Annotated in this window: 107 protein-coding genes, 4 tRNA genes, 1 other RNA gene and 10 pseudogenes (1 of these 122 running past the window's edge); 62 read left to right on the plus strand and 60 right to left on the minus strand. The window is 70.4% G+C overall.

What is annotated here, in order from left to right; genetic code table 11:
* Positions 1 to 228: 228 nt before the first annotated feature.
* Positions 229 to 304 (minus strand) — tRNA-Met (locus A0130_00005).
* Positions 305 to 422: 118 nt separating this feature from the next.
* Here A0130_00005 and A0130_00010 point away from each other — a divergent pair.
* The 6 genes and pseudogenes from A0130_00010 to A0130_00035 all read left to right on the plus strand — a co-directional run bounded on the left by A0130_00010 (position 423) and on the right by A0130_00035 (position 6455).
* A pseudogene (locus A0130_00010) lies at positions 423 to 1500 on the plus strand (histidine kinase).
* Entirely contained in the window at positions 1497 to 2510 is a 1014-nt protein-coding gene (locus A0130_00015) for a biotin carboxylase (protein ANF30282.1), read from the plus strand. The pseudogene A0130_00010 and the gene A0130_00015 overlap by 4 nt, the downstream one beginning before the upstream one ends.
* The gene (locus tag A0130_00020) at positions 2507 to 3295 is read left to right on the plus strand and encodes a histidinol-phosphatase (protein ID ANF30283.1); all 789 of its coding nucleotides are present in this window, start codon (positions 2507 to 2509) and stop codon (positions 3293 to 3295) included. Before A0130_00015 ends, A0130_00020 begins: the two co-directional genes overlap by 4 nt.
* 147 nt (positions 3296 to 3442) lie before the next feature.
* A complete protein-coding gene (locus A0130_00025) occupies positions 3443 to 3844 on the plus strand; it encodes an AraC family transcriptional regulator (protein ANF30284.1) in 402 nt (133 codons plus the stop codon).
* Complete coding sequence (locus tag A0130_00030) at positions 3841 to 5619, plus strand: PAS domain-containing sensor histidine kinase (GenBank protein ID ANF30285.1); 1779 nt, start codon at positions 3841 to 3843, stop codon at positions 5617 to 5619. Before A0130_00025 ends, A0130_00030 begins: the two co-directional genes overlap by 4 nt.
* Entirely contained in the window at positions 5616 to 6455 is an 840-nt protein-coding gene (locus A0130_00035; GenBank protein ANF30286.1) for a hydrolase, read from the plus strand. The genes A0130_00030 and A0130_00035 overlap by 4 nt, the downstream gene beginning before the upstream one ends.
* Here the strand turns inward: A0130_00035 and A0130_00040 are convergent.
* Complete coding sequence (locus A0130_00040; protein ANF30287.1) at positions 6442 to 7641, minus strand: aminotransferase; 1200 nt, start codon at positions 7639 to 7641, stop codon at positions 6442 to 6444. The genes A0130_00035 and A0130_00040 overlap by 14 nt on opposite strands.
* 145 nt (positions 7642 to 7786) lie before the next feature.
* On the opposite strand from A0130_00040, the gene A0130_00045 reads away from it, so the two are divergent.
* The 4 genes from A0130_00045 to A0130_00060 all read left to right on the plus strand — a co-directional run bounded on the left by A0130_00045 (position 7787) and on the right by A0130_00060 (position 12302).
* A complete protein-coding gene (locus tag A0130_00045) occupies positions 7787 to 9436 on the plus strand; it encodes a serine protease (GenBank protein ID ANF30288.1) in 1650 nt (549 codons plus the stop codon).
* A gap of 124 nt (positions 9437 to 9560) precedes the next feature.
* On the plus strand, positions 9561 to 10604 hold the full coding sequence (locus tag A0130_00050; protein ANF30289.1) for a glycosyl transferase family 2: 1044 nt from the start codon (positions 9561 to 9563) through the stop codon (positions 10602 to 10604).
* A 2-nt stretch (positions 10605 to 10606) separates the two neighbouring features.
* Positions 10607 to 11425 (plus strand): transferase, encoded by an 819-nt coding sequence (locus A0130_00055; GenBank protein ANF30290.1) that lies wholly within the window; start codon positions 10607 to 10609, stop codon positions 11423 to 11425.
* Positions 11418 to 12302: a glycosyl transferase gene (locus A0130_00060; protein ANF30291.1), complete on the plus strand. Its 885-nt coding sequence runs from the start codon at positions 11418 to 11420 to the stop codon at positions 12300 to 12302. The genes A0130_00055 and A0130_00060 overlap by 8 nt, the downstream gene beginning before the upstream one ends.
* 106 nt (positions 12303 to 12408) lie before the next feature.
* Here the strand turns inward: A0130_00060 and A0130_00065 are convergent.
* The 6 genes and pseudogenes from A0130_00065 to A0130_00090 all read right to left on the minus strand — a co-directional run bounded on the left by A0130_00065 (position 12409) and on the right by A0130_00090 (position 16681).
* Positions 12409 to 13305, minus strand: a pseudogene (locus A0130_00065) (hypothetical protein).
* Positions 13306 to 13365: 60 nt separating this feature from the next.
* Complete coding sequence (locus A0130_00070) at positions 13366 to 13677, minus strand: transcriptional regulator (GenBank protein ANF30292.1); 312 nt, start codon at positions 13675 to 13677, stop codon at positions 13366 to 13368.
* A 181-nt stretch (positions 13678 to 13858) separates the two neighbouring features.
* Complete coding sequence (locus A0130_00075; GenBank protein ID ANF30293.1) at positions 13859 to 14176, minus strand: hypothetical protein; 318 nt, start codon at positions 14174 to 14176, stop codon at positions 13859 to 13861.
* Positions 14177 to 14315: 139 nt separating this feature from the next.
* The gene (locus A0130_00080) at positions 14316 to 15050 is read right to left on the minus strand and encodes a sugar ABC transporter (GenBank protein ID ANF30294.1); all 735 of its coding nucleotides are present in this window, start codon (positions 15048 to 15050) and stop codon (positions 14316 to 14318) included.
* Entirely contained in the window at positions 15051 to 15914 is an 864-nt protein-coding gene (locus A0130_00085) for a sugar ABC transporter (GenBank protein ID ANF33227.1), read from the minus strand.
* Positions 15915 to 15988: 74 nt separating this feature from the next.
* Positions 15989 to 16681 carry a UDP-N-acetylglucosamine pyrophosphorylase gene (locus A0130_00090; protein ID ANF30295.1) on the minus strand — a complete coding sequence of 231 codons (693 nt, stop codon included), beginning with the start codon at positions 16679 to 16681 and terminating at the stop codon, positions 15989 to 15991.
* A gap of 331 nt (positions 16682 to 17012) precedes the next feature.
* Here A0130_00090 and A0130_00095 point away from each other — a divergent pair, with 331 nt between their 5' ends.
* The 3 genes and pseudogenes from A0130_00095 (at position 17013) to A0130_00105 (ending at position 19849) form a co-directional block, all read left to right on the plus strand.
* Positions 17013 to 17978, plus strand: a complete 966-nt coding sequence (locus A0130_00095) for an ABC transporter ATP-binding protein (GenBank protein ID ANF30296.1) — start codon at positions 17013 to 17015, stop codon at positions 17976 to 17978.
* Between the two features lie 11 nt (positions 17979 to 17989).
* Positions 17990 to 19530, plus strand: a pseudogene (locus tag A0130_00100) (hypothetical protein).
* A 40-nt stretch (positions 19531 to 19570) separates the two neighbouring features.
* Entirely contained in the window at positions 19571 to 19849 is a 279-nt protein-coding gene (locus A0130_00105) for a hypothetical protein (protein ID ANF30297.1), read from the plus strand.
* A 9-nt stretch (positions 19850 to 19858) separates the two neighbouring features.
* On the opposite strand, the gene A0130_00110 is transcribed toward A0130_00105, so the two are convergent.
* The gene (locus tag A0130_00110; GenBank protein ANF30298.1) at positions 19859 to 21178 is read right to left on the minus strand and encodes a nicotinate phosphoribosyltransferase; all 1320 of its coding nucleotides are present in this window, start codon (positions 21176 to 21178) and stop codon (positions 19859 to 19861) included.
* A gap of 37 nt (positions 21179 to 21215) precedes the next feature.
* On the opposite strand from A0130_00110, the gene A0130_00115 reads away from it, so the two are divergent.
* The 4 genes from A0130_00115 (at position 21216) to A0130_00130 (ending at position 24385) form a co-directional block, all read left to right on the plus strand.
* Positions 21216 to 22034: a glutamate racemase gene (locus tag A0130_00115; protein ANF30299.1), complete on the plus strand. Its 819-nt coding sequence runs from the start codon at positions 21216 to 21218 to the stop codon at positions 22032 to 22034.
* 22 nt (positions 22035 to 22056) lie between these two features.
* Positions 22057 to 22803, plus strand: coding sequence for a ribonuclease PH (gene rph, locus A0130_00120; GenBank protein ANF30300.1), 747 nt, complete (start codon positions 22057 to 22059; stop codon positions 22801 to 22803).
* A complete protein-coding gene (locus tag A0130_00125) occupies positions 22800 to 23390 on the plus strand; it encodes a non-canonical purine NTP pyrophosphatase (protein ID ANF30301.1) in 591 nt (196 codons plus the stop codon). The genes rph and A0130_00125 overlap by 4 nt, the downstream gene beginning before the upstream one ends.
* A 92-nt stretch (positions 23391 to 23482) precedes the next feature.
* Entirely contained in the window at positions 23483 to 24385 is a 903-nt protein-coding gene (locus tag A0130_00130) for a cation transporter (GenBank protein ID ANF30302.1), read from the plus strand.
* 7 nt (positions 24386 to 24392) lie between these two features.
* Here A0130_00130 and A0130_00135 read toward each other — a convergent pair whose 3' ends face one another.
* From A0130_00135 to A0130_00150, 4 genes are all read right to left on the minus strand, one after another.
* Positions 24393 to 25115, minus strand: a complete 723-nt coding sequence (locus tag A0130_00135; GenBank protein ANF30303.1) for a hypothetical protein — start codon at positions 25113 to 25115, stop codon at positions 24393 to 24395.
* Positions 25116 to 25198: 83 nt separating this feature from the next.
* Positions 25199 to 25281 (minus strand) — tRNA-Leu (locus A0130_00140).
* A gap of 14 nt (positions 25282 to 25295) precedes the next feature.
* Positions 25296 to 26330, minus strand: a complete 1035-nt coding sequence (locus A0130_00145; GenBank protein ID ANF30304.1) for a luciferase — start codon at positions 26328 to 26330, stop codon at positions 25296 to 25298.
* Positions 26331 to 26391: 61 nt separating this feature from the next.
* Positions 26392 to 27657: an MFS transporter gene (locus A0130_00150; protein ANF30305.1), complete on the minus strand. Its 1266-nt coding sequence runs from the start codon at positions 27655 to 27657 to the stop codon at positions 26392 to 26394.
* Positions 27658 to 27724: 67 nt separating this feature from the next.
* Here A0130_00150 and prfB point away from each other — a divergent pair, with 67 nt between their 5' ends.
* The 6 genes from prfB (at position 27725) to A0130_00180 (ending at position 32840) form a co-directional block, all read left to right on the plus strand.
* The gene (gene prfB, locus A0130_00155) at positions 27725 to 28837 is read left to right on the plus strand and encodes a peptide chain release factor 2 (GenBank protein ID ANF30306.1); all 1113 of its coding nucleotides are present in this window, start codon (positions 27725 to 27727) and stop codon (positions 28835 to 28837) included.
* 50 nt (positions 28838 to 28887) lie between these two features.
* Complete coding sequence (locus A0130_00160; protein ANF30307.1) at positions 28888 to 29952, plus strand: cell division ATP-binding protein FtsE; 1065 nt, start codon at positions 28888 to 28890, stop codon at positions 29950 to 29952.
* A complete protein-coding gene (locus A0130_00165; protein ID ANF30308.1) occupies positions 29949 to 30854 on the plus strand; it encodes a cell division protein FtsX in 906 nt (301 codons plus the stop codon). Before A0130_00160 ends, A0130_00165 begins: the two co-directional genes overlap by 4 nt.
* A 68-nt stretch (positions 30855 to 30922) precedes the next feature.
* Positions 30923 to 31399: an SsrA-binding protein gene (locus tag A0130_00170; protein ID ANF30309.1), complete on the plus strand. Its 477-nt coding sequence runs from the start codon at positions 30923 to 30925 to the stop codon at positions 31397 to 31399.
* A 13-nt stretch (positions 31400 to 31412) separates the two neighbouring features.
* Positions 31413 to 32180: a hypothetical protein gene (locus tag A0130_00175; protein ANF30310.1), complete on the plus strand. Its 768-nt coding sequence runs from the start codon at positions 31413 to 31415 to the stop codon at positions 32178 to 32180.
* 39 nt (positions 32181 to 32219) lie between these two features.
* A complete protein-coding gene (locus tag A0130_00180) occupies positions 32220 to 32840 on the plus strand; it encodes a hypothetical protein (protein ID ANF30311.1) in 621 nt (206 codons plus the stop codon).
* Positions 32841 to 32852: 12 nt separating this feature from the next.
* On the opposite strand, the gene A0130_00185 is transcribed toward A0130_00180, so the two are convergent.
* Positions 32853 to 33521: a hypothetical protein gene (locus A0130_00185; GenBank protein ID ANF30312.1), complete on the minus strand. Its 669-nt coding sequence runs from the start codon at positions 33519 to 33521 to the stop codon at positions 32853 to 32855.
* Positions 33522 to 33649: 128 nt separating this feature from the next.
* On the opposite strand from A0130_00185, the gene ssrA reads away from it, so the two are divergent.
* Positions 33650 to 34044, plus strand: a transfer-messenger RNA (tmRNA) gene (gene ssrA / locus A0130_00190).
* A 49-nt stretch (positions 34045 to 34093) separates the two neighbouring features.
* Here the strand turns inward: ssrA and A0130_00195 are convergent.
* From A0130_00195 to A0130_00215, 5 genes are all read right to left on the minus strand, one after another.
* Positions 34094 to 34336: a hypothetical protein gene (locus A0130_00195; GenBank protein ID ANF30313.1), complete on the minus strand. Its 243-nt coding sequence runs from the start codon at positions 34334 to 34336 to the stop codon at positions 34094 to 34096.
* 532 nt (positions 34337 to 34868) lie between these two features.
* On the minus strand, positions 34869 to 35723 hold the full coding sequence (locus A0130_00200; GenBank protein ID ANF30314.1) for a hypothetical protein: 855 nt from the start codon (positions 35721 to 35723) through the stop codon (positions 34869 to 34871).
* A 152-nt stretch (positions 35724 to 35875) separates the two neighbouring features.
* Entirely contained in the window at positions 35876 to 36100 is a 225-nt protein-coding gene (locus A0130_00205) for a hypothetical protein (GenBank protein ID ANF33228.1), read from the minus strand.
* A gap of 113 nt (positions 36101 to 36213) precedes the next feature.
* Positions 36214 to 36573 carry a hypothetical protein gene (locus A0130_00210; protein ID ANF30315.1) on the minus strand — a complete coding sequence of 120 codons (360 nt, stop codon included), beginning with the start codon at positions 36571 to 36573 and terminating at the stop codon, positions 36214 to 36216.
* Positions 36574 to 36575: 2 nt separating this feature from the next.
* Positions 36576 to 36806, minus strand: coding sequence for a hypothetical protein (locus A0130_00215; protein ID ANF30316.1), 231 nt, complete (start codon positions 36804 to 36806; stop codon positions 36576 to 36578).
* A gap of 198 nt (positions 36807 to 37004) precedes the next feature.
* Between A0130_00215 and A0130_00220 the strand changes: the two genes are divergently transcribed.
* Both A0130_00220 and A0130_00225 read left to right on the plus strand, forming a co-directional pair.
* Positions 37005 to 37397, plus strand: a complete 393-nt coding sequence (locus A0130_00220; protein ID ANF30317.1) for a hypothetical protein — start codon at positions 37005 to 37007, stop codon at positions 37395 to 37397.
* A gap of 7 nt (positions 37398 to 37404) precedes the next feature.
* Positions 37405 to 38805 carry an MFS transporter gene (locus A0130_00225; protein ID ANF30318.1) on the plus strand — a complete coding sequence of 467 codons (1401 nt, stop codon included), beginning with the start codon at positions 37405 to 37407 and terminating at the stop codon, positions 38803 to 38805.
* A gap of 29 nt (positions 38806 to 38834) precedes the next feature.
* Here A0130_00225 and A0130_00230 read toward each other — a convergent pair whose 3' ends face one another.
* Entirely contained in the window at positions 38835 to 39104 is a 270-nt protein-coding gene (locus A0130_00230; GenBank protein ANF33229.1) for a hypothetical protein, read from the minus strand.
* A gap of 241 nt (positions 39105 to 39345) precedes the next feature.
* Here A0130_00230 and A0130_00235 point away from each other — a divergent pair, with 241 nt between their 5' ends.
* The gene (locus A0130_00235) at positions 39346 to 39744 is read left to right on the plus strand and encodes a hypothetical protein (GenBank protein ANF30319.1); all 399 of its coding nucleotides are present in this window, start codon (positions 39346 to 39348) and stop codon (positions 39742 to 39744) included.
* A 25-nt stretch (positions 39745 to 39769) separates the two neighbouring features.
* On the plus strand, positions 39770 to 40036 hold the full coding sequence (locus A0130_00240; GenBank protein ANF30320.1) for a hypothetical protein: 267 nt from the start codon (positions 39770 to 39772) through the stop codon (positions 40034 to 40036).
* A gap of 9 nt (positions 40037 to 40045) precedes the next feature.
* On the opposite strand, the gene A0130_00245 is transcribed toward A0130_00240, so the two are convergent.
* Both A0130_00245 and A0130_00250 read right to left on the minus strand, forming a co-directional pair.
* A complete protein-coding gene (locus A0130_00245) occupies positions 40046 to 40873 on the minus strand; it encodes an alpha/beta hydrolase (protein ANF30321.1) in 828 nt (275 codons plus the stop codon).
* On the minus strand, positions 40870 to 41883 hold the full coding sequence (locus A0130_00250; protein ID ANF30322.1) for an adenosine deaminase: 1014 nt from the start codon (positions 41881 to 41883) through the stop codon (positions 40870 to 40872). Before A0130_00250 ends, A0130_00245 begins: the two co-directional genes overlap by 4 nt.
* Positions 41884 to 41964: 81 nt before the next feature.
* Between A0130_00250 and A0130_00255 the strand changes: the two genes are divergently transcribed.
* A complete protein-coding gene (locus tag A0130_00255) occupies positions 41965 to 42417 on the plus strand; it encodes a hypothetical protein (GenBank protein ANF30323.1) in 453 nt (150 codons plus the stop codon).
* Here A0130_00255 and A0130_00260 read toward each other — a convergent pair.
* From A0130_00260 to A0130_00275, 4 genes and pseudogenes are all read right to left on the minus strand, one after another.
* Entirely contained in the window at positions 42320 to 43300 is a 981-nt protein-coding gene (locus tag A0130_00260) for an NADPH:quinone oxidoreductase (GenBank protein ID ANF30324.1), read from the minus strand. The two genes, A0130_00255 and A0130_00260, sit on opposite strands and share 98 nt — an antisense overlap.
* Positions 43300 to 44556: a sodium transporter gene (locus tag A0130_00265; GenBank protein ID ANF30325.1), complete on the minus strand. Its 1257-nt coding sequence runs from the start codon at positions 44554 to 44556 to the stop codon at positions 43300 to 43302. The genes A0130_00260 and A0130_00265 overlap by 1 nt, the downstream gene beginning before the upstream one ends.
* Positions 44557 to 44558: 2 nt before the next feature.
* The gene (locus tag A0130_00270; GenBank protein ID ANF30326.1) at positions 44559 to 45476 is read right to left on the minus strand and encodes an ABC transporter ATP-binding protein; all 918 of its coding nucleotides are present in this window, start codon (positions 45474 to 45476) and stop codon (positions 44559 to 44561) included.
* Positions 45473 to 46269, minus strand: a pseudogene (locus A0130_00275) (histidinol phosphatase). Before A0130_00275 ends, A0130_00270 begins: the two are co-directional and overlap by 4 nt.
* Positions 46270 to 46326: 57 nt before the next feature.
* Between A0130_00275 and A0130_00280 the strand changes: the two are divergent.
* Positions 46327 to 46680 (plus strand): hypothetical protein, encoded by a 354-nt coding sequence (locus A0130_00280; GenBank protein ANF30327.1) that lies wholly within the window; start codon positions 46327 to 46329, stop codon positions 46678 to 46680.
* An 88-nt stretch (positions 46681 to 46768) separates the two neighbouring features.
* On the opposite strand, the pseudogene A0130_00285 reads toward A0130_00280, so the two are convergent.
* A pseudogene (locus A0130_00285) lies at positions 46769 to 47062 on the minus strand (ATP-dependent DNA ligase).
* Between the two features lie 180 nt (positions 47063 to 47242).
* Here A0130_00285 and A0130_00290 point away from each other — a divergent pair.
* Both A0130_00290 and A0130_00295 read left to right on the plus strand, forming a co-directional pair.
* The gene (locus A0130_00290; GenBank protein ANF30328.1) at positions 47243 to 48325 is read left to right on the plus strand and encodes a hypothetical protein; all 1083 of its coding nucleotides are present in this window, start codon (positions 47243 to 47245) and stop codon (positions 48323 to 48325) included.
* A 77-nt stretch (positions 48326 to 48402) separates the two neighbouring features.
* Positions 48403 to 48477 (plus strand) — tRNA-Lys (locus A0130_00295).
* A 113-nt stretch (positions 48478 to 48590) separates the two neighbouring features.
* Here the strand turns inward: A0130_00295 and A0130_00300 are convergent.
* The 12 genes and pseudogenes from A0130_00300 to A0130_00355 form a co-directional block, all read right to left on the minus strand.
* Entirely contained in the window at positions 48591 to 49187 is a 597-nt protein-coding gene (locus A0130_00300) for a hypothetical protein (GenBank protein ANF30329.1), read from the minus strand.
* A 277-nt stretch (positions 49188 to 49464) separates the two neighbouring features.
* Positions 49465 to 50700, minus strand: coding sequence for a transporter (locus A0130_00305; protein ANF30330.1), 1236 nt, complete (start codon positions 50698 to 50700; stop codon positions 49465 to 49467).
* Between the two features lie 17 nt (positions 50701 to 50717).
* Positions 50718 to 51558: pseudogene (locus tag A0130_00310) on the minus strand (hypothetical protein).
* 45 nt (positions 51559 to 51603) lie between these two features.
* Positions 51604 to 52827, minus strand: coding sequence for an RNA polymerase subunit sigma-24 (locus tag A0130_00315; GenBank protein ID ANF30331.1), 1224 nt, complete (start codon positions 52825 to 52827; stop codon positions 51604 to 51606).
* Between the two features lie 6 nt (positions 52828 to 52833).
* The gene (locus A0130_00320; protein ANF30332.1) at positions 52834 to 53175 is read right to left on the minus strand and encodes a hypothetical protein; all 342 of its coding nucleotides are present in this window, start codon (positions 53173 to 53175) and stop codon (positions 52834 to 52836) included.
* 71 nt (positions 53176 to 53246) lie between these two features.
* Complete coding sequence (locus A0130_00325) at positions 53247 to 54305, minus strand: glycosidase (protein ID ANF30333.1); 1059 nt, start codon at positions 54303 to 54305, stop codon at positions 53247 to 53249.
* Positions 54302 to 55324 carry a hypothetical protein gene (locus A0130_00330; GenBank protein ANF30334.1) on the minus strand — a complete coding sequence of 341 codons (1023 nt, stop codon included), beginning with the start codon at positions 55322 to 55324 and terminating at the stop codon, positions 54302 to 54304. Before A0130_00330 ends, A0130_00325 begins: the two co-directional genes overlap by 4 nt.
* On the minus strand, positions 55321 to 56223 hold the full coding sequence (locus tag A0130_00335; protein ANF33230.1) for a sugar ABC transporter permease: 903 nt from the start codon (positions 56221 to 56223) through the stop codon (positions 55321 to 55323). The genes A0130_00330 and A0130_00335 overlap by 4 nt, the downstream gene beginning before the upstream one ends.
* Before the next feature lie 20 nt (positions 56224 to 56243).
* Complete coding sequence (locus tag A0130_00340; GenBank protein ANF30335.1) at positions 56244 to 57200, minus strand: ABC transporter permease; 957 nt, start codon at positions 57198 to 57200, stop codon at positions 56244 to 56246.
* Between the two features lie 2 nt (positions 57201 to 57202).
* A complete protein-coding gene (locus A0130_00345) occupies positions 57203 to 58498 on the minus strand; it encodes a sugar ABC transporter substrate-binding protein (protein ID ANF30336.1) in 1296 nt (431 codons plus the stop codon).
* 27 nt (positions 58499 to 58525) lie between these two features.
* Entirely contained in the window at positions 58526 to 59548 is a 1023-nt protein-coding gene (locus tag A0130_00350; GenBank protein ANF30337.1) for a LacI family transcriptional regulator, read from the minus strand.
* Positions 59545 to 61614 carry a hypothetical protein gene (locus tag A0130_00355; GenBank protein ID ANF30338.1) on the minus strand — a complete coding sequence of 690 codons (2070 nt, stop codon included), beginning with the start codon at positions 61612 to 61614 and terminating at the stop codon, positions 59545 to 59547. The genes A0130_00350 and A0130_00355 overlap by 4 nt, the downstream gene beginning before the upstream one ends.
* A gap of 176 nt (positions 61615 to 61790) precedes the next feature.
* On the opposite strand from A0130_00355, the gene A0130_00360 reads away from it, so the two are divergent.
* Positions 61791 to 62912 carry a hypothetical protein gene (locus tag A0130_00360; protein ID ANF30339.1) on the plus strand — a complete coding sequence of 374 codons (1122 nt, stop codon included), beginning with the start codon at positions 61791 to 61793 and terminating at the stop codon, positions 62910 to 62912.
* 6 nt (positions 62913 to 62918) lie between these two features.
* Here the strand turns inward: A0130_00360 and A0130_00365 are convergent, their stop codons facing one another.
* The 3 genes from A0130_00365 to A0130_00375 are packed head-to-tail and all read right to left on the minus strand — an operon-like array spanning position 62919 to position 65496.
* Positions 62919 to 63422, minus strand: coding sequence for a hypothetical protein (locus A0130_00365; GenBank protein ANF30340.1), 504 nt, complete (start codon positions 63420 to 63422; stop codon positions 62919 to 62921).
* On the minus strand, positions 63419 to 63724 hold the full coding sequence (locus tag A0130_00370) for an ATP-dependent Clp protease adapter ClpS (protein ANF30341.1): 306 nt from the start codon (positions 63722 to 63724) through the stop codon (positions 63419 to 63421). Before A0130_00370 ends, A0130_00365 begins: the two co-directional genes overlap by 4 nt.
* A complete protein-coding gene (locus A0130_00375; protein ID ANF30342.1) occupies positions 63721 to 65496 on the minus strand; it encodes a glucoamylase in 1776 nt (591 codons plus the stop codon). Before A0130_00375 ends, A0130_00370 begins: the two co-directional genes overlap by 4 nt.
* Positions 65497 to 65525: 29 nt before the next feature.
* On the opposite strand from A0130_00375, the gene A0130_00380 reads away from it, so the two are divergent.
* The gene (locus A0130_00380; GenBank protein ID ANF33231.1) at positions 65526 to 66902 is read left to right on the plus strand and encodes a glucose-6-phosphate dehydrogenase; all 1377 of its coding nucleotides are present in this window, start codon (positions 65526 to 65528) and stop codon (positions 66900 to 66902) included.
* A gap of 34 nt (positions 66903 to 66936) precedes the next feature.
* Here the strand turns inward: A0130_00380 and A0130_00385 are convergent, their stop codons facing one another.
* Both A0130_00385 and A0130_00390 read right to left on the minus strand, forming a co-directional pair.
* A complete protein-coding gene (locus tag A0130_00385; protein ID ANF30343.1) occupies positions 66937 to 67404 on the minus strand; it encodes a hypothetical protein in 468 nt (155 codons plus the stop codon).
* 129 nt (positions 67405 to 67533) lie between these two features.
* A complete protein-coding gene (locus tag A0130_00390) occupies positions 67534 to 67752 on the minus strand; it encodes a hypothetical protein (GenBank protein ID ANF30344.1) in 219 nt (72 codons plus the stop codon).
* 62 nt (positions 67753 to 67814) lie between these two features.
* On the opposite strand from A0130_00390, the gene A0130_00395 reads away from it, so the two are divergent.
* On the plus strand, positions 67815 to 68969 hold the full coding sequence (locus A0130_00395) for an arsenic transporter (GenBank protein ID ANF30345.1): 1155 nt from the start codon (positions 67815 to 67817) through the stop codon (positions 68967 to 68969).
* A 40-nt stretch (positions 68970 to 69009) separates the two neighbouring features.
* Here A0130_00395 and A0130_00400 read toward each other — a convergent pair whose 3' ends face one another.
* Complete coding sequence (locus tag A0130_00400; GenBank protein ID ANF30346.1) at positions 69010 to 70896, minus strand: hypothetical protein; 1887 nt, start codon at positions 70894 to 70896, stop codon at positions 69010 to 69012.
* The gene (locus A0130_00405) at positions 70896 to 73775 is read right to left on the minus strand and encodes a transporter (protein ID ANF30347.1); all 2880 of its coding nucleotides are present in this window, start codon (positions 73773 to 73775) and stop codon (positions 70896 to 70898) included. Before A0130_00405 ends, A0130_00400 begins: the two co-directional genes overlap by 1 nt.
* 120 nt (positions 73776 to 73895) lie before the next feature.
* On the opposite strand from A0130_00405, the gene A0130_00410 reads away from it, so the two are divergent.
* From A0130_00410 to A0130_00450, 9 genes are all read left to right on the plus strand, one after another.
* Entirely contained in the window at positions 73896 to 74558 is a 663-nt protein-coding gene (locus A0130_00410) for a hypothetical protein (GenBank protein ID ANF30348.1), read from the plus strand.
* 35 nt (positions 74559 to 74593) lie between these two features.
* Positions 74594 to 75499, plus strand: a complete 906-nt coding sequence (locus tag A0130_00415; protein ID ANF30349.1) for a hydrolase — start codon at positions 74594 to 74596, stop codon at positions 75497 to 75499.
* Positions 75500 to 75594: 95 nt separating this feature from the next.
* The gene (locus tag A0130_00420; GenBank protein ANF30350.1) at positions 75595 to 77073 is read left to right on the plus strand and encodes a trehalose-6-phosphate synthase; all 1479 of its coding nucleotides are present in this window, start codon (positions 75595 to 75597) and stop codon (positions 77071 to 77073) included.
* A 38-nt stretch (positions 77074 to 77111) separates the two neighbouring features.
* A complete protein-coding gene (locus tag A0130_00425) occupies positions 77112 to 77936 on the plus strand; it encodes a trehalose-phosphatase (protein ID ANF30351.1) in 825 nt (274 codons plus the stop codon).
* A gap of 71 nt (positions 77937 to 78007) precedes the next feature.
* On the plus strand, positions 78008 to 79702 hold the full coding sequence (locus A0130_00430) for a dihydroxy-acid dehydratase (GenBank protein ID ANF30352.1): 1695 nt from the start codon (positions 78008 to 78010) through the stop codon (positions 79700 to 79702).
* A 51-nt stretch (positions 79703 to 79753) separates the two neighbouring features.
* A complete protein-coding gene (locus tag A0130_00435) occupies positions 79754 to 81559 on the plus strand; it encodes an acetolactate synthase 1 catalytic subunit (GenBank protein ANF30353.1) in 1806 nt (601 codons plus the stop codon).
* Between the two features lie 2 nt (positions 81560 to 81561).
* Entirely contained in the window at positions 81562 to 82071 is a 510-nt protein-coding gene (locus tag A0130_00440) for an acetolactate synthase small subunit (protein ID ANF30354.1), read from the plus strand.
* A gap of 34 nt (positions 82072 to 82105) precedes the next feature.
* Positions 82106 to 83134: a ketol-acid reductoisomerase gene (locus A0130_00445; protein ANF30355.1), complete on the plus strand. Its 1029-nt coding sequence runs from the start codon at positions 82106 to 82108 to the stop codon at positions 83132 to 83134.
* Between the two features lie 84 nt (positions 83135 to 83218).
* Entirely contained in the window at positions 83219 to 83950 is a 732-nt protein-coding gene (locus tag A0130_00450; GenBank protein ID ANF30356.1) for a copper homeostasis protein CutC, read from the plus strand.
* Positions 83951 to 83956: 6 nt separating this feature from the next.
* On the opposite strand, the pseudogene A0130_00455 reads toward A0130_00450, so the two are convergent.
* A pseudogene (locus A0130_00455) lies at positions 83957 to 84336 on the minus strand (hypothetical protein).
* A gap of 153 nt (positions 84337 to 84489) precedes the next feature.
* On the opposite strand from A0130_00455, the gene A0130_00460 reads away from it, so the two are divergent.
* The 3 genes from A0130_00460 to A0130_00470 all read left to right on the plus strand — a co-directional run bounded on the left by A0130_00460 (position 84490) and on the right by A0130_00470 (position 87820).
* Positions 84490 to 86082: a phosphoglycerate dehydrogenase gene (locus tag A0130_00460; GenBank protein ID ANF30357.1), complete on the plus strand. Its 1593-nt coding sequence runs from the start codon at positions 84490 to 84492 to the stop codon at positions 86080 to 86082.
* A gap of 93 nt (positions 86083 to 86175) precedes the next feature.
* A complete protein-coding gene (locus A0130_00465; protein ID ANF30358.1) occupies positions 86176 to 86541 on the plus strand; it encodes a hypothetical protein in 366 nt (121 codons plus the stop codon).
* Positions 86542 to 86584: 43 nt separating this feature from the next.
* Positions 86585 to 87820 carry a hypothetical protein gene (locus A0130_00470; protein ANF30359.1) on the plus strand — a complete coding sequence of 412 codons (1236 nt, stop codon included), beginning with the start codon at positions 86585 to 86587 and terminating at the stop codon, positions 87818 to 87820.
* Between the two features lie 102 nt (positions 87821 to 87922).
* On the opposite strand, the gene A0130_00475 is transcribed toward A0130_00470, so the two are convergent.
* On the minus strand, positions 87923 to 88492 hold the full coding sequence (locus tag A0130_00475; protein ANF33232.1) for a transcriptional regulator: 570 nt from the start codon (positions 88490 to 88492) through the stop codon (positions 87923 to 87925).
* A gap of 58 nt (positions 88493 to 88550) precedes the next feature.
* Here A0130_00475 and A0130_00480 point away from each other — a divergent pair, with 58 nt between their 5' ends.
* From A0130_00480 to A0130_00520, 9 genes and pseudogenes are all read left to right on the plus strand, one after another.
* Entirely contained in the window at positions 88551 to 90083 is a 1533-nt protein-coding gene (locus tag A0130_00480) for an MFS transporter (protein ANF30360.1), read from the plus strand.
* A 74-nt stretch (positions 90084 to 90157) separates the two neighbouring features.
* Positions 90158 to 91213 carry a 3-isopropylmalate dehydrogenase gene (locus A0130_00485; GenBank protein ID ANF30361.1) on the plus strand — a complete coding sequence of 352 codons (1056 nt, stop codon included), beginning with the start codon at positions 90158 to 90160 and terminating at the stop codon, positions 91211 to 91213.
* A gap of 25 nt (positions 91214 to 91238) precedes the next feature.
* Positions 91239 to 92369 (plus strand): branched chain amino acid aminotransferase, encoded by a 1131-nt coding sequence (locus tag A0130_00490; GenBank protein ID ANF30362.1) that lies wholly within the window; start codon positions 91239 to 91241, stop codon positions 92367 to 92369.
* 2 nt (positions 92370 to 92371) lie between these two features.
* Complete coding sequence (locus A0130_00495) at positions 92372 to 93235, plus strand: hypothetical protein (GenBank protein ID ANF30363.1); 864 nt, start codon at positions 92372 to 92374, stop codon at positions 93233 to 93235.
* Entirely contained in the window at positions 93232 to 94017 is a 786-nt protein-coding gene (locus A0130_00500; GenBank protein ID ANF30364.1) for a 2-hydroxyhepta-2,4-diene-1,7-dioate isomerase, read from the plus strand. The genes A0130_00495 and A0130_00500 overlap by 4 nt, the downstream gene beginning before the upstream one ends.
* Positions 94018 to 94057: 40 nt before the next feature.
* Positions 94058 to 95574: pseudogene (locus tag A0130_00505) on the plus strand (glutamate--tRNA ligase).
* A 4-nt stretch (positions 95575 to 95578) separates the two neighbouring features.
* Positions 95579 to 96520, plus strand: a complete 942-nt coding sequence (locus A0130_00510) for a pyridine nucleotide-disulfide oxidoreductase (protein ANF30365.1) — start codon at positions 95579 to 95581, stop codon at positions 96518 to 96520.
* A gap of 57 nt (positions 96521 to 96577) precedes the next feature.
* Positions 96578 to 96649 (plus strand) — tRNA-Gln (locus A0130_00515).
* 54 nt (positions 96650 to 96703) lie between these two features.
* Positions 96704 to 97348, plus strand: coding sequence for a GCN5 family acetyltransferase (locus tag A0130_00520; GenBank protein ID ANF30366.1), 645 nt, complete (start codon positions 96704 to 96706; stop codon positions 97346 to 97348).
* Positions 97349 to 97351: 3 nt separating this feature from the next.
* Here A0130_00520 and A0130_00525 read toward each other — a convergent pair whose 3' ends face one another.
* Positions 97352 to 97627: a hypothetical protein gene (locus A0130_00525; protein ID ANF30367.1), complete on the minus strand. Its 276-nt coding sequence runs from the start codon at positions 97625 to 97627 to the stop codon at positions 97352 to 97354.
* Between the two features lie 89 nt (positions 97628 to 97716).
* Between A0130_00525 and A0130_00530 the strand changes: the two genes are divergently transcribed.
* Positions 97717 to 100065: a hypothetical protein gene (locus tag A0130_00530; GenBank protein ANF30368.1), complete on the plus strand. Its 2349-nt coding sequence runs from the start codon at positions 97717 to 97719 to the stop codon at positions 100063 to 100065.
* Between the two features lie 21 nt (positions 100066 to 100086).
* Here A0130_00530 and A0130_00535 read toward each other — a convergent pair whose 3' ends face one another.
* The gene (locus A0130_00535) at positions 100087 to 100464 is read right to left on the minus strand and encodes a hypothetical protein (GenBank protein ID ANF30369.1); all 378 of its coding nucleotides are present in this window, start codon (positions 100462 to 100464) and stop codon (positions 100087 to 100089) included.
* Positions 100465 to 100490: 26 nt separating this feature from the next.
* Between A0130_00535 and A0130_00540 the strand changes: the two genes are divergently transcribed.
* From A0130_00540 to A0130_00550, 3 genes are all read left to right on the plus strand, one after another.
* A complete protein-coding gene (locus A0130_00540; protein ANF30370.1) occupies positions 100491 to 100886 on the plus strand; it encodes a glyoxalase in 396 nt (131 codons plus the stop codon).
* A 61-nt stretch (positions 100887 to 100947) separates the two neighbouring features.
* Positions 100948 to 101274 carry a hypothetical protein gene (locus A0130_00545; GenBank protein ID ANF30371.1) on the plus strand — a complete coding sequence of 109 codons (327 nt, stop codon included), beginning with the start codon at positions 100948 to 100950 and terminating at the stop codon, positions 101272 to 101274.
* A gap of 41 nt (positions 101275 to 101315) precedes the next feature.
* Positions 101316 to 102443, plus strand: coding sequence for a hypothetical protein (locus A0130_00550; GenBank protein ID ANF30372.1), 1128 nt, complete (start codon positions 101316 to 101318; stop codon positions 102441 to 102443).
* Between the two features lie 9 nt (positions 102444 to 102452).
* On the opposite strand, the gene A0130_00555 is transcribed toward A0130_00550, so the two are convergent.
* From A0130_00555 to A0130_00590, 8 genes and pseudogenes are all read right to left on the minus strand, one after another.
* A complete protein-coding gene (locus tag A0130_00555; protein ANF33233.1) occupies positions 102453 to 103268 on the minus strand; it encodes a hypothetical protein in 816 nt (271 codons plus the stop codon).
* 34 nt (positions 103269 to 103302) lie between these two features.
* On the minus strand, positions 103303 to 103746 hold the full coding sequence (locus A0130_00560) for a hypothetical protein (protein ANF30373.1): 444 nt from the start codon (positions 103744 to 103746) through the stop codon (positions 103303 to 103305).
* Positions 103747 to 103786: 40 nt separating this feature from the next.
* Complete coding sequence (locus A0130_00565) at positions 103787 to 104920, minus strand: 3,4-dihydroxyphenylacetate 2,3-dioxygenase (protein ANF30374.1); 1134 nt, start codon at positions 104918 to 104920, stop codon at positions 103787 to 103789.
* A gap of 45 nt (positions 104921 to 104965) precedes the next feature.
* Complete coding sequence (locus A0130_00570; GenBank protein ANF30375.1) at positions 104966 to 106513, minus strand: 5-carboxymethyl-2-hydroxymuconate semialdehyde dehydrogenase; 1548 nt, start codon at positions 106511 to 106513, stop codon at positions 104966 to 104968.
* A gap of 26 nt (positions 106514 to 106539) precedes the next feature.
* Positions 106540 to 107219 (minus strand): annotated as a pseudogene (locus A0130_00575) (GntR family transcriptional regulator).
* Positions 107201 to 108633, minus strand: a pseudogene (locus A0130_00580) (hypothetical protein). The pseudogenes A0130_00575 and A0130_00580 overlap by 19 nt, the downstream one beginning before the upstream one ends.
* Positions 108634 to 108718: 85 nt before the next feature.
* Positions 108719 to 109531 carry a 5-keto-4-deoxy-D-glucarate aldolase gene (locus A0130_00585; GenBank protein ANF30376.1) on the minus strand — a complete coding sequence of 271 codons (813 nt, stop codon included), beginning with the start codon at positions 109529 to 109531 and terminating at the stop codon, positions 108719 to 108721.
* Complete coding sequence (locus A0130_00590; GenBank protein ANF30377.1) at positions 109516 to 110301, minus strand: 2-oxo-hepta-3-ene-1,7-dioate hydratase; 786 nt, start codon at positions 110299 to 110301, stop codon at positions 109516 to 109518. Before A0130_00590 ends, A0130_00585 begins: the two co-directional genes overlap by 16 nt.
* A 150-nt stretch (positions 110302 to 110451) precedes the next feature.
* Between A0130_00590 and A0130_00595 the strand changes: the two genes are divergently transcribed.
* Positions 110452 to 110700, plus strand: a complete 249-nt coding sequence (locus A0130_00595; protein ANF30378.1) for a prevent-host-death protein — start codon at positions 110452 to 110454, stop codon at positions 110698 to 110700.
* Positions 110697 to 111113, plus strand: coding sequence for a hypothetical protein (locus A0130_00600; protein ANF30379.1), 417 nt, complete (start codon positions 110697 to 110699; stop codon positions 111111 to 111113). Before A0130_00595 ends, A0130_00600 begins: the two co-directional genes overlap by 4 nt.
* On the opposite strand, the gene A0130_00605 is transcribed toward A0130_00600, so the two are convergent.
* Entirely contained in the window at positions 111087 to 111917 is an 831-nt protein-coding gene (locus A0130_00605) for a hypothetical protein (protein ANF30380.1), read from the minus strand. The genes A0130_00600 and A0130_00605 overlap by 27 nt on opposite strands.
* Positions 111914 to 112883: the 3' end of a hypothetical protein gene (locus A0130_00610; protein ID ANF30381.1), read on the minus strand. The gene runs 1592 nt beyond the window's last position; 970 of the gene's 2562 nt are visible here — the last part of the coding sequence; its start codon lies beyond the right edge, outside the window — the gene reads right to left on this strand; it ends in the stop codon at positions 111914 to 111916. Before A0130_00610 ends, A0130_00605 begins: the two co-directional genes overlap by 4 nt.

The raw sequence follows: 112883 nt of genomic DNA on the forward strand, positions 1-112883 counted from the left end.
GCCGCGCCTGCTCGACGGCCGCCCCGTCCCGGCCGGCCCGGACGGCCGACCCGACTTCACCGCGCTCGCACCGACGGACCGCCTGGCATGGCCGACCTTCGTGGACGGAACCCCCGTCCCGGCCGCCCCGGACGGCTCCCCGCTCTACCGCTGAGCGCACAGCGCTCGCGGTCGAAGCCAGGCACAAAAAAGGCCCTCTGATCAGAGAATCCCTGATCAGAGGGCCTTCGGTTGCGGGGACAGGATTTGAACCTGCGACCTCTGGGTTATGAGCCCAGCGAGCTACCGAGCTGCTCCACCCGCGGCACAAGATGAAACACTAGCACGGCTTTCGAGGCGCGTGAAATCGCGAACACCGCCCGGCGCGTCCTCTCGTGTGGACCGGTCGTCCTACTAGAGTCGTGTCCAGAAAAGGGGATGCGATGGCGAGTGCCGTGACGAAGTTCCGGGTGGTGGTGGTCGAGGACGACCCGGACGTGGCCTTCTTCATGAAGACCGTGCTGGAGAAGCGCGCGGACGCGGTGGCGATCGCCGTCACCGATCCGTCCATCGCCCTCGGGACGATCGACGAATTCGAGCCCGACCTCGTCATCACCGACATCGAGATGCCCGGCATCTCGGGACTCGACCTCCTCAAGGAGCTGCGCAGCCAGCATCCGGGCCTGCCCGTGGTCGTGATGACCGCCCACGTCTCGGTCGACTACGCCGTCTCCGCGCTGCGCGCCCAGGCGGACGAGTTCCTGACGAAGCCCGTCGCCTCCGCCGAGCTGGTGTCGATCGTCACCGCCTCGCCGCCGAAGGACGTGTCAAGCGCGCCGCGCAGCGTCAGCAGGTCGTGCTGGCCATCGGCGCGCATCCCGACGACGTCGAGATCGGGGTCGGTGGCATCCTCGCGGCCCACCGCGACGCCGGCAACCAGGTCGTCATCCTCACGATGTCACGCGGAGCCCGTGGCGGGGATGCGGACGACCGCCAGCACGAGTCCCTCGCTTCGGCCGAGCTCCTGGGCGCCCGGCTGTTTCTCGAGGACCTCGAGGACACTCAGATCTCCGCCGCCGACCCGACCGTCGGCATCATCGAGCGCGTCGTCGCGGAGGTGCAGCCGGACATCGTCTACACCCACTCGTCGCACGACCGGCACCAGGACCACCGTGCTGTCCACGCCGCCACGAATGTCGCGACCGCAGCGTTCGCACGGTCTGCTGCTACCAGAGCCCGTCCGCCACGATCGACTTCCGGCCGACCCGGTTCGTCCCGATCGACGGTTTCACCGAGACGAAGCTGCGGCTCATCGACTGCTTCCGCTCGCAGACCGAGCTGCGCGCCTACCTCGAGCCGGACTTCGTGCTCGCCACCGCACGCTACTGGTCGCGCTTCGGCGGCGGCAAGAACTGCGAGCCCCTGGAGGTGATGCGCGACACCGCGGACATCTCGGTGCCCGCCTCCTCGCTCGAGAACTCCGCCCGCTACCCGTCCCGACTGAACAGGACAGCCGAATGACCGACACCGAACGAATCCGCGTCCTGGTCACGGGCGCCGGCGGCCCCGCCGGCGTCGCGGTGATCCGCTCCCTGCTGGCGCGGGACGACGTGGATGTGTTCGCCGCCGACATGGACGGCTGGGCCAGCGGCCTCTACCTCGTCGCCGCCGACCGCCGACGGATCGTGCCGCCCGGACGCTCCGACGGGTTCGTGGATGCGCTCATCGGCATGAGCCGCGAGGACGGCATCGACGTGCTGTTCTCCACGGTCGACGTCGAGCTGCCCGGCCTCGCCGCGCGACGCGACGAGCTGGAGGCCGTCGGGACGAAGCTCGCCGCGCCGACCCTCGACACCCTTGTCACCTGCCTCGACAAGTTCGCGCTGGTCCAGCGGGTCGCGGGCAAGGCGCGCATCCCTGAGACCCGGCTGCTGAACCCGGAAGGCGTGGCCGCGGACTGGACGTTCCCGGTCATCGTGAAGCCCCGCTCCGGCGCCGGTTCGCGCGGTGTGCGCCTCATTCCGGATCGCGCCGCCCTCGAGGCGCTCGGCACCGACGAGAGCATCATCATCCAGGAGAACCTGCCGGGTGAGGAGTTCTCGGTGGACGTGCTCGCCGGCCTCGACGGCGAGGTGATCGCCGCCGTGCCGCGCTCGCGCGAGCGGGTCGACTCCGGCGTCTCGATCGCGGGCCGCACCGTCCGCCGGCCTGAGCTCTCGGACACGGCCGCAGCCGTCGCGCGGGCGATCGGGCTCACCGGCGTCGCCAACGTGCAGCTGCGCTACAGCACCGAGGGCGTGCCCGCGCTGCTGGAGGTCAACCCGCGCTTTCCCGGCGCCATGCCGCTGACGATCGCGTCGGGGGTCGACATGCCGTCGCTCCTGCTCGACCTGGTGCTGGGCCGCCCGGTGTCGTCCGCGGTCGACTTCGAGGAGCTCGCCAACGTGCGCTTCCTGGAGGACGTGTTCCTGCGTCCCGCCGACGTGCTGGTCTCCGAGAACGCCGCGCACACGGAGGGACCCGAGGAGTGAGCGGGACCGAGGCCGACCGCCTTCCCGCCCTGCTGCTGGGCGACTTCCACGTCCACTCGACGTTCTCGGACGACGCGCAGAGCACACTCGCCGAGAACATCGCGGCCGCCTCGGCGGCGGGTCTCCGCACGGTGCGGCTCACCGACCACGTGCGCGCCTCGACGACCTACGTTCCCGAGTTCCTCGCCGCCGTCGCCGCCGAGCGCGTGCCCGACGGGCTGACCGTCCTCACCGGAGTGGAGGCGAAGCTGCTGGACGCGTCCGGCGCCGTCGACACGCCCGCCGACCTGGTCGTCGGCCCGGGGGGAGTGGACGCGGTCGTCATCGGCGACCACCAGTTCCCCGGCACCGACGGGCCGTGGTCGCCGCGAGCGACCCGCGAGAAGCTCGACGCGGGCCTTTCGGAGGACGACGTGCTCGACCTCCTCATCGAGGCGAGCATCCGGGCGATGGAGCGGACCCGGAACGCCCAGCTGGCGCACTGGTTCTCGATCCTCCCCAAGATCGGGCTGGACGAGGCGCAGCTCGGCCCGGAGCGCCTGCTCGCCTGGGCCGAGGCCGCCGCCGCCACCGGCACGATCGTCGAGGTCAACGAGAAGTGGGCGTGCCCGGGGCCTGCGGCTATCGCAGCACTGCTGGACGCCGGTGCGCGTATCGTTGCCTCCACCGACAGCCACGTGGCGTCCGACGTCGGACGCTACGAGCGCGTCCCCGCCCTGTTGGAGGCGGCGGCCGCGCAGGTGGGCGCCGAACGGCGTCCCACGCAGCAGGAGGGAGCACGATGAGTCCCGTCGAACCGTCGTCCGAGCTGCGCGAGCGCATCCAGGACGAGCTGGAGCGCAATCGGCGCTGGGAGTTCCGCCTGCCGCTGTACGCCGGGATCGCGGTGCTGGTGTGCGCGGCGATCATCGTGGTGCGGGTGGTGTTCCTCCATGTCTGACGCCGACGCCCGCGCCAAGCGCGTCGTGATCGCGGACGACGACGACGACATCCGCGGGCTCATGACCATCGCCGCCACGCGCGCCGGCGTCGAGATCGTGGCCGCCGTGGACAACGGCCGCGCGGCGCTCGACGCGGTGCGTGCGGGGGATGTGGACCTCGCCGTCCTCGACATCTCGATGCCCGGCCTCAACGGGGTGGAGGTGGCGGAGGCCATCCGCTCGGACGAGTTGACGCGGTCCACGCTGATCCTCATGGTGTCCGCCTCGGTGCAGCTGCTGACCGACCACGGCGTGGTGGCCGACCGCTCCGACAGCTTCATCGTGAAGCCGTTCAGCCCGCGCGTGCTGTCGGCCCGCATCCGCGAGATGCTCGAGCTGGAGGAGCCCGCATGACCATCGACCGCTGGCTGAGTCGCATCCCCATCGACTCGCCGTCGGCGTTCATGAAGCAGGTGCCGACGATCGCCGGCTTCGCGATCGCGGCGATCATCGCCCTGATCCCGAACGGCGTGCCCGTGACGAACGTGCCGCTGTTCTGGGGCGGGATGGGGCTCGTCGCCATCGCGTCCGTCCTTGCTGCGGTCGTGCCGTGGCGCCGGTTCCACAGCGAGTGGACCGTCGTGGTGCCGGTGCTGTCGCTGCTCGCGGTCGCCCTGCTGAGACTGGGGACGGGCTCGTCCGTCTCCCCGTTCGCGGTGCTCACCCTGCTGCCCTTCGTCTGGATCGCGACCGAGGAGGGGAGGGTCAACATCCTCATCGCGGCGGTCGGCACGTTCATCGTGCTGTTCGCTCCGCTGGTGATCGATGGCGGTGCGCGCACGCCGGGCGATGTCGTCCGCGCCTTCTTCTCCCCGCTGATCTACCTCATCGTCGCGATCGTCATCAACGAGATCGCGCACCGGATGCGGCTCCAGGTGAAGGCCGCGCACGAGTCGGCGGAGCAGCAGCAGGCGCTCCTGGCGCAGGCGGTCGTAGCGCAGGACGAGTTGGTGCTGAACGAGGCGCGCCTCAAGACCGCGAACCGACTCATCCAGAGCATCTGGAACGCCGTCACCGAGCAGTCCGTCATCGGCACCGACCTCGACGGCCTCATCGACGTGTGGAACCCGGGCGCCGAGAAGATGCTCGGCCTGACCGAGAAGCAGGTGCTCGACGGCAAGCACCACGTCATCGACTTCCACCTGCACGAGGAGCTGGAGCAGCGCCTCCAGGAGATGGACGCGCGGTTCACGACCGTGTCGAGCATCGACGACTTCTCCGCGCTGGTGGACACGGTGCGTGCCGGATCGGCGGACGTGCGCGACTGGACGTACGTGCGTCCCGACGGCAAGCGCGTCGCCGTGCAGGTCGCCGCGACGCCGCGCCTGGACGAGAACGGGCACCGCGTCGGCTTCATCTTCGTGGCCACCGACATGACCCAGGCGCGCGAGTTCGCCCGGCTGAAGGACGAGTTCGTCGGGCTGATCTCGCACGAGCTGCGCACACCGCTCAGCTCGATCCTCGGCTATCTGGAGCTCATGCGCGACGACGACGAGTCGCCGCTCTCGGAGGAGCAGCTTCAGTACCTCGGCGTCGCGGAACGCAACGCGCACCGTCTGCTGCGCCTGGTCGGAGACCTGCTCTTCACGGCCCAGGTGGAGTCGGGGCGCTTCCCGCTGGAGATCAAGGACGTCGACCTCGGCGGCGTCGTGTCGACCTCCGTCGAGTCGTCGGCTCCGGTGGCCGCAAACGCGGGCGTCACCCTGGTGAGCGAGGTCCCGGATCGGCCGGTGGAGGTGCGGGGCGACCCGGTGCGACTCGGGCAAGCGGTCGACAACCTCGTCTCCAACGCGCTCAAGTTCACACCACGCGGCGGAACGGTCACCGTGGCGCTGCGGCCGGACGGCGAGCAGGCCGTGATCGCCGTGACCGACACCGGCATCGGCATCCCGGCGGTGGAGCTCAGCCAGCTCTCGCAGCGCTTCTTCCGCGCCTCGACGGCCACCCGCAACGCGGTGCCGGGCGTCGGGCTGGGCCTGACCATCACCAAGGCGATCGTCACCGCCCACGGCGGCCGGCTCGACATCGCCAGCGAGGAGGGCGTCGGCACCTCGATCAGCATCGTGCTGCCGGTGGAGACGCCGCAGCCGGTGACCGAGGCGATCCCGCGGGCCGAGGTGACGAAGTGAGCGACGACCGTCCGGCCGAGCTGACGATCGACGACCGGACGATCGCCGTAGCGGTGGTGCAGTTCGCGCCGGGGGAGGACCGCGTCCACAACCGGGATGTGGTGTCCGGGCTGATCGCGGTCGCGGCGTCGCGCGGCGCGCGGCTGGTGGTGCTGCCCGAGTACTCCTCCTACTTCGTCGACCCGCTGGGGGCGTCCTTCGCCCGCAACGCCGAGACACTCGACGGCGACTTCGTCGGCGCGCTGGCCGCGGCGGCGCGCGAGCACGACCTGTGGGTCGTGGCGGGCCTGGTCGAGAAGACCGACGTGCCCCACAAGTTCTCCAACACCCTGGTCGCGGTCGATCCCGCTGGGGATGTGGTGGCGACCTACCGCAAGCAGCACCTCTACGACGCGTTCGGCGCGCAGGAGTCGGAGTGGGTCGTCCCGGGCGACCTGGACGCGCCCCAGACCTTCGCGGTCGACGGGATCGTGGTCGGGCTCCAGACCTGCTACGACCTGCGGTTCCCCGAGGTCACGCGGCGCCTGGCGGACGCAGGGGCGGAGCTCGTCGCGGTCCCCGCCGAGTGGGTCCGCGGACCGCTGAAGGAGCACCACTGGACGACCCTCCTCGCCGCCCGCGCCATCGAGAATACGCTCTACGTCGCAGCGGCCGACCATCCGCCCGCGATCGGCGTCGGCGCGAGCGCCGTCATCGACCCGATGGGCGTGACGATCGCGGGCTTGGGCGAGACCACAGGCGTCGCCGTCGCCGAGGTGTCGTCCGCGCGGGTGCGCGAGGTGCGCGAGCGCAACCCCGCCCTGAGGCTCCGCCGGTACGGCGTCACGCCGCTCTGATCGCCGCCAACCGCCGCGCGGCCTCCTCCAGCACCTCCGTGCGCTTGCAGAACGCGAAGCGGACGAGGGATGCGGTGCGCGCCGCGTACTCGTCGCGCGCGAACGCGCCGAGCGGGACGGCGACCACGCCGGCCAGCTCCGGCAGCGCGCGGCACAGCTCCACCGCGTCCGGGAACCCGAGCGGCGCCGCATCCGCCACGACGAAGTAGGTGCCGTCGGAGGGGAAGACTCCGAATCCGGCGGCGCGCAGCCCGTCGGAGAGCAGGTCTCGCTTGTGCGCGAGCGCGGCCGCGATCCCGGAGAAGTAGGAGTCCGGCAGCCGCAGACCGGCCGCGATCGCCGGCTGGAAAGGGGCGCCGTTCACGAACGTGAGGAACTGCTTGACCGCCAGCACCGCGGTCACGAGCTCGGGAGGCGCGGTCAGCCAGCCGACCTTCCATCCGGTGGTGTTGAACGTCTTTCCACCGGACGAGATCGCGATCGTCCGCTCGCGGGCGCCGGGGAGGCTCTCGATCGGGATGTGCTCGGGGCCGAAGGTCAGGTGCTCGTACACCGAGTCGGTGACGATGATCGCGTCGTGCCGCTCGGCCAGCTCCACGACCGCAGTGAGCGTCTCGCGGTCGAGCACCGATCCGGTGGGGTTGTGCGGGGTGTTGACCAGGATGACGCGCGTCCGGTCGGTGACGATCGCGCGGAGGCGGTCGAGGTCCGGCCGGAACGCCGGCGGCTCCAGCGGGACCGTGCGGTGCACGCCGCCCGCCAGCGCGATGACCGCGCCGTACTCGTCGTAGTACGGCTCGAACGTGACGACCTCGTCCCCCGGCTCGACCAGGGCGAGCAGGGAGGCGGCGATCGCCTCGGTCGCACCCGCCGTGATCAGCACTTCGCGGTCGGGGTCCACTTCGAGCCCGTAGAACCGCCGCTGGTGCTCGGCCACCGCCAGCCGGAGATCGGGGATGCCGATGCCCGGCGGGTACTGGTTCTCGCCGTCCCGGATGGCCGCGACGGCCGCCTCCAGCACCTCGGAGGGGCCGTCCTCGTCGGGGAAGCCCTGGCCGAGGTTGATCGCGCCGGTCCGCACCGCCAGGGCGCTCATCTCGGCGAAGATCGTCGGCCGCACCGTGCCGTCCGCGCCGAGCAGTCCCGCGCCACGCGCCGCGCGCGTCCAGCCTCCCGAAATCGTCATACGGACACGCTACGGCCTTACTCGCATCGGACCCATCGGATACGTTGTGGAGAGTCATCGACTTGCAGAAGGTCGTCCACAGCATCGGCAAATAGAACGCTCAGGTTGGCATCCCAAGCTGTTCGTGCTTGGAAGGAGCAACACCATGACCGACACCCCGAACACCCCGGAGCCCGCGAACTCCCAGCACGACGCCGACACGGACGCGGTCGTGGATGCTGCCGCCGGTTCCGAGCACGCCACCCCGGCCGCGCAGCAGCCCGCGGCCCCCGCGACCCCGGCCGCGCAGCCGACGGCGGAGCAGCCGACCGCGCAGCAGCCGACGGCACAGCAGCCGACCGCGCCGGTCCCGCCGGTCCAGCACACGCAGCCGACCCAGCCGGTTCAGCCGCAGCCGTACGGCCAGCCCTACGGTCAGCCGTACGGACAGCACCCGCAGCAGCCGCACTACGGGAACGGCGCGTTTGGCCAGCCCGCCGGCTACGGCCAGCAGCCCTACGGCGCCGACGGCCACCAGCAGGCTTACGCCACCCCTCCCGGTGCGGCGACCGCGACCGCGACGCCCCCGGCGCAGAAGAAGCGCGGCAACACCGGCCTCATCATCGCGACCCTCGCCATCGGCGCGCTCGTCGGCGGTGTCGCCGGCGCCGGCGCGGGCGTCGGCATCTTCGCCGCGACCGACGCGGGCAACGCCACGATCAAGACGGTGTCCGGCCCTCAGAACATCACGGTCAACGACGCCAACAACGCGAGCACGGTCACGGCCGTCGCCGCGAAGGCGTCCCCGAGCGTCGTCACCATCTCGGTCACCGCGTCCAGCTCCGGCGGGACCGGCTCCGGCATCGTCCTGACCTCGGACGGCTACGTGCTCACCAACACCCACGTGGTCACCCTCGACGGCCAGGCCAGCAACGTGAGCGTCACCGTCACCGACAACGACGGCAAGATCTACACCGCGAAGGTCGTCGGCACCGACCCGACCACCGACCTCGCCGTGATCAAGCTCGACAACGCCTCCGGCATGACCCCGATCTCGTGGGGCGACTCCAGCAAGCTCAACGTCGGAAGCACCACGGTCGCCATCGGCGCGCCGCTCGGACTCTCCGGCACCGTCACCGACGGCATCGTCTCGGCCCTCAACCGCTCCATCAGCATCGCCTCCTCGGCGGCGCCGAAGGACGACTCCAACAGCGGCGGCGGCAGCCAGAACCCGTTCAACTTCAACTTCCCCGACCAGGGCGGCTCCGGCTCCCAGCAGCAGCAGACGCAGAGCACCGGCACGATCTCCCTCCCGGTGATCCAGACCGACGCGTCGATCAACCCGGGCAACTCCGGCGGTGCGCTGCTCAACAGCAAGGGCGAGCTGATCGGCGTCAACGTCGCGATCGCGAGCGCGGGCGGCTCCAGCTCGGACGGCTCCCAGTCCGGCAGCATCGGGGTCGGCTTCGCCATCCCGTCCAACCTGGCGAAGCGCATCTCCGACGAGATCATCAAGGACGGCAAGGCCACGCACGGCCTCCTCGGCGCCTCGGTGGCCGACGCCAGCAGCGACGCCAAGGCCACCACGGTCGGCGCCCTCATCAAGAGCGTCACCGGTGGCGGGGCAGCGGCGGGCGCAGGCCTCAAGGCGGGCGACGTCGTCGTGAACTTCGGCGACCACCCGATCACCGACGCCACCGACCTCACCGCGCAGGTGCGCGCGGAGGCGGCGGGTGCCAAGGTCGACGTCACGTACATCCGCGGCGGCCAGACCAAGACCGCGTCGGTCACGCTGGGGTCGCTCCCGGCCGAATGACCGGCACCCCTCACGGAAGGCCGTCCCGCAGCCGCGGGGCGGCCTTCCGCCGTCCGGGCGCTCCCGGCTCCGGCGCAGGCCCGGCTGATAGGCTCGACGCCGACCCGCGACACCGAAGGACCAGATGACGGACGAAAGCGCTGACACCCTCCCGGGTGTCTCGTATGTGATGCCCGTCCTCAACGAGGCCACCCACGTCCGAGCCGCCGTGGACAGCCTCCTCGCCCAGGACTACACCGGGCCGTTCGAGGTCACCATCGCCCTCGGCCCCAGCATCGACGGCACCACCGAGCTGGTCGAGGAGCTCGCCGCCGTCGACTCCCGCATCCGCGTGGTGGACAACGTCGTCGGCTCCACGCCCGCCGGCCTCAACCTCGCCATCCGGGAGTCGCGGTACCCCGTCGTCGTCCGGGTGGATGCGCACAGCGTCCTGCCGCCGGACTACGCCCGCGTCGCCGTCGAGACGATCCTCGCGACCGGGGCCGACAACGTCGGCGGCCTGATGGACGCGCAGGGCACGACCGACTTCGAGCGCGCCGTGGCGCGCGCCTACGGCAGCCGGGTGGGCCTCGGCGGCACCAAGCTGCACGTCGGCGGCGAGGCCGGGCCCGCTGAGACCGTGTACCTCGGCGTCTTCCGCCGCGACCGCCTGCTCCAGGTGGGCCTCTTCGACGAGGAGATCAAGCGCGGGCAGGACTGGGAGCTCAACCGGCGTATCCGCACTGCCGGCGGCACGGTCTGGTTCACCCCGCGCCTGAAGGTGACGTACCGGCCGCGCCCGAACGTGTACCGGCTGGCTCGTCAGATGTTCTCGACGGGCATCTGGCGCGGTGAACTGGCGCGCCGCTTCCCGGCGTCCAACGGCCTCCGCTACTTCGCGCCGCCGGTCATGGTGATCGGCGTCGTCGTCGGAACGCTGCTCGGCATCGCCGGCATCGTGCAGGCCCTGCTCGGCGCCACCCCCTGGCTGCTGTGGGGCTTCGCGATCCCGGCGTTCTACGCGCTGATCGTCATCGTCTCCGCGGTGCTGTGGGGGCGGCGCGACGGTTTTCGCCCGTTCCTGTGGTTTCTCGTAGTCTTGCCCTGCATCCATTTCAGCTGGGGGATCGGCTTCGTCCTCGGATACCTGTCGCTCACCCGCAACATCACGGCCCACACGGGAAGGTAGGCATGACCGCACCCGGACCTGCGGCGCACGGCGCCCGTCCGTCCTCGATCGCCGAGCTGCGGGCGGTCGCGCAGCCCCCCGAGGTGCGCGGTCGCCGCAACGCGGAGCACTGGACGGCGTCGCTGTACCTGCGCAACCTGTCTCCGTACCTGACCTGGTTCCTGCTGAAGACGTCGATCTCGGCCAACGGCGTAACCGGGCTGATGATCCTGACGGGATGGGCGACCGCCGCGGCGCTGCTCATCCCCGGCATCGCCGGCGCGGCGCTCGCGCTCGTGCTCGGCCAGCTGCAGATGCTGGTCGACTGCTGCGACGGCGAGGTGGCCCGCTGGCGCGGCACCTCCTCCCCGGCGGGGATCTTCCTCGACAACGTCGGGCACTACTCGACGGAGACACTGATCGCGATCGTCCTCGGCATCCGCGCGGCGGGATACCCGTTCGAGGCGCCGCAGGACTTCCTCTGGACCAACCTCGGAACGCTCCTCGCGCTCGTGATCGTGCTCAACAAGGCGCTCAACGACATGGTGCGCGTGGCGCGGGCCAACGCCGGTCTGCCGAAGCTCGCCGACACCCAGTCGGAGTACGCGCCGACCCACGGCCTCGTGGCGACGCTGCGCCGGGCCGCGAAGTTCCTGCCGTTCCACCGGCTGTACCACTCGGTCGAGCTGACCATCCTGATCTTCGTCTTCTCGATCGTCGGGCTGTTCATCGGGGCGACGCTCGCCGACCGCATCCTGCTGAGCGCGCTGGTGCCGCTGTCGATCCTGGCGCTGGTCGGCCACTTCGTGACCATCATGGCGTCGCGGCGGGTCCGTGGCTGAGCTGCCCGCCGTCGCGGTCGTCGTGCTCACCCAGGGCACGCGGCCGACCGAGCTGCGCCGCGGACTGGAGTCCGTGCTCGCCCAGCAGGGCGTGGTGACGGATATCGTCGTCGTCGGCAACGGCTGGGACCCGGCCACCGCGAACCCGTCGCTTCCGGCGGGCGTGCGCTCATTGGCTCTTCCCGAGAACGTCGGCATCCCGGCCGGGCGGAACGCGGGCGTGCCGTTGGTGTCGGGGGAGTGGCTGTTCTTCCTGGACGACGATGCGGACATCCCGTCGCCCACGTTCCTGGCCGACGCCGTGGCGAAGCTGCGCGACGACCCCGCGATCGGGATGCTGCAGCCGCGGCTGCGAGTGCCCGACGGCGGGCCGGCTCCGCGCCGCTGGATCCCGCGCATCCGCAAGGGCGACCCGGAGCGGTCGAGCAACGTGTTCGCCGTCCTGGAGGCGGTCATCGTCATGCCCCGCGCGGTGTTCGAGCGCGCCGGGGGATGGGCGGCGCCGTTCTTCTACGCCCACGAGGGCATCGACCTGGCGTGGAAGGTGTGGGACCAGGACAAGCGCGTCTGGTACGCCGGCGACCTCGTCGCCGAGCACCCGTCCGTCTCGCCGACGCGGCACTCGTACTACTACCGGCTCAACGCCCGGAACCGGGTCTGGCTGGCCCGGCGAAACCTGCCCGCGGTGCTCGTCCCGCTCTACGTCGGGTCGTGGACGGGCATCCAGCTGCTCCGCTGGTTCCGGAAGCCCGCCGTGCTGCGCGCCTGGTTCGGCGGCTGGGCCGAGGGCTGGCGCTCCGATCCGGGCGAACGCCGCCCGCTGCGCTGGCGGACCATCGCCCGCATGACCGCCGCCGGTCGCCCGCCGATCGTCTGAGGACGCCGCCGGGTCACCCCGCCGCCTGCTCGGACGCCGTGTCGTCGTCCGGACGGGGGAGCGGCTCGAGGGCCCTCGGTTCAGCCGTGTCGTCGTCCGTCGAGGCGCGTCGCGGCAGCGCGCCGCGGAGCGCCTTGCCCACGCGCGCGGCCCTCTCGCCGGTGGCGCGCCCGAAGCGCACAGCGCCGTCGCCGGTGGCGCGGCCGAAGCGCGCCGCACCACCACCGGTCGCGGCTCCCAGCCGTCGCACGGCGCCCGGCCCCTCGACCGGGGTGAGCACCTCGGGGATGATCATGGGCGCGGGTCCGAAGGCGAGGCGCGCGTTCTGCACCACCCGGCGGGCGAGGATGTTGTTGCCTGCACCGCCGATCACGGCCCCGACGCCGAACGGGATCGCCCGCGCGACGATGCTCGCGCCGCCGCGCACCGCGAACTGGCGGATGAAGGTGCTCTTGAGCCGGTCGACCAGCGGACCGACGACCATCGAGGGGAGGGTCGAGGTGACCAGCTCGCCCCAGTACGCCGTGCGGGTGACCCCGCCGCCGCCGAACTGGCCGGCGAGCTGGCGCACGAGGTCGGAGCCCTCGCGGCCGAGCATCATGGTGAGCACGAGGGCCCGCGCGCGCTCCGGATCGTCGACCGCGATACCGTGCAGCTCGCTCATCGACTGCGCGTACAGCGCGGTCGCCTCCAGGAATCCCGCTGTCTCGAGGCCCGACAGCGCCAGCGTGACGCCCGTGCCGATCGCGGGGATGACCGCCGTGGCGCCGACCGCCGCGCCGCCGCTCGTCACCGCCGCCACATAGCGCCGCTCGAGCATGCGTGCCAGGTCGTCCGCCGTCGCCTCGGGGTGCCGTCGTCGCAGGCTGCGCAGGTGGGCGAGCACCGCGGGGCGCTGGATGCCGAGGAAGCGGTCCAGGGTCGTGTTGAGAGCCCGCGGGGTGTCGCCGCCGCGCTGCGGGCCTCCGGTGACGGAGATGATCGGTTGCTGCTTCTTGGCCATCACCGGAGAGTGTAGGCCGGTTATCCGTGAGCGCCATCGATGCCACGGCCGCCACGCTGTTCACCGTGAACCGCGCGAGCGGCGGCGACGCTCGCGGAGGTACTCGCGCGCGGAGTGCACGCGATGGTCCGGCGGCAGGTGCTCGCGCGTGATGTCCTGCGTCAGCGCGGCGACGTCGGTGCCGAGAGCGGTCGCGATCCGGACGATGGTGAGGAGGCTGGGGTTCGCCGCGCCGCGCTCGATCTTGCCGAAGTTCGTGACGTGCATCGCCGCGAGGCCCGCGATCGCCTCCTGACTGAGCCCGAGGTCGAGGCGGGCGCGACGGATGCGTTCGCCGAGGAGAGCGGCGGCCGGGGCGACAGGGTCTTTCATGGTGCTTCCAGTACAGAGGCTGCGCCGAGGGCAGGCCAGAGCAGGAGCGCCCCCTTCTGTGCACCTCATGCGTTCCCCGCCGAATATGCGGTCTATGCGGGCATTCGGTAGCGCGGCGCGGCGGGCCGTGACGCCGTGCCCGACCCGGGCGGCGAGACCGCCCGGGTCGGTGGGCGCGACCTCAAAGGCTGAGCTGCCAGAGGTACTCGCGGCCGTCCGGCGGGAACCAGCGCACCACCAGCACCGTGTCGCGGGCGGGCTCCGCGCCGTCGACGCTGGCGCGCACCGCCTCGCCCGGCGCGATGGAGCTCGGCGCGCTGACGCGCAGACGGGAGCCCCCGGCGATGCTGACGGTCACTCCCGTGAGGGTCTCGCGCCCCTCGTTGACGAGCCGGTAGTGCGGTGCGGCGCTGCGGTCGACCCTCCACGGCACCCGGTACGCGAAGCGCCGGGGACGAGGGGCCGGAGAGGGGCTGCGGAGGATGCGGAGTCGATTCATGCGACGAAACTAACGAGGTCCTCCGACGCTCGAGGGCCTGGAACCGGGCACGAACGCTGTTTCTGTGGACAACTCGTCGAAGTTTTTTCTGTGGACACTTTCGCGGGGCGAGCGAAAGGCGTCCTGAGCAGGGGTTTCCTCAGGTGCCGTAGTCGGTGTTGTACAGCTCCAGCACATCGCCGATCGGTCCGTCGAGCACGAGCTTGCCCTTGTCGAGGTACAGCCCGCGCTGGCAGAACCGGCGCAGGTCCTTCTCGTTGTGGGAGACGAAGAACAGCGTCCGACCGCCCGCCAGAAGCTCCTCGATGCGCCGGTAGCACTTCTCGCGGAAGCCGCGGTCGCCCACCGCGAGAACCTCGTCCACGAGCAGCACGGGCTCTTCGAGCTGGGCGATGACGGAGAACGCGATGCGCACCTTCATGCCGCTGGAGAGGTGCTTGTAGGGCGTGTCCACGAAGTCGCCGATCTCGGCGAAGTCGATGATCGAGTCGAACCGCTCGTCGATCTCGGCCTTCGACATGCCGTGCAGGCCGGCCGTGAGGTAGACGTTGTCGCGCACCGTCAGGTCGTCGACGAAGCCGCCCGTGATCTCGATCAGCGGAGCGACGCCCTCGGTCACGCGGACGGAGCCCTCGTCGGGCAGCAGCACACCCGCCACGAGCTTCAGCAGGGTCGACTTGCCCTGCCCGTTGCGGCCGACGACGCCGATCGCCTCGCCGGGCTGGACGTGGAAGGTGACGTTCCGCAGCGGCCAGAAGTCGTCGGGCCGGGTGCGGCGCTCCCGGGACGAGAAGAGGTCCTTGAACGAGCGGCGCGCGCCGCGGTTGCGGCGGAAGCGCACGCCGAGTCCGTCGACGGCGATGACCGGGGCCACTCAGATCTCCTTCAGCACGTCGCGCTCGAAGCGCCGGAACACGAGCCACCCGATCCCCAGGATCACCAGCGACATCGCTGCGGCGACGCCGACCAGGAACCAGTCCAGCTCCTCGGCGAAGAACGCGGAGCGGTACAGGCTGAAGATGCCGGTGAGCGGGTTGAACGCCGACCAGAAGTGCAGCGAGAACAGCACGTCCGTGGAGGCGCCCGGATGCGTCGCGACGTATGCGGCGCAGTGCTTCGCGGCGATACCGCCGCCGCAGCCGCCGGGCAGGTCGCGGGCGCTGTAGATGATGGGGGAGGCGTAGAACAGGAAGCGCAGCGCCAGCTTCACCGCCCGCTCCAGGTCGCGGAAGAACACGACCAGCGGGGCCACGATCAGCCCGACGCCGACGGTCAGCACCGTCTGGATGAGGATGGCGAGCGGGAAGAACACCACATCGACGTTGAGCTTGGCCCCGGTGATGATCGCGAAGAACGCGAGCACCGGGAGCGACAGCAGGAACTCGATGCCCTTGGACGCCACGATCCGGTTGACCCAGATCGTCCGCGGGATCATCGTCGACCGGATGAGCTTCGCCTCGCGGATGTACGCGCGGGTGCTGTCCGAGACGGCGCCGTTGAACCACATCCACGGCAGGAGCGCCGCGAGCAGGAAGACGATGTACGGGTTCTCGCCGACGTCGCGCTTGAAGATGACCGTGAAGACGAACCAGTAGATCGCGCTCATCACGAGCGGGTCGAGGATCGACCACAGGTAGCCGAGGACGCTCGTCGAGTACCGGACGCGCAGGTCGCGCTTGGTCAGCAGCCAGAGGGAGTGCCGGTAGCGCGTGAAACGCGAGCGCTGCGCAGGGCGCACTTCAGTCGGGATGCTGGTCACGAGAACCCATCGTATTGATCGAAGCTGCGTGAGGGCTCACGCGGCGGATTCGACTATACGAAAAGATTCGCGCGCTCCAGGTCCTCCTGGAAGTCGACCTCGACGGCGTACAGGTCGGAGATGTCGACCGGCTCGGCCAGCAGGCGGTCCTGCTCGATGGCGAGCTCGATGCCGCGCTCGAAGTAGTCCTGGTCGCCGACGCGCTGCAACTGGCGCAGCAGAGTCGCCTTATCGGCTGAGGAGATGTAGTTGATGCCCACGGCCTCGCCGAGACCGTTCTTGACCGTCTTCGACAGCTCCTGGATGTAGCCCTCGGGGCCGGTCGTGTACTTGACCTCCTCGTCGGCGACGGACGAGGTGTTGACCGTCACGAAGGTCTGGTCGCGGGCGACCATCGCCGCGCCGCGGACGAGCACGGCCGGGTCGAAGACCACGTCGCCGTTCATCCACAGCACGCCGCCGTTGCCGGAGGCCTGCAGGGCGCGCATGAGGCTCTTGGAGGTGTTGGTCTGGTCGTACTGCTCGTTGTAGACGAACTGCGCGTCCGGGAACGCCTCGATGATGTGCTCGAGCTTGTAGCCGACGACGATGGTGACCTGGACGTCCTTGCCGAAGGCGGCGTGGATGTTGTCGAACTGCTGCTGCATGATCGTGCGGCCGTCGCTCAGCTCGGTGAGGGGCTTGGGCAGGCTCCGGCCGAGTCGGCTTCCCATACCGGCCGCGAGGATCACTACCTGGGTCGTCACAATCGTCTCCTTGGGTCGTCGCTCTGCGAGAGCTCTGCACGCACGGGCCGGGAGTTCACAGAGTGGTCACCCGGGGTTTCCATGCTTCGTCGAGAATACCGGGGACCCCTGTCCGGGGGCAGGGGTTGACGCAGGTCGTTGCTGGGTCGTTATCATCCGCACAGGACTTTCGGAGGGAGCCGACCCTCGCCACATGACGTCCAGGGGGTTCGCATGAATGCAGGTATTGGTACGTTAGCGGGGTGAGTTCCGAGCACGCCCTTCCTACGCCCTCCTCGTCCCTCGAGGAGCCGCAGAAGGTGGAACCGGCGGGCTCGCAGAGGGGGACACCATGGCGGAGACCGCTGAGCAGGCGGCCGCGCAGAGCGCGCAGGAGGCGCCTGCCGCTGCGCCCAAGCGCGCGCCGGCCAAGACGGCGGCGGCCGCGGCGGCGCCCAGCACGCGCACGCCGCGCAAACGCACCACGACGGCGAAGCCGCGCACCACGCGCACGGCCGCGAAGCCCGTGGCCGAGGAGCCGAAGCCGGTGGACACGCGACCGACCGTGCTCTCCATCGGCGGCCTGCACAAGCGCTACGGCGACACCGTGGCCGTCGACGGCGTCACTCTCGACATCAAGGAGGGCTCGTTCTACGGCATCGTCGGCCCGAACGGCGCAGGCAAGACGACCACCCTGTCCATCGTCACCGGGCTGCTGCGTCCCGACGCCGGCCGCGTCGTCGTCCACGGCGTCGACGTCTGGGCGGAGCCGGTCCGCGCGAAGCACATCATCGGCGTCCTGCCCGACAAGCTGCGGCTCTTCGACCGGCTCACCGGCGCCCAGTTCCTCCGGTACGCGGGAACCCTGCGCGGCCTGAGCGCGAAGACGGTCCGCGCGCGGACCGCCGACCTCGCCGCCGCCTTCGGCGTCGAGGACGCGCTCGACCGCCTCGTCGCCGATTACTCCGCGGGCATGACCAAGAAGATCGCCCTGGCGGCGGCCATGATCCACTCGCCGCGACTGCTCGTGCTCGACGAGCCGTTCGAGTCGGTCGACCCGGTCTCGGCGGCCAACATCGTCGACATCCTGCAACGGTACACCGCGGCCGGCGGCACGGTCGTCGTGTCGAGCCACGGCATGGATATGATCCAGCGGGTCTGCGACAGCGTCGCCATCATCGTGCGCGGGCAGGTGCTCGCCGCCGGCACCATCGACGAGGTGCGCGGCGAGCAGACGCTCGAGGAGCGCTTCGTCGAACTGGCCGGCGGTCGCAAGGCAGCGGAAGGCATGGAGTGGTTGCACAGTTTCTCGGACTGAAGGCCCAGATCATGGGGAATGCCTTCCGGCGGACCCCGTGGCAGGTCTTCGGTCTGGTGATCGGCCTGCTCTACGGCGGCTTCATCACCGTGCTCGTCGTCGGGTCGCTCATCGCCGCGCGCGCGGTCGCCGACACCGCGGCCACCCACAGCGTGGTCGTCGTGATCGGCTCGGTCGTGGTGGCCGGGTTCGCGCTGCTCCCGCTGCTCTTCGGGGTCGACGACACGCTCGATCCGCGCGAATTCTCGCTGTTCGGCATCCCGAACCGCACGCTCGCCACCGGACTGCTGCTGGCCGGCCTGCTCGGCATCCCGTCGCTCGTGCTCATCGTCTGCAGCGCCGCCACCGTCGTCACCTGGTCGCAGAATCCGGGCACCGTGCTGATCGCGCTCGTCGCGGCCGTCGTCGTCGTGCTGACCTGCGTGCTCGCCTCCCGGGTCACCACGGCGATCGCGCACGCGATGCTCTCGACGCGGCGATCGCGCGAGGCGGGCGGCGTGATCGGCATCCTGCTGCTCGTCCTCGTCGCCCCGGTGCTCCTGCTGCTCGTCACCGTGGACTGGGGCCGCGACGGCCTCGGCGCACTCGGCGGCTTCGCCCGCTGGCTCGCGTGGACCCCGCTCGGCGCCGCCTGGTCGGCCCCCGGCGCCGCGGCCCAGGGGCAGTGGGGAGCTGCGCTGCTGCAGCTGCTCATCGCGCTCGCCACGCTCGGCCTGCTCTGGCTGGGCTGGGTCGCGCTCGTCGCCCGCGTGATCGCGTCGCCCGAGCGCGAGGCCCGGTCGAAGGCGTACCACGGCCTCGGCTGGTTCGACCGCCTTCCCGGCGGCCCGACGGCCGCGATCGCCGCGCGGTCCATGACGTACTGGGGAGGGATGCACGCTACTGGGTGTCGATCGTCCTCATCCCGGTCATCCCGATCTTCGTGATCGTCGCCCTCGCCCTCGCCGGGCTGCCCTCGCACTTCATCGCGCTGGTGCCGCTGCCGCTGGTGTGCCTGTTCCTCGGCTGGAGCATCCACAACGACCTCGCGTACGACAGCACCGCCATCTGGCTGCACCTGGTGTCGGGCACGCGAGGCATCGCCGATCGCGCCGGACGGATGTTCCCGCCCGTCGTCGTCGGCATCCCGGTGCTCGTACTCGGGTCGATCGCGACCACGATCGTCTTCGGCGACTGGGCGGTGCTCCCGTCCGTCGCCGCGCTGAGCGGCGCCATCCTGGTCATCGGGCTCGGGCTGTCGAGCATCTCCTCCGCACTGTTCCCGTATCCGGCCACGAAGCCCGGCGACAGCGCGTTCACGCAGCCGCAGACCTCCGGCGCGTCGGCGGCGGTGGTGCAGTCGCTCAGCTTCTTCGCGATCCTGATCCTCGCGTCGCCTGTGCTGATCTTCCTGGTGCTGGGGCTCACCGTGAACGCCTTCTGGCTGGCGGTCGCGCCGGTCGTCGCGGTGCTGATCGGCTTCGGGACGCTGTTCGCCGGTCTCTGGCTCGGCGGCCGGCTGTTCGACCGCCGCGGGCCGGAGCTCATGGCGTTCGCCAATCGCAACGACTGAGACCAGGAGCGTCCCAGCCCGCGGCGTCTACACTGGAGGCATGAACGAAGCGAGCATCTCCGAGCCCGGTGGCATGCCCAGCGGCGGCGGTGCGACAACGCTCGACCGCGAGCTCGAGGAGCTGCTGCAGAACCAGGAACCGGGTGACCACGAGCGCTTCTCGCACTACGTGAAGAAGGAGCAGATCCTCGAGTCGGCGATCACCGGCAAGCCCGTCAAGGCCCTGTGCGGCAAGATGTGGACGCCGAACCGCGACCCGGAGAAGTTCCCGGTCTGCCCGACCTGCCGCGAGATCTACGAGGGGCTGCAGGGCGAGTAGCCCGCAACCTCACTCGAAGATCGTCGGCAGCACCGGGTCGCCCCGGCCGAGCCGGAACGCCTCGTCCGGCAGCTCGCTGATGGCGAGCTCCCGGTGTTCGCGCGCGCGTCGCGTCCCCTCGATCCCGAGGTGCTCGCGATGCACCTCGCCGTCGGTGATCAGCGGCGTCAGGAGGTCGCGGCCGGTGTCGTCCGGGGTGTCGCCCTTCTCGACGATGTGGACCACCTCGGCGACGGCGGTGCCGTTCGCGTCGTGCCGGCGCACGGGGTGCTTGCGGCCGCCGACGCTCGCCTTGTGCTCGGACTTCTTGGCCACCGGGATCCAGTCGCCGTCGGCGCCGCCGCCGCGGTGCGCGACCAGCTTGTAGACCATGCCGGAGGCGGGATAACCCGAGCCGGTGACGACGGACGTTCCGACGCCGTACGAGTCGACCGGGGAGGCGGCGAGGGCCGCGATGGTGAACTCGTCGAGGTCGTTCGTCACGGTGATGCGGGTCTTCGTCGCCCCGAGGTCGTCCAGCTGCGCGCGCACCTGCTTCACCAGCTTGGGGAGGTCGCCCGAGTCGAGGCGAATGGCGCCGAGCTCCGGACCCGCGACCTTCACGGCCGTCTCGATCGCCTTCTCGACGTCGAAGGTGTCGACCAGCAGCGTCGTGCCGGGACCGAGCGCATCCACCTGGGCCCGGAACGCGGCCTCCTCGTCGTCGAACAGCAGCGTGAACGCGTGCGCGGCGGTGCCCATGGTCGGCACGCCCCAGGTGCGGCCCGCCTCGAGGTTGGAGGTGGCCGAGAAGCCGGCGATGAACGCCGCGCGGGCGGCGGCGACGGCCGAGCGCTCGTTCGCCCGGCGCGAGCCCATCTCGGCGAGCGGGCGGCCGCCCGCGGCGGAGACCATGCGCGCGGCCGCGGACGCGACCGCGGAGTCGTAGTTGAACACGCTGAGCAGCAGCGTCTCGAGGATGACGCCCTCGGCGAACGGCGCGTCCACGATGAAGAACGGCGACCCGGGGAAGAACAGCTCGCCTTCGCGGTAGCCGCGGATGGTGCCCGAGAACCGGTAGTCGGCGAGCCAGTCGATCGTCTCGTCGCGCACGACGTGGTTGTCGCGGAGGAACTGCAGCTCTGCATCCCCGAACCGGAACTGCTCGATCAGCTCCAGCAGGCGCCCGGTGCCGGCGAGCACGCCGTAGCGGCGCCCGGCCGGGAGGCGCCGGGTGAACGCCTCGAACACGCACTCGCGGTCGTGCGTGCCGGCGAGCAGGGCGGCGTCGAGCATGGTGAGCTCGTAGCGGTCGGTCAGGAAGGCGGTGGACGCGGGAACCTGGGTCACGCCGCCCAGCCTACTCAGCCGGGTAGGCTGGACTGCTGTGACGGATGCGCCGATTGGGATCTTCGACTCGGGAGTGGGCGGGCTGACCGTCGCCCGGGCGATCCGCGATCAGCTGCCCAACGAGTCCCTGCTCTACGTCGGGGACACCGCGCACAGCCCGTACGGACCGAAGTCCATCGCGGACGTCCGCCGCTACTCGCTCGAGGTGCTCGACTTCCTCGTCGACCAGGGCGTCAAGCTGCTCGTGATCGCCTGCAACACGGCGTCGTCGGCGATGCTCCGGGATGCGCGCGAGCGATACGACGTGCCGGTCATCGAGGTCATCCAGCCGGCCGTCCGCCGGGCCGTCGCGGCGACGCGTACCGGCCGGGTCGGTGTGATCGGCACGGTCGGCACCATCGCGTCGCGCGCCTACGAGGACGCGTTCGCCGCCGCTCCCACGCTCCAGCTCTTCACGCAGGCCTGCCCGCGTTTCGTCGAGTTCGTCGAGGCGGGCATCACCAGCGGCGAGGAGGTGCTGCGCGTCACCGCCGAGTACCTGCAGCCGTTGCGCGACGCCGATGTCGACACCCTGGTGCTGGGATGCACGCACTACCCGTTCCTCAAGGGCGCCATCTCGTACGTGATGGGCGAGGGCGTCTCGCTGGTGTCCAGCGACACCGAAACCGCGAAGGACGTCTACCGCACGCTCGTCGGCCAGGGTATGGAGCGGCGCTCGCCGCTGCCGCCGACCCTCCGCTACGAGGCCACCGGCTCGGACGCCGACTACTTCCTGCGCCTGGCGCACCGGTTCATCGGCCCCGAGGTGTCGCGGGTCGACCTGGTGCAGACCGGCGTCATCGACCTGCCGCTGTAGACCATCCATCGAGGAGAACTCCGTGACCGACATCACCCGCGCCGACGGGCGCACCCCCGACCAGCTGCGCCCGGTGACCATCGAGCGCGGCTGGAGCCGCCAGGCCGAGGGGTCGGCGCTCGTCTCGTTCGGCAACACGAAGGTGCTGTGCACGGCCTCCTTCACCAACGGCGTCCCGCGCTGGATGTCCGGAAAGGGCCGCGGCTGGGTCACTGCCGAGTACGCGATGCTGCCCCGCTCCACCAACGAGCGGATGGACCGCGAGTCGATCAAGGGACGCGTCGGCGGCCGCACCCACGAGATCAGCCGCCTGATCGGCCGCAGCCTGCGCGCGGTCGTCGACATGAAGGCGCTGGGCGAGAATACGATCGTGCTCGACTGCGACGTGTTGCAGGCCGACGGCGGGACGCGAACGGCGGCCATCACCGGCGCCTACGTCGCGCTCGCCGAGGCGCTGGAGTGGGGCCGCGAGCACCGCTTCATCGGCCAGAAGGCCACGCCGCTCATCGACTCCGTCTCGGCGGTGTCGGTCGGGATCATCGACGGAACGCCGATGCTCGACCTCGCGTACGTCGAGGACGTGCGGGCCGAGACCGACATGAACGTCGTCGTCACCGGTCGAGGGCTGTTCGTCGAGGTGCAGGGCACCGCCGAGGGCGCGCCGTTCGACCGGAGCGAGCTGAACTCCCTGCTCGACCTGGCGCTCGGCGGCGCGACCGAGCTGGCGGCCATCCAGACCGCGACCCTCGCGCCCGTCGCGGAGGCGTGAGCGTGCGGGTCGTCCTCGCCACGCACAACCGCGGCAAGGCGCAGGAGTTCCAGGAGCTGCTGGGCCGCCAGATCCCGGGCCTCGAGATCGTGACCTACGAGGGGCCGGAGCCGGTCGAGGACGGCACCAGCTTCGAGGAGAACGCGCTGATCAAGGCGCGCGCCGCCGCCTCCCACACCGGGCTGCCCGCGCTGGCCGACGACTCCGGGATCTGCGTGGATGTGATGGGCGGCGCACCCGGGATCTTCTCCGCCCTGTGGTCCGGGACCCACGGGGATGCGCAGGCCAACATCCGCCTGCTGCTCGCTCAGCTGGCCGACATCCGCGACGAGGACCGCACCGCCCACTTCGCGGCGACGCTGGCGCTCGTCGTGCCGGGCGGCGAGCCGACCCTGGTGCAGGGCGTCTGGCCGGGCCGTATCGCACGCGAACCGCGCGGCGAGCATGGGCACGGCTACGACCCGATCTTCCTGCCGGACGGGCACGACCGCAGCGCGGCCGAGCTCACCCTCGAGGAGAAGAACGCCGAGAGCCACCGGGCGCGAGCGCTGGCCGCCATCGTCCCTGCCCTGCGCGAGATCGGCTGAGCCCGTCTGAGCCTGACTGAGAACGGCACTCATTCCCATCTAGCCTCGAGCCCTGGCGGGAGCGGCGACTTCTATCTACCGTAGAAGCTGAGATGAGTCACGACCACGGCCACACCGCCAACCGCAACCGCCTGCTGATCGCCATCGGCATCGTGGCGGCGGTGCTCGTGGTGGAGGTCGTCGGCGCGTGGATCAGCGGCTCGCTGTCGCTGCTCGCCGACGCGGGCCACATGCTGAGCGACCTGGCCGGTCTCATCATCGCGCTCATGGCGACGATCGTCGCGGCGCGCCCGGCGACGGACCGCCAGACGTTCGGCTTCCAGCGCGCGGAGGTCTTCGGCGCGCTGATCAACGGCCTCATTCTCGTCGTCGTCGCCGTGACCGTCACGATCGGCGCGATCGGCCGGCTCGTCGGCGGCGAGACGGAGGTGCACAGCGTTCCCATGCTGATCGTCGCGGTGATCGGCCTGGTCGCGAACCTCGCGGCGCTCCTGATCCTGCGGCCGTCGGCCGGGCACTCGATCAACATGCGCGGCGCCTACCTGGAGGTGCTCGGCGACCTCGTCGGATCGGCGACGGTCATCGTGGCGGCGGTCGTCATCCTCACCACCGGCTTCATGCCCGCCGACGCGATCGCGTCGTTGCTGATAGCCGTGCTCATCGTGCCGCGCGCGTTCTCGCTGCTGCGGGACGTGGTGCGCGTGCTGAGCGAGTCGGCGCCGGCGGACACCGACGTCGCCGAGATCCGGGACCACATCCTCGGCACGCCGGGCGTGGTGGCGGTGCACGACGTGCACGTGTGGGCGATCACCTCGGGGGCGCCGGTGTTCAGCGCCCACGTGGTGTGCGAGCAGTCGGTGTTCCGCTCAGGACGCACGGGCGCGCTGCTGGATGAGCTGTCCGGCTGCCTGTCGAAGCACTTCGATGTGGAGCACTCGACGTTCCAGCTCGAGCCCGCGGAGCACGCCGCCCACGAGGACGAGTTCCACCGCTGACCGCGGCTCAGGCCTCTGGGCGCGTCGCGGGCTCGGCCGGCTCGTCGATGACCGGCGTCGCGGTGACGTCCTCGGCCGCCTTGCGCTTGGCCTTGCGGACCGACTGGAAGTAGTGGAACAGCGTCGGTACCAGCGTGATCACGACGGCGCCGATCAGGATGATGTCGATGTAGCTCGAGACGAACTGCGCCACCGGCGGGATGTAGCCGATCAGGAAGCCGAAGTAGGTGACGCCCGCGCCCCAGATCAGCGCACCCATGGCGTTGTACAGCGAGTACTTCTTGTAGTTCATGTGACCGACGCCCGCGGCGACCGGCGCGAAGGTGCGGACGATCGGCACGAAGCGCGCCAGGATGATCGCGAGTGCACCGAAGCGCTCGAAGAAGCGGTTGGTGCGGCGCACGTTCTCCATCGAGAACAAGCCGGACTCCTTGCGTTCGAACACCCTCGGGCCGGCCTTGTGCCCGATCAGGTACCCCACCTCACCGCCGAGGAACGCGGCGAACGCGATCGCGAGGCATACCCACCAGATGTCGACGCCGAAGACCAGCGAGGTGTGGGTGAGGAGCCCGGAGATGATCAGCAGCGTGTCACCCGGGAACAGGAAGCCGATCAGGAGACCCGTCTCGGCGAAGATGATGCCGCACACCACGAGCAGCGCCCAGGGACCCGCCGAATGGATGATGGTGTTCGGGTCGAGCCACGGGATGAGGCCGGCGTGATGGATCACAGTTCTCCAGGGATTTCAGTGGGAAAGCTGTGGCCGAGTTTAGCGGCGCGAGGTGTCGCGAAGCTGCACGAACCGTGCGAAAAAGGTGCGGGAGAAGGGACTCGAACCCTCACGCCGAAGCACAGGAACCTAAATCCTGCGTGTCTGCCAGTTTCACCACTCCCGCGCGCCTGTGCGCGGCTACGACATTAGCTCATGGACGCGCGGCGCGACCTCGGTGCCGTACAGCTCGATCGAGCGCATCAGATCCTCGTGCGGCAGCGTCCCGTTGCTCATCTTCACGTCGAAGCGGGTCGCGCCGAGCCCCTTCGCCGCGTTGGCGATCTTCTGCGCGACCGTCTCCGGCGAGCCGACGACCAGGGCGCCGTCCGGTCCCGCCTCGTGCTCGAACCGCGCGCGGGAGGCGGGCGGCCAGCCGCGCTCGCGGCCGATCCGGTTGGTCATCACCTCATAGTGCGGCCACAAGGTGTCCTTCGCCTCCTGGTCGGTCTCTGCGACGAAACCGGGGGAGTGGATGCCGATGGGCAGCGTCGCATCCTGCCCGAACTGCTCGAGCGCCTTGCGGTACAGCTCCGCGAGCGGCTGGAACCGCATCGGGCCGCCGCCGATGATGGCGAGCATCAGCGGGAGGCCGTAGTGCGCGGCGCGGACGACCGACTCCGGGCTGCCGCCGACGCCGATCCACGTCTTCAGCAGGCCGTGCTCGAGGTGCGGGTACACGGACTGCTCGGTGAGCGGCGCCCGCATGTTGCCCTCCCAGGTGACCGGCTCCTGCTTCCGGACCTCGGTGAACAGGTTCAGCTTCTCCTCGAACAGCTCCTCGTACTGCGCCAGGTCGAAGCCGAACAGCGGGAACGACTCGATGAACGATCCGCGGCCGAGGATGACCTCCGCGCGTCCGTTCGAGACGCCGTCGAGCGTGGCGAAGCGCTGGAACACCCGCACCGGGTCGTCCGAGCTGAGCACGGTGACGGCGGAGCCGAGGTGGATGCGCTCGGTCTGCGCCGCGATCGCCGCCAGCACGACCTCCGGGGCCGAGACCGCGAAGTCCGCGCGGTGGTGCTCGCCGACGCCGAAGAAGTCGAGGCCGACCCGGTCGGCCAGCACCCCCTCTGCGACGACGTTCCGCAGCACCTGCGCCTGCGGAAGCGGTGCGCCGTCGGCGTCCAGCGTCACATCGCCGAACGTGTCGATCCCGAGTTCCATCGCGGCCATCCCATCCCTCGATTCATGCGTGTGCATGGATTAGCGCTGTCTTCGTCGAGGGTATTCCCTGTCAGGCCGCGCGCGCTCTCCGCGGAACGTAGCGCGGGATGTAGCGGGCCAGCATCCCGGCGCCGACCAGGCCGAGCACGCCCATGACCCCGCTCGCGAACGAGATCGAGACCAGCGCCGTCAATAGGGAGACGAACAGGGGAGCGGCGGCCTGACCGGCGTCGGCGGAGAACCGCCACGCGCCCAGGAAGGCCGCAGGCCGCTCCTTCGGTGCCAGGTCGGCGCCGAGCGTCATCACGATGCCCGAGCCGATCCCGTTCGCGACCGAGAGGAACAGCGAGACGCCGATGTACCAGGCGACCGCCGAGCCGAGGTCGTGGCTGAACGACAGCACGAGGAAGCCGAGCCCGAGCCCGATCATCGACGGGATGGCGCTCCACATCCGGCCGAACCGGTCCATGATCTGGCCGCTCGCGTAGAACAGCGCGAAGTCGACCGCGCCGGCGATGCCGATGATCAGCGCGGTGTTCGCCTCGCTCAGTCCGATGGACACGGCCCACAGCGGCAGCAGCACGGTGCGCGCCGACCGGACGGCGGCGACCAGCGAGACGCCGGCGCCCATCCGCGCGAGCACCTCGCGGAACGACCAGATGGTGCGGAACAGGCCGTGCGTGCGCTCCTCCGCGTCCTCCTCGCCGGCCGTGACCTGCGCGCCGGTCTCGTCGGCGACCCGCGGCGACGGGCCGAACATCCGCTCGGGATCGGGCAATGCGATGAGCACGATCACCGAGCCGAGGCAGCTGACGATGAAGATCCAGAACACCGACTGGGTGGAGCCCGTGAGCGCGATGATCCCGGACGCGATCAGCGGCCCGACGAACCAGCCGGCGCGGAAGATCCCGCCGAGCGTCGACAGCGCGCGCGCCCGGTAGCGGATCGGCACGTACGTCGTCATGAACGCGTGCCTCGCCAGGGCGAACACGGCGGTGGCGACGCCCACCACGAAGATGCCGACCATGAGCACCCAGTAGTTCGGGGCGAGCAGGCACACCACGACGCCCGCGATAGCCACGGCGGCCGCGCCGATCATGGAGGTGCGCTCGCCGAAGCGCGACACCACCCAGCCGCTCGGGATGTCGCCGGCCAGTTCGCCGAGCATCACCATGGACGCGATGAATCCGGCCATCGCGAGCCCGGCGCCGAGGTTGCCCGCGGCGACGGGGATGATCGGGATGATCGCCCCCTCGCCGACGGAGAAGAGGAGCGTCGGCAGGAAGGCGGCGAGGGCGACGGAGCGGAAGTCGAAGGGGCGCTCGTCGGAAGTCATGTCGTTAACACCGTACAACTGTTAGCTCGGTCGACTGTGCTGACCGTTCGGTAGGCTGGATGCCGACATGATCGAACTCGACCTCTCCTCCCAGATCGCGGACCTGCGCTCCACCTTCGACGACATCGCGGCGGTGGTCGACGTGCCGAAGCTCCGCGCCGAGATCGCCGACCTCAGCGAGCAGGCCGGCGCTCCCGACCTCTGGGACGACACCGCCAACGCGCAGAAGGTGACCAGCGCGCTCAGCCACCGTCAGTCCGAGCTCGGTCGCATCACCGCGATCGAGCGGCGCCTGGACGACCTGGAGGTGCTGGTCGAGCTGGCCAACGAGGCGGACGACGAGGAATCGGCCGCCGAGGCTCGCGCCGAGCTGGCGTCGCTGCAGACGGCGCTCGGCGACCTCGAGGTGCAGACGCTGCTGAGCGGTGAGTACGACGAGCGCGCGGCGATCGTGACCATCCGATCGGGCGCCGGCGGCGACGACGCCACCGACTTCGCCGAGATGCTCATGCGCATGTACCTGCGCTGGGCGGAGCAGCACAAGTACCCGGTCAAGGTGATGGACACGTCCTACGCCGAAGGCGCGGGGATCAAGTCCGCGACCTTCGAGGTGGACGCGCCGTACGCGTTCGGCACGCTGTCGGTCGAGGCCGGCACCCACCGCCTCGCCCGGATCAGCCCGTTCGGCTCGGCGGACAAGCGCCAGACGTCGTTCGCGGCGGTCGAGGTCATCCCGCTGATGGAGGAGGCGACCGAGGTCGACATCCCCGAAGGCGACATCCGCATCGACGTCTTCCGGTCCTCGGGCCCGGGCGGCCAGTCGGTCAACACGACCGACTCCGCGGTCCGCATCACGCACCTCCCGACCGGCATCGTCGTGTCGATGCAGAACGAGAAGTCGCAGATCCAGAACCGCGCCGCCGCCATGCGCGTGCTGCAGACGCGACTGCTCCTGCTCCAGAAGGAGGAGGAGGCGGCCAAGAAGAAGGAGCTCGCCGGCAACATCACCGCGAGCTGGGGCGACCAGATGCGCTCGTACTTCCTCTACGGCCAGCAGTTGGTCAAAGACCTCCGGACCGGCTTCGAGTCCGGTAACCCGAGCTCGGTCTTCGACGGCGACCTCGACGGCTTCATCGCGGCGGGCATCCGCTGGCGCGCCGGGAGTAAAGCGGACGACTAGCGCATGTCGCTACTGCGGATCGTGCCCGGGTTGCTTAGTCTCGAAGGGTCATGATCCGGTTCGAACACGTATCCAAGCAGTACGCGGGCACGGCGCGCCCGGCGCTGAACGGCATCAACCTGGAAGTGCTGCGCGGAGAGTTCGTCTTCCTCGTCGGCGCCTCGGGTTCCGGCAAGTCCAGCTGCCTGCGCCTCATCCTCAAAGAGGAGAAGCCGACCAAGGGGAAGATCCACGTGCTGGGTCAGGACCTCGGCACGATCTCCTCCCGCAAGGTCCCCTACTTCCGGCGCAACATCGGCGTCGTCTTCCAGGACTTCCGCCTGCTCCCGAACAAGACCGTCTTCCAGAACGTCGCGTTCACGCTGCAGGTCATCGGCAAGTCGCGTGGCTTCATCCAGGAGGCCGTGCCGGACGTTCTGAAGATGGTCGGCCTCGACGGCAAGGCCCAGCGACTGCCGCACGAGCTCTCGGGCGGTGAGCAGCAGCGTGTGGCGATCGCCCGCGCCGTGGTGAACAAGCCGCAGGTGCTGCTGGCCGACGAGCCGACCGGAAACCTCGACCCCGCGACCAGCGCGGGCATCATGGCCGTACTGGAGCGCATCAACGCCGGCGGCACCACGGTGCTCATGGCGACGCACGAGGCGGCGATCGTCGACCAGATGAAGCGCCGCGTGATCGAGCTGGTCGGCGGCCAAATCGTCCGCGACGAGCGCCACGGCGGTTACGGCTTCACGGCCGCCGTCCCGATCGCGCAGCCGTTGCAGCGGGACGAGCCCGTCTCGGTCGCGACCCCCGTGTACGCGGGCGGCATCCCGGCGGAGGCCCAGGCGGAGGCGCCCATGACCCGCCCGCACGCGCCGACCTCGGTGCCGACGGCTCCGGTCGCGCTGCCGCAGCAGACGGCGCCGGTGCAGCCGGTGCAGCCGCAGCACACGGCCCCGGTCCATCCCGTCGCGCAGCAGCAGGCCGTGCCGCAGCCGCAGCAGCCCGTCACCGCTCCGCCGTCGTCGGAGCAGCTGCCCGACCACCTCAACTTCACCGCCAACCTCGACCTCAGCGGCCTGCGCGACAACGCCGACCGCGAGGGCGACCAGAATGTGGGGCCGACGAAATGAGATTCGGACTCATCTGGTCGGAGGTCGGCAACGGCCTCCGCCGCAACCTCTCCATGGTCGTCTCCGTCATCCTGGTGACGTTCATCTCGCTCACCTTCGTGGGCACCGCCGTGCTGCTGCAGCTGCAGATCGGCCAGATGAAGACCTACTGGTACGACCGCGCCCAGGTCGCCGTGTACATGTGCACCGAGACCGACAACTGCCCGGGCGGCGCCGCCAACGACCAGACCATCGCGGCGGTCGAGAAGCAGCTCAAGTCTCCAGAACTCGCGCCGTACATCCAAAAGTTCTACTTCCAGGACCAGAAGCAGGGCTACGAGCAGTTCAAGGAGCAGTTCAAGGGCAATCAGATCGCCGACTTCGTCACGCCGGACATGATCCCGCAGACGTTCTGGGTGAACCTGAAGGACCCGAACAACTCCGCCGTGCTGACCGAGACGCTCTCCGGAGCCGCCGGTGTGCAGAGCATCGTGGATCAGCGCAGCTATCTCGACCAGATCTTCAGCATCCTGAACGCGGCCAGCTACACCGCGATCGGCATCGCCGCCCTGATGCTCGTGGCGGCGGTACTGCTGATCGCGACGACGATCCGGCTCTCCGCGTTCTCCAGACGCCGGGAGATCGGTATCATGCGGCTGGTCGGCGCCTCCAACCGCTTCATCCAGACGCCGTTCATCATCGAGGGCGTGATCGCCGCACTGATCGGCTCGATCCTCGCGTCGGTCGTGATCGCCGTCGGGGTGCAGTTCTTCGTGCGGGGATACCTGAGCCAGCGCATCCAGTCGATCAACTTCGTCGGGATGGATCAGGCCTGGCTGGTCATCCCCATCCTGATCGTGATCGGCGTGGTGCTCGCCGCGGCGTCGGCGAACTTCGCGATCCGCCGGTATCTGCGGGTCTGACCCGCTAGACTGGATGGCTGCCCGGCGCCGTGCCGGGCAGCGATCCGCGTCGACGTCAGGAGCGAGCAGTGCCGAAGGAGAAGGGCCAGAAGGTCGTGGCCACCAACCGCCGCGCGCGCCACGACTACACGATCGAGGACACCTTCGAGGCGGGACTGGTGCTCACGGGCACCGAGGTGAAGTCGCTCCGGCTGGGGCGGGCGTCGCTGGTCGACGGCTACGCGTTCGTCGACGGGGGAGAGGCGTGGCTCGACGCCGTGCACATCCCCGAGTACGCGGACGGCACCTGGAACAATCACGCCCCGCGGCGCAAGCGCAAGCTGCTGCTGCACAAGGCGCAGATCCTCAAGATCGAGAACAAGGTCAAGCAGGGCGGCTACACGATCGTCCCCCTGTCGATCTACTTCAACGACGGGCGCGCCAAGGTCGAGATCGCGATCGCGAAGGGCAAGCGCGAGTACGACAAGCGCCAGGCGCTGCGCGAGCGTCAGGACCAGCGCGAGGCTCAGAGGGCCATGTCCACCCGCAACCACCTCGGCGAGTGACAGACTGAGGAGCATGGACTCCACCGCTCAGCGCATCCCGATCGAAGGCACGTACAACTTCCGGGATGTGGGCGGATACACGGCCGACGGCGGGGTCACCCGGCCGGGCAAGCTGTTCCGGGCCGACGCGCTCGGCCGGCTCGGCGCGGCGGGACGCGACGGCCTGCGCCAGCTGGGCGTGCGGGTCGTCATCGACCTGCGCGACGACTTCGAGGTGCAGGCGCTGCCGGACGACCTGGACGGGCTCGGCATCGAGGTGCTGCACCTGCCGGTGTTCGAGGGGTCCGGTGCGTCGGCGTCGACCGTCGGGTCCACCATCGTGCACCTGTACGACAAGATCGTGTTCCAGCACACGGACGTCATCGTGCGGGCGCTGCGCGAGATCGCCGACACCGGCGACGAGCCGGTCGTCGTGCATTGCACCGCGGGCAAGGACCGCACGGGCATCGTCGTCGCGCTCGCCCTGCTGGCCGTCGGCGTCGATCGCGAGACCGTGATCGAGGACTACGCCGCCACCGAGGCGAATCTCCAGGGCCCGTGGCTGGAGGGGATGCTCGAGCTCGTCCGCGGCTACGGCGTCGAGGTGACGCCCGACCTGCGCGTCATCCTCGGCGGCAGCCCGCGGGAGGCGTTGGAGACGACGATCGACCGCATCGAGGAGCGCCACGGCAGCGTCCACCGGTACCTGCTCGCGGCCGGGCTCGACGAGGTGGAGCTGGCGAAGCTGCGGTCGGTGCTGGTCGACGCGGACGCCTCCGAGGCATTCACACCGAACCCATAACATCCCCGAAGCCGGGCCTCGGGTCTGTCCTGCTTATATATGAGAATGAGCAACACCCAGCCCACGGAGCCGATCCCGCCTCGACAGGAGCCGCCGGTGCCGCCGGCCGCCGCAGCCGGGCCGGCGCCCGTCGCCGAGCCGTTCTACAAGCGGCACGGTCTCGCCTTCGCGATCTCGACTCTGGTGCTGTCGATCGTCGTCCTGATCGGGATCTTCGCAGCCGGCGCCTTCGCGGTCGCCGGTGTCGTCTCCCGAGTGGGGGAGCGGATGATCTCGCACTCGGTGCCGCATCAGGTGCAGCCGGGCGCTCCCGGGCTTCAGGGCGGTCCGGGCAACGGCGGCGGCAAGGGCGACGGAGGCAAGGGCGGTGGGCTGCAGCAGGGCCAGGCGCTCGTCCGCGGCACCATCGCATCCATCTCCGGCGACACCTGGACGATCGACCGCCAGAACGGCGCCTCGGTCGACGTGAAGGTGACCACCTCCACCGTCTACGGCACGCCGGGCCAGTCATCGTCGAAGTCCGACTTCGCCGCCGGGGACGAGGTCGTCGTCATCGGCAGCCGCACCGACGGCACGCTCACGGCGAAGCGCATCCTGAAGCTGGACTCCTTCCCGACCCGTCCGCCGTCGACGCCCGGGCCCGCGACTCCCGGCTCCTGAACCGGAGGACGCTCAGGAGGCGGCGAACCGCGCGTGCACCTGCACGGCGATCGTCAGCTGCTCGGGCTTGAGCGACAGCGCGGCGCCACCCGCATCGGCCGAGACCGCCCGGGCGAACAGGGGCTGCGGCGGCTGGCCGGGCGCCGACCCGTCGCCGAGCATCCCGGGGTCGCTGAGTGCCAGAGGCGTGACCGAGGACAATCCGAGGCTGGTGGCGTAGACGGTCGCCTTCGCGACGGCGTTCTCGACCGCCCGCCGGCGTGCCTCCTGGGTGAGGGCCTGCCGCCGGGCTTCGGTGAGCGACCAGGTGATCCCGTCGACCGCGACGCCGTCGAGCAGGGACGCCACGCCCACCCAGTCGGAGAGCGCCGCCAGGTCGCTGAACACCGCGTCGATTCCCACCTCGGTGTGGTGCACCACGTCGCCGCGCGATCCGTCCGGGTTCCACGGCCGGTCTCCCCAGACGCGGAGCTGGTCGGACGCCCACTGCACGACGGGGCCGCGCTGCGGGTCGTGCAGGTCGCGCAGCTCCGCGGTGAGCGACACCTGGCGCTGCGTGGTAAGCGCGAGCACCTCATCCCGCGACGGCCCCTCGTAGGAGACCCGGAGCCGCAGCGCACCCCGCTCCGCCGGATGCCGGAGCTCGTACTCGCCCTGGACGGTGATGATCGTGTCGGCCATGACCCGATCGTGGCATAAACCAGGAGGACGTGGTGTTGTATGATGAGTAGCTCGCCGCTGATGCGGTGAGGCGGTATCTGCAACAACTCAACAGCGTGTGACAGCGACCCGGCCGACAGGCCGCGCATGGGGATGATCGGTTTCGACATTGTCTGCGTGACTGTGAGAAGCGGGTCGAGGATGCATGGTTATCTCGTTAACGATCCATGCGAAAAAATAAGTGCCAATAACAAGAGCACTGTCTCGGCCAAGGCCGACTTCGCCCTCGCGGCGTAAGTTCACCTCCGCCATTTGAGAGACCGTCAGACCGGGAATCGTTCTCTACCCGGATCCTGGCGTCAGCTAGAGAACTTGCTTCTGCGTTGAGCATCAGGGCGCAGAGGGACTTCCACTGATACTGGGCCCGCCGGAACAGGTGCCAGCGACAAGTTCCGGGGTCGAGAAAGCGACTTCACTGGCTACGCCCGTAGAAGGCACATGACCACAGCAGTGGACGGGGGTTCGATTCCCCCCATCTCCACCATTCGGTCGCTGTCACGCGTTGTTCGAGATCCGCGTTCTGCCGTCGGACTTCAGGGTTTCTTATCAGAGCGGGCTTGCGTCTCCGGCGTGTAGCCGCCGTTGTGCCAGTGCCGGGATTTCTCTGCGCGCCATTCCTGGTCGCTTCGCCCCGTCGGCACGTTATCGGTGTGAGCCGGGTCGGCGGCCCCGGCTGCCCCGCCCTCGGTGTCCCAGCGGGCGTCCGCCTCCTCACCCTCCGGGGTCTGCGGGGGCGAGTCCGAGCGTGAGGTGTTGGCCTCGTTCATCGCGCTCATCAGCCTTCCTTTCGTCGATCGCTGCACGAGTCAACGGGCACTCGTGGTCGGGTCGGCCAGATACGCATCACGCGCCTTCTGAATTCGGTTCGGGTCGCTGCGCGGAGTGGAACGCAACGATTCCCACACCCTGTCTTCGCGCTCTTCGGCTTGCTCCGGGGTGTCGTGAGGAAAAAGGTGGTCGGACATTCGGTCCCCGTCCCAGCAGGTGCTGTCTGCTTCGCGATGCGATCCACCAGGATGGTCGACCGTCACCGTCGCGGTCGCTGAACGTCAGACTCTGAGGGGTCATGCGCCGGGGATGCGCGGGTGCTGCCCGTGACTTGAGCATACGCTTCAAAGTCACCGCTGACCGTAAAGCACAGCGCCCATACGGCAGGGCAGCACTCTCTAGCGGGGAGGCGACCGGGTCCTGCGACGACAAGACCGTCATGATGAGCATCTCTCACATGTTCCCCGGCTCTACGCGACCAACCTCACCAAGACCGCCGGGGCGGTCACGATCGACGACTGCTCGGTGAAATGAGCGCGGCTACGCCGGCTCGTGCTCCCGGTCGGCCCGCAGGGTTTCGCGCGCGGCCGTCGCGACGTCCGCAGCGGACGGCCGCCGCCGCGGGTCGGTCTGCGTCATCGACAGGATGAGCGCGCGCCACGGCTCGGGCACGTCGTCCGGCATCTCGGGGTCGCGATCCAGCCGGGCGAGCGCCGACTCGACGGGGGAGCCGGGGAAGGCGACGGTCCGCGTGAAGCACTCCAGCAGGACCAGGCCGAGGGAGTAGATGTCGGACGCCGGCGCGAGGATTTCGCCCCTGACCTGCTCGGGGCTCAGATAGGCGGCCGTTCCGAACGTCTCCTCCGTGATCTCCTGCGGACGCGTCGCGTGGATGGCGATGCCGAAGTCGGTCAGCCGCGCGCGCGGACGTGAGAACCGCGTGCCGTAATCGACGACCATGATGTTCGTCGGCGTGACGTCGCGGTGGATGACGCCGCGCGCGTGCACGTACTCCAGCGTCTCCGCGACTTCGAACGCCACCTCGCCGATCTGCCTCGTCGTCAGCGGGCCGGCGCTCAGCAAGGCGCGGAGCGTGTCCCCTTCAACCAGTTCGATGATCAGGAACGGTCGCGGGTCGCGGGGCGAGGAGTCGTCGACACCCGCGTCGAGGATCGACACGACGCCGTGATGCCGGAGCCCGGCGAGCACGCCGACCTCGGTCCGGAAGCGGGCGACGTCGTCATCGCTCCCGGAGGAGAACAGCTTGACGGCGACGTCGCGGCCGAGATTCTCGTCGCGGGCGCGGAAGACCATCGAGGAGCCGCCGCGCGCGAGCAGCTGGTTCGGCCGGTACCGTCCGAGCAGGAGCGGGACCGGGGCGGCGGGTTTAGTCACGCCGATATTCTCCGGGATTCCGCGGATTCCCGCCGCCCGGTAGACGTCGGCGCCACCCTGCGGTATGAGTGCGACTACGTCGAGGATGCGGGGGAACTGTCGTGAACCATCTCGCCGACATCCTCGACAAGCGCGACCGACGCGGTTCCGCCTCAGAGCTGGGGCTTGTAGGGCGCCCAGTCGTCCAGATCGTACTCGAGCTCCACGCCCGTGTAGAGGCGCACCCGCCAGCAGTGCGAGTCGCCGCCCGCGTACTGGCCGGTGACGGTCTCGCACTCCCACTCGCCGTCCGCCGCGCGTCGCCAGCGGACCAACCCGATGTGCTCCCGCAGCCGGGGTGCGTGCGGCGGGTGGTTGTATTCGCCCTCGTCGATCATGATGAGTCCCCCTTCGAGAACGATCCGATCGAAAGGTAGGTCCGCGGTCCGCCGGACCACATCATCCCTTCCGCATGAAATCAGGGCATCCCCGGAGCAGAGCGACGACTCCGTCAGCGCTTCTGGAGCGTCCCGATCTCGGTCCCGCCGGAGCGGTAGATCGTGAGGGTGTTCCCGTCGACTTTCGCGGTGTCGGCGAGGTTGAGCCACGGTGTGACCCCTTCGCATGCCTTCAATGTGGACGCGAACGGCCCGAAGGTGAAGGTGTCGCCGGAGACCGTGCCCGTGCCTTTCAGCGGGTTGCAGCCGTCCGTGCCGGAGAACGAGCCATCCGCCTCGATGGTCAACGACGGCTGCCCCGGGGCGACCTGACCCCAGTCGCCCGTGAAGGACGAACCGGATGACGAGCATCCGGAGAGGAGGATCAGGGCTGAGACCGCGACGACCGCGAACCCGCTCCGCGACGTACGCATCCTCACGTGAAGATCGCCCACTCGGTGCGGTCCAAGATCATCGGGCAGCCGTGTGCGACGACCTGCCAGGTCTTGTCGTCGCGGCCGGCGTATTCGGCGAGGAGCGTGGTGTACTTCCAGTCGCCGGCGACGCGGTCCCAGCGGATCAACGAGATCAGCTGGCCGTTCCGCAGATAGGGCACCGGGGCGATCTCGTCCGGGTGCGGGTCGTGGATCTTCGCGTGCAGTGTCACGGCAGTCCCCTCCCGTTGCCGATTCCGGTTCTCCGTTGCGTTCTGTGGACGCCCGGATGCGCACAGTGTCTCTCCGGGATGATTCAAAAGACAAGTAGTAAGTCGGGTGACTTTCTGCATCTTCCCGCAGACGGGTCCGGCGAAGTACCGTGCGGCCACGCACAGCGAATCCCGCGTGCCCGAAGGGTTGGAGTCGTCATGACGTTCTGGGATTTCCTCGTCTGGTCGTTCTGGTTCTACCTCGTGTTCGTATGCATCACGATCTTCATCCGCGTGATCATCGACATCTTCCGCGACCCGACCTTGAGCGGGTGGGCGAAGGCCCTCTGGGTGCTGTTCCTGGTGATCTTCCCGTTCCTCGCCGCCTTCATCTACCTGATCGCCCGCGGCGGGAAGATGGCGCAGCGGAACATGGCGGGGATGGCCGAAGCGCAGCAGGCGAACGACCAGTACATCCGTCAGGTGGCCGGGTCGTCGGCGGCCTCGCCCGCCGGGGAGATCGAGTCGGCCAAGCGGCTGCTCGACAGCGGCGCGATCAGCCAGCCCGAGTTCGAGACGTTGAAGGCCAAGGCGCTCGCGGGCACCCGCTGATCGCACGATGAGCACCACGACGACGCGCACGGTCGCCGGCTGGACGCTGGTGCCCCTGGCGCTGGCCCAGTTCATCTGCTCGTTCGCGGGCTCCAACAGGAACGTGATGCTCAACGACATGAGCCGGGACCTGGGCACGACGGTCGCGGGCATCCAGCTCTCGATCACGCTGTTCCTGCTCACGATGGCGGCGCTGATGGTGCCGTTCGGCAAGCTCACCGACCTGCTCGGGCGCAAGACGTGCTTCCTGCTGGGGCTCGGGATCTACGGCCTCGGCGCGGTGCTGAGCGCCCTGGCGCCCGGGCTCGGCCTGCTCATCCTGGGCAACTCGATCCTGGAGGGGGCGGGGACGGCGCTGCTCATCCCTCCCGTGTACATCCTGGTGACCCTGTACTGGAAGGACACGCAGAGCCGCGCCCGGTCGTTCGGGCTGGTGAGTGCGGCGGGCGGCATCGGCGCGGCGATGGGTCCGCTGATCGGGGGATGGATCTGCAGCGCGATCAGCTGGCGCGCGGCGTTCCTGTTCCAGGCGCTGATCATCGTCGTCATCATCCTGTTCGCGCTCGCGCTGAAGGACCCGCTGGCCGCGGATCCCGGCCGCCCTTACGACGTCGTCGGCGCGGTGCTCTCCGGTGGCGGCCTCGTGCTCTTCGTCGCGGGCATCCTCGTCGTCGACACGTCACCGCTGCTGGCGGTGGTGCTGCTGATCGCGGGCGCCGCGGTCATCGCCTGGTTCTTCGCCTGGATCAGGAGGCTGGAGCGACGGCACCGCGAACCCCTGCTCTCGACAGCGCTCTTCGCGAACCGGACCTCGAACTTCGGGCTCGTCACGCAGAACTTCCAGTGGCTGCTGCTCATGGGGATCTCGTTCCTGGTGTCGAGCCACCTCCAGGTCGCGCGGCACTACGACGCGATCGAGACGGGCGTCATCTTCACGGCCGCGACGCTCGGCATTCTGGTGTCGTCGCTCGCCGCCGGACGCCTGGTGCGGATCATCGCCCAGCGCACGCTCATCCTCGGCGGTTTCGTGCTGACCGCGATCGGGACGGCGCTCCTGCTGCTGGTCGGCGCGATCCCCGGAGGCTGGCCGTTCGTCCCGGGGCTGCTCGTGATCGGTCTGGGCGTCGGCTTGATGCTCACCCCGAGCGTGAATGTCGTGCAGTCGGCGTTCCCCGAAGCCCGTCAGGGGGAGATCTCGGGTCTGTCGCGGAGCGTCTCGAACCTCGGATCGAGCTTCGGCACCGCGATCGTCGGCACTGTCCTGGGGTTCGGCGTGGGCCAGCGTGCGGGTGGCTACGTGGCGGCCATGGCGGTTCTCATCGTGGTCGCGCTGGCGGGCGCGGTGGTCTCCGGGTTCCTGCCGCGGGGGCGGGCCGACGCCCTCTCCGGCGAACCGGCCACCTCGTAGGCGGCTCGGGATCGAGGCGCCGGTGCCGGTCACTCGTCCGGCTTGAACCCGCTGGTGGCCTGCTCGTAGGTGGTGTGCGGCCGCTTCGGGTACGACATCGCCGGCGGCGGCACGTCCGTCTTCTGGAGTGCGCCGAGGACGAGCAGCTCGACGAGGTGCGCCGCCGTGGTGTTCCTGTTCCGGGCTATGCGGACCAACGCCGCGTACTCCGGCTCTCCCAGATGGATCCGTAACGGGACGCCTCCGGGCGCCCGCCCCGGCCCGAGGGTGGTCGCCGCGATGTTCTCCGCTTCGTCCATGATCGGATTGTGCAACACGCGCACCCACTCGCGGAAGACGGTAAAAATCATGTCTAGCCGACCCGGTGCGCAGGGGTGCATCATGCGGGCGAAGGCTCAACAGGCGATGCGCTGGACCCGGGACTCTTCGGCACCCGAGTGGCACCCGGCGCGTCCCGCCGGCCGGCTCGCGGGGGTGGGCCGGCCGGCCCTCCGGCGTTCCGGCGACCGCCGGGGCGCCCCTGCGTGAAAGGCGGTTCCCATGTCACAGGCACCTTCGGCGACCGGCTGGGTCGGCTGGGCGTACTTCGCGTCCATCATGCTCTTCATCGGCGCGGCGATCGACATCTTCTACGGGATCATGGCGATCGTCGGACCGAACACCGCCTACTTCGTGAGCGGTGGCGCGGTCGCCTCCTTCAACGTGGCGGCCTGGGGCTGGTGGTCGCTGATCGTCGGCGTCCTGCTCCTCCTCGCCGGCATCTTCCTGATGCGGGGAGCGATGTGGGCGCGCGTGTTCGCGGTCATCATCGCCGGTGTCAACGCGGTGTCGCAGCTGATGTCGCTGCCCGCGCAGCCGTGGTGGTCGATCGTGATGGTCGCAATCGATGTACTGGTGATCTACGCGGTCACCGTCCACGGGCGCGAGCTGCGTTCCTGACATCCGGTCGTCGGGGGATGGGGAGATGAGCGAATCGACGTTCCTCGCTCTGCTCCTCTACCCCGACGAGTCGCGGGACTCGTTCAGCGTCCGCCTGCCGATGGAGGGCGGTCGCCCGCCGGTCATCCTCCGCACGTCGGCGACCTTCGAGGGCGCGCGGGCGGTGGAGGTGTTCCGCCTCGCAGACGCCAGTTCCTGGCCCGAGTGCGCAGCATTCCTCTACGAGGAGACGCTGCCGGGTACGGTCAAAGACGGCTCGATGGTGGAGCAGGTGCAGACGCCGGACGATTGAGGGGCTGCCTCACCACTGCGTCAGCGCCCAGTCCAGCGCGACGCCGAACGCCGTGAGCACCGAGACGTGGCCCTCGCGGGAACGGATCCACAGTTCAGCGTGGGGGAGTCGTTCGAGCATGGCGGCCGCGTGCGGTGCGGGGACGACGCGGTCGGAGCCGCCCTGGATCAGCAGCACGGGCGCGCGGACGGCGCGCAGCTCCACGCCCCAGGGGGAGGTGTAGGCGACGTCGTCGTCGACTTCTCCCGTCGGTCCTTCAGCCGACCCGGCCTGCGCGTCGGCGCCCAGGGCGCCCCAGGAGCCGCCGAGGGTCTCGAAGTCGCGCTCCGTGAACTGCTCCGGATCCCACTCCGCCGTCTCGGCGTAGGCCATTCGAGCGTCACGACCCGCCAGCGCGGCCTGAAGTCCGCCCGGCGAGGCCATCCCCGAGAACCAGTCCGGCGATCCGTCGAACGGCGCGATGCCGGCCAGCGTGACGACCGCGGCGGCCCGTTCCGGGGCGAGTGCGGCCAGCGCCAGCGCATGCGGGCCGCCGCCGGACGCGCCGGCGGTGATCGTCCGCTCGACACCGAGAGCGTCGAGGACCGCGAGCACATCGGCCGCGGCGTCGGCGACAGAGCGGCCGGGGAGAGGGTCCGATCCGGGATAGCCGGGGCGCGCGACCGAGAGCACGCGCACGCCGCGTCGACCCGCCTCGGAGGCCACGGGTGGGATGACCGCGCCAGTCTGCGGGGTGCCGTGGTGCCACACCAGCACGGGCGAACCGGCGTCACCTCCGGTGTCGAAGTACCGCACCGCCCGGCCGTCCGCGGTGACGAACCGCTGTGGCTCGCTCATGGGCGCCACGCCTCGAGCTCGGCGAGGAGCGCCTCCTTGCGCTCCGGCGAGGCGAACGACGCCTCGATCGACGTCCGCGCGAACCGGCGTGCCTGGTCGGAGGTCAGCCCCAGCGCATCCCGCACGGCCATGAAGTTCGTGCCCGCGTAGCCGCCGAAGTACGCCGGGTCGTCCGAGTTGATCGTGACCGGCACGCCTGCCGCGTCGAGCCGGAGCAGCGGGTGCTCTCGCAGGTCGGGCGTCGCCTGCAGCCGTACGTTCGACAGCGGGCAGACGGTCAGCGGGATGCGCTCCTCGGCCAGGCGCGCGACCAGCTCCGGGTCCTCGATCGAGCGGATGCCGTGGTCGATCCGCTCGGCATGCAGCAGGTCGAGCGCCTCCCGCACGTAGGCGGGCGGGCCCTCCTCGCCGGCATGGGCGACGGCGTGCAGGCCGGCCTCGCGGGCGCGGGCGTACACCGCTTCGAACAGCGATGGCGGGTAGCCGACCTCGGCCGAGTCGAGGCCGACGCCGATGATGCGGTCGGTCCGGGACATGGCCGCCGTCAGCGCCTCTTCGGCGGACGCCACCGGCGCATCGCGGAGGAAGCACAGGATGAGCGCCCCGGTCATCCCGTGCTCGCGCTCGGCCTCGTCGAGCGCGTCCCCGATCCCGTCGACCACGTCGTCGAAGCCCACCCCGCGCGAGGTGTGCGCCTGCGGATCGAAGAACAGCTCGACGTGTCGCACCCCCTGCGCATGCGCGCGACGCAGGTAGCGGCGGGTCAGCTCGGCGAAGTCCTCGCGGGTCAGGAGGACCGCCATGGTCGCGTAATAGAGGTCGAGGAACGACTGGAGGTCGTCGAAGTCGTACTGCGCGGCGAGCTCGTCCACATCGGCGAAAGGCAGCTCCACCCCGTTGCGCGCGGCGAGCTCGAACGCGAGGTCGGGCTCCAGCGTGCCTTCGATGTGGAGGTGCAGCTCCGCTTTGGGCAGGGCGAGCAGGGCGTCGTCGGTGAGGGCGTCCGTCATGATGACGATCCTCCCACCGACCGACGACGCTCGGCCTTCAGGCGGACGCGGGTCCACTGCATCCGCCGCTACCGTCGCCGTATGGCCCGCCGCCGCCGCATCGCCCTCGCCCTCACCGCCGCCGCGCTCATCGCCGCAGGCCTCGTCGTCGCCCGCACCACCGACAGCGCCGGCTGGACGTTCGTCGGCGACGCGCTGTACGCGGCGATGCTGTACGCCGTCGTGGGCGCCGTCTTTCCACGACGTGCGCCCGTCGTGGTGGGGGCCATCGCCTTCGGCGTCAGCGCCGCGGTCGAGTTCTTCCAGCTGACGGGCATCCCCGCCCACCTCGCCACCGTCGTGCCCGGCGCCGCCCTGGTGCTCGGGACGACGTTCCAGGGCAGCGATCTCGTCGCCTACGCGCTCGGCGCGGGACTCGCGATCGCCGCCGACCTCGTCATCCGACGCGCAGCAGGATCTTCCCGCGATGCACAGACGACTCCATCCGTCGATGCGCCGCGGCGGCGTCCTCCAGCGGGAACACCGAGTCGATGACCGGGCGGACGCGTCCCTCTGCGAGCAGCGGCCACACGTTCTCGCGCACGGCGGCGATGATCGCGACCCGCTCGGCGAGCGGCCGGGCGCGGAGCGTCGTGCCGTGGAGAGAGGCGCGCTTGCGCATCATCACTCCCATGTCGATCGACGCCGGCTCCCGGTCCCGGACCGCGATCGACACGATGCGGCCGCCGACCGCGAGGGCCTCCAGATCCCGCGCGATGTACGAGCCGCCGACGATGTCGAGTACGACGTCCGCCCCGCGTCCCGCCGTGAACGCGTCCACCGCCTCCACGAAGTCCTGGGTGCGGTAGTTCACCGCCGCGTCCGCGCCGACCTCGCGGCAGAAGTCCGCCTTCTCGTCGCTGCCGGCGGTCGCGATGACCTGCGCTCCGCGGGCGCGGCCGAGCTGGATGGCCATGGTACCGATGCCGCTGGAGCCGCCGTGGGCGAGCAGCACCTCACCTGCCGCGAGACCGCCGAGGTCGAAGACGTTCGACCAGACGGTCGCGGCGACCTCGGGGAGCCCGGCCGCCTCCACCAGATCGACGACGTCGGGCACCGGCAGCACCAGCCCGGCGTCGACCGTCACGAGCTCCGCGTACCCGCCGCCGGGAAGCAGCGCGCACACCCGGTCGCCGACGCTCCATTCGTCGACGCCGGCGCCGAGCGCGTCGATCGTGCCCGAGACCTCGAGGCCCGGCCACTCGGGCGCCCCGGGCGGCGACGGATAGAAGCCGCGCCGCTGGCTGAGGTCGGCGCCGTTGAGCCCGGCGGCGGCGACGCGGATGCGCACCTCGTTCGCCGCGGGTGCCGGGTCCGGTCGCTCGGCGACCTCCAGCACATCCGCGTCCCCGGGGTGCGCCACGATCACGGCGCGCATCAGGAGCGCCCCGCGCCCTGCACCGGACGGGTGCGGTCGGACCGGCGCCCGAGCACATCCCGCACCTTCACCTTGCTGGAGTACTCGATCGACCCGTAGCGGAACAGCCGCACCGCGATCCTCAGCACGATCACCGACAGCACGAACAGCTCGACGATGATGACGATGGCCTGCCAGAGCGGCAGCGAGCCGAAGGCGTTCAGGATGAGCGCGGTGATCGGGGCCGTGTACGGGAAGTACGCGAGCAGCTGCACGATCGGCGACTGCGGCGAGCTGATGGCGAAGCCCGAGGCGTACAGCGGGATGACGACCGCGAAGATGACGACGGAGAACACCGGGGCTGCATCCTTGGCCGTCGGCATGACCGCGCCGACCGCGACCAGCGTGCCGGTGAACAGGGCGAAGCCGCCGATCAGGATGAGCGCGCCGACGATCATCTTCTGCGGGTCGAACACCAGCCCGCTCAGGTCGAAGTCCGGCAGCTGCAGCTGATTCCGGAAGAAGAGGTACCCGATCAGCATCGGCAGCGCGAACACCGCCAGCTGGATGATCCCGATCGCGAACAGCGAGATGACCTTGCCGAGCAGCAGGTTCGTCGGATTGATCGTCGTCAGGATCATCTCCGTGACCCGGTTCTCCTTCTCCTCCAGCGTGGAGTTGAGCATCTGGTTGCCCAGGAAGACGATCACGATGAAGAACGCCGCGAGGAACAGCAGGGCGGGGAGGATCGCCTCGAAGCCGGGCGCCACCTTTCCGTTCAGGAAGGTCGTCGTGTTGGTCTTCACGTCGCCGCGCAGCACGGCGACCGTCGTCGGGTCGCCCACCTTCTTCTGCACGCTCGCCGACAGCAGCGACTCGGCCACCGCGGAGTACTTGCTGTTCTGGAAGACGCCGGAGTCCTCGCCGTAGACGCGGATCGTCTGCGTGGCCGGGTCGGCCGGATAGGAGAAGTACGCCGGCGTCCCGCCGATCTGCACCTCCTCGACGCCCTCCGCCTCGGACGATATCTCGGTGCCGCCGTACTGCTTCGCGATGGCGGGGTCCACGAGTCCTGACGAGTCCGAGTACAGGAACTCGAAGCGGGCGTTCTTCTGCTGGTCGGCGGTCTTCGCCGTGGACACGTTGGACGCGATGATGAGGCCGCCGAGGCCGAACACGAGGATCGGGATGATCAGCGTGACCGCCCAGAACCGGCGCTTGGTGATGGTGCGCCGGAACTCGAAGCCGATGACCGTGCTGAGGTTGTGCCGGGCCATGGTCAGTCCTCCTGGCTCTGCGCGCCGTAGACCTCGACGAAGATGTCGTCGAGCGATTTGCGGGTCGGCGCGAAGCGCGTCACCCGCACGCCCGCATCCACCAGCTCCCGGAGGATTGCGGCGGTGTCGGCGCCCTCGGCGGGCTCGAGCTGGGCGTGGCCGTCGGCGTCCGACAGCACCGTGTACGAGGCGGACGCGGGGATCGGTCCGTCGTGATCGACGTGCACGATCGTGCCGCCGAACTGGTCCTGCACCTGCTCGACGGTCCCGTACGCACGCGCCACGCCGTCCTTCAGGAGGATGACGCGGTCGCAGAGGCGCTCGACCTCCTCCATCTGGTGGGTGACCATCATGACGGTGGAGCCTGCACGCTTCTGATCGTCGATGATGTCCATCAGCAGGCGGCGGTTCACGGGGTCGAAGCCCTTGGTGGGCTCGTCGAGGATGAGCAGCTCGGGGTCGTTCATGATCGTCACTCCGAGTTGCACCTTCTGCTGCTGGCCGCCGGAGAGCTTGTCGAGCCGGACCTTCTCCTTATCGCCGATGCCGACGCGCTCCAGGTACTCGCGCGACCAGCGACGCGCCTGCTCGGCGCCGAGGCCCTTGAGCCGTCCGAAGTAGACCATCACGTCGATGACGGATTCCTTCTTGTACAGGCCGCGCTCCTCGGGGAGGTAGCCGAGCCGCTCGCCCGCCTCGGGGCTGAAGGTCCTGCCGTCGATGTGCAGGACGCCGGCCGTCGGCTGGTAGATGCCCAGCAGCGCGCGGATGGTCGTCGTCTTGCCCGAGCCGTTGCTGCCGAGGAACCCGAACGTCTCGCCGCGCTCGATGTCGAACGACAGGTCGCGGATGACCGTCGTGCGGCCGAAGTCCATCCTGAAGCCCTGGATGTGGACAAGCGGCTCGGTCGAGTCGCTCATGCCAGCGCCTCCAGCAGGGCCGCGTGGATGAGGCCGTTGGATGCGAGCGAGGAGCCGTTGCCCGGTCCGGGGGTGCCGTCGACCGAGGTGAACGTGCCTCCCGCCTCCTCCACGATCGGGATGAGCGCCGCGAGGTCGTACGTCTTCACTCCGAACTCGCCCACCGCGTCCAGGAGCCCGTCGGCGAGCAGCATATACGACCACATGTCGCCGTAGGCGCGGTCGCGCCAGATGCGGCGGGTGAGGGCGATCAGCCGGTCGAGGTACCCGGCCTGATCCCACTGCGCGATGCTCTGGAAGCTGAGCGACGCGTGCTCGAGGTCGGCGACTCCGGAGACGCGCATGCGTCGCGGTTCCGCCCCCGGCGCGTCCGTCGTCCACGCCCCTCCGCCGGCGGCCGCCACCAGCGGCGTCCCAGGGCGGGGGAGCTCACCACGCCCACACGCGGCACGCCGTCCACTGCGAGGGCGATGAGCGTTCCCCAGACGGGCACGCCGCGCAGGTAGTTGGCGGTGCCGTCGATCGGGTCGACGATCCACTGCCGCGCGGTGTCGCCCTCGGTGCCGTACTCCTCGCCGAGGATGCCGTCCGCCGGCCGCTCGACGGCGAGCGCCTCGCGGATCGCCCGCTCCACCGCGAGATCCGCCTCGGTGACGGGGGAGCGGTCGGGCTTCGTCTCGACGTGCAGGTCGCGGTCGCGGAAGCGTCCGAGCGAGATGCGGTCCGCCGCGTCGGCGAGACGCAGGGCGAGGTCGAGGTCGGCGGCGAGAGAGGACGCTGCGGTGTCGGTCACGCCACGAGCCTAGCGGCGGGCTTGGCAGCCGGGCCAGCGGAGGGTACCTCTGGATGCATGCGCAGGATCGTGTACGCGGGGACCGCCTTCTACACCGGTGACATGCTGGCCGAGGCGCTCCTCGAGTACGCCCGCGCGCTCGGACAGCAGGGGATCGCGGACACCGTGTTCGTCCCGGGCCGCACCATCCAGGGCGAGTTCGACCACGTCGAGGTGCTGATCGGTCCGGCGAGCCAGATCGTCAGTGAGCCGGTGGAGCTCATCGGCCCGGAGCTCCAGGACCCGCAGCTCGTCGACCGCCTGCGCGCATTGACGGCGCAGCTGGCGCCACGCCGACCCGAGGCCGAACCGGCCGATGGGGCGGACGGGGCGACCGGCACCGACGGCCGCCCCGCCTTCGACGACCTGTGAGGCCGTCACCCGTTCAGTGCGAGCGGCCGGCGACTCCGAGGGGGACGGGAGCCGTCATGGTGCCGATGCGCGCCGGACGTTCAGGGAGTTCGCCGTCCTCGCCGGTGACCACCAGGCCGTGGGAGCTCGCGGCGGAGTCGGCCAGCTGCTCCACCCACTTTCGGTTGATCGCGGGCACGCGCGAGCCGTCGAACTTGAAGTAGATCGGGATGCTCGGGTCGAGCCAGATGGCGCTGCGGCCATCCCCGACCTCCGGCGCATCCCGCCACGACATCGCGAAGGATTCGCGGCGCCGCAGCTTGTTGACGATCACGATCTGCAGGTGGGCGAGCAGCCGGTCCTCGAACTCGATGACGATGGAATCGTATGTGAGTGTTCCCATGACGCGCCTCCTCCGCCGGCCGCAAGCTCCAGAAAGCTCGAGTGGCGATAGGTCCAGTGTGATCCTCTCTGCGCAAGAAAGACACAGCGAGCGAAGACATTGCAGGTGTGCAACGGCCGCCCGCATGTCGGCTGAGGCGATACGCTCGCCGTAGCCCCGGGCGGGCGGAGCGGAGGGACGATGCGATTCATCCAGAAGCCGACGAGTGCCACTCGAGAGCCGACGCTGAGGGACCGCCCGTTCGTCTACGGCTACCTGCTCGCCCTCGGGGCGATCGGGGCGGTCGCAACGGGCTTCATGCTCTACGGCCTGCGGTCGATCCTGTTCTCGGTGTTCTTCGCGATGTTCGCGACGGTCGGCCTCGACCCGCTCGTCCGCTGGTTCCAGCGCCGGGGGATGAAGCGAGGCTGGGCGATCGTCACCGTCATCCTGCTGGTCGTCGCGCTGCTCATCGCCATCGTCTGGGTGATCGTGCCCCTGATCGTGCAGCAGATCGCATTCCTGGCCGACGCCGTGCCCAAAGAGGTCGCCACCCTGCGCAGCCAGGGCTGGTTCGAGTCCGTCAACGAGTCGACGAACGGGCTGGCCGGCCAGCTGGCGACGTGGGTCGCCACGCAGGTGAAGGATCCGCACACCTGGGCGACCATCGGCAACGGGCTGGTCGGCTTAGGGCTGTCGGTGCTGAACGCCGTCACCACCGGCTTCTTCATCGCCATCCTGACCATCTACTTCATCGCCTCCTACGACGCCACCAAGCAGGCCGCGTACCGGCTGGTGCGTCGCTCGCACCGGGCCCGCTTCGAGGGCTACGCCGAGCGGATCCTGCAGAACTTCGGCAAGTACCTGAGCGGGATGGTGATCCTCGCCTTCTGCAACTCGGTGTTCAGCCTCATCCTGCTGCTGGCGACCGGCGTGCCCGGCGCCTTCCTGATCGCGCTGGCCGCGTTCTTCATCACCCTCATCCCGCTGATCGGCACCGTGCTGACGACGGCGGTCATGTCGGTGCTCGCGTTCATCCACTCGCCGGTCAGCGGAGTGGTCGTGCTGGTGCTGATGCTCGTCTACATGCAAGTCGAGGCGTACATCCTCACCCCGCGGGTCATGGGGAAGGCGGTGCAGGTCCCCGGATCGGTGGTCCTGATCTCCGCGCTGGCGGGCTCCACGCTGTTCGGGCTGCCCGGCGCACTGGTCGCGATCCCGATCTCGGCGGGCGTCATCCTCATCATCAAAGAGGTCGTGATGCCCCGGAAGGAGCGCAGTTGACCCGAGCGATCCTCGATTGGCGAGGACCCGCGATCGGATGCTAGTGTTGAGCCTCGGTTCGGGAAACCGAACCGAATGCGCCTCTAGCTCAATCGGCAGAGCAATTGACTCTTAATCAATGGGTTCAGGGTTCAAGTCCCTGGGGCGCACCAGTAAAGGCCCCCGATCGCGCAAGCGGTCGGGGGCCTTTTCCGTTCGCATCTACTGGTCCCAACGCGCCGTTACCGCTTCGTGGGTAGCGGCGTGTTGGGACCAGCAGATGCGCTCACCCCGCGCCGCCCGTGCGCAGCCCCGGGGTGATCAGTCGCCACAGCGCCTCCAGCTCGGCGTCGACCGCGTCCTCGGTGCCGGAGTCGATCGCGACGGACAGCACGCCGAACAGGCAGTTGACGATCGTCTTCGCGGCGCGCATCCGGTCGAGGGATGCGGGGGCGTCGCCGTCCTCGATCGCCTCGTCGAGGAACGGGAGGAAGCGCTCTGCCCACGCGTCGTACGGATTGAAGCCGTCCGGGACGAGGCGGAGCTCCTGGCTGAGGCGCATCGCGGCGCGGGTGCGGATGTTCGTCGCCATGGTACGCGTCACCCGCCAGGCGAGCAGGCGCATTCCGGACAGGCCGCGGCCGCCGCGGTCGCGGACGTCCTGCACCATCGCGGGCCACGCGTCGAAACGGCCCGTGAGCACGGCGTCCGCCATGGCCTGCTTCGACTCGAAGTGGAAGTAGACGGCGCCCTTGGTGAAGCCAGTCGCGGCGATGATCCGGTCGAGGCGGGCGCCGCTGAAGCCGTACCGGGCGAATTCGGTCGCCGCGGCGTCGAGCACCGCCTCCCGGGTCTCAGCGGCCTGCCGAGCACGTTCTGCCATGCGACGGACCTTCCTCGTGCTGACGCTGGCCCCCGTGTGAAGGATATCGTGATGGACCGCCTCCGGTTCGATAGCGGACGGTGTGGATTCGATCCCAGCAGACCATATGGTTTGACTGTCACTCGGTACGTTGTTGAAGACGTGCGCTCGGCCCGCTAGGGTTGGAGAGCACCCACAGGGATTTTGGTATGTCCCGGGCGCGGTCTCCGGAACCCGCTAGGGGAGCAGTTCGCAGGCGACGGAGACCCTGGGCGAGGGCGGCGTGGGGGCGCCGCCCTCACCGCACCAGCCGGAGCCTGATCCACCGATAGGCGAGCCCCACCCCGACGACGGCCAGCCCCACAATGGATCCCGGAGGCAGGGCGGCGACGAGCACGACGCACCCGACCGCGCCGGCGGCCGCCAGGGACCGCGGGTAGCGGCGGCGGTCGCGGGACTGCGTCCACGCCGATGCGTTCGCGATGAAGTAATAGAGCAGCACGCCGAAGCTCGAGAACCCGATGGCGCCGCGCAGGTCGGTGACCGAGACGAGGATGCACACGACCAGCCCGAGAACGAGCTCGGCCCGGTAGGGGACGCGGAACCGCGGATGCACGGCGGCGAGCCAGGACGGCAGGTCGCTGTTGCGCGCCATGGCGAGCGTGGTGCGGCCGATGCCCGCGATCATGGCGAGTAGAGCGCCGAGTGCCGCGGCGGACGCGCCGACGGCGACGACGACTCCCGGCCACGGAGCACCGGTCGTCTCGGCGACCGCGCTGAGCGGCGCCGCGCTGGAGGCGAGGCCGGCCGGACCCAGCGCGTGCAGGGCCGAGACGGCGACGAGGGCGTAGACGACGAGCGCGATGGTCAGCGCCGAGGTGATCGCTCGCGGGATGGTGCGGGAGGGGTCGATGACCTCCTCGCCCATCGTCGCCACCCGGGCGTAGCCCGCGAACGCGAAGAAGAGGAAGGCGGCCGACTGGAGCACACCGTACACGGTGACGGGCGCCCCTGGGAGGGACGCGGAGCCGGAGGTGTGCGTGAAACCCACGACCACGGCAACCGTCAGCGCGAGCAGCGAGACGACGACCAGGAGGCGCGTGACCAGTGCGGTGCGGATGACGCCGAGCGTGTTGACGACCGTCAGGGCGACGACGGCGAGGATCGCGACCGGCTTCACCCAGGCCGCGGGGACGGCGTAGGTGGCGAAGGTGATCGCCATCGCGGCGGAGCTGGCGGTCTTGCCGATGACGAAGGACCAGCCCGCGAAGAACCCGGGCCACTCTCCCAGGCGCTCACGGCCGTAGACGTACGTCCCGCCGGAAGTCGGATACTGGGCGGCGAGCTGCGCGGAGGAGGTGGCGTTGCAGAACGCGATGAACCCGGCGATCAGCAGCCCGATCAGGAGCCCCGCTCCGGCGGCCGCGGCGGCGGGTGCGAACGCCGAGAAGATGCCGGCGCCGATCATGGAGCCGAGACCGATGACGACCGCGTCCCCGAGGGTCAGGCGCCGGGCGAGCTGGCCGTTCGTCACACGCCGAGCGTAGCGCGTCAGCGATCGCGGGCGATCACGGAGAAGTCCTCGTCCCCGTGCCCCGCATCCACCGCGCGCTGCAGCTCGGCGGCGACCAGCGCGGCGGCCGGCAGCGGGGTGTCGGCCGTGGAGAGCATGAGGCGCAGGTCCTTGGCCAGCAACGCCGCCGAGAACTGGGTGTTGCCGAAGTCGCCGGACGCGACGACGGGCCCTTCATCGCTGCGATGGATGCGATGGTCGTGAGCGGAGGACCGTCAGCACCTCCTCGGTGGAGAGACCGCCGGCACGGCCGAGGCGCAGGGTCTCGCTCAGGGCCTCCATCGAGGCGGCCAGCGCGAGGTTGGCGACGAGCTTGGCCGACGCCGCCTTCGAGGGCGCGTCGAACGTGCGGATCTTGTCGGGGTCCGCCCAGAGGCTGACGACGCCGCGCGCCTCGCGGACGTCGTCGTGGGCGCCGCCGATGAGCACGGCGAGGCTGCCGGCCCGGGCGGGCGCGAGCGACCCGACGACGGGCGAGTGGACGTAGCGGACGCCGCGGCCCGACGCCCAGGCGGCGAAGTCGTCGGCGTCGGACGGCGCGACCGTTGTCACGTCGATCCAGAGCGCGCCCGACGGGATGGCGAGGCCGGGGTCCACGATCGTCTCGCGCACCGCATCCGGGCCGAAGAGGACGGAGACGACCACGGCGGCATCGGCCACCGCCTCCTCGGGGGAGGACGCGATCCGCGCGCCCCGGCGGCCGACGGTCTCGGTGGGACCGGATGAGCGGTTCCAGGCGGTGACCGTGTGACCGGCGTCGATCAGGTGGGTGACGAGCTCCCGGCCCATGCGGCCGAGTCCGAGCAGCGCGATGTCCATGCGGTCCACAATGCGCCCGCCACCGCGCCGGGGGAAGGGGTGCGCTCAGACGGGAAGGGCGGCTCGTCGCCGGAGCAGGAACGCGCGCTCGGCCTCGCCGGTGCACAGGGCGGCGGCTCGGTCGAACTCCTCGGCGGCCTCGGCCGGGCGGGCGGCGCGCGCCAGCAGCCCGGCGCGGACGCCGTGCAGGAGGTAGAACCGGGCGAGCGGTTCGCGCAGCGGCTCGACGACCTCGAGCGCGGCGGTGGGGCCATCCACCTCCGCCACGGCGACCGCGCGGTTGAGCGCGACGATCGGCGTCGGCGCGACGCGGAGGAGCTGGTCGTACAGCGCGACGATCTGCGCCCAGTCCGTCTCCTCGGCGGTGCGGGCGTCAGCGTGCACCGCCTGGATCGCCGCCTGCAGCTGGTACGGACCGGGACGCCCGCGCCGTAGGCAGTCCCGCACCAGGGCGTGACCCTCGGCGATGAGCTCCGGGTTCCACAGCGTACGGTCCTGCTCCGGCAGCGGCACGAGCCCGCCGCCGGCGTCGACGCGCGCGGCGCGGCGCGCATCCACCAGCAGCACGAGGGCCAGGAGCCCGAGCACCTCCTCCTCGTCCGGCAGCAGCGACCGCAGGACGCGGGCGAGCCGCACGGCCTCGTCGCACAGCTCCTCGCGCACCAGGCGGTCGCCCGCGGAGGCGGCATAGCCCTCGCTGAACACCAGGTACAGCACCGCCAGCACCGACCGCAGCCGTCCCGGCAGGTCGGCCGCCGAGGGGATGCGGTACGGGATGCGCGCGTCGCGGATCTTGGCCTTCGCGCGGGAGAGGCGCTGCGCCATGGTCGGCTCGGGCACCAGAAAGGCGCGCGCGATCTCGGCTGTGGAGAGCCCGCCGAGCAGCCGCAGCGTCAGCGCGACGCGTGCCTCGGGGGAGAGGGCGGGGTGGCAGCAGGTGAAGATGAGGCGCAACCGGTCGTCGGGGATGTCGTCGGGCTCGGCGGCGTACTCCGAAGGCGGCGCGAGCTGAACCGCCTCGGCCTCCCGCGACCTGCCGACGCCTTCGCGCCTCAGCCGGTCGATCGCCCGTCGCCGAGCGGTGGTGATGATCCATCCGGCCGGAGCGGGTGGGATGCCGTCCCGCGGCCAGCGCTCCGCGGCGACCGCGAACGCCTCCTGCACCGCGTCCTCGGCGCCGTCGAGGTCGCCGAGGACGCGGTACAGCACGGAGACGGCGCGGCCGTACTCCTCCCGGAAGATCCGCGCGATCCGGCCGTCGTCATCCATCGGTCGTCACCCGCGGAAGGGCCGCACCTCGATCGGCAGGGTGGTGGCCAGGGCGAGCCGGCGTCCCCACTCGAGCGCCGCGTCCAGGTCCGGGACGTCGACGATCGAGAACCCGCCGAGGTGCTCCTTGCCCTCGGCGAACGGACCGTCGGTGACGAGCACGTCGCCGTCGGCCGGCCGCAGCACGGTCGCGGACTCCGGCGGGAGCAGCCCGTTCGAGAACACCCACACGCCGGAGGTGCGCATGTCGGTGTCCACCGCGGTCACGTCGCGGTCGATGCGCGCCATCACGTCCGGCTCCGGGATGGGGCCGACGGGTTCGATGACGCTGAGCAGGTACTGGGTCATGATGGTGATCCTTCCCGAGCGCCCGGGTCGACGGGAAGGGCGCTCTCACCGTCTACACGAACGCGACCCCGCTATTTCGACACCTCCCGCTCCAGCAGAGCCACACCGATCTTGGAGTCGGCCATGCCGTAGAAGACCCAGTCGCGTCCGTCGACCGTCTCGATCGCCGTCGGGAAGACGACGTTGGGCACGATGCCGCTGCGCTCGTCCTCGGTCTCGGCCGACAGCAGCGGCTCGGAGGTCCGCTGCAGCACGCGCCACGGCTCGTCGCCGTCGAGGATCATCGCCCCGGCCGCGTAGTTGACGTTCTTCTGCTGCGCGACGCCGGACTCCAGCCGCCCGGTGACGCCGTGGTGGAGGAGCAGCCAGCCCTCGGGGACGCGGCGGGGGGCGGGTCCCGCGCCGATCTTGAGCTCCTCGAAGGGGAACTCGGGCCCCGCGAGGAAGCGGTTCTGCCGCCAGCGCGCCAGCTCGCCGAGGTCGCGCTGCACGTCGTCGAGCTGGATGAACGCGATCCAGATGCTCGGCCGGCTCTCACCCGCGGGAGGATGCTCGCCCTCGCCCGGCCGGATCTCGCCGAGATCCCATACCGGCCGGTGCAGCACGGCGAGGCTCGGCGTGCCGTCGGGCGCGGTGACGGGCTCGGGGAAGAACACGGTGTCCTTGTTGTGGAACAGCGACAGGTCGACCCCGAGCGCGTCGTCGTACGCGAACGTAACGGGACCGAGCCGGCGCCAGGCGCGTAGATCGTCGGACACCGCGACGGCCGTGTGCGGGCCGAGCGGGCCGTAGGCGACGTACGTCATCACGTGCAGCCCGAGCGACGGGATGAAGGTGGTGCGCGGGTCCTCGACGCCGGCGTTGCTGCGCCCGCGTTCGAACGGCCGGTCGGGCTCGAGCACGACGCCCTGCCGCTCGACGGCGACCGGCGTGCCGTCCTCGACGACGACGCGGGCGAGGCCGACGCGCGACACGTTGCCCTCGGCGACGAGCCGCGGCAGCAGGTACAGCTCGCCGTCGGGCCCGCGGCCGGAGGCGGGATTCAGGACCCCCTCCGCCTCGAGCGCGTCGCCGGCGACCGGCGTCATCACGACGCCGGCGCGGGTCAGCCGATACGGAAACGGGGTCATGCGTCCACCTCCCGGTAGAAATAGAGTTCGCGTTCGCCGGCGGGAGCGTCCCAGCCCTGCGCGAAGGACCAGCGGCCCCCGATCTTCTGCAGGCCGCCCCAGGCGAGGGAGCCGCCGCGGTTCACGGCGCGTTGCGTGAAGGGGTCGTCCAGCGCGTACAGCGCCTGCGCGGCGGCGAAGTCGCCGTGCTCGTCGGCGTAGAAGAAGTCGAGCACCAGGCGCTCGCCGTCCACGACCGCGCACGCGACCTCGAAGAGCGAGCCCTTCAGCTCCGAGAGGTCGAGGTACGGCTGCGTCTCGAAGCGCCAGTCGAGCCCGTCCGCCGAGCGGCCGACGGTAGGCCGGCCCCCGCATCCCTCGGACAGGAACATGAGGTACTCGCCGCCGATCCGCACCGCGCGCCCGGCGGCGTCCCGGGGGAGGACCGCGCCCTTCGCCCAGTACTCGGAGACGTCGTACGGCACGACGAGACCGCGCTTCTCCCAGTGCTCGAGGTCGTCGGAGACGGCGGACATGATGTCCACCGCGACCGACCCGTCCTCGCGCCGCCAGATGGCGTTGTAGAACAGCACGTAGCCGTCGTCGAGCGCGTAGACCTTCGGGTCCTCGCAGCCCAGCTCCTCGTTCGCGAGGGTGGGGTAGACGATGGGATTCAGCGGCGAGTCCGTCCACACGCCGTCGCGGCGGACGGCGTGCCCGATCCGGCTCGCGGTCGACTCCTTCCGGGGCGACGCGCGGTAGATCAGGTGCAGCTCGTCGCCGCGCTCGATCACGGTCGGGTTGAAGATCGAGTCGCTCGTCCATCCGATCCCGGTCGGGTCGTCCCACTGGCCGTCCAGGCGGAAGGTCAGCGCGTCGTCCCGCCGGAATGGTCCGATCGCCCACTCGGGGCGCTCCGGGTAGTGGGCCGAGAACTGATCCGTCGAGATGCGGTCGGTCAGGGCGTTGGTGTGCGCCAGCGCCTCGCGGTAGCTCGCGAGCAGCGCCTCCCGGTCGACGCTCGTGTCCACCCCGCTCATCCCTTCACCGATGATCCGAGGTCGCTGGACGTGAAGTACCGCTGGAACACGATGAACAGCACGACGACCGGGGCCGCGAGCACGACCGCACCCGCCAGGATGGCGCCGTACGGGTTCGCGGTCGAGCCGGACACGTTCGAGATGTAGTTGGCGAGCGAGACGGCCAACGGCTGCAGACTCGCGTCCTTGGTGATCAGGAACGGCCAGAGGAACTCGTTCCACGGCCCGATGAAGGTGAGCAGCAGCGCCGTGACCAGCGCCGGACGCACCAGCGGGAGCGCGATCCGCCACAGCAGCCGGAACTCGCCCGCGCCGTCCACCCGGGCCGCGTCGAACAGCTCCCGGGGAAGCTGCAGGAAGTACTGACGGAAGATCAGCACGGCCGCGGAGTTGATCACGAACGGCAGGATCATGCCGAGGTAGTTGTCCGCCAGCCCGTAGCTGCGGGCGATGAGCACGTACAGCGGGATCATCAGCAGCTGGAACGGGATGGTCTGCACGAGCAGCGCCAAGGCGAAGGTCACCCCGCGGCCGCGCCACTGCAGGATCGCGAGGGCGTACCCGGCGAGCACGCCGAAGACGACCGTGCCGAGCAGCACCCCTCCGGTGAAGATGCCGGAGTTGATGAGGCCCTGCACGAGGTCGATGCGCGAGTCGATGTTCACGTAGTTGTTGAGCGTCAGGTTCGCCGGATTGGGGAACGCACCGGCGACCGTCGTGTTCGGCGACGTCTGCAGCGACCCGACCACCATGTAGTAGAAGGGGAACAGGAACGCGATCGCGCCGATGGTCAGCACGATCCCCTGCACGATGGCCTGGCCGCGGCTGAGGCCGCGCGGGTTCGCGAGGTCGCGGCGCTTCCGCCGCGGGCTGCGCGTGGGCGGCGGCGCCGGCTCCATGCGCTGATTCGTCTGGGTCATCAGTCCCTCCCTCCGACGAAGCGGTTCTGCAGCCAGCCGATGATGAGCACGCCGATCACCAGCACGATGCCGATCGCGGCGGCGTACCCGGGATGGCCCTGCTGGATGCCCTGCTGGTAGACGAGGAGAACCGGGCTCGCCGAGTGCCCGTCGGGGCCGCCTCCTCCGGTGAGGAGGTACGGCTCGGTGAACAGGTTCGCTCCGGTGATCGTGGCCAGCAGCAGGACGAGGACCGTCGCCGAACGCACGCCCGGGACGGTGACCGAGAAGAACTGGCGCACCTTGCCCGCGCCGTCGGTCGCCGCGGACTCGTAGAGCTCGGTCGGCACGTTCTGCAGCGCGGCGAGGTACAACAGGATGTAGAACCCGAGGCCCTTCCACGTCACGTAGATCGCGATGGTCGGCATGGCCAGCACCGGGCTCGAGAGCCAGCTCGGGCTGGGCGCGAGCGGGCCGAGGATGTTGTTGATCAGGCCGTTCTGGCCGAAGAGGAACAGCCAGACGCCGATGATCGCCACGCTCGCCGTGACGTAGGGCACGTAGTAGCTCGTCCGCAGGAACGTCCGGAACCGCGTGATGCTGTTGAGCCCGGAGGCGAGCAGCAGCGACAGCACGACGGTCAGCGGGACGTTGATGATGAGGAAGATGCCGACGTTGACGAACGACTGGAGCACCTGCGGGTCCGTGAACACCTGGATGTAGTTGTCCAGGCCGACGAACGGCTGGGTGACGTTCGCCCCGGGCGCCGCGAAGAAGTAGTCGAAGAACGACATGTACACCGCGAAGCACAACGGGAACGCGTAGATGACCAGCACGAACACGATGTACGGCGCGCTGAAGAGCCAGCCGAGCGGGTTCCTGCCGAGCACGCGCTGGACGATCGGCGCACGATGGCGCCGGCCGGGGCCGGCGGCGGGCGCGGTGCCCGCCGCCGGGGGTGCGGAGGTGGTGGTCATGGTTACTTCTGGGCCTGCAGCTTGTCGATCTTGTCGGAGGCGGCCTTGAACGCGTCCTCGACCGAGCCGCTGCCGTTCACCACGGCCTTGGTGTAGGCGTCACGCAGTGCCTGCATCTGGGCGATGGTGTTGGTGCCGGTCGGGTCGTCCGTGGTCCGGGCGCTCTGGTCGCCGAACTCCTTGTACGCCGGGTGCGCGTCGAAGTAGCTCGAGTAGGTGCTCGCCACGTCGGTGCGGATCGGCATCTGGCCGGTCACATCCAGCAGCTTGCCGTCCTGCTCCTTGCTCGTCGCGAACCTGATGACGTCCCACGCCGTTCCCTGGTTCTTGCACGAGGTGTACATGCCGATGTTCTTGGCGTCCGGGAACGTGTAGACCTCGTTGGCCGGCTTGCCGTCCTTGGTCGGGACGGGGACGGAGCCCCACTGCACCTTGTCGCCGTAGTAGGCGATGGCCCACGGTCCGACGATCGCCATGGCGGACTTGCCGTCGGCGAACGCGTCACCCTGGTACTGCTCCTTGCCGGCGAGGCCGTCGCTGTAGATCTGCTTCCAGAAGTTCGCGACGTCCAGCGAGTCCGAGCTGGTGACCGTCGACTTGCCGTTCTCGATGAACGTCTTGCCCCCGGTCTGCGCGGCGAGCAGCGGGAGGTAGTCGAAGTTGACCTGGAAGAACTCGCTGGTCGGCGCGGGGTAGATCGCGTAGGGCGCGGCGCCCGACGACTTGATCTTCTGTGCGGCCGCAAGGAAGTCGGAGTACGACGACAGCTTCGGGTTCTCGGGGTCGAGTCCGGCCTTCTGGAAGATGGCCTTGTTGTAGAAGATCATGACCGGGTTCTGCTTCCACGGCATCTGGTAGTAGTCGCCGTCGGCCGACTTGTACTGCTTCGCCGCGTCGCCGCTGCGCGCCTCGATGTACTTCGCGCCGTCGGAGAACTTGGAGAGGTCGACGAGGCCGCCCTGTTTCTGCCACTGACCGGTGGCGGCAGGGAGGTTGTTGAACACCAGGCAGGGCGTGGTGCCCGCGGTGATCGCGGCGCCGATGACCTCCTCGGTGCTCTTGCCGGCGGGCACCTCCTGGGCCTTGATCTGCTCCTTCGGGTGCGCGGAGTTCCAGGCCGAGACCATGGACTTGCCCCACTGCACCTCCTGCTCGTTGTTCGAGTACCAGATGGTGATGGGTCCGTGCGCCTTCATGGCGTCGCTGCCGCCTCCGCCGCCGCTGGAGCCGCAGGCGGCGAGGGTTCCGGCGACGATGCCGGCGGTGACGAGCGAGACGGCGATTCTACGCATTCGCATGGTGTGCCTTTCGATGGGTTGCGAGGTTCAGCGGGCAGTGGGCGACGCCGTGGAGGCGCGCACCACCAGCCGTGCCGGGGGGAGGGCGACATCGCCCGCTTCGCCGTCCTCCACCAGCCGCAGCAGTGCGGTGGCGGCGGCCTGTCCGAAGCCGGCGGGGTCGTTGTCGAGGGTGGTGAGGGAGGGATAGACGTAGGACCCGATCTGGGACCCGTCCAGCCCGGTGACCGAGAGCTCGCCGGGGAGGTCGAGCCCGCGTTCGTGGGCGACGCCCATCCCGGCGATCGCCATGGGGTCGTTCCCGTAGACGATGGCGGTCGGGCGGTCCTCCCCGTCGAGCAGTGCGGCGGTGGCGGCCGCGCCCTGTTCCGGGGAGAAGTCGGTGGGGACGATGAGCGGGGTCAACCCCGCCTCGTGCGCGGCGCGCTCGAAGCGCTCCCGGCGGCGGCGTCCGTGCAGCATCCGCTCGTCGCCCGAGACGTGGGCGATGCGACGGTGGCCGAGCCCGACCAGGTGCGCGACGAGCTCGTCGATGCCGGGATCGTAGTCGCGGGTGACCGCGGGGAACGGGCTGCCACCGAGCGGCTCGCCGAGCGACACCGCGGAGGAGCCGAGGCGTTCGATGAGCGGGATGCGCTCATCCTCGGCCAGCAGGTCAGTGAGCAGGAAGCCGTCGACGCGCTTGTCGGAGGCGAGCCGCTCGTAGGCGCGCTGCTCAGCCGCCGCGTCCGGGACGACGGTCAGCACCAGGACGTTGCCGCGCTCGGCGAGGACGGCCTCGACACCCGCGATGAAGCCCGCGAAGAACGGGTCGACCTCGATGGTGCGGGGCTCACGGCGGAGCACCAGGCCGAGCGCGTAGGCGCGGCGCGTGGTCAGTCCGCGGGCGCCGGGGTGCGGCGTCCAGCCGAGCTCGCGGGCGGTCTGCAGGATGCGCTCCCGCGTCTCGGTCTTCACGCCCGGCCGGTCGTTGAGCGTGAGCGAGACGAGCGACTTGCTCACGCCCGCCGCCCGTGCGACGTCGTTGATGGTGACGCTGGCGGGGTTCACTTCGGCGTCACCACCGTGAACCCGCCCGGCTGCACCACGACGAAGCCGTGGGCGCCGACGGTCTGGGTGCGGCCGACCTGGCGGCCGGCGGAATCGTAGCTCGTCGCGGTGACCGGACCCGACGCGGTGAGCTTCTGCGGCACCGGCAGGTTCGTCGCGTTGACGAACACGTCGAGCGCCGTGGAGCCGGCGAGGCCGAGGTGGGACACGATCGGCTGCACGAGGAGCGCATCCAGGCGGGCGGTGCCGGACACCCGGGCGGTGACGGCCGTCGCCTGCGCGGGGACCGGGACGGGCAGGGTCTGCGGGAGCAGGAAGACCGGGCTGGGGGCGATGCCCTGGGCGCCGGGTCGGACGTTGTCGGTGCGGCCGAGGGGGAGCGCGATGCGGCCGACGGACGCGGTCCAGCTCGTCGTGCCGGAGCCGCCGGGGCCGAGGTCGGCGATCGGCAGGATGCGCGCCGCCGGGTGACCGGCCGGGAGCGAAACCGTGACGGTCGAGCCCGCGCCGGCCTGGAGGTAGGCGCCGCCCGACCAGTTGGCCGAGCCGGTCCACGCCGACGGCGGGGTCACCGTGGTCACCGGGCCGGTCGTCGTGCCGCTCTCGGCTTCGACGACGCTCAGCCCCTGCGTGGCGGTGGTGCGGGTCAGCGCGGTGGCCGTGCGGGCGATCGCGGGACGCGCGTCCAGCGCCAGCATGCTCAGCTCCGTGTGGATGACCGACTCGGCGCCGCAGTTGCGGTTGACCGTGCCGTCGGCCGCGATGCCGTCGACGCACACGCCCGTCGCCGGGTCGTAGGCGGGCGTCCCGGCGCGGTTGGCGCCGAAGTACCAGGCGGCTTGCGCACCCGCCAGGGCGGCGAGGCCGGACGCGCCGGTGGCGTCGGACGCGGCCACCAGCCCCTCGAGGCGCGAGTCGACGCCGTAGGCGATCTGCGTGCGGTCCGCGGGCGTCGGCGTCCAGCCGTTGTCCGGTCCGCCCGTCGCCAGCAGCTGCGCGGTGAACTGCGCGAGGTCGGTGGTCGCCGCCTTCTGCAGGCCGCCGTCGTGGAGGACGCCGGCCGCCGCGGTCAGGGCGGCGGGCTGCATCCCGGCCCAGGCATGCCAGAACGTGGGGGAGTTCGCCTCGGGCAACAGTGCGCCGAACGGCCACTGGCCGACGCCGCCGCTCTGCAGCTTCGCGATGCCCTCGCTGTAGTGCGCGAGCGCGGTGCGGGCGGTGGAGTCGCCGGGAGCGGCGGCCGAGAAGGCGCTCAGGCCGAGCACCGCCTCCGCGGTCGCGCCGGCGCTCCCGACGATCAGCCAGCCGGGCACGGTGACGCCGTTGGCGACCTGGGTCTGCGGATACTGCGCGAGCGACTGGCGCTGAAGCGCGGCGAGCGCGAGGTGCATCCGGTCGGCGAGGAAGGACGCGAATGCCGGGTCGGCGGCGCGGAAGCCGGCATAGCCCTCGCCCAGCGCCCACACCGTCCGCGCCAGCCAGAACGACTCGGCCGAGTCGGACGGGTCGGGCAGCTCCTTCGGGATGGCCGACGGGTTGAGCGTGCCGTCGTGCTGCTGCCAGAGGACGACGTTGCCGGCGTTCGGACCGTCGGCGGTCTGCAGGTAGGTCAGCGAACGGAGCAGCTCGTAGGCGGAAGTCCTGCTCGACGCGGTGCCGTTCTGCTTCCAGTCGCGGAGGTAGACGACGGCGGCGCGGGAGATGTCGTCGGCGTCGTAGGCGCCCTGGGCGTACCAGCCCCGGGCCGAGTCGGTGATCGGGCCGCCGCCGACGCGGTGGAAGGTGCCGTCGGACTGCCGGTCGGCGTACACCCACGGCGCGCGGGCGGTGGGCTCCTCCGCGGCGCGGTAGGTGGTGTGGCCGGCGACGCCCGGCAGCAGCGGCACGTCGTCGAGGAGGAAGTCGAGGTGGGAGAGGTTGGTCAGCTTCGTCGGCGCGGCTGTGGCCTGGGCGGCGGGAGCCGTCGTGGTCGCCAGCGCGGGTATCCCCGCCCCTGTGAGGGCGAGCGTGGCGCCCAGGGCGAGGCCGAGGACGGCCTTCTGCATCGTCAGTGTTCGGTTGCGCATCGTTGCGTCCCTTGTGGTCGTTTCCCCCGAAGGGGGGTGATCTAAACCGGTTTAAAGGACGGTAGACGCTGTCCTGCAGAAAGTCAACGTGCAGTCTTGTGGAGCTGGCCGCGGCACGACCAGACTGGCCGCACCGCGACCGACCACGCCGCACCGACGAGGCAGGAGGACCACCCGTGGAGTACAAGGACATTCCCACCAAGGCCGACGTCGAGCGGATCGCCGCGATGCGTCAACCCGGCTGCGTCAGCATCTACCTGCCGACCGGGACGACCCCCGCGGAGGCCGATCGTGCGCGCATCGAGTTGAAGAACCACCTCGCCAGCGCGGTCAAGGCGCTCGAGAGGCTGGAGGTGGGGCGGTCGCGCATCCAGTCCATTCAGGCGGAGGGGCAGCGCATCCTCGACGACCGGGACTTCTGGCGCTACCAGTCCCGCTCGCTTGCGGTGTTCCTCGACGGCGACCTGGCCGAGACGTTCCGCCTGCCGAACCGGCTGGGCACCGCATGCGAGATCGCAGACCGGTTCTACGTCAAGCCGCTGCTGCGCGCGCTGACCTTCCCGCAGTCGGCGCTCATCCTCGCCCTCGCGGGCAACTCCGTGCGGCTGCTGCACATCTCGCCCGACCGGCCGCCGGAGCGGATCGACGTGCCGGGGATGCCGCGCGACGTGGCGGCGGCGGTCGGACTCGCCTCGGTGAGCGGCCGGTCGCCGGACGGCCGCATCCAGGGCTCCGAGGGCCAGAAGGTGCGGATGCTGGAGTATGTCCAGGCGATCGAACGCGCCCTGCACCCGCTGCTGGCCAACTCCACCGAGCCGCTCATCCTCGCCGCCGCCGAGCCGCTCGCGGGCATCTTCCGCGGCGCCGGCGAGCATCCGCGGCTCGTGGCCGAGACGATCGGCGGAAGCCCCGAGGACAAGACCGACGAGGAGATCGCGACGGCCGCCCGCGGCGTGCTCGACCGGTTGTACGCGAGCAAGGTGGCCGCGCTGCGGGATGCCTACGAGGCCCGGATCGCGGCCGGCACGGCCCTCGTCGACCTCAGCGACATCGCCCGCGCGGCGACCTTCGGCGCGGTGGAGTCGCTGGTGATCGACATCGACCGCCGCGTGCCCGGGTCGGTCGATGAGGACACCGGGGCGATCACGCTCGCACCCGAGGACGAGCCGGGGGAGTACGGCGTGGTGGACGAGGTGCTGCGGCGGGCGCTGGCCTCCAAGGCGAAGGTCTACGCCCTGCGCGCGGAGGACGTCCCGGGCGGCGGAGCCGCGGCCGCCGCCGTGCGCTATCCGGTCTGACGCCCTTCAGCGGCGCGGCTGCACCGTCATCACGAGCAGTTCCTGCACGCCGGCGAGCCAGTCGTAGACGGCGCGCTGCAGCGCGGTGTCCTCGTCGTGGATGTCGCCCTCGTCGCCGTCCTGGTGGATGCCGAGCCGCGCCGCGAGCACGAGGCGGATGTCGGTGATCGTGCGGAGCCACGCCGTCACCTGCGCCGGGTCCAGCACCGCGACCGTCGTCCCGTCCTCGCGACGGGACAGGGACTCGATCATGGTGCGTGCGCTCGCCTCCTTGCGCTCGGCGAGGCCCGCGGCGGTGAAGCGGCGGAACTCGGCGGACGCCTGAGGGTCGTCCGGGTAGGCGTCCGGCAGCAGCCGGTCGAGTGCCGGGTCGAAGCCGTCGGCGTCCGGGTCGGCAGCCGCGCGCGCCAGGTCGATGGACTGCTCGGCGAGCGACGTCAGCAGCTCGGCCTCGTCCTCGGGGAAGCGCGCCGACACGGTCCCGTCGCGGTGCTTGCGGAACGGGGTCATGCGTCCGCCTTCGTCAGCGTCGCCCACAGGCCGTAGTCGTGCATGGCCTCCACGTGCCGCTCCATCTCCTCGCGCGTGCCGGTCGCGACGACCGCGCGCCCCTCGGTGTGCACCAGCATCATGAGCCGCTCGGCCTCCCGGCGCGGGAACCCGAAGTACGTCTGGAAGACGTAGGTCACGTAGCTCATGAGGTTGACCGGGTCGTTCCAGACGATGGTCACCCAGGGGGAGCCGAGCTCGAGCAGCTCGTCCGTCCCGGTCTCTTCGAGGGTGTCGGCGCCGGTGGCCGGGAGGGAGCTCACAGCGGGAGGCCGCCGATCGCGTCCGCCGCGCGGACCAGCGTCAGGTGGGTCAGCGCCTGGGGCGTGTTGCCCGCGTGCGAGCGGCCCTCGACGTCGTATTCCTCGGAGAGCATACCGACGTCGTTGGCCAGGCCGAGCAGCCGGTCCATCATCCGGATCGCGTCGTCGCGGCGTCCCGATTGCGCGTACTGCTCCACCAGCCAGAACGAGCAGGCGAGGAAGGGATGCTCTCCCGGCGGCAGCCCGTCGACGCCGGACTCGGTACGGTAGCGCAGCAGCAGCCCGTCCCGCAGCAGGTCGGTCTCGAGCGCCTTCACGGTGCCGAGCATCCGCGGGTCGTCGTAGTCGATGTAGCCGACCTGGGCGAGCTGGAGGAGGGACGCATCCACCTCGGTCGTGCCGAAGTGCTGCACGTACGTGCCGCGGTGCGGGTCCCAGCCGTTCGCCTCGATGTCGGCGCGGATGGCGTCGCGCTCGCGCTTCCACCGCTCGGCCGGCCCCTCGAGGCCGTACTCCTCGACGGCGCGGACGGCGCAGTCGAAGGCGGCCCAGACGAGCGCGCGCGAGTGGACGAAGTGCTGCGGCTTGTCGCGGATCTCCCAGATGCCGTGGTCGGGCTCGCGCCAGTGCTGCTCCAGGTAGCCCATCAGTGCGCGCTGCAGTGCCCACGAGAACCGCGTCTCGGCGTTGCCCTCGCGGCGGCCGCGGTCGAGCGCCAGCATGACCTCGCCGATCACGTCCGCCTGGAACTGGTTGGAGGCGTCGTTGCCGATGCGCACCGGATGCGCTCCCTGGTAGCCGGGGAGGCTGTCGATGATGCGCTCGTCGAGGTCGCGCTCGCCCGCCAGGCCGTACATGATCTGCACGTCGCCCGGGTCGCCCGCGATCGCGCGCAGCAGCCAGTCTCGCCAGTGGTCGACGTAGTCGTCGTAGCCGTGGGCGAGGAGAACGGCGATGGTGAGGGACGCGTCCCGCAGCCAGACGTAGCGGTAGTCCCAGTTGCGCTCGCCCCCGTACGCCTCGGGCAGCGAGGTGGTCGCGGCGGCGACGATGCCGCCGGTCTCGAGGTGCGAGAGGGCGCGCAGCAGGAGCAGCGAGCGCACGACCTCGTCGCGGTACGGCCCGTCGTGCTCGCAGCCGCTCGCCCACGTCGTCCACCACTCGCGGCTGTGCTGGATGGAGTGCTCGACGTCGAGCGCCGGCGGGGCGTCGCGGTGCGACGGGAACCAGGTCAGCGTGAGGTCGACCGTCTCGCCCGCGTGAACGGTGAACTCGCCCTCGTGCGCGTGGTTCGTCGCATGCAGCTGCGCGCCGCGCACGACGATCGCGTCGGGTCCGGCGACCGCGATGAGCGCATGCGGCTTCTCGGTCTTGTCCTGGCGGACCCACGGGATCGCGGTGGCGTAGCCGAAGCGGATGCGCAGGTCCTGACGCATCTGCACCGTCCCGCTCACCCCGCGGACGCGACGGATGATGTCGGCGCGGTGGTCGTCCATGGGCATGAGGTCGATGACCTCGACCTCGCCCTCGGCGGTCACCCAGCGGGTGACGAGGATCATCGTGTCCTTCTCGTAGCGGCGCGTGCTGCTCGCCTCGGCATCGACCGGAGCGACCAGCCAGCGGCCGTGGTCCTCGGTGCCGAGCAGGGCGCCGAACATCGAGCGCGAGTCGTACCGAGGGAGGCAGAGCCAGTCGATGCTCCCGTCCTTGCCGACGAGGGCCCCGGTGAAGCAGTCACTGATCAGGGCGTAATCCTCGATGGGGAGCGACATATTCCCAGTATGGCCGTACTGTGATCGCCATGACGCAGGCTGTGGACACTCTTGTCATTCTCGGAGCATCCGGCGACCTCACGTCGAGGCTGCTCCTTCCCGCCATCGGCCAGCTGCTCACCGATCAGCCGAAGCGCGCCGTCTCCCTCGTCGGCTCTGCCAGCGATGACCTCGACGACGACGCGTGGCGCGCGATCGTGAAGAAGTCGTTCGCGACGGTCGGGGCCAAGGGCGCCGCGATCGAGAAGCTGCTGAAGGAGACCCGCTACGTGAAGGCGGACGCCACCAGCGCCGACGACCTCGAGAGCCTGCTCCGGAGCGTGAAGGGCGTGCCCGCGCTGTACTTCGCGCTGCCGCCCGCCGTGACAGCGAAGGCCTGTAAGGCGCTCGGGACCTTCGAGCTGCCGAAGGGCCTGACCCTCGCCCTCGAGAAGCCGTTCGGCACCGACCGGAAGAGCGCCATCGCGCTCAACGAACAGCTGGCGACGCTGGTGCCGGAGTCCCAGATCCACCGGGTGGACCACTTCCTCGGCCAGTCGAGCGTGTTCAACATCCTCGGCGTCCGGTTCGCGAACAGCATCCTGGAGCCGCTCTGGAACGGCCGGCACATCCAGTCGGTCGACGTCATCTACGACGAGACGCTCGCCCTGGAGGGACGTGCCCGCTACTACGACGGCGCCGGCGCCCTGATGGACATGATCCAGAGTCACCTGCTGCAGGTCATGGCGGTGCTCGCGATGGAGCCGCCGTCGACGCTCGGCGAGGCGGACCTGCGCGACGCTAAGCAGCTGGTGCTGCGCGCGACGAAGGTGTGGGCCGACGACCCGGTCGCCTCGAGCCGTCGGGCGCGTTACGGCGCGGGGAAGATCGACGGCAAGAAGCTGCCTGCCTACGAAAACGAGGAGGGGGTCGACCCGAAGCGCGAGACGGAGACGCTCGCCGAGGTGACCCTACAGGTGGACACCTGGCGCTGGAGCGGAGTGCCGTTCACCCTGCGCTCGGGCAAGGCGCTCGGCAGCCGCCGGCGCGAGATGGTCGTCACCTTCGTGCCGGCCGCGCACATCCCGTCCGGACTGAAGGGGGCGACAGAGCCGGCGAAACTCCGGCTGATGTTCGCGCCCGACTCGATGTCGTTCGAAGTGAACATCAACGGCTCCGGCGATCCCTTCGAGCTGGAGCGCGCGTCGCTGACGGCGGATTTCGGACCGGGCGAGCTGCTGGCCTACGGTGAGGTGCTGGAGGGCATTCTCGACGGCGACCCCTCGCTGTCCGTCCGCGCGGACACGGCGGTGGAGTGCTGGCGGATCGTGGAGCCCGTCCTCGCGGCTTGGCGCGCTGGGAAGGTTCCCCTGGACGAGTACCCGGCCGGTTCGGGAGGTCCGAAGGACTGGCCGGAGCTCGGCTGAGCCCCGCGGGGCGCGGCGGCCCGGTCTGCGGTCGTCAGGCCGCGGTGCGGTGCGAGACCAGCGGGAACTCGCCGGTCACCGGCTTGCGAAGGTCGGTCCACTGCGTGATCGGGGCCGGCTCCCAGCCGAACGCGGCGGGCTCGGCCTCGACGGCGGGAGCCTCCACCTCGGCGGCGGGGACCTCGGCGACCGGCGCGGGCTCGGCGACGTGAGCGGGAACGACCTCGGCCTCGACGGGGGCGTCGGCGACGGACGCGGCCAGGTGCTGCGGCGCCGTCAGCGACTCGCCCGCCTCGAGGCGGCGACGCGCCTCGGCGATGGCGGCGGCGATCCCGACCGAGACCGACTGCGCGAGGATCGAGTGGAAAATGGTGTCGGTGTCGTCCTGGGCGCGGCGGACGACCGTCCACTCGCCGTCCGCTCCGATGAGCTCGGACACCTTGCCGTGCACGAGCTCAAGAATCTGGGCATCCGTCAACTGCGGAGCCGGAGCCGCCGGCACTGGCGCGGCGTGCCGCCTACGACCAAACATCGCGCAACCCCTTCCAGGTTCAACAAGTAATACAAGTGTCCTGGAGGAGTGCCGCGGAAACCCGCGCAACACGCCGGGAGATCCGCGGAAATCGGCGGGTCAGCGACCCTTTCGGCCTCCGACCGGCTTGGATTCGCGCTCGGAGGCCTCGCGAGTCTCCTGGAGGACGGCCCCGACGGCCAGCGCGAGCGAGATGCCGGCGTTGATCCACATGAGAGGGACGCGCCAATCGCGCGGGCCGTTCTTGGAGGACTGGATGGTGGTCCAGAGCCCGATCGCCGCACTGATCACGGCGCCGTTGAAGAGGTACTTGCGCATCCGATTCCTTTCCGGGTCGTCCCGTAGCGTACGCTTCGATGGTCTGGGCCGGGAGGAGGAGGATGCGCACCGCGATCGTGGGCGCCGTGCTCCTCGTGCTCGGCGCGATCGCCGTGGCCACCGGCCTGCTGCCGGTGCCGGAGGCGATCGAGCTGTGGGACCGTGTCTGGCCCATCCTGCTCTTCGTCGTCGCCATCACCGTGGTGACCGAGCTCGCCGCCGAGGCGGGCGTCTTCACCGTGCTCGCCCAGCAGACCGCGCGCTGGGGCCGCGGGCGCGCCTGGGTTCTGTGGCTGCTCGTCGTGGTCGTCGCGGCGCTGAGCACCATCTTCCTGTCGCTCGACACGACCGCGGTGCTGCTCACCCCGGTCGTGATCGTGATGGCGCGGCACGCCGGGCTGAACCCGCTGCCGTTCGCCCTGACCACCGTGTGGATGGCGAATGCCGGCTCGCTGCTGCTGCCCGTCTCCAACCTGACCAACCTGCTGGCCCAGCGCTCCATGGGCGACCCGTCGCCCGCGGCGTTCGCGGCGCTCATGTGGGCGCCGGCGCTGGTGGCGATGATCGTGCCGATGATCGTGGTGTTCGTCATCGCGCGGCGCTCGCTCCTCGTCCGCTACGAGACGGGCGAGGAGGACGGCATCGAGGACCGGGTGCTGTTCTGGGTCTCCGCCGCGGTCGTGGTGGCGCTCGTCCCGCTGCTGGTGTCGGGCCTGCCGGTGTGGCTGCCGACGACGATCGCGGCCGTGGTGCTGGTGGTGCTCTTCCTCGTGCGGCGGCGCGGAGTCGTGCGCTTCGGGCTGCTGCCGTGGCAGCTGGTGCTCCTCGCCTCCGGGCTGTTCCTCTTCATCGAGGCGCTGCACGCCGCCGGGCTCGGGACGCTGATGGCGACGGTCTCCGGGACGGGGGAGTCGCCGCTGGCCCTCCTGCGCCTGTCGCTGACCGGACTGGTCGGTGCGAACGCGATCGACAACCTGCCGGCCTACCTCGCCCTGGAGCCGGTCGCCGAGAGCCCGGCGCGGCTCGCGGCGCTGCTCATCGGCGTGAATGCCGGTCCGCTGATCACGCCGTGGGCGAGCCTCGCGACCCTCCTCTGGCACCAGCGCCTGACGTCGTTCGACGTCGAGATCCGCTGGTCCCGGTATATGCTCCTCGGCCTGATCGTCGCCCCCGTCACCGTCGTCCTCGCCACCCTGGCCCTCTCCGCCACGCTTTGACCCTCTCCACTCTTCGTGTAGTCGATGGAGGGGGCGGGGGCTACTCGGCGGGGAGGAGCTGGGCGGCGTTGATCACGCGGCGGCGAGCCACGGCGAACAGGGCGAGGGCGAAGCCGAGGGCCGCCCACAGGAGGAGCCCGCCCAGGCCGCGCCAGGCGTCCGCCGAGCCGTCGATCGCGCCCTGCAGCGCCGTGATCGCGGGAGCCGTCGGCAGCCAGGGCAGCGCCGAGTCGAAGAAGTCCGGCGCGGTCGAGACGATGCCGGAGGCCAGCGTGATCACCACGACGAGCATCGACAGGAACCGCCCGACCCCTCCGAGCAGCGCGACGAGCCCGTGATTCACCGCGGCGAAGGCGATGCCGGTCGCGGACGCCAGGGCCGCGAAGCCGAACCAGTGCCCCACGTCGAGTCCGAGGGCGGGAGCCATCACGGCCGAGACGAGGACGCCCTGCAGCACGCCCAGCACGGCGGCGGGCACGAAGCCGTCGAGGGCGATCAGCCCGGCCGCCCGCGAGGTGAGCAGCGCGCGACGCGACAGCGCCTGCAGCACGAGGAACGTCGCCAGCGCGCCCAGCCACAGGGCGACGGAGGCGAACAGCGGGATGCTGGAACTGCCGAACGCGGTCGTGCCCGAGGCCTTCTGCGTGACCGGCTCGGCCGCGACCTTCGCGAGGCTGGTCCGCTCGCCGCTGTCGTACGACGGCAGCTGCTTCACCGCCGTGTGCAGCCCCATGGCGAGCGACGCGGCGCCGGAGGCCGACTGATCGGCCCCGGAGGCGAGGGCCGGGATGCCGTCGCTCAGCTGCTGGACACCGGTCGCCAGCTGCTGCGCGCCGTCCGCGGACTGGGAGGCGCCGGAGGCGAGCTGCTGCGCGCCGGACGCCAGTCCGTTCAGGCCGCCGACGAGCTGGTCGCTGCTGTCCGCCACCTTGCCCACCCCGATCTGCGCGATGGTGGCGTTCTTGATGCCGTCCTGCAGCTTCGGCGACTGCGCCTGGATGGTGCCGCACAGCTGGGCGAGCTTCGGGTCGAGGGCTGGATCCAGGCCGGCGCAGGCGCTGGCCGCGGTGCCGCCGATCGCCTGAAGTGCCTGCGTGACCTCCGTCGCAGCAGTTCCCGCGTTGCCGCTCAGACCGCGCAGAGCGCCGGGCAGCGCGGCGGCGCCGTCGGCTGTCTTCTGGATGCCGTCCGCCAGCCCCGACGTCCCGTCCGACAGCTGCGAGATACCGCCCGCGAGCGACGATGCGCCGCTCGACAGCTGCGCCGCGCCGTCGCCGAGCTGGTGCGTCCCGCTCGCGAGCTGCGTCAGTCCGCCCGAGAGCTGGTCCGCGCCGGTCGCCGCCTTGCCGAGCTGCTCGCCGAGCGTGTTGAAGCCGACGTAGACGTTCTCGATGTAGGTCGAGGTCAGCTGCTTGTTCAGCACCGACGTGGCCGTGGTCGTCACCGCCTGGCTGATCGCCGGGTCCACGAGCTTCGAGTCCTTGCTGGTGCGCACGTCGATGGTGGCCTGGGTCGCCTGCGACGCGTCGCCCGCGGTCGAGGTCGCCGCCTTCGAGAAGTTCTCCGGGATGGTCACGACCGAGACGTACTCTCCGCTCGCGATCCCCTTGTCCGCGTCCTTCTTGTCCGTCAGCACCCACGAGAAGTTGTCGTTCTTCGTGTCGAGCAGCCCGGCCGCCATCTGGCGTCCGAGCGGGACCGTCTGGCCGTTCAGCTTCACCGGCTGGTCGAGGTTGACCACGGCCGCCTTGACGTCGTGGAGGCGCTCGGTCGGGTTCCAGAGGGCCCAGACCAGCAAACCGCCGATGACGAGCGGGACGAGCAGGATGCCGGCGATGGTGAGCCACGTCACGCGCTTGTCGGAGCGCATCCGCTCCAGCGAGAACAGCGACCCGGGACGGCGCAGGGGAGAGGTGGGGGTGGTCATCAGGCGTTCGTCTTCTCGAGGTGGGCGCCGTGCTCGGCGCGGTCGGTGTCGGTGAGATCGGCGACGGGAGTCGCGGTGCGCGGCGCGTCGGACAGGTCGACGGCGGTCGGCTCGGCCGTGTCGGGGAGGAGGTCGTCGAGCCCGGACGGGTCGACGCAGCTGACGACGAGGGCGAACGGCCGCTCCTCGACGCGCGCCCGGCTGAGCGCGGCGGTCAGCTCCGCACGGAGGCGTCGGCGCTCGACCGGGTCGGTCACGGTGTCGACGGCGTCGAGGGCGAGCAGCTTCGGGCGGCTGGCGAGCGCGCGACGGACATCCTCGACCGGGGTGTCCGCGCGGTCGAGCCGCACGACCGACGTGGCGGACCGGACCGCTGCTCCGCGCGTCGGGAGGACGAACCCGGCGACCTTCACGGTGCCGCCGTCGACGTGCGTCCGCCCGGTGATCGCCATCAGCAGCGCGAGGGCCGCCGTGCGGTCACCGCCGTGCACGACGAGCACCTCGCCGTCGCCGAGGCGGAACGACACGTCGCCGACCAGCGTGCGCTTGCGGGTCGCGACTGTCAGGCCCTCCGCGGCAGCGACGCCGGTCGCGCCCGGTTCGGGCCAGTCGGCGAGCTGGAGCTCCTTCTGCAGCCCGTCGCCCTCGACGTCGAACGAGGGGAGGATGCGGTCGAGCCAGCGCGGCATCCACCACGCCTTGTCGCCCAGCAGCTGCAGCACGGCGGGCACGAGCGTCATGCGGACGATGAACGCGTCCACGAACACGCCGACGGCGAGGCCGAGCGCGATCGGCTTGATCGACGCGTCGCCCTCGGGCACGAACGCGGCGAACACCGAGATCATGATGATCGCGGCGGCGGTCACGACCTTCGCGGAGCCGACGAACCCGCTCTGGATGGCGCGGCGCGCGTTGCCGCCGTGCACGTAGTCCTCGCGGATGCGGCTGACCAGGAAGACCTCGTAGTCCATCGCCAGGCCGAACAGCACGCCCATCAGGATGATCGGCATGAACGAGATGATCGGGCCGGTCTTGTCGACGTGCAGTACGTCCGACAGCCAGCCCCACTCGAAGACGGCGGTCACTGCGCCGAACGCGACGCCCACCGAGAGCAGGTAGCCGAGCGCCGCCTTGATCGGCACCGCGATCGACCGGAACACCATCGTCAACAGGATGAGCGACAGCCCGACGACGAGCACGCCGAACGGCAGCAGGGCGCCCCCGAGCCGCGACGACACGTCGATCTGCGCGGCCGTGTTGCCGGTGACCTTCAGGTCGACGCCGTACTCGTCGAGGAAGTGCTGGTGCTTCGCGCGGATCTCGGCCACGAGGTCGGCGGTCTTCGGGTCGTCCGGGCCCGTGGTCGGCACGACCTGGACGATCCCGGTGTCGGCGGTCGCGTTCGGGGTCGACAGCGGCACCGACGCGACTCCGGGCAGGTCCGCGATCTCGTCGCCGATCTTCTTCATGAGTCCCAGCGGGTCGGTGCTCTGGATGATAGAGCCGGTCACGATCAGCGGTCCGTTGTAGCCGGGGCCGAAGTGCTCGGAGACGAGGTCGTAGGCTACGCGGGCGGACGAGCTCTCCGGCTGCGACCCGGCGTCGGGCAGGGCGAGCCGCAGCTGCAGCGCGGGGAGAGCGGCGATGCCGAGCCCGACGATGACGGCCACGACCGTGACGATCGGGAAGCGGGTCACGGCGCGCACCCAGCCGCGGAAGAATCCGCGGGGGATCTCGGCGTTCGCCGCGTGGGCGAAATCGGCGGCGGGAGCAGGCGTGGGCTCCGGAGCAGACGTCTCCTCGCCCTCGGCCGCAAGGGCCGCGCGCCGCTTCTCCTCGCGGGCCGCCGTGCGCCGCCCCGGCGTCAGTCGAGCACCGGCGAAGCCGAGCAGCGCCGGTGTGAGCGTCAGCGCGATGATCACGGCGACCGCCACAGCGGCCGACGCCGCGATGCCCATCGTGGTGAGGAAGGGGATGTTCGCGACGGCCAGGCCGGCCAGCGCGATGATGACCGTGATGCCCGCGAACAGCACCGCCGACCCGGCGGTCGCGACCGCGCGCGCGGCGGACTCCTCCGGTGGCACCCCGGCCTTCAACTGTCCCTGATGTCTCGAGATGATGAACAGCGAGTAGTCGATCCCCACCGCGAGCCCGAGCATGAGCGCCAGCATCGGCGTCGTGGAGGAGATGGACCCGAACAGCGTCGCGATGAAGATCAGGCACATCGAGATGGCGACGCCCAGGATGGCCGTGAGCAGCGGCATCCCGGCGGCCAGGAACGATCCGAACGTGACGATCAGCACCACGAGCGCGATGCCGACGCCGATCAGCTCGATCACCGACAGCGTCGGCAGGTTCTGCGAGAACAGCTGGCCGCCGACGGCCGACTTCGAGCCGTCCGGCAGCTGTTTCGCGAGGTCGGCGCCGACCTTCTTGATGTCGTCCTTCGTCTCGGCCGTCACCGTGGTCATCTGACCCTTCAGCTGCACGGTGATGATCGCGGCGGAGCGGTCCTCGGAGACGAGGTCCTTGACCTGGTCGGAGTACGGAGACGTGATGCCGGACACACCGGAGACGTCCTTCAGATCGGAGACCGCGGTCTCGATCGGCGCCTTCACCGCGCTGTCGTCGACCGTCTTCCCATCGGGGGCGACCACCACGATCTGCGCGGTCGTCCCGCTGACCTGCGGGAACGTGCGGCTCAGCGTGTCGAGCGCCTCTTGCGATTCGGTGCCCGGGATGCTGAAGCTGTTGTCCGTGCCCTGGTTGAGGAGCAGGGCGCCGCCGCCGAGCAGGGCGAGGAGCCCGATCCAGAGGATCAGTACCAGTTTGCGGGCGCGGTAGGCCCACCGGCCGACCGAGTACAGGAGCGAGGACACGGGTTCTCCAGTGGGTGAGTACCGAAAGCGACGAAAAACAGTTCGATACACCGTTGTATCCGTACAGAACCGTATCGGATACACTGCTGTATCGAAAGTTGGATTCAGGAAGGTTTCAGCTTGAACAGCACGACTCTCACGGACGACGCCCCCACCGAGTCCGGCCGGCGCCGGCGCACCCGGACGCGGCTGCTCGACGCCGCCTTTGAGGTGTTCGCCGACCAGGGAGTCAGCGCGGCCAGCGTCGAGACCATCGTGGAGGCGGCCGGGTTCACGCGGGGTGCGTTCTACTCCAACTTCTCGACCAAGGAGGAGCTGTTCCTCGCACTGATCGAGCGCGAGATGGGCATGCGGCTGGAGCAGCTGAACGCCGGCGTCGAGCAGTTCCTCACCCCGCTGGTCGGCGAGCAGGGCCGGGGACTCGACGACGAGGACGTGCTGCGGACGATCACCCGCATCCTCGAACTGCAGTCCGACGACCGGCGCTGGTGGCTGGTGCAGGCAGAGTTCCAGCTCATGGCCCTGCGCGACCACTCGATCGCGGCCGACTACCTCCGCTACTACGATGAGTTCTTCGCCGAGCTGACCGAGATCGTCGTGCAGGCGCTGGCGAGCGCCGGGCGCCGCTTCACCATCGAGCCGGCCGAGGCCGTCCGGGTCATCGCCGAGCTCTGCGCAAACGGCGAAGCGCGCGCGGTGCTGGCAGACGACCAGCGCACTTTCCCCGAGCGGCTGTCGGAGTCCGTGCCCGCGATCCTCCTCGCCTTGACCGAGCGGGTTTGAGCGTTCCCCAAGCCGCGCGGTCTAGTGTCTGACGGATGCGACCCGAAGCATCCCGAGACCCCCGCGCGCCGCGCGCCTCCCGTGTGCTCCGCGCCGTCGCCGTCCTCGCCGCGGCGTCCGCGGCCCTCGTCCTGAGCGGCTGCTCCGGCGCGCCCTCCAGCGCGGACGCGCCCCGACCGGCGGCCACGTCCGTCCCCGCGCCCACGCAGACGCCCGATCCGTTCCCGAAGGAGCCGCTCACCGCGTCCACCCGCTACGTCGCCGTGGGCGACTCGTTCGCCGCGGGGATGGGCGGGGGAGCCGAGCAGGGCAAGTGCCGGCTCAGCCCCAACGGCTACCCGCCGGTCTTCGCCCGCAAGGCGGCCGTCGACCTCGTCGTGAACGCCGCCTGCGCCGGAGCCACCACCTCCGACCTCCTGAAGCACCAGCTGATCGCCCTCGACGACCGCACCGACCTCGTCACCGTGAGCATCGGCGGCAACGACCTCGGCGTCGCCGAGATCGCGGGAAGCTGTGCGGCCGGCAAGGCGGCCGCCTGCCGCAACCAGGTCACGGCCGCCCTGTCGCTGCTGAACGTGCTGCCGGATCGGCTGACCACGGTCTATAGCGCCGTCGCGCAGGCCGCGCCGAACGCGCGCATCGTCGTGACCGGCTACACGCTGCTCTACGACGCGTCCGATCCGTCCGCTCCCGATTTCCAGACCGCCGCGGCCATCAACGCCGCGACCATCGGCCTGAACGAGGTCATCCGGCAGGCGGTCGACCAGCAGCGCGCCGACGGCAAGGCCATGACCTACCTGCCGGTCGACTTCGCAGGCCACGCCATCGGCGACCGAACGCCGTGGCTCAACACCTCGGGGGCGGACATCTTCCACCCGACCGCCGCAGGCTATGCGGAGTACGCGAGCCGGCTCATCCAGCTGCTCGGCAAGGCCCAGTAGGGGCGCTGGTACCCTGGCTGGTGTCTCACGCCGAGAACCCCCGAGGGAGTTGACCGACCATCACCGCGACGCCAGAACCGACGACCTACGACCTGATCATCGTCTCCAACCGCCTGCCGGTCGACCGGGTGGTGGACGACGACGGCAACGCGGACTGGCGGCCCTCGCCGGGCGGTCTGGTCGCGGCGCTGGAGCCGGTCATGCGGTCCCAGGACGGCGTGTGGATCGGCTGGGCCGGCGTCTCGGACGAGGAGATCGAGCCGTTCGAGGCAGGTGGGATCAACATCCTCCCCGTGCCGCTCAGCGAGCAGGAGCTGCAGGAGTACTACGAGGGCTTCTCCAACGACACGCTGTGGCCGCTGTACCACGACGTCATCGCGCAGCCGTCGTACCACCGCGAGTGGTGGGAGAGCTACGTGAAGGTCAACCGCCGCTTCGCCGAGGCCGCCGCGTCGGTCGCCGCCAAGGGCGCCGTCGTGTGGGTGCACGACTACCAGCTGCAGCTGGTCCCCGCGATGCTGCGGGAGCTGCGGCAGGACCTGGTCATCGGCTTCTTCAACCACATCCCGTTCCCGCCGTACGGCATCTACTCGCAGCTGCCCTGGCGGCGCCAGATCATCGACGGGCTGCTCGGCGCCGACGTCATCGGCTTCCAGCGGGTGGCGGACGCGGGCAACTTCTCGCGCGCCGTGCGCCGGCTCAAGGGGTACGAGACGCGCGGGCCGATCATCGAGGTGCCGATCGACACGGACGACCCGGAGGCGGGGTCGCACCGCCACGTCACCACCGACCGTCGTGGCGGACTGGTGCGCACGGTGCTCGCTCGAGCCTTCCCGATCTCTATCGACGCCGACCAGTACCAAGACCTGGCGCGCCGCCTTGAGATCCAGGCGCGTGCCCGCGAGATCCGGGAGGAGCTCGGCAACCCCGAGAAGATCATGCTCGGCGTCGACCGGCTCGACTACACGAAGGGCATCGGCCACCGGCTGAAGGCGTTCGGCGAGCTGCTGGCGGAGGGGCGGGTCAAGGCCGAGGACGTCACGCTGGTCCAGGTGGCGAGCCCGAGCCGCGAGCGCGTCGAGACCTACCGCCAGCTGCGGGACGAGATCGAGCTGACCGTCGGCCGGATCAACGGCGACTACTCGACCCTGGGCCACACGGCCGTCGCCTACCTCCACCACGGCTATCCGCGGGAGGAGATGGTCGCCCTCTACCTCGCGGCCGACATCATGCTCGTCACCGCTCTCCGCGACGGCATGAACCTCGTCGCGAAGGAGTATGTCGCGACCCGTGTGGACGAGGACGGGGTGCTCGTCCTCAGCGAGTTCGCCGGCGCCTCCGACGAGCTGCGCCAGGCGCTGCTGATCAACCCGCACGACATCGAGGGCCTCAAGGACACCGTCATGCAGGCGCTCGCCATGCCGAAGCGAGACCGCACGCGCCGGATGCGCGCCCTCCGCAAGAAGGTGCTCACCAACGACGTCGCTCGGTGGTCGGCCTCCTTCCTCGACGCTCTCACCCGCAGCGCACACGGCGACCACCCGCTCCAGGACCCGCCGGTCAACCGGCGCTGAGCCCATCCACTGTTCGTTCCTCCCCGTCTGAAAGCCGTATGACCGACACCGCCTCGCACCTCCCGCCCGCCTCCGCCGTCGCTCTCGCCACCGCGCTGCAGAAGCTGGCGGCGACCGACCGCCTCCTGCTGGCGCTCGATTTCGACGGGACGCTCGCGCCCTTCGTCGACGTCCCGCGCGGCGCCCGGGCGCTGCCCGAGTCGAAGGCCGCCCTCGACCGGCTGGAGCACCTGCCGAACACCTGGATCGCGTACGTGTCGGGCCGTCCGCTCTCGAGCCTCGAGATCGTGACGGAGGCCGACCCGGACGCGCTGCTCATCGGCTCTCATGGGGTGGAGATCCGCTTCGGCCGCGACGGGGTGTCGCTGGATCTGTCGCCCGCGGAGAAGGAGACGCTGGAGCGCCTCGGTGACGTGCTCGGCGCCCTCGTCGACTCCACCCCCGGTGCGAAGCTCGAGACGAAGCCGGTCGGGTACGGCGTCCACTACCGGCAGGTGGAGGGCGACCGCGATCAGGAGGTCGTCGACCGGGCGCGCGAGGCGGCCGCGACCGTGAGCGACGCGCTGACCATCCGCGACGGCAAGGACATCATCGAGTTCTCGATCCGCGAGGCGCACAAGGGCGACGGGGTGGAGCGGCTGCGAGAGTACACGAAGGCGACCGCGGTGCTCTTCGCGGGCGACGACGTGACCGACGAGGACGGCTTCCGCGTTCTGGATCCGTCGCGCGGAGACGTGGGCATCAAGGTCGGGACGGGGGAGACGGCCGCGCAGTACCGGGTGGCGGACGAGCGTGCGATCGCGACGCTGCTGACGCTGCTGGCCCAGGCGCGCGAGGCGCACGTGAAGTCGTCCACAGACTGACCCCTTCGCGGGTTATCCACCGTTCTGCACACATGGTCGGAGGGGCATTCGAGACGTCCTAGAGTTGTTCCATGCCAGAAGTCGATTGGAAACCGCGTTCGCGCGTCGTCACGGACGGGATCGAAGCCACCACCAGCCGCGGGATGCTCCGCGCGGTCGGCATGGGCGATGAGGACTGGGAGAAGCCGCAGATCGGCATCGCCTCGTCCTGGAACGAGATCACGCCCTGCAACCTCTCGCTCGACCGTCTCGCGCAGGGCGCGAAAGAGGGCGTGCACGCGGGCGGCGGCTATCCGCTCCAGTTCGGCACCATCTCGGTCTCCGACGGCATCTCCATGGGCCACGAGGGCATGCACTTCTCTCTCGTGTCGCGCGAGGTCATCGCCGACTCGGTCGAGACGGTGATGATGGCCGAGCGGCTCGACGGCACCGTCCTGCTCGCCGGCTGCGACAAGTCGCTCCCCGGCATGCTCATGGCGGCCGCGCGGCTCGACCTCTCGGCGGTCTTCCTCTACGCCGGTTCCATCGCGCCGGGCTGGGTCAAGCTCTCCGACGGCACCGAGAAGGACGTCACGATCATCGACTCCTTCGAGGCGGTCGGCGCGTGCAAGGCCGGCAAGATGAGCGAAGAAGACCTCAAGCGCATCGAGTGCGCTATCGCACCGGGCGAGGGCGCCTGCGGCGGTATGTACACCGCCAACACCATGGCCTCCGTGGCCGAGGCGCTCGGCATGAGCCTCCCGGGGTCGGCCGCGCCGCCCTCGGCGGACCGCCGCCGCGACTACTACGCGCACCGCTCCGGCGAGGCCGTGGTCAACCTGCTCAAGAAGGGCATCACGGCGCGCGACATCATGACCAAGGAGGCGTTCGAGAACGCCATCGCCGTGGTCATGGCGTTCGGCGGCTCGACCAACGCGGTGCTGCACCTCCTCGCGATCGCGCACGAGGCCGAGGTCGACCTCACCATCGACGACTTCAACCGCATCGGCGACAAGGTGCCGCACATCGGCGACCTCAAGCCCTTCGGCAAGTACGTCATGAACGACGTCGACCGCCACGGCGGCGTCCCGGTCGTCATGAAGGCGCTGCTCGACGCGGGCCTGCTGCACGGCGAGTGCCTCACGGTGACCGGCAAGACGGTCGCCGAGAACCTGGCCGAGATCAACCCGCCCGCTCCGGACGGCGAGGTCATGCGATCGCTGGACAACCCGATCCACCCCACCGGCGGCATCACCATCCTCAAGGGCTCGATGGCTCCCGAGGGCGCGGTCGTCAAGACGGCCGGCTTCGACGCAGCGGTCTTCGAGGGCCCTGCGCGGGTCTTCGAGCGCGAGCGCGCCGCGATGGACGCCCTGACCGAGGGCACCATCAAGGCCGGCGACGTGGTGGTCATCCGCTACGAGGGTCCCAAGGGCGGACCGGGCATGCGCGAGATGCTCGCGATCACCGCCGCCATCAAGGGCGCAGGCCTCGGCAAGGATGTACTACTATTGACGGACGGACGATTCTCAGGCGGCACAACCGGCCTGTGCATCGGCCACATAGCACCCGAAGCGGTGGACGCTGGTCCCATCGCCTTCGTGCGCGATGGTGATCTGATACGGGTCGATATCGCGGCTCGCTCCCTCGACCTACTTGTCGACGAGTCCGAGCTGACCGCCCGCCGTGAAGGCTGGGCGCCTCTTCCTCCGCGCTATACCCGTGGCGTTCTCGCGAAGTTCTCCAAGCTCGTGCGCTCCGCAGCTGAAGGAGCCGTCACCGGCTGAGGCTGCGCGCCAGCACCGTAAACCATCTTCGTACGTAAGGGACTGATAGGCATGTCCACGGATGCAACCCCCAGCACTGTGTTGCCGTCCGCGGCGCCGGGCACGGCGTCGCCCGAGAATCTGACCGGCTCCCAGGCGGTCGTCCGCACCCTCGAGCTCCTCGGCGTCACCGACGTCTTCGGGCTGCCGGGCGGTGCCATCCTGCCGATCTACGACGCCATCATGGACTCGACAAAGATCCGGCACATCCTGGTGCGCCACGAGCAGGGCGGCGGTCACGCGGCCGAAGGCTACGCGGTCGCCTCCAACCGGGTCGGCGTCGCCATGGCGACCTCCGGACCGGGCGCCACCAACCTGGTCACCGCCGTCATGGACGCGCACATGGACTCCGTCCCCGTCGTGTTCATCACCGGCCAGGTGTTCTCCACCCTGATGGGCACGGACGCGTTCCAGGAGGCCGACATCGTGGGCATCACGATGCCGATCACCAAGCACTCCTTCCTCGTGAAGAGCGTGGAGGAGATCCCGGCGACCATCGCGGCGGCGTACCACATCGCCGGCACCGGCCGCCCGGGTCCGGTACTCGTCGACATCACCAAGGACGCGCAGCAGAACACCGCGCCGTTCGTGTGGCCGCCCAAGGTCGACCTGCCGGGCTACCGGCCGATCACCAAGGCGCACGGCAAGCAGGTGCTGGCAGCGGCCCAGCTGCTCGTCGAGGCCAAGAAGCCGGTGCTCTACGTCGGCGGCGGCGTGATCCGTGCCAAGGCGTCGCAGGAGCTCCTGGAGCTCGCCGAGGCCACCGGCGCGCCGGTCGTCACGACGCTGACGGCGCGCGGCGCCTTCCCCGACACGCACAAGCAGCACCTCGGCATGCCCGGCATGCACGGCACGGTGCCCGCGGTGCTGTCGCTGCAGGAGTCCGACCTCATCGTGTCGCTCGGCGCGCGGTTCGACGACCGCGTCACGGGCAACACCTCGCTGTTCGCGCCCAACGCGAAGGTCGTGCACGTCGACGTCGACCCGGCCGAGATCTCCAAGATCCGGATCGCCGACGTCCCCATCGTCGGCGATGCCAAGGACGTCATCGTCGATCTGACCGCGGCGTTCCAGGAGGCCTCACGGGCCCAGCAGCCCGACATCGTCGAGTGGTGGACGTACCTGAACGGGCTCCGCGAGGAGTTCCCGCTCGGCTACACGCCCACCAGCGACGGCCTCCTCGCACCGCAGTACGTCATTCAGCGGATCGGCGAACTCACCGGGCCCGAGGGCATCTACACGGCCGGCGTCGGCCAGCACCAGATGTGGGCCGCGCAGTTCATCAAGTACGAGCGCCCCAACTCGTGGCTGAACTCCGGCGGCGCGGGCACCATGGGCTACTCGGTGCCGGCGGCGATGGGCGCGAAGGTCGCCCAGCCCGACCGCACGGTGTGGGCCATCGACGGCGACGGCTGCTTCCAGATGACCAATCAGGAGCTCGCCACCTGCACGATCAACGACATCCCGATCAAGGTCGCGATCATCAACAACTCGTCGCTCGGCATGGTGCGGCAGTGGCAGACGCTGTTCTACGACGGCCGCTACTCCAACACCGACCTCAACACGGGCCACGACACCGTCCGCGTCCCCGACTTCGTGAAGCTGGCCGAGGCGTACGGCGCCCTCGGCATCCGAGTCACGAAAGAAGAAGAGGTCGACGCCGCGATCAAGCTCGCGCTCGAGACCAACGACCGTCCGGTCGTCATCGACTTCGTCGTGAGCGCCGACGCCATGGTGTGGCCGATGGTCCCGCAGGGCGTCAGCAACAGCTACGTCCAGTACGCCCGCGACCACAGCCCGTCGTTCGGAGGGGAGTGACCATGAGCACGCACGTTCTGAGCCTCCTCGTCGAGGACAAGCCCGGTCTGCTGACCCGCGTGGCGGGGCTGTTCGCCCGCCGCGGCTTCAACATCCACTCGCTCGCGGTGGGCACCAGCGAGGTCGACGGCCTCTCGCGCATCACCGTCGTGGTCGATGTGGAAGACCTTCCGCTCGAGCAGGTGACGAAGCAGCTCAACAAGCTGATCAACGTCATCAAGATCGTCGAGCTCGATCCTGCGCAGTCGGTGCAGCGCGAGCACCTGCTCATCAAGGTGCGGGTGGACAACTCCACCCGCTCGCAGGTGCTCGAGGCGGTGAACCTCTTCCGCGCCCGCGTGGTCGACGTCGCCACCGACGCGCTCGTGATCGAGGTCACCGGCGACAGTGGCAAGACCCAGGCGCTCCTCAAGGTGCTCGAGCCCTACGGGATCAAGGAGATGGCCCAGTCGGGCCTGCTCGCGATCGGCCGCGGCGGCAAGTCCATCACCGAGCGCGTTTTCAAGAACTAAGTTCGTCCGAACAAACCAGCAAGGAGAAGCCAAAGTGGCTGAGATCTACTACGACAACGACGCGGACCTCTCGATCATCCAGGGCAAGAAGGTCGCCGTCATCGGCTACGGCTCGCAGGGTCACGCGCACGCGCAGAACCTGCGCGACTCGGGCGTCGAGGTCGTCATCGGCCTCAAGGAGGGCTCGAAGTCGAAGCCGAAGGCCGAGGAGGCGGGCTTCCGCGTCCTCAGCGCCGCCGACGCCGCGGCGTGGGCCGATGTCATCGTCATCCTCGCGCCGGACCAGGTGCAGCGCCACCTGTACGCCGACGACATCCAGGGCAACCTGCAGGAGGGCAACGCGCTCGTCTTCGGGCACGGCTTCAACATCCGCTTCGGCTACATCGAGGCGCCCGAAGGCGTCGACGTGATCATGGTCGCCCCGAAGGGCCCGGGCCACACGGTCCGCCGCGAGTACGAGGCCGGCCGCGGCGTCCCCGTCATCGTCGCCGTCGAGAAGGACGCGACCGGGAACGCCTGGCCGCTCGTCCTCTCCTACGCAAAGGGCATCGGCGGCCTGCGCGCCGGCGGCATCAAGACCACCTTCACGGAGGAGACCGAGACCGACCTGTTCGGCGAGCAGGCCGTCCTCTGCGGCGGCGTTTCGCAGCTCGTCCAGTACGGCTTCGAGACCCTGACCGAGGCCGGCTACCAGCCCCAGGTCGCCTACTTCGAGGTGCTGCACGAGCTCAAGCTCATCGTCGACCTCATGTGGGAGGGCGGCATCGCCAAGCAGCGCTGGTCGGTCTCCGACACGGCCGAGTACGGCGACTATGTCTCCGGTCCGCGCGTCATCGACCCGCACGTCAAGGAGAACATGAAGGCGGTGCTGTCCGACATCCAGGACGGCACCTTCGCCAAGCGCTTCATCGCCGACCAGGACGCGGGCGCGCCCGAGTTCCTGGCGCTCCGCGCCAAGGGCGAGCAGCACCCCATCGAGGCCACCGGCCGCGAGCTGCGCAAGCTCTTCGCCTGGAACGCGTCGAACGACGACGACTACGTCGACGGCGAGGTCGCTCGCTGAGCCTGACCCTCGGGGTCACCGCGCACTAGTCTCAGGGGTGCCGTACGCGACGCGTGCGGCACCCCTTCTGCGTGAGGAGCATCCATGGGCGTCGCCGTCGAGATCGCCGTACAGGATGCCACCGGCGTGCGCATCGCCCTTGCCGAGGGCGCCGACCGCGTCGAACTCTGCACGGCGCTCGCGATGGGCGGCCTCACGCCGTCCGCCGCGCTCGTCGCGGCCGCCGTCGAGGAGGCCCGGCGGGAGCAGCGGGCCGGCTTCGTGCACGTGCTCGTCCGTCCTCGCGGCGGCGGATTCGTCTACGACGCCGCCGAGGTCGCACTGACCGTCGCGGACATCCGGTTCGCCTGCGCAGCCGGAGCGGCAGGCGTCGTCGTCGGCGCCCTGGACGAGTTCGGCACCGTCGACGGCGAGGCGATGCGCCGGTTCGTGGACGCGGCGGAAGGTGTCCCCGTGACCTTCCACCGGGCCTTCGACATCGTCACCGACCGAGCGGCGGCCCTGGAGGAACTGGTCGCGCTCGGCGTGGACCGCGTCCTGACCTCAGGAGGTGCGAGCCGCACCATCGACGGTGTGCCGGTGCTGCGGGCGCTGGCCCAGCGGGCTGCGGGGCGCATCGAGGTGATGGCCGGGGGAGGCGTGCGCACGGACGAGATCCCGGCGATCGCGTCGACCGGCGCGGATGCCGTGCACCTCTCCGCCCGCGACTCCGTCGTCGGAGCACCCAGCGGACCCGGCGGCGGGGACGCCCACTACGACATCACGGATGCAGCCACCGTCGCCGAGGCGGTCGCCGTCGCGCGCCTCGCCCGCTGAAGGTCGCTACAGCGCGCACACCACGCACAGCGCGATGAGCACCACCTGCAGGATCGCCCGCGGCACCAGCGGCGTGGCGAACACCCCGAAGCGCTCCGTCTTGCCCGCGGCGTAGGCGTTCGCCGGGAAGACCGCGACGAGGAACACGACCAGGCAGATCGCCGCCGCGACGCGCGTCGCGGGCACCAGCAGCCCGATCCGCCCGCCAGTTCGCACACGCCGGTGAACGCGACCAGGGCACGCGCCGACACCACCCGCACGGCCGGTGGGACCATCGCGGCCATCCCGCGCGCCGGTCCCGGGACGAAGTGCAGCGTCCCCATCCCGACGAACACGAGGGCGAGCGCGATGCGCACGACGAGCTGGACGATCTCGAACGGGGTCACCCGTCCATCCTCTCCCGGTCCGCCCGCCTCAGTCGCCGTAACGCGGCGAAAAGCGCGCTTGACGCCCCGCTAGAGTTAAGCCGTTCGGCGCCCCACCGACCGTGGCGCACTTCATCCCAAGCCAGCCCTCGCACCACCGTAAGGATCTGCCACGTGACAAAGCCGGTCGTCCTGATCGCCGAAGAACTCTCGCCCGCCACCGTCGATGCCCTGGGGCCCGACTTCGAGATCCGGAACGTGGACGGCACCGACCGCCCGGCGCTCCTGTCCGCCGTCGCCGACGCGGACGCCATCCTGGTGCGGTCCGCCACCAAGGTCGACGCCGAGGTCCTGGAGGCCGCGAAGCAGCTCAAGGTCGTCGCCCGTGCCGGCGTCGGGCTCGACAACGTCGACATCAAGACCGCGACGAGCGCGGGCGTCATGGTCGTCAACGCTCCGACCTCCAACATCATCTCGGCCGCCGAGCTGACGGTCGGCCACATCCTCAGCCTCGCCCGCCACATCCCGGCCGCGCACAGCGCACTCGCCCAGGGGCAGTGGAAGCGGTCCAAGTACACCGGCGTCGAGCTGTACGAGAAGACGGTCGGCATCATCGGCCTCGGCCGCATCGGCGCCCTCATCACCGCGCGCCTGCAGGCGTTCGGCACGAACGTCATCGCTTACGACCCCTACGTCACGAGCGCGCGCGCCCAGCAGCTGGGCGTGCAGTTGGTGACCCTGGACGAGCTGCTGGCGCAGGCCGACTTCGTCACCATCCACATGCCGAAGACGCCGGAGACCACCGGCATGATCTCCGACGACCAGCTCGCGCAGATGAAGGACACCGCGTTCATCGTCAACGTCGCGCGCGGCGGTCTCATCGACGAGGACGCGCTGTACCGCGCCCTCACCACCGGCACCATCGCGGGCGCCGGCCTCGACGTGTTCGTGTCGGAGCCGCCCCAGGACTCGCCGCTCCTCGCCCTCGAGAACGTCGTCGTGACGCCGCACCTCGGCGCGTCGACCGACGAGGCGCAGGAGAAGGCGGGCGTATCTGTCGCCCGCTCGGTGCGCCTGGCGCTCTCGGGCGAGCTGGTCCCGGATGCGGTCAACGTCGCGGGCGGCGTCATCGACCCGTACGTGCGGCCCGGCATCCCGCTGGTCGAGAAGCTCGGCCAGGTGTTCTCGGGACTCGCCGGCAGCCCGGTCACCAGCGTCGACGTGGAGGTGCGCGGCGAGCTCGCCGACTACGACGTCAGCGTGCTGAAGCTCGCGGCGCTGAAGGGCATCTTCACCAACATCGTCAGCGAGACCGTCTCGTACGTGAACGCGCCCCTGCTCGCCGAGCAGCGCGGCATCGAGGTGCGTCTGATCACCGACTCCGTCAGCGAGGAGTACCGCAACCTGATCACCCTGCGCGGTGCGCTGAGCGACGGGTCGCAGATCTCGGTCTCCGGCACGCTGACCGGTCCGAAGCAGATCGAGAAGATCGTCGGCATCAACGGCTACGACGTCGAGGTCCCGATCGCCGAGCACCTGGTCGTCATGGTCTACGACGACCGCCCCGGCATCGTCGCGGTCTACGGCCGCGAGTTCGGCGACTCCGCGATCAACATCGCGGGCATGCAGATCGCCCGCACCTCCGCCGGCGGCAAGGCGCTCAGCGTCCTGACCGTCGACTCGCGCGTGCCCGACGGGCTGCTCGAGAAGGTGCGCCTCGCGATCGACGCCGACCTGATGCAGGAGATCGACATCACCGAGTCCTGACCCGGGGAGGAAGATTTCTCTTCCGCGCTGTCGATTCGGGCGCTTGACTTGCGTCGTAGGGGTGTCGATATCCCTACGATCCGAGGAGACACCATGTCCGACGAGTACGTTCTGCTCATCCGCGAGCCGAACTGGAGCCCCGAGACGATGACGGCCGACCAGTGGCAGGCCGGCATGGCCGGTCACAAGGCGTTCCAGGACGCCGTGGCGGCCGCGGGAGAGCGCATCGTCGCCAGCAACGCCCTGCAGGAGGCCGGGCAGGCCACCCGTATCACGCCCGGCGTCGACGGCACGCCGGTCTTCACCAGCGGCCCGTTCGGCGAGACCAGCGAGGCGATCACGGGGTTCTACAGCTTCACCGCCTCCAGCCCGGAGCAGGCCCGCGAGCTCGCGGCGCTGTGCCCGACGCAGGGTTCGATCGAGCTGTACCCGGTGCTGGTGCTGGATGCGGTGCGCTGAGTGACGGTGACGCCGTGACGGCCGTCGCGGTGACGGCGGCCCGGTGACGGCCGACCCGGACGTCGGTCGCGCGGCGCTCGTGCGGGCGTGGCGCGACGAGTCGCCGCGCATCCTGGGCGCGGTCGCGCGCGCCACGGGCGACCTCCTGCTCGCCGAGGACGCGGTGCAGGAGGCGCTCGCGCGCGCCGTCGCCGAGGCGGACCGCGGGCGCGCGCCCGCGAATCCCGCGGCCTGGGTGACCACGGTCGCCCGCCGCGTCGCGCTGGACGCGCTGCGGCGCGAGCAGACGGCAGCGCGCGCCGCACCCGCTCTCGCGGCGGAGGTCGAGCGTGCGGCGGCCGCATCCGCGACGATCGAGGAGGATTCCGTGTTCACCGGGGACGAGCGGTTGGAGCTCATCCTCGTCGTCGCGCATCCCGAGCTCCAACCGGAGGCGCGGGTCGAGCTGGCGCTCCGCTTCGTCTGCGGTGTGCCGACGGCCCGCATCGCCGACGTGTTCCTCGTGCCAGAGCCGACGATGGCGGCACGGCTCACCCGCGCCAAGAAGCGCATCCACGACGCCCGGTTGCGGTTCACGCTGGACGATCCGAAGGCGGTGGCCGCCCGGATGCCGGACGCGCTCACCACCATCTACCTGCTGTACACGGTCGGCCATCACACGGTGGACGCGGCCCTGCGCCGGGACGCGATCGAGCTCGCCCGCGACGCCCACCGCGTCTTCGGCGAGGCTGAGAGCGCCGGACTGCTGGCGCTCCTGCTGCTGACCGAGGCACGTCAGTCCACCCGGCTGACGGACGGGGATGAGTTCGCCACCCTCCGCGAGGCGGACAGGCGGCGCTGGGATGCGGCGCTGATGGCCGAGGGCGAGGCGCTCGCGACGATCGCGCTGCCGGGAGGCGGACGGTACGCGCTGCAGGCGGGCATCGCCGGGGTTCACGCGATCGCGCCGACGTGGGACGCGACCGACTGGCCTGCGATCGTCCGGCTGTACGACGGCTTGGTGCGACTGTGGCCCAGCCCGTCCGCTCGGCTGGGGAGGATCGTCGCGCTCGGGCACAGCCCGGATGCGGGGCCCGAGGTGGCGCTGGCGGCGCTGGACGCTGATCCCACGCTCTCGGAGGGCGTGCTGGCGACCGAGGCGCACGCCGCCCGCGCCGACCTGCTGCGGCTGGTCGGCCGCGAAGAGGAGGCGGCGGAGGCCTACCGCGCGGCCATCCATTCCGCCCGCGACGACCGCACGGCGCGATCACTCGAACGTCTGCTGGCCGAGGCCGGCTGAGGCTCCCGACGATTCGTCACGAATGACCGCCATTCGTCACGAATGATCGCCATTCGTCACGATTGACGGCCATCCGTGACGAATGACGCGCCGTGTTTGCCGCTAACGCGGGGACGCGATGTCGCGCACGAGCCTGATCAGCTGGTCCACATCCGTCTCGTCGCGCAGCACGGTGTTCGCCGCCGGCAGCAGCGCCGCGTTGTAATACATGCCGTCGCCGATCAGCATGACCATCCGGGCGGCCAGCGGATCGCCGACCGCGTCCTCCAGCGCGGCCAGCCACACGCGCTGCGCGTCTGCGAGGGCGTCGCGGGCGCGGGGGTCCGCGGCCTGGGCGAGCCGCGCCACCGCGACCACCGCGCGCTCGAACCGGGAGTCGGTGGGGATGGAGGTGCGCAGGAAGTAATCGACCGGTCCGGCCTCGTCGGCGCGCATCCGCTCGACGTCATCGGCCACGAGGCCGGCGAAGCGGTCGAGCACCCCGCCGACCAGCGCCTCCTTCGAGGCGAAGTGGTACAGCAGCCCGCCCTTCGAGACGCCCGCGCGGGCGGCGACGGCGTCGAGCGTCGCGGCCCGCTCACTCTGCTCCGCCAGCAGCTCCTCGAACGCGTCGAGTACACGATCGCGCGCGCTGCGGGTGGAGGCGGGGGGAGTGGAGGGGTCGGTCGGCATGTCCACATGCTAGCCGGGTGCCGTTGCCACTGTACCGTCCAGACGGTACAGTAGTCGCATGTCCACCACCGCCAGCACCCGCCTGCCCGTCGCCGTCCCGCCCCGGTCCGGCGGTCGCGCCTGGGCGGCGCTGGCGGTGCTCATGCTGCCGACGCTGCTGGTCTCGGTCGACAACACCGTGCTGAGCTTCGCGCTGCCATCGATCTCCGAGGCGCTCGAGCCGAGCGCGACCGGGATGCTTTGGATCGTCGACGTCTACCCGCTCGTCCTCGCCGGCCTGCTCGTCGCGATGGGGAGCCTCGGCGACCGGATCGGCCGCCGCCGCCTCCTGCTCATCGGCGCGACCGGCTTCGCCGCCGTGTCGGCACTGGCCGCCTTCGCGCCGAGCGCCGAACTGCTGATCGGCGCCCGCGCGCTCCTCGGCGTGTTCGGCGCCATGCTCATGCCGTCGACGCTGTCGCTGCTCCGCAGTGTCTTCGTCGACCGCGAGCAGCGGCGGCTCGCCGTCGCCATCTGGGCTGCCGGTTTCGCGGCGGGTTCCGCGCTGGGGCCGATCGTCGGCGGCGTGCTGCTGGAGCACTTCTGGTGGGGATCCGTCTTCCTGCTCGCGGTGCCCGTCCTCATCCCGCTGCTGGTGCTCGCCCCGCTGCTCGTTCGCGAGTCCCGCGACCCGGAGCCGGGTCCGGTGGATGCGCCGGGTATCGTGCTCTCCCTGCTCACCATGGCGCCGGTGGTCTACGGCATCAAGACGCTCGCCGTGGACGGGTTCTCCCTCGTCGCGGTGCTCGCCATCCTGATCGGCGTCGCGTCGGGCGCGCTGTTCGTGCGCCGCCAGCTGCGGCGTCCGATCCCAATGCTCGACATGCGTCTCTTCACGCGTCCCGCCTTCAGCGGCGCGGTCATCGTCAACCTCCTGAGCGTCGTGTCGCTCGTCGGCTTCCTGTTCTTCGTCTCGCAGCACCTGCAGCTCGTGATCGGGCTGACGCCGCTGCAGTCGGGCCTGGTGCTGCTGCCGGGGCTGTTGACGATGATCGTCGCGGGTCTCGTCGTGGTGCCGATCGCCCGGCGCATCCGTCCGGGCGTGGTGATCGCGGGCGGCCTGACCCTGTCGGCGGCGGGGTACCTGCTCGTCGCGCTGACCGGAGGCGGAGCCCCGTGGAGCGTGCTGCTCGCGTCCTTCGTGCTGCTCGGCGCGGGCATCGGCGCGGCCGAGACGGTGTCGAACGAGCTCGTGATCTCGACCGCGCCCGCGGCGAAGGCGGGCGCCGCCTCCGCCGTGTCGGAGACGGCGTACGAGCTGGGCGCGGTGCTCGGCACGGCGATCCTCGGGACGCTGATCACCGCCTCCTACCGCGCAGCGCTCGTCGTGCCGGCCGGTCTGACGTCCGCGCAGGCGGAGGCGGCAGGGGAGACGCTCGGCGGGGCCGTGACCGTTGCGAAGGGGCTGCCCGCGACGCTCGGGGACCAGCTGCTCGCGTCTGCGCGCACGGCCTTCGACAGCGGCGTCGGCCTCACCGCGATCATCGGCGTCGGGCTCGTGGCGACGGCCGCGGTGGTCGCGCTGGTCACCCTGCGCCGCGTGCGCTCCTGAGCCGAAGTCCCGGCGGGCGTGCGGCGATAGAGTAGCGGGACCGGATCCGCCCATCGAACCAGCGCAGGAGTGCCATGTCCCGTTCCGTCAAGCTCGCCGTCATCCCGGGTGACGGGATCGGTCCGGAGGTCATCGCCGAGGCGGTGAAGGTGCTGGATGCGGTCACCGCCGGCAGCGACCTGACGTTCGAGAAGACGCACTTCTCGCTCGGCGCCGACCGCTACCTCGCGACGGGCGACGTGCTCACGGACGACGACCTGGCGGCCATCTCCGCCCACGACGCGATCCTGCTCGGGGCGGTCGGGGGGAAGCCCGGCGACCCGCGACTGGCCGGAGCCAACATCGAGCGCGGCCTGCTCTTGAAGCTGCGCTTCTCGCTGGACCACTACGTCAACCTGCGCCCGACCACGCTCTTCCCGGGGATCGCGAGCCCGCTCGCCGACCCGGGGGAGGTCGACTTCGTCGTCGTCCGCGAGGGCACGGAGGGTCCGTACGTCGGCAACGGCGGAGCGATCCGCCAGGGCACGCCGCATGAGGTGGCCAACGAGGTCTCCGTCAACACTGCGTACGGGGTCGAGCGCGTCGTCCGTTACGCCTTCGACCAGGCGGAGCAGCGCCGCAAGAAGCTGACGCTCGTGCACAAGACGAACGTCCTGACCTTCGCCGGTTCGCTGTGGAAGCGGATCGTGGACGCGGTGGCCGCCGAGCATCCCGACGTCGCGGTCGACTACCTCCACGTGGATGCGGCGACCATCTTCCTCGTCACGGATCCTGCTAGATTCGATGTGATCGTCACGGACAACCTCTTCGGCGACATCCTCACCGACCTCGCGGCCGCGATCAGCGGCGGCATCGGGCTGGCGGCCTCGGGCAACATCAACCCGGCCGGGGCCTTCCCGAGCATGTTCGAACCGGTTCACGGATCGGCCCCCGACATCGCCGGCCAGCAGAAGGCCGACCCCACCGCCGCGATCCTCTCCACGGCGCTCCTGCTCCGCCACCTGGGCGAGCCCGAGCTCGCCGGGCGGATCGAGTCCGCGGTGACCGCCGACCTCGCCGCCCGCACGGGCGCTGTGCGAACGACCGCCGAGATCGGCGACGCGATCGCCGCCCGCGTGGCGCAGAATTGAATCACCCGTCGCATAAAGGACTGTCATGACCTCGACCAGCATCTCCCTCACCAACGGACCCACCGAGACCTCGGGCCTGCTCTGGAACGTCAGCCGCAACGAGGCCGCCCGCGAGGCGGCGGAGCGCGCCGAGATCCTCGCGAACCCGGGCTTCGGCAACTACTTCACCGACCACATGGTCGACATCTGCTGGTCGGCGAAGGGCGGCTGGCACCGCCCGCGCGTCTCGCCGTACGGCCCGATCTCGCTGGAGCCGTCGGCCGCGGTGTTCCACTACGCGCAGGAGATCTTCGAGGGCCTCAAGGCGTACCGCCACGAGGACGGCTCGATCCAGACGTTCCGCCCGGAGGCGAACGCCGCCCGTATGCAGCGCTCGGCCTACCGCCTGGCCCTGCCGGAGCTCCCGGTGGAGCACTTCCTCGACTCGCTCAAGCAGCTCGTCGCGGTGGACGGCGACTGGGTGCCGGACGCGCCGGAGACCAGCCTCTACCTGCGCCCGTTCATGTTCGCCAAGGAGGCGTTCCTCGGCGTCCGCCCGGCCAACAAGGTGGCCTACTACCTGATCGCGAGCCCCGCGGGCGCGTACTTCCCGAGCGGCGTGGCCCCCGTGTCCATCTGGCTGTCGGACCGCTGGTCCCGTGCGGGCAAGGGCGGTACGGGCGCGGCGAAGACCGGCGGCAACTACGCCTCCAGCCTCCTGCCGCAGGCCGAGGCCTACGAGCACGGCTGCGCGCAGGTGCTGTTCCTCGACTCGGTCGAGGGCAAGTACCTCGAGGAGCTGGGCGGCATGAACGTGGTGCTCGTCTACAAGGACGGCACGCTGGTCACCCCCGAGTCCGACAGCATCCTGGAGGGCATCACCCTCGACTCGGTGCTGCAGCTCGCCCGAGACCGCGGCCACAAGGTGGAGCGCCGCAAGGTGACGATCGACGAGTGGCGCGACGGCGTCGAGTCCGGCGACATCGTCGAGGTCTTCGCCTGCGGCACGGCTGCGGTGATCACCCCGATCGGCGAGCTCAAGTCGGACACCTTCACCGTCGGCGACATCACCGCCCCTCCCGGCGAGCTGACCATGTCCCTGCGCCAGGAGCTGACCGACATCCAGTACGGCCGCGAGCGCGACCGCCACAACTGGATGTACCGCCTGGACGCGTAAGCGTGGTGTTCGCGGTCGTCGGTCCGGGCGCGGTCGGCGGGCTGTTCGCGTGGCTGCTGCAGCGGTCGGGCGAGGAGGTCGTCGCGGTCGGCCGCCCGGCGACGGTGGACGCCATCCGGCGCGACGGCATCGAGATGCGGAGCGCGACATTCGGCGACGGGGTCCAGCGCGTGCGCGCCGAGACTGAGGTGCCGGACGGCGCGAGCGTGATCCTGGCGACGAAGGCCTACGGGCTGGACGATGTGCTCCCGGGCATCGTCTCCGCCCGCCCGGCCGAGGTGATCTCGTTCCTCAACGGCGTCGAGCACATGGCGCCGCTGCGTGCCGCGCTGCCCGGTGTGCCCGTCGCGGGTGGGTCGGTCGCGGTATCGGCGCTGCGCGCCTCCCCGACGGTGATCGATCACCGCAGCCCGTTCGTCCGCATCGAGGCGCCGGAGGCCGCCGCTGCCTTCGCGTCCGTGCGGGCGCTGACGGACGCCGGGCCGAGCGTGCGGGTCGGCGGCACCGAGGCCGAGGTGCTGTGGGCGAAGTTCCGCCTGCTCGCGTCGCTTGCGCTGCTGACGTCGTACTGGCGGCAACCGGCCGGCGCGGCGCTCGGCGAGGACCCGGAGCTGACAGAGGCCGTCGTGTCGGAGGTCGTGGCGTGCTCCGCGGCCGAGGGCGTCCCGGCCTCCGAACTCGACCTGGTGCGCGCACTGCGGAGCGTCCCGGGCGGGATGCGCACCTCCCTCCAGGAGGACCTCGCGGCCGGCGCCCCGAGCGAGCTGGATGCGCTCGGCGGCGCGCTGGTCCGGATCGGCGAGCGGCACGGGATCCCGACGCCGGCGATCGACCGGATCGTGACGGCGTTAGGCTCGACTCCGTGAAGATCGCACGTTTCAGCCACACCCGCGACGGCTCGACCACCCCCGCCATCGACTACGGCATCGTCGACGAGGACGCGCTCGTGGTCCTCGCCGGCGACCCGATGTTCGTCGGCTTCGAGACTACCGGGGAGCGCATCCCGCTCGGCAGGGTCGGCTCGCTCCTCGCGCCGGTCATCCCGCGGTCGAAGGTCGTGGCGGTCGGTAAGAACTACCGCGATCACGCCGCCGAGATGGGCGGCGAGGCGCCGGGGGAGCCGCTGCTGTTCCTCAAACCCAACACGGCGGTCATCGGGCTCGGCGACGCTATCATCCAGCCGCCGCAGTCCGAGCGCGTGGACTACGAGGGCGAGCTCGCGGTCGTCATCGGGAAGATCGCGCGCAACGTGAGCGCCGAGGACGCGGCCGATCACATCTTCGGCTACACCGTCGCCAATGACGTCACAGCTCGCGACCTGCAGGAGATGGACGGCCAGTGGACGCGCGCCAAGGGCTTCGACACCTTCTGCCCGCTCGGGCCCGTCATCGAGACCGAGCTGGCTCCGGATGCCGTGCTGCGCACCCGGCTGAACGGCGAGCTCAAGCAGGAGGCGCCGATCTCGGACATGGTCCACGACATCCCGTCGATCATCGCGTACGCGTCGAGCGTGTTCACGCTGCTGCCCGGTGACGTCATCCTCACCGGCACGCCGGCGGGGATCGGGCCGATGAAGCCCGGCGACACCGTCGAGGTCGAGGTGGACGGCGTCGGGTCGCTCGTCAACCCGGTCCGCGCTCCGAAGTAGGCGCCACCGGACCGGGCCTCCCCGGTAGGATCGAAGACGTATGTCTGACTCGATCGCTCACCCCTTCTCCGAGGCCACCGGCGCCGATGTGCGCGTGCGCTTCTGCCCGTCGCCGACCGGGACGCCGCACGTCGGCCTCATCCGCACCGCGCTGTTCAACTGGGCGTACGCCCGGCACACCGGCGGCAAGCTGATCTTCCGCATCGAGGACACCGACGCGGCGCGCGACAGCGAGGAGAGCTACCAGCTGATCCTGGAGGCACTCCGCTGGCTGCGCCTCGACTGGGACGAGGGCATCGACGTCGGCGGTCCCGACGGCCCGTACCGTCAGTCGCAGCGCTACGACATCTACCGCGAGCTCATCGAGCGGCTGAAGGAGTCGGGCCACATCTACGAGAGCTTCGCCACCGCGGAGGAGATCGAGGCACGTAACATCTCGCTCGGCCGCGACCCGAAGCTCGGCTACGACAACTTCGAGCGCGACCTCAGCGACGAGCAGAAGGCGGCGTACCGTGCCGAGGGCCGCGAGCCGGCGCTGCGCCTGCGCGTGCCGGACGACGACCTCAGCTTCGACGACCTCGTGCGCGGCGAGATCACCTTCAAGGCGGGCTCGTTCAGCGACTTCGTCGTCGTGCGTCCCAACGGCCACCCGCTCTACACGTTCGTGAACCCGGTGGACGACGCCCTCATGGGCATCACGCACGTGCTCCGCGGCGAGGACCTGCTGTCCTCCACCCCGCGCCAGATCGCGCTGTACCACGCGCTCATCGACGCCGGAGTGACCACCTTCGTCCCGCGCTTCGGGCACCTCCCGTACGTCATGGGCGAGGGCAACAAGAAGCTCTCCAAGCGCGACCCCGAGTCGAACCTCTTCCACCACCGCGACCGGGGCTTCATCCCCGAGGGTCTGGTGAACTACCTGGCGCTGCTCGGCTGGTCGCTCACGCACGACCGTGACGTGTTCTCGCTGTCCGAGATGGTCGCCGCCTTCGACGTGAAGGACGTGAACCCCAACCCGGCCCGCTTCGACCTCAAGAAGGCCGAGTCGATCAACGGCGACCACATCCGCCTGCTGGATGTCGCCGACTTCACCGAGCGCACCATCCCGTACCTGGCGGCTGCCGGCATCGTGGAGGAGCCGCTGACCCCGCGCAGCACGAGGTGCTCGCGCAGGCCGCGCCGCTGGTGCAGGAGCGCGTGCAGCTCCTCGGCGAGACGCCGGGGATGCTGGGCTTCCTGTTCACGGATGCCGCATCGCTCACGATCGAGGACGACGCCCGCGCCTCGCTGCCCGACAACGCCGGCGAGGTGCTCGCCGCATCCCTCGGCGCCCTCGAGCTGGTCCCCGAGGCCGAGTGGACGCACGACGCGATCGAGGCCGCGCTGCGCGATGCGCTGGTGGAGGGGCTGGGGCTCAAGCCGCGCGTGGCGTTCGGTCCGCTCCGTGTCGCGATCTCCGGACGCCGGGTGTCGCCTCCGCTGTTCGAGTCGATGCAGATCCTCGGCAAGGCCGAGACCATCGCCCGCCTCGACCGGCTCTCGGCGGCGCTGGGGTAGCGGCGTGAGCGGGGAGTCCTACGAGGTCGTCGTCATCGGCGGGGGACCGGCCGGGCTGTCGGCCGCCCTCAACCTCGCCCGAGCGCGTCGGCGGGTGCTGGTCGTGGACGGCAACCGGCCCCGGCACGCGGCGACCCTGCGGGCGCACGGCTTCGTCACGCGCGACGGCATCTCGCCGCTGGACCTGCGCCGTCTCGGCCGCGAGGAGGTCGACGCGTACGAAGACGCGTCGGTCGTGTTCGCGCAGGTCGGCGCCGTGGAGCTGGAGGGCGACGGCTTCCGCGTCACCGGACACGGGGTGCGTGGCGGCGCCGATGTGGACGTCCGCGCCGACGCCGTGGTGGTCGCGACCGGCGTCTCGGAGACGATGCCGGCCATCCCGAGCCTCCGCGCCTACTACGGCACCCAGCTGCACAGCTGCGTCGAGTGCGACGGCTACGAGACCGCGGGTCAGCCGCTCGCGTTGATCGGCGAGACGTCCGACCTCGCCGAGCGCGCCCTGCTGCTTACCCAGTGGACGGACGACCTGATCGTCTTCACGAACGCCGCCGAGGTCGTCGACGCGGAGGAGGAGCGGATGCTCGCGCAGCTCGGCGTGGCGGTCGAGCGCCGCCCGATCGACGACGTCGTGGGGGAGAAGGGCGTCCTGACGGGGGTGCGTCTGGTGGACGGCACGGTGATCGAGCGCGCGCGGGGCTTCCTGCGCCCGGTGTGGTCGCCGCAGCTCGCATTCGCGGACGCGCTGGACCTCGACCGCGACTCTGAGGGCTACCTCGTCACGGACGCGCAGGGCCGCACCTCCGTCCCCGGCGTGTACGCGGCGGGGGAGACGACGGCTCCGGGGCCCCAGCAGTTGATCGTCGCCGCCGGCTCCGGCGCGGTGGTCGCGGCCGCTGTCAACCGCGACCTCATCGGACTGTCGCTGGACGGCGCCGCCGTTTTGTAGTCCGGCCCGCGCGTAGGATAGAGTTGTTTCTCGTGCCCGGGCCGCGGTTCGGAGCAGTGGGGTATGGTGTAATTGGCAACACGGCTGATTCTGGTTCAGTTGTTCTTGGTTCGAGTCCAGGTACCCCAGCAGTGAAAGAGCCCCGGTTTTTCGGGGCTTTTTTGTTTCCGGCAGACTGGCTGGATGCATCTCGCTGACGCCTTCCCTCCCTTCGGCCTGCGCATCGAGGCGGGCCCGCTCGTGCTGCGGCCGATCACCGACGACGTTCTGCCCGCACTCACCCGGGTGGCGCTCGGCGGCGTCCATGATCCAGCGGATATGCCGTTCTACTACCCGTGGACGGACGCCCCGGCCGACCGGCTCCCTCTCGAGTTCGCCCAATACCACTGGCGCACGCGTGCCGGCTGGTCGCGCGAGGCGTGGACGCTCGAGTTCGCCGTCGAATACGACGGCGAGATCGTCGGTATTCAAGGCATCGGGACCCGCGACTACCTCGTCACGCGCACCGGCGAGACCGGCTCCTGGCTGGGGCTGGTGCACCACGGGCGCGGAATCGGGACCAGGATGCGTCAGGCCATCTGCGCTTTCGTCTTCGACGAGCTGGACGCGGAAGAGATCACCTCCGGCGCCTTCACCGACAATCCCGCGTCTCTCGGAGTCAGCAGAAAGGTCGGCTTCCGGCCGGACGGTACCGCCCGGCTCGCTCGACGCGGGGCTCCCGCGGTGAACCAGCGGCTCGTCCTCACCCGCGACGCCTTTGTGCGCGGCGAGCCGATCGCGGTCACGGGAGCCGAGGCGTTCCGCCGGTTCATCGGGACCGAGCGGTAGCAATCAGTCCTGGGCGCTCTGCCGCCTCCAGGTGCCGCCGAACTCCTGATCATGCAGCTTCCGCAGCGTGTGTGCCAGGTGGTCCACTTTGTCGGCCGCTTGCTGCATCTCGTGGAAGTCGTTGCCGTGTTCTCGCGGTGCCGTCTTCTCCTCGCCGCGCTTGCGGACGATGCTGAGCTCTTCTCGCACATACTCCGCGAGTTCGGTGAGGGTCTGCTCCAAGGTCATGTCGTCCTCCTGTTCGACGGTCTGCGCGCAGCCTATGGTGGCCCCCCTCATTGGGGTAGACGTATTACGTGCGAAATGGTCTTGACTGAGCGGGATGCTCGCGCCACCAGAAGCGAGCCCTTCCCGAAAGTGAGCCGCCGTTGCGTGATCGCGCCGCCTCCGTCCCCATACTCGAAACATCCGGAACGGCGCCGACACGGCGCCGGCGTCGCGCCGTCGCAGCGGCGACCGTCGCCGTCCTGACGGCCGCCGGGATCGCCGCCGTCGGTGCCGCGCCCGCATCGGCGAACCCGGACCGCGGTGACTGGATGGACGGCCTGCAGAGCACCGTCGGCACCCTCACCGACGTGGCCATCGACTCGTACACCGCTCAGGTCTTCGCCGGGGTGTCGGGCCAGGTGAAGATCGTGGACGAGTTCTCCGGCGACGTGCTCGGGACCGTGCCGCTCACCGGAGCGACGAATCCCATCCTCGCTGCCGACGCCACCAAGTCGCTCCTGTGGGCGCTCGATGCGGGACAGCACACGCTCTACCGGATCGACGAGCGCACGAACACGGTCACGGGCACCGCCACGATCGCCGGTGACGTGCGTGATCTGGCCGTGGATCACTCCACCGGAACCGTCTTCGTGGCCACCGGAAGCACCGGGACGGTGGTCCCCGTCACCGAGGCGACGCTGGCCGTCGGAACGGCGATCACGGTAGGCGGGACGGTTGCCAAGGTCGGCGTCGACGCCTCGGCCGGAACCCTCTACGCGGTCGACAACGGCGGCCAGTCCGTCGCGATCATCGACGAGGCCTCGGGCATTGTCACCGCCTCGCTTCCGCTTCCGACGGCGTCCGCGTCCACCATCACGGTCGATGCGGCGCATCACAAGGCCTACATCGGATTCGCGTCCAACGCCACGCTGTCCGTCGTCGACGGGGTGGCGCACACGGCCACTCAGCTGGTCGTCCCGGCGTTCTACGGCGGAGGGATCCAGGCGCTGGGCATCGACCCGTCCACCCAGACCATCTTCGGCTTCAACGACCGCCAGCTGTTCCGCATCGACACCGACACGGCCGGCGTGGCCACGGTCTTCTTCGGCAACCCGGTCGTCACGACGCCGCACGTGGTAGCCGACGTGTTCAGCAACATGATCGTCTACGGCGCCGGCGACACGATCCACGGGAACTGGGAGCCGATCTCGTTCCTGGGCAGCGCGTCCGGAGTGGTTCCCGCCGGGACGGCCTTCTCCAAGGCGATCACCGCCTGGTCCTGGTCGGGCGCGCCGTTGAACTTCGCTGTGACCAAGGGCGCCCTGCCGACCGGCCTCGCCATCAGCGGCGACACCATCTCCGGCACGGCGACGACGCCCGGCAGCTACACGTTCGACCTCAAGGCGACCGACACCGAGTACGGCGACTCCGTCACGCAGACCTATACGCTGCGCGTCGTGACCCTCGACCGCACCTCCGGCAGCGACCGCTTCGACACCTCTGTCGCCGTCTCGAAGGCCGCCTACCCGGACGTCTCGGCGGTCGGCACGGTCTACGTCGCGAACGGCATCTCGTTCCCCGACGCGCTCTCGGGCGGCCCGGCAGCCGCGGCGGACTCCGGCCCGCTGCTCCTCACGGCGCCGACCTACCTGCCGGCGTCGGTCTCCGCGGAGATCACCCGTCTGCACCCGGCGCACATCGTCGTCGTGGGCGGCCCTGCGGTCGTCGGCGCTGCGGTGTTCGACGCGCTCACGGGTCTCTCGCCCGACGTCCAGCGCGTCTACGGCAGCGACCGGTTCGGCACGTCGCAGGAGGTCATCAAGCACTCCTTCGCGACCGCGCCGACCGTCTACGTGTCGACGGGGCTCAACTTCCCCGACTCGCTGAGCGCGGGCGGCGCGGCGGGCAGCCTGCACGCCCCGCTGCTCCTGGTCAACGGCAACACCACCTCCGTGGATGCGCCCACCGCCGCACTGCTGCAGTCGCTCGGGACGAACAAGATCGTGATCATCGGCGGGTCGGCCGTGATGTCGCCCGCGCTGGTCCAGGACTTCTCGCGCTTCGGGACCGTCGTGCACCTGGCGGGCTCCGACCGGTTCGACTCGTCGCAGCAGATCGTCGAGTCGGCGTTCAGCACAAGCAACCGGGTGATCCTGGCCAGCGGCCTGAACTTCCCGGACGCGCTGGGCGCCTCCGCCTGGTCGGGGAAGAGCTCGTCGCCGCTGTTCATCACGCTCCCGTACTGCGTCCCGCAGCGCACGCTGGACGACGCGTACTTCCTCGGCGCGACGAAGATCACGCTGGTCGGCGGGGCGACCGTCCTCAACGGGAACGTCGCGGGGCTGCAGAGCTGCGACGACCTCTTCTCGGTGATCGCCCCGGCCTACCCGGCTCTCGCGCCGGTGACGGGCAAGAAGGTGACGGCCTTCGGCAGCGGGTCGGCCTCGTCCGGGCAGCCGGTCGCCCCGCTCCTGCGGGTGAACCAGCAGGAGCGCCCGACCGGCCACTGAACGGGGGATGCGCCGGCGGGATCACCCCGCCGGCGCGTCCTCCGCAGCCTCCTCGGCCTCCTCGCCGTGCTGGACGATGTCGCCGTCCTGGAACAGGATGCCTTTCGCGGTCTCCCGCCACTGCGGCTTCGCGCGCAGCAGGTACTCGAGCTCCATGCTGAAGTGCTTGTACTCCTCGGCGAGCGAGTCGAGCATGATCGCCTTCGCGACCTCGTCCTTCTCGACGGCGATGCGCTGCTCGTACCAGCCGATCGCCTCCGCTTCCTCGGACAGGCTCGCGCACATGCGGGCGAACGTCCGCGTCTCCTCGCCGAGCTCGTTCGGCGGCTCGTGATACTGGTCGGTGGACACCGGCTCTCCCTTCGTCGGAACGGCATTCGATATCCGGTCTACCCGCATCCGGTCCGGCGCGGGAGGATACCGGCATGACGGACAGCGACGGAGCCGGCATCGTCGGCGTCAACACCATCGGCATCCCGGTCGCGGACCAGGACCGTGCGCTCGCTTTCTACCGCGACGTGCTCGGCTTCGGTGTGCTCGTGGATGCGCCCCTTCCGCAGCTCGGCGCCCGCTGGATCATGCTGGCGCCGCCCGGCTCGCCGGTGTCGGTCTCGCTGGTCAGCGCGACAGACAGCGCTCCCGCGGGGGTGGAGACGGGGATCCGGTTCGAGACGCTCGACGCCGAGCGGACGCACGCGACGCTCCGGGAGCGGAGGGCGGATGTCGGAGAGCTGCTGCGCTGGCCCGGAGTGCCGCCGATGTTCGCCGCCTCCGATCCCGACGGCAACCGCTTCGAGGTGGTCGAGCGGCCACAAAGCTGACGGAATCGGCCCCGATCCCGCTAGGGTGAGCGCAAGGGGGTGGTCGCCGATGAGCGCACTGATGGAGGGACTGCAGCGAGAGGAGCGCCGACGCCGGCGCGTCGCACTGTTGGTGGTGCTGAGCTGCGTGGCCGGCCTGGGGGTGTGGCTGACGGCTCCGTTCGGGATCGTGCTGCTGACGCGGGGCGAGGTCGCGGGTTGGCTGCTCGTGGCCGCCGGTGCTGTGCTGCTCGCGGTGACCGTCCTCAGCCTCATCGCGGCGCGACGTTCCCACCGGCCGTCGGAGAGGGTCCAGGGCAAGCCGAACCCGCGCTTCGACGAACCGGAGCCGTCCCCGGACCCGCGCGGCGGGTTCAGCATGTCGGGCTCCTATCTGGGGTCGCATTAACAATCCGAAACAGCCGGCGGCCCGCTCGATAGGGTGACGGCATGGCTGCGCGTGTGATCGTCATCGGTGCGGGCGTCGTGGGCGCCGCGACCGCCTGGTCGCTGACCCGCGAGGGAGCATCCGCGGTGCTCCTCGAAGCGTTCGAGCGGGGACACGACCGGGGGTCGTCCCATGGCGGGTCGCGGATCTTCCGGCACGGCTACTCCGCACAGGACTACGTGGAACTGTCCGTCCGGGCGCGCCAGGGTTGGACGCACCTCGAGCGCGTCAGCGGGCGTCGCCTCCTCGATCCGACCGGGGCTGTCGACCACGGCGACCTCGCGGCCCTGACGGCGATCGCCAAGGCTCAGGATGCGGCCGAGCTGCGGTACGAGTGGCTGACCGCGGATGCGGCGGCGGCGCGCTGGCCCGGGCTGCGGTTCGAGCAGCACGTGCTGTTCAGCCCCGGGGGCGGCCGGCTGCGTGCGGCGGACGCGATCGAGGCGCTGCTGGATGCGGCGGCGGCCGGGGGAGCGGACCTGCGATTCGGCGTGCGGGTGACGGACATCGCCGAGGCAGGCGACGGAGTGACGGTCACCGCCTCCGACGGCGTGCACACCGCCGACGCCGTCGTGGTCGCGGCCGGATCGTGGACGCCCGAACTGCTTCGCCCGTTCCTGGACGCGAGGGGTCTCGAGCTGCCCACGGTCCGCGTCACCGAGGAGCAACCGGCCCACTTCCCGCTCCTGCCCGGCCCGCCGGACAGCGAGGCGGCGTGGCCGAGCTTCGTGCACCATCCCACCGAGGAGGGCGTGACCGGCGCGTACGGCTTGCTGACGCCCGGCGAGGGCGTGAAGGTCGGCTTCCACGGCGTCGGGCCCGAAGTGGACCCGGACCGGCGCGACCGCACGATCGACCCGGACCGGCTGGCCGGGCTGCAGCGGTACGTCGCGGACTGGGTGCCGGGCGTCGACTCCACGCGGCCGGAGGGCATCAGCTGCCTCTACGACAGCACCGCCAAGGAGGACTTCGTCCTCGACCGGGTCGGCCCGGTGGTGATCGCGACCGGTTTCTCCGGCCACGGGTTCAAGTTCGGGCCGGCGCTGGGTGACGTCCTCGCGCGCCTCGCGCTGCACGGCGAGCCGGCGCCGAACCGCTTCCAGCTCGCGGTGGCCGCCCCCGACGCCTGAAAACCGGCGTCAGCGGCGCGTCGGGTCGAGGTTCACGCCGACCCCGTACTTGAGCTCGGGATCGGTGTTGGTCTGCGTCATCCACGGGTTCAGCCAGAGCAGCTGCGATGGGGTGATGCCGAAGCGATGAGTCACCGCGGTGATCGTGTCGTACCGATTCGGCACGTACGTGGTGAGCACGCCGTTCTCCGTCAGCACCTTCCCGCGGGCGAACGGGATGGTGCCGGAGTCCTTCACCGTGAGCCCCGGGTACGGGGAGGGCAGGGTCCACGTGAGGGTCGCGGCGGCGAACACCCGCGCGTCCCCGGGCAGCCTCTCCTCGATCGAGTGCAGCCAGCTCGGGTCGCCGAAGGCCGTGAACTGCCCGCCGATGGGCAGCACCAGCTCGCCGTCCGCCTCCGTGCGGTCCAGAGGTGACACGAGCTCGAACTGCGGGTTGATCTGGATGCTGTCCGGCCGGCCGTCATGGCGCGTGCCGGTGAGGAAGAGACTGAGGCCCCTCAGATCGGCGGTCGTCGGGTCGTCCGGTGTGATCCGGACCTCGATCGCGCCCTGGTCGTCGACCGTCACCTGCACCGCGCCGGTCAGTGGTCGATCCGCGCGCGGGTCGTCGATCGTGTCGTGCGCGATGGGCAGGAGCTGCCCGGTGGCGACGGTCTCGCCGCGCATCTTCAGCTGCGGGTACGCCGCGGCGGCAGGCTGGGCGTCCGGCGAGTCGACCGCCGCGGGCGTCGGCGACGGATGGGGCGGGGGCGCGAGCAGCGCGCATCCCGATGTCAGCCCAACGGCGGCGACCACGACCAGGGCCGCGGCGACTCGACCCACCCCCCAACGGATCATGAGCCGACCCTAGCAGCGCTCACTCCACGACGAGAGGAACCCAGTAGCCCGCACAGGAGTGGCTTCCCGTGTCGTCGCATTCGTCGTACGGGCTGCCGGTGACGTTCAGTACCGCGTCTCCGCGCGGAAAGGTGGCGGGCACCGTCAGCTCGGCCTCGAAACGCCCGTCGCGGGCGACCGCGACGTGCAGCGGCGGGGTGGAGAGCTCCCGATGCTGGAGAACGACGGTGTACAGCCGATCCCGCGCGTAGCCGAGGTCGCAGGAGGCGGCACCGCTCGAGAGCGCGACCGTCTCACCGGGATGCACCACGGCCGGGCGCGCGTGCAGCGGCGCGGGAAGGCACATGACCGCAGGCCGGATGATGCCGGCCGACTGAGCCGCAGTGGCGAGGCCGACGGCTCCGACGGCGACGACGACCGTCAGCGCGGTCGCCGCCCCGATCACCCACGCGCGCCGTCCCATGGCGACATCCTGGCCGACCCGGGACCTTCCGCGCGAGAGCTCAGACCTGCGCGCCGAGCTTGAAGCCCTGCGCCTCGTCGCCCTTGCGGGTGTACGAGAAGCCGTCGGCGCCGATCGTGACCTCCATCTCGGAGTCGTCGGTGCGGCTGGTGAGCGGCTGCGGGTTGCCGTCGAGGTCGAGCACGAGCGACGCCTCCGTGTACCAGGACGGGACGACCGGGTTGCCCCACCAGTCGCGGCGCTGGTTGTCGTGCACGTCCCAGGTGACGACGGGGTTGTCGGGGTCGCCGGTGTAGTAGTCCTGCGTGTAGATCTCGACGCGGTGGCCGTCGGGGTCGCGCAGGTACAGGTAGAAGGCGTTCGAGACGCCGTGACGGCCGGGGCCGCGCTCGATGCAGTCGCTGCGGCGCAGGGCGCCGAGCTTGTCGCAGATGGCGATGATGTTGTGCTTCTCGTGCGTGGCGAAGGCGACGTGGTGCATGCGCGGCCCGTCGCCTCCGGTCATCGCGGTGTCGTGCACGGTCGGCTTGCGGCGCATCCACGCGGCGTAGGTGGTGCCGGCCTCGTCCTGGATGTCCTCGGTGACGCGGAAGCCGAGGTCCTCCATGTAGGCGACGGCGCGCGGGACGTCCGGGGTCACCTGGTTGAAGTGGTCGATGCGGACCAGCGCGCCGGGGGTGTACAGGTCGTAGCGCCAGGCGAGACGCTCGACGTGCTCGACCTCGTAGAAGAACTCATATGGGAAGCCGAGCGGGTCCTCGACGCGCACCGAGTCGCCGACGCCCTTCGTGAAGCCCTCCGCGCGACGCTCCACGCGGCACCCCAGCTCGGAGTAGAACTCGACGGCGCGGTCGAGGTCCTCCGGGGTGCGGACACGGTACGCGAAGGCGGCTACGGCGGCGACCGGACCCTTCCGCAGCACGAGGTTGTGGTGGATGAACTCCTCCATAGACCGCAGGTAGACGGTGTTCTCGTCCTCCTCGGTGACGACGAGGTCGAGCACGTCGACGTAGAACTCGCGGCTGGCGGTGAGATCGGTGACGACCAGCTCCATGTAGGCGCAGCGCACCACGTCCGGCGGGGTGGCCCTCGGCGTCGGGATGCGGTTCACGGGGGCCGGGATCGGGTCGCCGTCGGTGACGGTCGGCTCGGGGGAGTCAGGGGTGATGGTCATGGTGGTGCTCTCTCTGCGCTGAGGGTGGGTCGGGAAAACGGGAGGTCAGGCGTCGCCGGCGTCCTCGGCGGCCTCGGCCGCCTCCTCCGGCTGGTGCACGGAGGCGCCGAACCGGGCGGTGTGGACCGGGCCCAGGGTTATGTGGACCGCCTGCTGGTCGGTGTAGAAGTCGATCGAGCGGTAGCCGCCCTCGTGTCCGAGACCCGAGGCCTTCACGCCGCCGAAGGGGGTGCGCAGGTCGCGGACGTTGTGCGAGTTGAGCCACACCATCCCGGCCTCGACGCTCCCGGCGAAGGTGTGCGCGCGTTCGAGGTCGCTGGTCCAGATGTACGCGGCGAGGCCGTACTTGACGCCGTTGGCGAGCTCGAGCGCCTCCCCGTCGGTGTCGAACGGGGTGATTGCGACGACCGGGCCGAAGATCTCCTCCTGGAAGATGCGGGCGTCCGCCGGCACGTCGGCGAAGACCGTCGGCGCGACGTAGTTGCCGGTGTCCAGCCCCTCGGGACGGCCGCCACCCGCGATCAGGCGCCCCTCCTGCTTGCCGAGCTCGACGTACGACATGACCTTCTCGTAGTGCTCCGGGTGCACGAGCGCGCCGACCTCGGTCTTCGGGTCGTGCGGGTCGCCGACGACGATGTTCTTCGCGCGCTCCGCGTACCGCGACAGGAACTCGTCGTAGATCGGCCGCTCGACCAGGATGCGCGAACCGGCGGTGCAGCGCTCCCCATTCAGCGAGAAGACGCCGAAGAGGGTGGAGTCGATCGCCGCGTCCAGGTCCGCGTCCGCGAAGACGACGGCGGGGGACTTTCCGCCCAGCTCCATCGACAGGCCCTTGAGGTACGGAGCGGCGTTCGCGAAGATGATCTGCCCGGTGCGGCTCTCGCCGGTGAACGAGATGAGCGGCACATCCGGGTGCTTCACCAGCGCGTCCCCGGCCTCCTCGCCGAGGCCGTTGACGAGGTTGAACACACCGTCCGGCACGCCCGCGTCACGGAAGATCGTGGCCCAGAGCGAGGCCGACAGCGGCGTGAACTCGGCCGGCTTCAGCACGACGGTGTTGCCGGTCGCGAGTGCGGGAGCGAGCTTCCAGCTCTCCAGCATGAACGGCGTGTTCCACGGCGTGATGAGCCCGGCGACGCCGATCGGCTTGCGGTTGACGTAGTTCAGCTGGCTGCCGGGCACTTTGTAGGCGTCGTCGGCCTGCGCGACGATCAGGTCGGCGAAGAAGCGGAAGTTCTCCGCGGCGCGTTGCGCCTGTCCAAGCGCTTGAGTGATGGGGAGGCCGGTGTCGAAGGTCTCCAGCTCGGCGAGCCGAGCATCCTGCGCCTCGACGGCGTCGGCGATGCGGTTCAGGACGCGGGCGCGCTCGCGGGGCTTCATCCTCGGCCACGGCCCGGTCTTGAAGGCGCGCGTGGCGGCGGCGACGGCGAGGTCGATGTCCTCCTTCTGCCCGGCGGCGGCCTGCACGTAGGTCTCGTTCGAGACCGGGTCGAGCACGTCGAAGGTCTTCCCCGAGACGCTGTCGACGAACTCGCCGTCGATGAAGTGCTGGATCCTGTCGGGAAGGTCAGCGGGGATGTGGTGCTGCGCCATGGCGCGGCCTCCTGTCGGTCGGTGGGTCAGTGCTGCTTGTGTTCGTTCTGGTACGCCTGCAGCGAGTCCAGGGTGGCGAGGCGGTGGTTCCGCGCGGCGAGCTCGATGTCCAGCGGGGGAGCGCCGGACTCGATGAGGGTGAGGATGTGCTCGTGCTCGTCGACCGACTCGCGGGCGCGGCCCGGCACGAAGCTGAAGGTGGAGTCGCGGAGCACGGTGAGGCGGTTCCAGCCGCGGTGCACCAGGTCCAGGATGTGCGGGTTCGGGCACTCCTCGAACAGCACCGCGTGGAACTCCTGGTTCAGCTGGGTGAACCGATGCGGGATGAAGTCGTCGAGGCACGCGATCATCTCGCGGTTGACCGCACGCGCGCGCTCCAGGTGCTCGGCGGTGAGGAACGGCGCCGACTGCTGCGTCGCCGCGCCTCCACGAGCGCCAGCGTCTCCATCGTCCAGGTGTACTCGGCCTCCTTCAGCAGGGCGACCTGGGCGCCGACGTTCTTCTCGAACGTCACCAGCCCCTCGGCCTCCAGGCGGCGGATGGCCTCGCGCACGGGGACGACGCTGATGTCGAGCTCGCCCGCGATCTGCCCGAGCACGAGCCGGAACCCCGACACGTAGCGCCCGTCGTCGATGCGCGCCCGGATGAAGTCGTAGGCGAGCTGCGACTTGCTCGGCGCGACCGTCTTCACTGCTGCGTCCGCCATGCGCGGTACCGTTCTTTCCACTCGGCGTTCATCGGGAACAGCCCGTCGACCGGGTGACCGGCCGCCACCTGCTCGGCGATGTACTCCTCTTCGCGCTCCTGCTCGATCGCCGCCTCCGCGACCTCCTCGACCAGGGCGGGCGGGATGACCAGCAGGCCGTCGGCGTCGCCCACGATCACGTCGCCTGGCTGCACGGTCGCGCCGCCGCAGGCGATGGTCGTGTCGGTGTCCCACGGCACGTGCTTGCGGCCCAGCACCGCCGGATGCGGGCCGTTGTGATAGGTCGGGATGTCGAGTGCGGCCACCACGGCGAGGTCGCGGACGCCGCCGTCGGTCACGATGCCGACCGCGCCGTTCACCTGGGCGCGCAGCGCGAGCACGTCGCCGACGGTGCCGCTGCCGCGCTCGCCGCGGGCCTCGATGACGAGCACCTCGCCAGGGCCGACGGCGTCGAAGGCGCGCTTCTGCGCGTTGTAGCCGGCGCCGTGGGACTCGAAGAGATCCTCGCGGTTCGGGACGTAGCGGAGGGTGCGCGCTGTGCCGACCACCTTCGTGTCGGGGCGGGTGGAGGTGAGACCGTCGATGCTGACGTTGTTCAGGCCGCGCTTGCGGAGCTGGGAGCTGAGGGTCGCCGTGGCGACGGAGGCGAGCTTGGCGCGGAGGTCGTCCGTCAGCGTCCACGCGGGTGTTTCGGGAGTGCCATATGCTTCCGCCCGCTGGTGATCGTCGACGCTGGGCTTCGTCCCGAAGTCGCCGAACGGGATGCTGCCGGCGGTGATGCGGGTGACCAGGCGGCCGGTGGTCGGCGCGCCCGGGGCGGTGGGCGCATCCACCTCGACCTCGACGGTGTCGCCGGGTCCGGTGACGGACGAGCCGGCCGGAGTCCCGGTCAGGATGATGTCGCCCGGTTCGAGCGTCATCAGCTGGGAGAGGTCGGCGACGAGGCGGCCGAAGGGGAAGAGGAGGTCGTCGGTCGTGCCCTCCTGGACGAGCTCGCCGTTCAGCCAGGTGCGGACGCGGAGGGCGTCCGGATCGAGGCCGGTCGCGTCGAGGACGGACGGCCCGAGCGGGTGAACCCGTCGCCGCCCTTGGAGCGGACGTTGGAGCCCTTGTCGGCGGCACGCAGGTCGTAGAGCCCGAAGTCGTTCGCGGCGGTCACACCGGAGACGGCCGCCCAGCCGTCCTCGGGCGAGACGCGGCGGGTGGGGCGGCCGATGATCAGCGCGATCTCACCCTCGAAGGCGAGGAGCTCGGTCCCGGAGGGGCGCTCGAGTTCGCCTCCGGTCGCGGCGACGGAAGAGGACGGCTTGAAGAAGTACGACGGCTGGGCCGGGGTACGGCCACGCTGAGCGGCGCGGGACCGGTAGTTCAGGTGCACCGCGATGATCTTGCCGGGGCGGCTGATGTCGGTCACGTGCGTGGGGCTCCTCGTCGTCGGGGAAAAGTCCGGAGGACTGTATTCAGGATTGTATACGATCCGCTGGAGCTGGGCAATGCAGTCAATATGCGGCGGGGGCCGGCCCGCCGCCGGGATCGCCGATGAAGCGGTCCGCCAACGCCTCGGACGCGCGCGCCAGCAGGGTCACGTCGGACCCCACCAGCACGTACGCGGCGCCGGCCGCCGCGTAGCGGTCGGCCATGGCGGGGTCGAAGGCGTTGACGCCGACCGGGGTGCCGGATGCGCGTCCCGCCTCGATCACGCGCTCGACGGCCGCCGCGACGTCCGGGTGGTTCTGCTGACCGAGCAGGCCCATCGACGCCGCGAGGTCCGCGGGTCCGACGAGCAGCGCATCCACGCCGTCGACCGTCGCTATGTCGGCGGCCGCCGCCAGGCCGTCAACGGTCTCGATCTGCACCGTCAGCGACACCAGCTCGTTCGCGCGCGCCAGGTAGTCCGGGATGCGGCTCCAGCGCGACGAGCGGGCCAGAGCGCTGCCCACGCCGCGCACGCCGTGCGGCGGGTAGCGGACGGCGCGGACCATGTCCTCCGCCTGCTCCACGCTGTCGACCATCGGCACCAGGATGTTCTGCGCACCCAGGTCGAGCAGCTGCTTGATCACGACGGTGTCGCCGTACGGCGCGCGGACCACCGGCACGGCCGGGTAGGCGGCGACCGCCTGCAGCTGGGCCAGGACCGACTCCAGCCCGATGGGGGAGTGCTCGCCGTCGATGAGGACGATGTCGAGCCCGCTACCCGCGCAGATCTCCACGGCGAGCGCGCTGCCGCCGCAGGACCACATCCCGAACAGCGTGCGATCCGCTGAGCGCAGCCGGTCGGCGAACGTGGGTGTCGGGTCTAGACGAATCGGCATGTGACGGCTCCCAGGGTTCCGTAGTCGGCGTGGACGGTGTCGCCGCGCTCCACCCACATCGGGCGGGTGAACGACCCGGCGAGCACGATGTCGTTGGCCTCGAGACGGGTCCCGTGCTGGGCGAGCTTGTTCGCCAGCCAGGCGACGCCGGTGGCGGGATGGTCGAGGACGGCGGCGGCGACGCCCGACTCCTCGATCGTCTCGTTGCGGTAGAGCAGGGCGCCCACCCAGCGCAGGTCGACCGCGTCCACGGACACCGGGCGGCCGCCGACGACCATCCCGCCCATGGCCGCGTTGTCGGAGATGGTGTCGACGATGGTGCGGCCCTGCAGCTCGATGCGGGAGGACAGGATCTCGAGCGCGGGCACGACGTACTTCGTCGCGTCCAGGACGTCGTAGAGGGTGACGTCCGGCCCCTCGAGCGCCTCGCGCAGCACGAACGCGAGCTCGACCTCGATGCGCACGTTCGAGAACCGGTCGAACGGGATGACGGAGCCGGTCTCGTAGACCATGTCGGCGAAGATCGCGCCGTAGTCGGGCTCGGTGATGCCGGTCGCCTGCTGCATCACCTTCGAGGTGAGCCCGATCTTGCGGCCCACCAGCCGCCGCCCGTCGGCCAGGCCGCGCTCGACCCAGACCCGTTGGACCGCGTAGGAGTCCTCGACGGTCATTCCCGGATGGCGGGCGGTCAGCAAGGGGACCGTGGTGCGGTCGCGCTCCGCCGCGGCGAGCTCGTCCGCGATCGCCTGGATGGTCGGGCTGTCGAGCACGCGGGCTCCCTTCGACGTCGGAGGAGGGGCGGCAGGCCCCGTTGTGGATCGTATATCATCCGGCGGCGGTTGCCTATTGCGGCCATGCGGAAATGGATGAGCGGGAAACGTGACAGCGTTGTGCCTACATCGCACCATCAGGAGGTCCCCATGGCGATCATCACAGCACGGGAGTTCAATCACGACGTCTCCGCGGCCAAGCGCAGCGCGACGGCGGAACCGCTGATCATCACCGACCGAGGCGAGCCCGCCTACGTGCTCCTCACCTTCGCGGACTTCGAGCGCATGACCGGGCGGCAGAAGAACATCGTCGATCTCCTGCGGCAGGACGATCCGGAGAGCGACTTCGATGTCGACTTCCCTCGAGCGGTGCTCACGTTCAGGGACGTCGAACTGTGAAGTTCCTGCTGGACACGATGGTCTTGTCGGTGACGAGGCGACCGCAGCGGTCCGATCCGCGGGTGGTCCGTTGGCTCGAGGCTCAGAACACCTATTCGCTGCACATCTCAGCGATCACAGTCTTCGAGATCGAACGGGGAGCCGCGCTGAAGGCACGAACCGATCCGACCCAGGGCGATCGCCTGCGTCACTGGGTGGACGAGGTGGTCGACCAGTTCGCAGACCGGATCCTGCCGGTCGACCACGAGGTGGCGACCGTGGCGGCCGGATACCACGTGCCAGACCCCTGTCCTGAGACGGACGCGATCATCGCCGCGACCGCCGAAGTGGCTGGACTGGCGGTCGTCACCCGAAACGCGCGAGACTTCGAGCGCTTCGACGTCCCGTTATTCGATCCGTGGCAGCTGCGCTGAACGCCGCCGCGCCTCGGCCCACCCGTACAGCGCCGCGTACGCGACCAGCGACACCGTCATGCCGCCCACGAACAGCGGCGCCGAGGGCCTGGACCACAGGAGCTCGCCGCCACGCAGCGCCAGCGCGAGCAGCATGAGCGCGAGGGCGAGCAGTTGCGCCTGGAAGATCTGCCGGAAGGCGCTCCATCGGGCGTCGCCGAGCATCCAGAGGTTCACCATCCCGGGCAGGGTCAGGATGGCGCCGCACACCCGTGCGGTCAGCGGCGTCAGCGGCCACGCCCACACCGCTATGCCGACCTGCGGCACCAGGAAGAGCACCAGCCCGGTCACGAGCGACCCGATCCCGATCAGCGCGAGCAGGATGCGCACCCACGCGGGCAGCAGCACCTCCTGCGGCGACGGCGACCGGTCGTCCTCCCCGCGGTTCAGGATCATCGCCACGAGGATGAGGAACGGCGTCGTCACGTAGAGGGTCACCCAGACGTTGAACGACAGGAAGCCGAAGTGGAAGCGGTCCCAGTGCAGGAACGTCGCCACGGCGAGCAGCGTCGCGAACAGCAGGACCGCCGGGAATCCGTGGCGCACCGACCGCCAGGTGTTCGGCCGGACGACGTGCACGAAGAACACGACCCCGCCGGCGTAGGCGCTGCCGAGCAGCATGGCGGTGAGCGGCGGCAGGATCGTCCACGCGAACAGCGCGTCGGTCGTGTCGGCGAGCGGGTACAGCAGCACGAACGCCGCCACCAGGAACGGGACGATGATCGCGCCCGCCACGCGTGTGTAGGGGTGGATGCGGTCGCTCACGCGTGTCCCTGCGCTTCGGCCACGGCGTCCTCGACCGCGAGGGCGCGCCCCTCCGCCACCGCGGCGTCGAAGGCGTCACGGTCGGCGCCGGCCGCGAGCATCCGGTCGACGAACAGCTGGTGGAACGTGAACGCCGGGACGTTGTGCAGGCCCGTGCGTTCGCGCAGGGCGACCACGGCGCCGAGCAGGTGTCCGGCGCGCCGCACGTCGCCCGCGAGCGCGGCGACGCCGACCATGCCCTCCAGACCGTAGGCGATGCCTTCGACATGACCGAGCCGGACGGACAGGGCGAGGCACCCGGCGAAGTCGGAGGTCGCCCCGGCGGGATCCCCCAGCAGCAGACGCGCCCAGCCGCGGTGGTGCTGCGCGATCGTGACGCCCAGCTCGTCGCCGTTGTCGCGCGCCAGCGTGAGGCTCTCCTCGAACTGCGCGAGCGCCGCATCCACCTGCTGCCGCAGCAGCGCCGCTCGGCCGAGCATGACGTGCGCCATCGCCTGGCCCCAGCGGTCGCCGCAGTCGCGGAACAGGCCGAGGCTGGACTCCATCGCGCGGTCGGCGGCAGCGGGATCCGGTTCAGCCGACGCGAGGACCGCCAGCGCGACCGAGATGAGCGCGAGCGCTTCTCCGTCGGGGTCGCCGGAGCGGTGGAAGAGGTCGGCGCTCTCCGTCAGCATCCCCACGACGGTGCCCTCGTGGTCCTGCCAGAACGCGATCGCCTGCGTGAAATACAGGGCGATGGCGCGGGTGCGGTCGTCGAGGGGGTCGCCGCTCGCGAGCGGCCGCTCCATCCAGCCGCGCACCTCGCCGAGCAGGCCCGACACCCACCAGTAGACGTAGAGGCTCCAGGCGAGGTGCGCGGCGCGTTCCCAGTCCCGTCGGTCGAGCAGGTACCCGACGGCCGCCCGCAGGTTGCCCGTGTCGTCGGCCAGCCGCATGACCCAGGCGTGCTGGGCCGCCCCCTCCAGC

This window comes from Leifsonia xyli (assembly GCA_001647635.1).
GTDB lineage: Bacteria > Actinomycetota > Actinomycetes > Actinomycetales > Microbacteriaceae > Leifsonia > Leifsonia xyli_A.

What these genes read in the sequence shown, in the direction of transcription:
- A0130_00015 (ANF30282.1), top strand. Translation starts at nt 1,497, where the DNA reads ATGACCGACACCGAACGAATCCGCGTCCTGGTCACGGGCGCCGGCGGC.
- A0130_00025 (ANF30284.1), top strand. Translation starts at nt 3,443, where the DNA reads ATGTCTGACGCCGACGCCCGCGCCAAGCGCGTCGTGATCGCGGACGAC.
- A0130_00030 (ANF30285.1), top strand. Translation starts at nt 3,841, where the DNA reads ATGACCATCGACCGCTGGCTGAGTCGCATCCCCATCGACTCGCCGTCG.
- A0130_00040 (ANF30287.1), bottom strand. Translation starts at nt 7,641, where the DNA reads ATGACGATTTCGGGAGGCTGGACGCGCGCGGCGCGTGGCGCGGGACTG.
- A0130_00045 (ANF30288.1), top strand. Translation starts at nt 7,787, where the DNA reads ATGACCGACACCCCGAACACCCCGGAGCCCGCGAACTCCCAGCACGAC.
- A0130_00050 (ANF30289.1), top strand. Translation starts at nt 9,561, where the DNA reads ATGACGGACGAAAGCGCTGACACCCTCCCGGGTGTCTCGTATGTGATG.
- A0130_00055 (ANF30290.1), top strand. Translation starts at nt 10,607, where the DNA reads ATGACCGCACCCGGACCTGCGGCGCACGGCGCCCGTCCGTCCTCGATC.
- A0130_00070 (ANF30292.1), bottom strand. Translation starts at nt 13,677, where the DNA reads ATGAAAGACCCTGTCGCCCCGGCCGCCGCTCTCCTCGGCGAACGCATC.
- A0130_00075 (ANF30293.1), bottom strand. Translation starts at nt 14,176, where the DNA reads ATGAATCGACTCCGCATCCTCCGCAGCCCCTCTCCGGCCCCTCGTCCC.
- A0130_00095 (ANF30296.1), top strand. Translation starts at nt 17,013, where the DNA reads ATGGCGGAGACCGCTGAGCAGGCGGCCGCGCAGAGCGCGCAGGAGGCG.
- A0130_00105 (ANF30297.1), top strand. Translation starts at nt 19,571, where the DNA reads ATGAACGAAGCGAGCATCTCCGAGCCCGGTGGCATGCCCAGCGGCGGC.
- A0130_00130 (ANF30302.1), top strand. Translation starts at nt 23,483, where the DNA reads ATGAGTCACGACCACGGCCACACCGCCAACCGCAACCGCCTGCTGATC.
- A0130_00145 (ANF30304.1), bottom strand. Translation starts at nt 26,330, where the DNA reads ATGGCCGCGATGGAACTCGGGATCGACACGTTCGGCGATGTGACGCTG.
- A0130_00150 (ANF30305.1), bottom strand. Translation starts at nt 27,657, where the DNA reads ATGACTTCCGACGAGCGCCCCTTCGACTTCCGCTCCGTCGCCCTCGCC.
- prfB (ANF30306.1), top strand. Translation starts at nt 27,725, where the DNA reads ATGATCGAACTCGACCTCTCCTCCCAGATCGCGGACCTGCGCTCCACC.
- A0130_00160 (ANF30307.1), top strand. Translation starts at nt 28,888, where the DNA reads ATGATCCGGTTCGAACACGTATCCAAGCAGTACGCGGGCACGGCGCGC.
- A0130_00165 (ANF30308.1), top strand. Translation starts at nt 29,949, where the DNA reads ATGAGATTCGGACTCATCTGGTCGGAGGTCGGCAACGGCCTCCGCCGC.
- A0130_00175 (ANF30310.1), top strand. Translation starts at nt 31,413, where the DNA reads ATGGACTCCACCGCTCAGCGCATCCCGATCGAAGGCACGTACAACTTC.
- A0130_00180 (ANF30311.1), top strand. Translation starts at nt 32,220, where the DNA reads ATGAGAATGAGCAACACCCAGCCCACGGAGCCGATCCCGCCTCGACAG.
- A0130_00185 (ANF30312.1), bottom strand. Translation starts at nt 33,521, where the DNA reads ATGGCCGACACGATCATCACCGTCCAGGGCGAGTACGAGCTCCGGCAT.
- A0130_00195 (ANF30313.1), bottom strand. Translation starts at nt 34,336, where the DNA reads ATGAGCGCGATGAACGAGGCCAACACCTCACGCTCGGACTCGCCCCCG.
- A0130_00205 (ANF33228.1), bottom strand. Translation starts at nt 36,100, where the DNA reads ATGATCGACGAGGGCGAATACAACCACCCGCCGCACGCACCCCGGCTG.
- A0130_00210 (ANF30315.1), bottom strand. Translation starts at nt 36,573, where the DNA reads ATGCGTACGTCGCGGAGCGGGTTCGCGGTCGTCGCGGTCTCAGCCCTG.
- A0130_00220 (ANF30317.1), top strand. Translation starts at nt 37,005, where the DNA reads ATGACGTTCTGGGATTTCCTCGTCTGGTCGTTCTGGTTCTACCTCGTG.
- A0130_00225 (ANF30318.1), top strand. Translation starts at nt 37,405, where the DNA reads ATGAGCACCACGACGACGCGCACGGTCGCCGGCTGGACGCTGGTGCCC.
- A0130_00230 (ANF33229.1), bottom strand. Translation starts at nt 39,104, where the DNA reads ATGGACGAAGCGGAGAACATCGCGGCGACCACCCTCGGGCCGGGGCGG.
- A0130_00235 (ANF30319.1), top strand. Translation starts at nt 39,346, where the DNA reads ATGTCACAGGCACCTTCGGCGACCGGCTGGGTCGGCTGGGCGTACTTC.
- A0130_00240 (ANF30320.1), top strand. Translation starts at nt 39,770, where the DNA reads ATGAGCGAATCGACGTTCCTCGCTCTGCTCCTCTACCCCGACGAGTCG.
- A0130_00245 (ANF30321.1), bottom strand. Translation starts at nt 40,873, where the DNA reads ATGAGCGAGCCACAGCGGTTCGTCACCGCGGACGGCCGGGCGGTGCGG.
- A0130_00250 (ANF30322.1), bottom strand. Translation starts at nt 41,883, where the DNA reads ATGACGGACGCCCTCACCGACGACGCCCTGCTCGCCCTGCCCAAAGCG.
- A0130_00255 (ANF30323.1), top strand. Translation starts at nt 41,965, where the DNA reads ATGGCCCGCCGCCGCCGCATCGCCCTCGCCCTCACCGCCGCCGCGCTC.
- A0130_00260 (ANF30324.1), bottom strand. Translation starts at nt 43,300, where the DNA reads ATGCGCGCCGTGATCGTGGCGCACCCCGGGGACGCGGATGTGCTGGAG.
- A0130_00265 (ANF30325.1), bottom strand. Translation starts at nt 44,556, where the DNA reads ATGGCCCGGCACAACCTCAGCACGGTCATCGGCTTCGAGTTCCGGCGC.
- A0130_00270 (ANF30326.1), bottom strand. Translation starts at nt 45,476, where the DNA reads ATGAGCGACTCGACCGAGCCGCTTGTCCACATCCAGGGCTTCAGGATG.
- A0130_00280 (ANF30327.1), top strand. Translation starts at nt 46,327, where the DNA reads ATGCGCAGGATCGTGTACGCGGGGACCGCCTTCTACACCGGTGACATG.
- A0130_00290 (ANF30328.1), top strand. Translation starts at nt 47,243, where the DNA reads ATGCGATTCATCCAGAAGCCGACGAGTGCCACTCGAGAGCCGACGCTG.
- A0130_00300 (ANF30329.1), bottom strand. Translation starts at nt 49,187, where the DNA reads ATGGCAGAACGTGCTCGGCAGGCCGCTGAGACCCGGGAGGCGGTGCTC.
- A0130_00315 (ANF30331.1), bottom strand. Translation starts at nt 52,827, where the DNA reads ATGGATGACGACGGCCGGATCGCGCGGATCTTCCGGGAGGAGTACGGC.
- A0130_00320 (ANF30332.1), bottom strand. Translation starts at nt 53,175, where the DNA reads ATGACCCAGTACCTGCTCAGCGTCATCGAACCCGTCGGCCCCATCCCG.
- A0130_00325 (ANF30333.1), bottom strand. Translation starts at nt 54,305, where the DNA reads ATGACCCCGTTTCCGTATCGGCTGACCCGCGCCGGCGTCGTGATGACG.
- A0130_00330 (ANF30334.1), bottom strand. Translation starts at nt 55,324, where the DNA reads ATGAGCGGGGTGGACACGAGCGTCGACCGGGAGGCGCTGCTCGCGAGC.
- A0130_00335 (ANF33230.1), bottom strand. Translation starts at nt 56,223, where the DNA reads ATGGAGCCGGCGCCGCCGCCCACGCGCAGCCCGCGGCGGAAGCGCCGC.
- A0130_00340 (ANF30335.1), bottom strand. Translation starts at nt 57,200, where the DNA reads ATGACCACCACCTCCGCACCCCCGGCGGCGGGCACCGCGCCCGCCGCC.
- A0130_00345 (ANF30336.1), bottom strand. Translation starts at nt 58,498, where the DNA reads ATGCGAATGCGTAGAATCGCCGTCTCGCTCGTCACCGCCGGCATCGTC.
- A0130_00355 (ANF30338.1), bottom strand. Translation starts at nt 61,614, where the DNA reads ATGCGCAACCGAACACTGACGATGCAGAAGGCCGTCCTCGGCCTCGCC.
- A0130_00365 (ANF30340.1), bottom strand. Translation starts at nt 63,422, where the DNA reads ATGACCCCGTTCCGCAAGCACCGCGACGGGACCGTGTCGGCGCGCTTC.
- A0130_00375 (ANF30342.1), bottom strand. Translation starts at nt 65,496, where the DNA reads ATGTCGCTCCCCATCGAGGATTACGCCCTGATCAGTGACTGCTTCACC.
- A0130_00380 (ANF33231.1), top strand. Translation starts at nt 65,526, where the DNA reads ATGACGCAGGCTGTGGACACTCTTGTCATTCTCGGAGCATCCGGCGAC.
- A0130_00390 (ANF30344.1), bottom strand. Translation starts at nt 67,752, where the DNA reads ATGCGCAAGTACCTCTTCAACGGCGCCGTGATCAGTGCGGCGATCGGG.
- A0130_00395 (ANF30345.1), top strand. Translation starts at nt 67,815, where the DNA reads ATGCGCACCGCGATCGTGGGCGCCGTGCTCCTCGTGCTCGGCGCGATC.
- A0130_00400 (ANF30346.1), bottom strand. Translation starts at nt 70,896, where the DNA reads ATGACCACCCCCACCTCTCCCCTGCGCCGTCCCGGGTCGCTGTTCTCG.
- A0130_00415 (ANF30349.1), top strand. Translation starts at nt 74,594, where the DNA reads ATGCGACCCGAAGCATCCCGAGACCCCCGCGCGCCGCGCGCCTCCCGT.
- A0130_00425 (ANF30351.1), top strand. Translation starts at nt 77,112, where the DNA reads ATGACCGACACCGCCTCGCACCTCCCGCCCGCCTCCGCCGTCGCTCTC.
- A0130_00430 (ANF30352.1), top strand. Translation starts at nt 78,008, where the DNA reads ATGCCAGAAGTCGATTGGAAACCGCGTTCGCGCGTCGTCACGGACGGG.
- A0130_00435 (ANF30353.1), top strand. Translation starts at nt 79,754, where the DNA reads ATGTCCACGGATGCAACCCCCAGCACTGTGTTGCCGTCCGCGGCGCCG.
- A0130_00440 (ANF30354.1), top strand. Translation starts at nt 81,562, where the DNA reads ATGAGCACGCACGTTCTGAGCCTCCTCGTCGAGGACAAGCCCGGTCTG.
- A0130_00450 (ANF30356.1), top strand. Translation starts at nt 83,219, where the DNA reads ATGGGCGTCGCCGTCGAGATCGCCGTACAGGATGCCACCGGCGTGCGC.
- A0130_00465 (ANF30358.1), top strand. Translation starts at nt 86,176, where the DNA reads ATGTCCGACGAGTACGTTCTGCTCATCCGCGAGCCGAACTGGAGCCCC.
- A0130_00475 (ANF33232.1), bottom strand. Translation starts at nt 88,492, where the DNA reads ATGCCGACCGACCCCTCCACTCCCCCCGCCTCCACCCGCAGCGCGCGC.
- A0130_00480 (ANF30360.1), top strand. Translation starts at nt 88,551, where the DNA reads ATGTCCACCACCGCCAGCACCCGCCTGCCCGTCGCCGTCCCGCCCCGG.
- A0130_00485 (ANF30361.1), top strand. Translation starts at nt 90,158, where the DNA reads ATGTCCCGTTCCGTCAAGCTCGCCGTCATCCCGGGTGACGGGATCGGT.
- A0130_00490 (ANF30362.1), top strand. Translation starts at nt 91,239, where the DNA reads ATGACCTCGACCAGCATCTCCCTCACCAACGGACCCACCGAGACCTCG.
- A0130_00520 (ANF30366.1), top strand. Translation starts at nt 96,704, where the DNA reads ATGCATCTCGCTGACGCCTTCCCTCCCTTCGGCCTGCGCATCGAGGCG.
- A0130_00525 (ANF30367.1), bottom strand. Translation starts at nt 97,627, where the DNA reads ATGAGGGGGGCCACCATAGGCTGCGCGCAGACCGTCGAACAGGAGGAC.
- A0130_00535 (ANF30369.1), bottom strand. Translation starts at nt 100,464, where the DNA reads ATGCGGGTAGACCGGATATCGAATGCCGTTCCGACGAAGGGAGAGCCG.
- A0130_00540 (ANF30370.1), top strand. Translation starts at nt 100,491, where the DNA reads ATGACGGACAGCGACGGAGCCGGCATCGTCGGCGTCAACACCATCGGC.
- A0130_00545 (ANF30371.1), top strand. Translation starts at nt 100,948, where the DNA reads ATGGAGGGACTGCAGCGAGAGGAGCGCCGACGCCGGCGCGTCGCACTG.
- A0130_00550 (ANF30372.1), top strand. Translation starts at nt 101,316, where the DNA reads ATGGCTGCGCGTGTGATCGTCATCGGTGCGGGCGTCGTGGGCGCCGCG.
- A0130_00560 (ANF30373.1), bottom strand. Translation starts at nt 103,746, where the DNA reads ATGGGACGGCGCGCGTGGGTGATCGGGGCGGCGACCGCGCTGACGGTC.
- A0130_00565 (ANF30374.1), bottom strand. Translation starts at nt 104,920, where the DNA reads ATGACCATCACCCCTGACTCCCCCGAGCCGACCGTCACCGACGGCGAC.
- A0130_00570 (ANF30375.1), bottom strand. Translation starts at nt 106,513, where the DNA reads ATGGCGCAGCACCACATCCCCGCTGACCTTCCCGACAGGATCCAGCAC.
- A0130_00585 (ANF30376.1), bottom strand. Translation starts at nt 109,531, where the DNA reads ATGCCGATTCGTCTAGACCCGACACCCACGTTCGCCGACCGGCTGCGC.
- A0130_00595 (ANF30378.1), top strand. Translation starts at nt 110,452, where the DNA reads ATGGCGATCATCACAGCACGGGAGTTCAATCACGACGTCTCCGCGGCC.